Source organism: Ensifer sp. 22521, from assembly GCF_052044795.1.
Taxonomy (GTDB): domain Bacteria; phylum Pseudomonadota; class Alphaproteobacteria; order Rhizobiales; family Rhizobiaceae; genus Ensifer.
This window is the reverse complement of record NZ_JBQENM010000013.1, coordinates 54,804-162,307: the sequence shown is the minus strand read 5'-3', so window position 1 is coordinate 162,307 and position 107,504 is coordinate 54,804. Positions and strand designations below refer to the sequence as shown.

Genomic DNA, 107,504 nt, shown 5'->3' with positions numbered 1-107,504 from the left:
TGAATTGAACTTGTCGGACCTTCACGAGCGTGCCACTGTCCCGCAGGCATAATGATGCCACCCGACAAAAAAAGGCCATGTGGACTGATGGACGACCGTGATCCCCCCGATTTCCGAAAGCGCATCCGTGAGAGTTTCGCGCGGCAGGCGGCAATGCGCACGGTCGGCGCCGAACTGACGCTCGTTGAACAGGGCACGGTCGAGATCGAACTGCCGTTCGATGACAAGCTGACGCAGCAGCATGGCTTCCTGCATGCGGGCGTGATCTCGGCGGCGCTGGATTCGGCCGGCACCTATGCCGCCTATTCGGTGATCGACCCGGATGCCTCGATCCTGACGATCGAGTTCAAGGTCAACCTGCTTTCGCCGGGGCGCGGCGAGCGTTTCCTGTTTCGCGGTGAAGTGACCAAACCCGGCTCGACGATCATCGTCTCCGACGGGCGCGGCTACGCGATCCGCGCCGATGGGCCGGCGAAGCTGATCGCCTCGATGACCGGGACGATGATGGTGGTACGCGGACGCCAGGGGATCGAAGGATGAGTTTTGCCGTCAAAACCGTTGCCGGACGCAGGGTTCTCTACGTCATGGCCGTGGATGCCGAATACGGGACGCACCTCAAGCAGCGGATCAAACCGCTGATGACCGGCGTCGGCCCGGTCGAGGCCGCCGTGGTGCTGACGCGAACGCTCGCGGAGCTCGCCGCGGAGCGAGCCCTGCCCGATCTGGTCGTTTCGCTCGGGTCCGCCGGTGGCGCCAGGCTGGAACAGACGGAGGTCTACCAGGCCGTTTCCGTCGGCTATCGCGACATGGATGCCTCGCCGCTCGGCTTCGAGAAGGGCGCAACGCCGTTTCTCGACCTGCCGGCCGTGGTGCCGCTGCCGCTCAGGATTCCTGGCGTGCCGGAGGCCCGGCTTTCGACCGGCGCCAACATCGTCTCGGGCGCGGCGTACGAGACGATCGACGCCGACATGGTGGAGATGGAGACCTTTGCGGTCCTGCGCGCCTGCCAGTCCTTCGGGGTTCCGCTAATTGCGCTTCGCGGCATTTCCGACGGCAAGGCCGAGCTCAAGCACGTCAGCGACTGGACGGAATATTTGCACGTCATCGACGAGAAGCTTGCAGCCGTGATCGACCGGTTGGAGAATGCGATCTCAAGCGGCGCGATCCGGCTCTAAATGTGATCGTAAGTCAGAGCGGGATGCGGTCGGAAAACCGCACACACTTTTCCTCATCCCGCTCTGAAACCCCGGAATTGTCGGGGTGCAATTGAATCGTTGCGCTGATGACGGCCTTTCATTAAAGGCTCGCCATGATCAAGCTTGTTTGAAGGCCCCCAATGACCCAGACAGCCCATCCCGATACCGTCCTCATCGTCGATTTCGGCAGCCAGGTGACGCAGCTCATCGCCCGGCGCGTGCGCGAAACCGGTGTCTATTGCGAAATCGTGCCGTTCCAGTCGGCGGAGGAAGGCTTCCGCCAGCTGAAGCCGAAGGCCGTCATTCTCTCCGGCAGCCCCGCCTCGACGCTCGACATCGGCTCGCCGCGCGCGGCCTCGGTTATCTTCGATTCCGGCCTGCCGGTCTTCGGCATCTGCTATGGCCAGCAGACCATGTGCGCCCAGCTTGGCGGCAAGGTCGAGAGCGGACATCACCGCGAATTCGGCCGCGCCTTCCTGGAAGTCGAAAAGGACTGCCCGCTGTTTGAAGGCCTCTGGTCCGTCGGCTCGCGCCACCAGGTCTGGATGTCGCATGGCGACCGCGTCACCGCGATCCCCGAGGGCTTCGAGGTCGTCGCGACCTCGGCCAACGCGCCCTTCGCCTTCATCGCCGACGAGAAGCGCAAATATTACGCCGTGCAGTTCCACCCCGAAGTGGTGCACACCCCCGACGGGGCCAAGCTGATTGCCAACTTCGTGCACAAGATCGCCGGCATCAAGGGCGACTGGTCGATGTCGGCCTACCGCGCCAAGGCGGTCGAGGCGATCCGCAACCAGGTCGGTGACAAGAAGGTGATCTGCGCGCTTTCGGGCGGCGTCGACAGCTCGGTCGCGGCACTCCTCATCCATGAGGCTGTCGGCGACCAACTCACCTGCATCCTCGTCGACCACGGCCTGATGCGCAAGGACGAGGCGAAGAACGTCGTTGCGATGTTCGAGGAGCATTACAACCTGCACCTCCTGCACGTCGACGCGTCCGACCGCTTCATCGGCGAACTCGAAGGCGTCAGCGACCCCGAGACCAAGCGCAAGATCATCGGCCGCCTGTTCATCGAAGTGTTCGAGGAAGAGGCGAAGAAGCTCGGCGGCGCGGACTTCCTTGCCCAGGGCACGCTCTATCCCGATGTGATCGAAAGCGTCTCGTTTACCGGCGGCCCGTCGGTGACGATCAAGTCGCACCACAATGTCGGCGGCCTGCCGGAGCGCATGAATATGCAGCTCGTCGAGCCGCTGCGCGAACTGTTCAAGGACGAAGTCCGCGTGCTCGGCCGCGAGCTCGGCCTGCCCGACAGCTTCATCGGCCGCCACCCCTTCCCGGGCCCGGGCCTTGCCATCCGCTGCCCGGGCGGCATCAGCCGCGAGAAGCTCGAGATCCTGCGCGAGGCTGATGCGATCTATCTCGACGAGATCCGCAAGGCCGGCCTCTACGACGCCATCTGGCAAGCGTTTGCCGTGCTTCTGCCGGTGCAGACCGTCGGTGTCATGGGCGACGGCCGCACCTATGAGTTCGTCTGTGCGCTGCGTGCCGTCACCTCGGTCGACGGCATGACGGCCGACTTCTACCACTACGACATGGAATTCCTCGGCCGCGCGGCAACGCGCATCATCAACGAGGTCCGCGGCATCAACCGTGTCGTCTACGACGTCACCTCGAAGCCGCCGGGCACGATCGAGTGGGAATAAGCAGTCATCTCGATGCCGTCAGACAAGCTCTATAGCGATCCAAGCCTTGTAGAGTTCTACGACATCGAGAACGGCTGGACCGCTGATTCCGAATATCTGAAGACCATGGCCGCTAGCCGCACCTCGATCCTCGATCTGGGGTGCGGCACCGGCCTATTGGCTGCTGCTCTTGCTGTGAGTGGCAAACGGGTCGTCGGCGTCGATCCGGCGGCCGCGATGCTCGATGTCGCGAGGTCACGACCCGGCGGCGACCGGGTGCGTTGGGTCGAGGGCGACGGGCGGACCATCCGCCTCGACGAGACCTTCGATATGGTGCTGCTCAGCGGCCATGCCTTCCAGGTCTTCCTGACCAGGGAGGATCAGCTCGCCGCACTCAAGACCATCGCAGCGCATCTGGCTCCCGACGGGCGCTTCATTTTCGACAGCCGCAATCCGCTGGTCGAAGAATGGCGGGAGTGGACCGCGGCCGAATCCGAACGGGACATCGTTCATCCGGTCCTAGGCCAGGTTCTCGCCTGGAACGACGTGCAGCATGATCCGGTGACGGGTATCGTGGAATACGGAACTTTCTATCGGATCGCAGCCGACGGACGCACTTACGCGGCCCAGTCGAAAATCGCCTTCCCTTCCCATGAAGACCTCGTCGCGATGATGGACGAGGCCGGGCTCGTCGTCGAACAGTGGCTCGGCGGCTGGGACGGCAGTTCGTTCGAAACTTCCGCGCCCGAGATCATTCCGATCGGCCGGCTGAGATAGCCGCTTGCCCGGTGCCCGGAAAGCGATCGCGATGCGTCTGATCTATGGAAGCGCATCAAAAAAGAGATAGACGGCGGCGATCTTGCCATCCCGGGCGATGATGAAATCGGTCCCGGCATAGGCCGCTGTTTTGCCGGGACTGCCTGACACCCACCGGACCCGGCCGCCATTGCCTATTTCCTCAGCTGGGGCGATCGGCTGGTATTGAAAGTCGGGATGTGTGGCCTTGATCACGCCCGCGATCCGATCAATCTCGTCGCGGCCGCGGAAGATACCGCCATTGGGGTCATAGAACACGGCGTCTTCATGGAAGATCTCGTCGATCGCGGCACGCCGGCGCTCAGCGTCAATCTCACCGAACACGTCGTGGAGGTTGCGAAGCAACAAGGTCGAAACGGGGAAAGACATCACATTTCTCCGGTTGGGGTCGGGCCGATTGCCGGAAGCGTGAGGACAGGGCACAGGGTCAGGTCTGGATCGCTCAGCCCGGTGGCAACATCCGCCGATCCGGCATTGGCTGACTAATGGGCGGCAACCGCCGCGCCTGTGCCCGGCTCGCCGGCCTGGTGCCGATTGTCGATGCTGAAAGCACCGGCGCCGAATGCAGCGATCTGAAGAAGCCCACCCGCCATCATGACGTTCTTGAGGAAATGGATCATCTGGTTCTGATCGGCGAAATTGCTATGAAACGAGAAGGCCGTTGCGAGGGAGAACAGCGCGAGAGCAGCCGCTACGGAGCGGGTGCGATAGCCGGCAATGAGAAGCAGACCTCCACCAAGCTCGACAAGCACTGCCACGGTGAAGGCCAGCGGTGGAAAGGGCAGCCCGACGGCACCGATCATGCCGGTCGTGGCGCTGTAGGCGCCGAGTTTGCTGAAACCACTCATGGCGAAGGGAAGGCCGATCAGCAGCCGGCCGACAAAGGGAAGATAACGGGTCGCAGACATTGAACGTCTCCTTGACGTGGACTCCGCAATTCGTTGCGGACCAGGCCATGATGTTGCAACTCCGCTCTTTTCGAAATAGAAATGATTGAAAGTCATCATTGCAGAATTGTCGATGTCCAAGCTGCCCGATTTCGAAGCGCTGGCGATGTTTGCCAAGGTGGCGGAGGAGCGTTCCTTCGCTGCGGCGGCACGGACGATGGGGGTTTCGGTCGCAACCGTATCGCGCGCCGTCACCCGTCTCGAAGAGCGAATTGGCGGTCGTCTGCTCAACAGAACCTCGCGCCGACTTGCCCTGACCGACTACGGCCACATGCTGGCCGAACGAGCGTCCAGGATCTTCGCGGATGCCGAAGAGGCGGAGGACCTGGCGCGCGAGGCCGCCAGCCGTCCGCGAGGGCTGGTGAAGCTAGCGGCGCCGCTGTCCTTCGGCACGCGCTGGGTCGCTCCCCTTCTGCCGGAATTCTTTCGGCGCTACCCCGAGATTGCAGTCGACCTTCACTTGACCGATGCGCAGACGGACCTCATCGGCGATGGCTTCGACGCTGCGCTGCGCATCGCCGTGCTGGAGGATTCATCGCTCGTCGCGCGGCTGATCGCACCTGTCCAACGGTTCGTCGTCGCTTCGCCGGCTTACCTTGAAACAAATGGCCGCCCGCAGCACCCGCACGACCTTATCGCCCACCAGTGTCTGAGCTACGCCAACCGGGCGAAACGGGACGTCTGGCGCTTCACCCATCACGAGACCGGCGAGGAAGTGGCGGTTGCGCCCAGGGGGTTGCTGCGAGGGACGAGCGCGGAGGCCTTGCTGCCGACAGTACTCGAAGGGCTGGCGATGACCGAGCTCCCCGAGTTCATCGCCACCCAGTATTTTCCGGACGAACGGTTGGAACCTGTTCTCACCGACTGGCGTCTACCGGAAGGCGGACTGTACTTCGTGACGCCGACGGCCCGCGCGCGTCCCGCGAAGGTCTCTGCCCTCGCCGATTTCCTGATCGCCGGGCTGACGGACGCGCGTTGGAGCGCGAACGCGGTGATGGGCTGGAAGCGCCCGCCACCATCGAGAAGGCAGACATAGCCCGGCGCCGAACCGCGTCGCAATGCTGGCCCGCCTCTACGCCTTGGCTGCGTCCCGCATTCCGTTGCGCAACTTCTGGACCCTTTCGTTCAGATCGATCATCTCCGGTACGGTGAAACCCGAATGCTCCAGCAGGGAGGCCGTCAAGCATCCGGTCTTCACGTGGAGATCCCGGCCCTTGGCGGTGAGGTGAACCTCGACCAGGCGTTCGTCGACCATGCTGCGATGCCGGCCGACGAAACCGGCGGCCTCCAACCGCTTGACCGCCGGCGTAATGGTGCTGGATTCAAGGCTCAGCCGATCAGCGATCGCCGAGATCGTCAGGCCATCCTTTTCCCAAAGCGTACTCAGGACGAGATACTGCGTGTAGGTCACACCCAGCGCATCGAGCATCGGCTTGTAGACGCGGTTGATGGCGATCGAGGCGGAATAGATCGAAAAACAGAGCTGGCTGTCCAGCGGCAGGGTGGGTGCATCAGACATCGTAGTCTCCTTGGCGCAGTTCGAACCTTGTGTTGCGAAAATCAATATCGCGATAAAAAGTATCTTTACAACGAAATCGAGTCGGCGTATACGATGATTATCGCGATAACGATTTTCGCGGAAACAAACTCAACCAAGGAGACCCGAAAATGATCAAGTCCATCATCACCGCCGCCGCTTTCGCCCTCTCCGCAAGCGCGCTGACGCCGGCTGAGGCCGCCCCCGCCACCAAGAATGTCGTGCTCGTTCACGGCGGCTTCGTCGATGGCTCCGGCTGGCAGGGCGTCTACAACATCCTCAAGAAGGACGGCTACAACGTCACCATCGTCCAGAACCCGACCCTGTCGCTTGCCGATGACGTCGCCGTCACCAAGCGCGCGATCGCCGCACAGGACGGCCCGGTCGTACTCGTCGGCCACTCCTATGGCGGCGTGGTCGTTTCCGAAGCCGGCACCGACGAAAAGGTGAAGGCCGTCGTCTATATCGCCGCCTTCGCGCCGGATAAGGGCGAGTCCGTTTCCACGCTGATCGCCAACCCGCCGGCCGGCGCCTCCGTTCCGCCGATCCTGCCGCCGGTCGATGGTTTCCTGGCACTCGACAAGGCGAAATTCGCCGCCGCCTTCGCGGCCGACGTCGATCCCGAGATTGCAGCCTTCATGGCCGACTCCCAGGTGCCGTGGGGCGTGGAAGCGGCAGCCGGTGCCGTCACCGCGCCGGCCTGGAAGGAAAAGCCGAGCTTCTATCTGGTCGCCACCGACGACCACATGATCCCGCCGGCCGCCCAGCGCCAGATGGCAAAACGCGCCGGCTCCACCGTCGTCGAAACATCCGGCAGCCACGCCGTCTACGTCTCGAAGCCCGATGCCGTCGCAGCGCTTATCGAACAGGCCGCTCAAGCCAGCGAATAAGCAACCTCAACCGACAACAATACAAAGGGGCGCACCTTGGGTGGCGCCCCTTTTTCTCGTCTCGAACCCAAACTCGGACGACAGCCTTATCGTTTCAGGAGCGCCGGGCGAAACAAATAGTGTTGACTAATCAATCAGCCTACACTAATGATTTAGCCATGATGATTGAAACCGCCCCCATCACCGCCGTCATGCGCGCCCTTGCCGACCCGACAAGGCGCGCCGTCTTCGAGCGCATCGCCAATGCCGAGGAAATCACCGTGGTCGAGCTCACCCGCGGCAGCGGCGTGACGCAGGGCGCGATTTCCCAGCACCTCAAATCGCTGAAGCAGGCGGGTCTCGTCGCCGAGCGTCCGGAGGGCCGCAACGTCTATTACCGCGCCGAGCCCGAAGGCCTGGCGCCGCTCGTCGACTGGATGAGCCACTACGGCACCTTCTGGCGCGAGCGCTTTGCCGACCTACGCACACTTCTCAAGGAGATTGATCCATGACCGACGCAGCAGTTCTGAAGTCCGAGACGCAAGACATCGTCGTCGACGAGGTGTTTCCGCATACGCCCGAGACGATCTGGAAGACGCTGACCAACGGCGACCTGATGGGCCGATGGATCATGCCGCCGACGGGCTTTCAACCCGTGGAGGGCACGCATTTCACCTTCCAGACGACGCCGGCCGGCGCCTGGGACGGGACGATCCGTTGCCAGGTGCTGGAGGTGCGTCCGCATGAGCGCTTCGTCTACTCCTGGCAGGGCGGGCACGAGGGCAATACCGGCTACGGCTCCCGCCTCGATACGGTCGTCACCTGGACGCTGGCAAAGGTCGACAACGGCACCCGTCTTCGCCTTGTGCATTCCGGCTTCGTCACGCCGAAGAACGACAGCGCCTACAAGAACATGAGCGAGGGCTGGACGAAGGTCCTGTGGCGCCTCGGCTCTGTCACCGACGAACAGCACTAAATGCTAAAGCCGGATCGTCACGGCGATCCGGCACCTCACCAACCCGAACGAGCAAAGAGAATGGTCGGCGTCGCCCTTACGGCCGCGCGCCAGGCTTTGCCGTGCCCGAAACAGGAGGAATGTATGAGCAAGTCCTATATCGGCGGATGCGCCTGCGGTGCGATCCGCTACGAAATCTCCGGAGAACCGGTTTTCTCCAACGACTGCCAGTGCCGCGACTGCCAGCACGAGAGCGGAACCGGACATGGATCGCATATGACGTTCCGCCGCGACGGCGTGAAGCTCGAAGGCGAAGCCACGCACTGGGACATGGTCGCCGATAGCGGCCATGTGAAAACGCGCGGCTTCTGTCCCACCTGCGGCTCGCCCGTCTACATGACCTTTTCGGCCATGCCGGAGTTCTTCAGCGTGCGCGCGGCAAGCCTCGACGATCCCAGCCGCTACAAGCCTCAGGTCGTGACCTACGGCATACGCGGGCATGACTGGGACCATCTCGATCCGGCACTGACCAAATTCGAGAAGATGCCGCCGGCGTAGGACAGCCAATCGAAGGTTTCGCAGGGCGGGCCATGGAGTGCCCGCCCACACCCATCTGGTCGCTACCCCGGTGGGAACGAGAACAAGACCGCACATCGTTCGGCGAAGGCGAACAATAACTCCGCTTTTCGGCTACTAGTTCGAACAACGGCCCAATGTCATCTTCTGCTTATCGAAACGCCTTTTGGCACATACCGACAAACAGGAGAGACAGAATGCTCCGTTCCCTCATTGCCAGCGCAGCCATCGCCCTTGCCGCCCCGGCCCTGGCCGACGTTCAGGCCTATCCGGCGACCTTCACCACCCAGGACATCGCCACCAACGGCACCACCCTTCACGTCCGCATCGGCGGGTCCGGGCCAACCGTCGTGCTGCTGCACGGCTATGGCGAGACCGGCGACATGTGGGCGCCGCTTGCCGCCGAGCTTGCCCGCGACCACCGCGTCATCGTGCCCGACCTCAGGGGCATGGGGCTCTCTGAGAAACCGGCAACCGGCTACGACAAGAAGAACGAAGCAAAAGATATCGCCGGCGTGCTCGACGCCTTGAAGGCGGAAAAGGTCGACGTTGTCGCGCACGACATCGGCAACATGGTCGGCTACCAATTTGCCGCGCAGTACCCGTCCCGGACGACAAAACTTGTGCTCATGGATGCGCCGCTTCCCGGCATCGGCCCTTGGGAAGAGATCCTCAAGAACCCGCTGCTCTGGCACTTCCGTTTTGGCGGGCCTGACATGGAGCGCCTGGTTGCCGGCCGCGAGCGCATCTATCTCGATCGCTTCTGGAACGAATTCTCCGCCGACCCGAAGAAGTGGGACGAAGCATCGCGCGAACACTACGCCAAGCTCTATGCCCAGCCGGGGGCGATGCGCGCCGGTTTCGCCCAGTTCGCAGCCTTCGACCAGGACGCGACCGACAACCAGGCCCTCCTGAAGCAGGGCAAACTCGGCATGCCGGTTCTGGCCGTTGGCGGCGAAAAATCCTTCGGCCCCACGATGGCCGTCGTTGCCAGCGCGGCTGCCGAAAACGTCACGGGCGTGGTCATTCCGGCATCCGGCCACTGGCTGATGGAGGAGCAACCGGAAGCCACGGTGAAAGCGATCCGCAGCTTCCTCGACGCCGAGTAGCCGGAGCGCCTGAAGCCAGCCAGCATTGCCGATCGAGATCGCCGCGCGTCCTCTCCGACGCGCGGCATTGCTGCACTTTGCCGCTCGCCGGAGCGCGCTGAAGCCTCAAGCGGGCGGAATGAAAGGTTGGCTGATCGTCTGGAACACGGGGAGCGCTTCCAGCTTCTGCGCATGTGCCTGCAGATGAGGGTAGTTCGAGATCGCCACAAGATCGGTATGCACGTCGTTAAGGAACCGCAGGACGACCGCAACGGCGATATCGACATGACCGATGCGCTCCGAGAACCAGTATTCGCTCTGGCCTTGCGCACGGCTCGCCTCGAGCACGCCGAGCGTTTCCTCGATCTGGCGGCGGCAGCGATCGACCCAGAGCGCCGAGACTTCGCCATGCAGGCGTTTCTCGTAGAAAAGACTGACCGCCTTGTCGCCAAGGCCGGTCGCGAGCGTGGCGACCCGGAGTGCCCGATGTCGTGCCGGCTCGGTTCGCGGGAACATGACCTGATCGTCGGAAACGAGGCTATCGAGATAGTCGAGGATGATGTGGCTGTCGGTGAGCGCCAGCCCATCGTCCAGCACCAGGGTCGGCACGCGCGTCAGCGGATTGTGGGCTCGAATCTCGTCGGCGTTGCCGAAGGACGACCAGGGGCGGTGTTCGAAGGGGATACCGTAGAGCGTGAGCGCGATGCCCACGCGACGAACGAACGGAGAGTCGTATTGGCCGATCAGGATCATTTTGCCGTCTCCTGCCTGTGCCGCTGCATGTTTCCTTTAATCGTCGCCGATTATAAGGACAAAAACATGCAGCACTTCAAAGTGCTACAGCGACCTTTGCGCGTCTCATAAGACGCGCGGCGCTGTAGCGGTTTCTGGGAACAATAGGCCTTCCCCGGAGGTCAAAGCCAGAGCGACTTCGGCGCAACCCGATTCCGCACCCCAGTTCTTAGCGACTTGCGGAGCGCCGTTGGAATGCCGATAAGCGCCACCAACAAAACGATACGGGAGGAGCCCATGGACATTTCCGAAATCATCATCGCCGGCGATACGTCCGGCATCGAATGGCGCCTGCCTGTCTACCGCTTCAAGGGCAGGAATGCCGCGGCACCGAAGACCTATATCCAGGCGGCGCTGCACGCCAACGAGTTGCCGGGCACCGCGCTGGCGCATTTCCTGCTCGAAAAGCTGCAGCAGGCAGAAAAAGACGGCGCCATCCTCGGCGACATCACAGTCGTGCCGCAGGCAAATCCGATCGGCACGGCGCAATCGCATTTCGGCGAGTTGCAGGGCCGCTTCGACCTCGGCTCACGCACCAACTTCAACCGCGATTTCCCGCTGATCTCGCTTGCCGACCGGGACTACCTCATCGAGGATCTCGATCGTTATTCGGCGACCGACCGGCTAAAGCGCCAGCTGCTGCATATGGCGCTCGGCGCCGACCTGATGCTCGACCTTCACTGCGACGACGAGGCGCTGCAATACGCCTATATCGACGATGCCTTCTGGCCGGAGGCGGGCGACCTCGCTTCTGCGCTCGACATGGAAGCGGTCTTCCTCTCGGACGGCGAAAGTTCCGCCTTCGAGGAGGCTGTCGCCTATGCCTGGAAATATGAGACCGGGCAGAAGAAGGCGCGTGTGCCGGGACGTCTCTCGGTCACCGTCGAGCTTCGCGGCACGCGCGACGTTTATCCGGAGCTTGCCCGTAAGGACGCAGAGGGTGTCTTCCGCTTCCTCGTCGCCCGTGGCGTCGTTACCGGTGACGAAGAGGCGATCGCGCCGTTCGCCGGCATCGTCGCCCCCCTCGACAACATCGAGATGATCCGCGCGCCGGAGGCGGGCGCCATCCTGTTTCATCGCGACATCGGCGAAAGCGTGAAGGCGGGCGACCTGCTCGCCACCATTCTCGCGCGGCCGGGCCAGGCCGGCGGGACCGTCGACGTGCACGCGCCGCAGGATGGGCTGATCGTCACCCGCGTCTCGACCCGCCTTGCACGCCGACGTTCGGACCTGATGAAGATCGCCTGCGCTCAGCCCTCTAACGCCGCGCGCAAGCCGGGACCACTCGAAGCCTAAGCAATCCCGAGGAAGCGCGAAGCCGTCCCCAATCGCCTCATTCAGCGGCCGTCACCCAAGGTGGCGGCTGTCATCTTTGGGCTATCGAGAAGGATGGTCGAGCGCAGCGTCTTGATCTCTGCAATCTGTTCGAACTCGCTCCAGAGCAGGCGCTTGTAGTCGGCGACGTCGCGCACGGCGATCTTCAGGAGAAAATCGAAGTCGCCGGCGACCGTGTGGCATTCCACCACCTCAGGCATGCGCGAAACCAACTCGATGAAACGGTGACCGACCTTGCTTGCGGTGCGCTCCAGCGTCACTTCGACGAACGCCTGGAAACCGACACCGGCAGCCTTCGGATCGACCACGACCTGCTGGCGGATGACGCCCGTCGCATAGAGCCTGGCGAGGCGGCGCGACAGCGGCGCCGGCGAGAGACCGACCCGGGCCGCGAGCTCGTTGTTGCTCAACGACGCATCCTCGACGAGCAGACGGATGATGCGTCGGTCAACCTGATCCAGTTCCATCACCACCTTTTCAACCATCACCAAGCTCCAACGCGCAAATCAGCAAATCAATTGCAGAGTTTTGCGCAAATAGCACGCTGTCGATATTGCTTCTGCGGCAAAAATCGCATCGATTTTGCGCTGATCCTGACTTAAGAAGGAAGCCGCAGGGCAAGCCGGAGGAACGGCGGCCGGCAGGCATTCTCGACCGATAACGCATCGCTGCCATTCAAGGGGGATTTTCCGGCATGTTCGACGCACTGACCCGCCAACCCGACGATCCGTTGCTGGCCCTGATCGGGCTCTACCGCAAGGACGAACGCCCCGGAAAGGTCGATCTCGGCGTCGGCGTCTACCGCGACGAAACCGGCCACACGCCGATCTTCCGCGCCGTCAAGGCGGCCGAGAAGCGGTTGCTCGAAACCCAGGACAGCAAGGCCTATGTCGGCCCGGAAGGCGACCTCGTCTTCATAGATCATCTCTGGACGCTGGTCGGCGGCGATACCATCGATCGCAGCCACATTGCCGGCGTGCAGACGCCGGGGGGTTCCGGCGCTCTCAGGCTCGCGGCCGACCTCATCCATCAGATGGGCGGCAAGCGCATCTGGATCGGCCTGCCGAGCTGGCCGAACCATGCGAGCATCTTCAAGACGGCCGGCCTTGAACCCGCCGGCTACCCGTTCTTCGATGTACCAACACAGACGGTGCTCTTCGACAACATGATCACCGCGCTGCAGGGAGCCTCTGCCGGCGACGCCGTATTGCTGCATGCGAGCTGCCACAACCCGAGCGGCGGCGTGATTACCGAAGCACAGTGGATGGAGCTTGCCGCCGTCATCGCCGAGCGCGGCCTACTGCCGCTCGTCGATCTCGCCTATCAGGGGTTCGGCCGTGGCCTCGACGAGGATGTCGCCGGCCTTCGCCACCTGATCGGCGTCGTGCCCGAGGCGCTGGTTGCCGTCTCCTGCTCCAAGTCCTTCGGCCTCTATCGCGAGCGCGCCGGCGCGATCTTCGCGGTGACGACCTCGTCCTCCTCGGCCGATACGGTCCGCTCCAACCTCGCCGGCCTCGCGCGCACCAGCTATTCGATGCCGCCGGATCATGGCGCCGCCATCGTGCGTTTGATCCTTTCCGACGCCGACCTTAAGCGCGACTGGAAGGAAGAACTCGAAACCATGCGGTTGCGTATCACCAACATCCGACGGGCGCTGGCCGAGGGCCTGCGCGATCGCTGGCAGGCGCTCGGCGCCGTCGCCAGCCAGGAAGGCATGTTCTCGCTGCTGCCACTCGCAGAGGCCGATGTGATGCGGCTCCGGAACGAGCACGGCATCTACATGCCCGGCTCCGGCCGCATCAACATCGCCGGCCTGAAGACGGCCGAAGTCGAGGGCGTCATCGCCAAGTTCAAAAGCCTCTGAGGATAAGATGGCCGAGCGCAGCATCGACGTGTCCGAAGCCCCGGTAGAACGCCATCGCCTCTATGAGGATGCGCTGGCGATTCTCATGGGCACGCTGATCATGTCGCTCGGCGTCATCATCTACAGCAAGGCGATGCTCTTGACCGGCAGCACATCGGGCCTGGCGCTGCTTTTGCAGTATGCAACCGGGGCCGAGTTCTGGCTGGTCTTCTCCCTCGTCAACCTGCCCTTCTACGTCCTGGCGGTCAAACGGCTCGGCTGGATGTTTGCACTGCGCACCTTCATCGCCGTCAGCCTCGTCTCGCTGTTTTCGCGGCTGACGGCCGGGTGGGTTGAGATCGCCCGGCTCGATCCCATCTATGCGGCGGTTGTCGGCGGCGGACTGATGGGCACGGGCCTGCTCATCCTCTTCCGCCATCGCACCGGGCTCGGCGGCATCAACATCGTAGCGATCTATCTCCAGGAAAAGTTCGGCGTCCGCGCCGGTTACTTCCAGCTCGCGGTCGATCTCGCCATCCTTGCCGCCGCCTACTTCGTGCTGCCGCCCGCAAACCTCGTGCTTTCGGTCGTGGGTGCAGCCGTCGTCAACATGACGCTCGCGATCAACCACAGGCCCGGCCGCTATGCCGGCGTGACCTGAAGCAAGGTCGGCGTCTTCCCTCGGGCTCGCCGGGACGCTATCACTCCTGCCACGCTTTGAAATTGTGCGATTCCGGATGGTTTCCCGGAGTTGCTCACGACGATGTTGGGGCATGGAATGACGGTTACGATCTACGGCATCAAGAACTGCGACACGATGAAGAAAGCGCGCACCTGGCTCGAAGGCCGGGGCATTGACTATCGCTTTCACGACTACAAGGCCGAGGGGATCGACCGCCCGCACCTCGAACGCTGGTGCAAGGAAGCCGGGTGGGAAACGGTGTTGAACCGCGCCGGCACGACCTTCCGCAAGCTCGACGACGCCGACAAACAAGACCTTGACCAGGAAAAGGCAATTGCGCTGATGCTGACGCAACCCTCGATGATCAAGCGCCCGGTGCTCGAGGCCGACGGCAATCTCTTGATCGGCTTCAAGCCTGACCTCTACGAGGCAGCGCTGTAGCGCCTGAGCCGGAGCCAAACGATGTCGAAGACCACGCGCGCCACGCAAATGCTTTCGAAGGCCGGCGTCGCCTTCAGCGTGCACAGCTACGACTACGATCCCAATGCCGAGCGCGTCGGCCTGCAGGCGGCCGAAGCGCTCGGCGAAGATCCGAGCCGGGTGCTGAAGACCCTGATGGCCGAGGTCGACGGGAAACCAGTCTGCTGCGTCGTGCCCTCCGACCGCGAAGTCAGCATGAAGAAGCTCGCCAGCGCTTTTGGCGGCAAGTCGGCCGCCATGATGAAGCCGGCCGATGCCGAGCGGCTGACCGGCTACCATGTCGGCGGCATCAGCCCGTTCGGCCAGAAAAAGCTCGTGCCGACGGCGATCGAGGAGGCCGCGCTTGCCGAGACGCAGGTCTATATCAATGGCGGCCAGCGCGGGCTGCAGGTGCGGCTCGCGCCGCACGACGCACAGGCCGCACTGAAGGCGATCGCGGCACCGCTGATCGCCTGAAACGCCCGCCATCAAAATATCGCAGATGCCTTATACGTGCCGCAGAAGCGGGATGAAACTGTGCAACTTTCGCATGCACGTCCGCTCACGAACGGCGTCGGGTCTGTCTCATGGCATCTGCAGGGTTTCTCACCGCGAAGCGTCTTTTGAAACGCCTCGTCGTCGTCACGGGTGCGCTTGGTGCAGCCTTGGCGCTCTATCTCGTCGGCCTGCAATGGACCGGCAACTTCCACACGCTCGTCGCTGGTGAGGTCTATCGTTCGGCGCAGCCAAGCCCTGAGGCGATCGCCGCCTATTCCAAGGGCTACGGTATCCGCACCATTCTCAACCTGCGTGGCGAGAAACCGGACGAGCGCTGGTACCGCGACGAGGTTGCCGCCGCCGAGCGTAACGGTATCCGGCTCATCAACTTTCCCATGTCCGCCTCGGCAGAGATCGACCGCAACGAAACCGACGCGCTGATGGCGATCCTCCGGGATGCGCCGAAACCGCTCTTGATCCACTGCAAGGCCGGCGCCGACCGCACCGGGCTCGTCTCTACGATCTACCTGCAACAGATCGCCGGCGTCGACGAGGAGACGGCCGAGTGGCAGCTTTCGCCGCTCTACGGCCATGTCGCGCTCCCCTATCTCTCCGGCACCTTCGCCATGGACGAAACCTGGGAAGCCCTCGAAAAATCCTTCGGACTGAATAGCTGAGGACGAAGGCGTCATAGATTGGCGCTTGCTGCCCCATGCCCCTCATCCGGCCTGCCGGCCACCTTCTCCCCGCAGGCGGGGCGAAGGAGACTCGCGGCAACCGCTCACCACAGCAAGCATCTCCCTCGATTTCCTCCTCACAGTGTCTCCGTTCGACAGCGTTGCGGCGGGGCACGTCCCCTCTCCGCCTGCGGGGAGAGGGGTAGGGTGAGGGGCAAACTTGCGCACAGGCGGCAGTCCGATTACCTGGCATTGCGAAGACGCGAAGCCGTTGCACGCTTGAAACGCCCTACCTGAGCTTCGCCAGCAGCGTCGCCAGTTGCCGCGACTCCGCTTCGGTCAGTCTGGCGCCGACATGGGCCTCGATCGATGCGCCATATGTCTGCCACATGCGCTCCCGCATCACCCGGCCCGCCTGCGTGATCACCACCCATTGGCCGCGTCCGTCGGCGTCGAAGGCTTCGCGGCAAACGAGGCCTTCCTTGACCAGCCGATCGATCAGGCGCGAGAGGTTGTATTGCGCAAGCAGCGTGCGGGCTTCGAGGTCGAAGGGACGCAGCCGGCCACCTTCCGCTTGCACCAGCTCCCACAACACGTCGTACCAGCCGAGCGGCGGCAAGCCTGAAGCCTTGAAATCGGCCTCAATCCGCGCAAGCACGCGCTCGCGCGCGCGCATCAACCCGATCCAGGCTTCCGTGGTTTCCGGTCGGGGACGCTTTCCGTCGTTTCTTGTCTCAGTGGTCATAGATGCAATTACATCCATCTTGAAAATCGAAGCAAGCCCACATACATGCAAATGCATCTACTTGCTTCAACCGGGAGACTGCCATGCTTACCCTCGTCAGCCACCATCTCTGCCCCTATGTGCAGCGCGCCTCGATTGCGCTGGATGAAAAAGGCGTCCGTTTCGAACGGACCTATATCGACCTCAAGGCCAAGCCCGACTGGTTCCTGAAGATCTCGCCGCTCGGCAAGGTGCCGCTGCTGCAGGTGCCGCAGAAGGGCAATGAAGCCGTGCTGTTCGAAAGCTCCGTCATTGCCGAGTATGTGGAGGAAACCCAATCGGGGGCCAAGCTGCACCCTGAAGACGCGTTGGAGCGCGCCCGGCATCGCGGCTGGATGGAGTTTGGTTCGTCGATCCTTTCGGATCTCTGGGGCTTCGAGACTGCCAAGGACCAGGAAACCTACGAGCAGAAGCGCAAGGCGCTCGCCAGCAAGTTTGCGACCGTTGAAGCGGCGCTCAACGACGGCCCTTATTTCGCCGGCGCCGGCTTTTCACTGGTCGATGCGGTCTTCGCGCCGATCTTCCGCTATTTCGATCTTTTCGACACACTCGCCGATCACGGCATCTTCGACGGGCTCGATCGTATCAGCGCCTGGCGCAAGGCGCTTGCCGAACGGCCGAGCGTCAAGGCGGCGGTAACGGCCGATTACAGCGAGCGGCTGATGGCCTTCCTCAGGGATCACGACGCCTATCTGCTGCGTGCCCGGCAGGCGTAAGGCGGCGGCGCGAGGTCACGTCAGTCCTTCATGCTCCCGCTCCAGCGGCCTGGATCCTTCTCATTGGTTCATTGAAACATCGAATTGACCCAACGCCTTGAAAGCAAGCTATTGCGGACGGAAAAGCGTTTCACACTTTTCCTGGAATTGCTCTAAGACGGTGACCAAGCCGTGTTGAGAGGAGCGCATCGTGGCGGACATGACCTCGACCTTGACGATCCTGGAGCCCTATCCCGGCCTCTACGCCTATTATGACGGGCGCGTCGCCGGGGTGAGGCTCTACTCGGAGGCCCCGAACTGGCTCGACGACGGTGCCTATGAACTGGGCGTCACCTCCTATGCCATCGTCGGCGGCCACGAGGCGCTGGTCTATGACACGCATATCTCGCTCGACCATGCCCGGGCGATCCGCAATCACCTCGAAAGCCTCGGCGTCACCTCGATCCGCGTGGTGCTCAGCCATTGGCACAAGGACCATGTCGCCGGAAACGCTGTCTTTGCTGATTGCGAGATCATCGCGCTGAAGCTGACGGCGGAGAGACTTCACGAAAACCGCGAAAAGATCGAAACAGCGACGCCGCCGATCCGGCCCCTCGTCATGCCGAGCCGGATGTTCGAGGGGACGCTCGCGCTCACCGTCGGCGAACGTCGGGTGGAGTTGCATCACTTCGCCATCCACAGCGCCGACGGCAACGTCATCTGGCTGCCCGAGGAAAAGCTGCTGCTCGCCGGCGATACGCTCGAGGATACAACGACCTATATCAGCGAGGCTGACCAGACGGCGACGCATGTCGCCGAACTCGTGCGCCTGCGGCACTGGCCGATCGAAAGGATCCTGCCTGCTCACGGCGACCGCATGCGCATCGCCGCGGGCGGCTACGGGCCGGAATTCATCGATGCCAATCGCCTCTACATCGAACGGCTGACCGATGCGATCGCGGCCGGCACCCCTATCGGCACGCTCAAGGATTTCGCCGCCGAGGAGATCGCCTCAGGCGCGATCCTCCATTTCGAACCCTACGAGGCGGTGCACCGGAGCAATGTCGAACGGATGCAGGCCGCTCTCAGGACGGATTAAGTTGGGATCGCATGATGACCACCAACCTTCATTTTCGCCGCAAAGCGCTCTAAATCTTCTTCTTCCGATTCAATAGACAGGCAGATCATGACCTATCCCGCCAATACGCCCACTCCCATCGATCCGGTGAAACTCGACAAGCTTGCGGAAGTCGCGATCCAGGTCGGCCTGCAGCTCCAGCGCGGCCAGGACCTGGTGATGACCGCGCCGGTGGCGGCAATGCCACTCGTCCGCCTCATCACCAAGCACGCCTACAAGGCGGGTGCCGGACTGGTGACGACGCTCTACTCCGATGAAGACACGACGCTTTCGCGCTATGCCTACGCTCCCGACGAAAGCTTCGACCGGGCGAGCGACTGGCTCTTCGACGGCATGGCCAAGGCCTTTGCCGGCGGTGCGGCGCGCCTCGCAATCTCCGGCGACAATCCGATGATGCTGTCGGCGCAGGACCCGGCCAAGGTCGCGCGCGCCAACAAGGCGAACTCGATCGCCTACAAGCCGGCGCTCGAAAAGATCTCGAACTTCGACATCAACTGGAACATCGTTTCCTACCCGAACCCATCCTGGGCAAAGCTCGTCTTCCCGAACGATCCGGAAGACGTTGCCGTCGAGAAGCTTGCGAACGCCATTTTCGCCGCCTCGCGCGTCGATGTCGCCGATCCGGTTGCGGCCTGGAAAGAGCACAATGCCAATCTTGCCCGGCGCTCGGCCTGGCTGAATGGCGAGCGTTTCGCAGCACTGCACTTCACCGGCCCCGGCACCGACCTGACCGTGGGCTTGGCCGATGGTCATCTGTGGTGCGGCGGCGCGTCGGAAGCCAAGAACGGCGTTACCTGCAACCCGAACATCCCGACCGAAGAAGTGTTCACGACGCCGCATGCGCTGCGCGTCGAGGGCCATGTCTCCTCGACCAAGCCGCTGTCGCACCAGGGAACGCTGATCGACAATATCCAGGTGCGCTTCGAAGGCGGCCGGATCGTCGAAGCGAAGGCCTCGCGCGGTGAGGAAGTGCTGAACAAGGTGCTCGACACAGATGAGGGTGCACGCCGGCTTGGCGAAGTGGCGCTGGTGCCGCATTCCTCGCCGATCTCGGCAAGCGGTATCCTCTTCTACAACACGCTGTTCGATGAAAACGCCTCCTGCCACATCGCGCTCGGCCAGTGCTATTCCGGCTGCTTCGTCGACGATGCCAAGCTGACGCCGGAACAGATCCGCGCCCAGGGCGGCAATTCAAGCTTGATCCATATCGACTGGATGATCGGCTCGGGTGAGGTGGACATCGACGGCGTGCGCGCCGACGGCAGCCGCGTTCCGGTCATGCGGAAGGGCGAGTGGGCCTGATCACGGCTTCTCCCCCGACTCGGGCATTCTGAAAGTTTCGGTGGCCGTCGCTAAAAATGCGGCGGCCTTTCCTTTGGAGAGTTGACCCCGTCAGCCGTTGGCAACGCGTTTCAGACGCGGCATCTCCGCCGACTGGTAGAGCGACAGCACGTGGCCATCTGGATCGGCGAATTCCGCCGACCAGCCGCCTGGCGCGTGGCTCACCGGCGTGACGATCGTGGTGCCCTTTTCGGCAAGTCCACCGACCACATCGTCGATGCCACCCTCGGCGAGATCGAAGACGACGATCGGTGAATTGCCGGGCTTGCTTTCGGCGACAAAGAAGATCAGCTCGACATTGCTTTCGATGGTGGCCATCAGCCAGACGCCGGCTTCATCGTCATCCATCCGCTGCACCTCAAGACCAAGCACATCGCGATAGAAGGCTTCCGTCCGGATGATATCAGAGACGTAGTAGCAGATGGCTCCGATACGTGGTTTCGACAGCATTGGTTGCTCCCTTTCTGTTGGTTACACCGGCTTGTTGCCGCCGGCCGCCGTTTCGTGAGACGCACGCAAAGAAAAATTGACCGCGAAGAGGTGACCATCGGGATCGTGGCTAGCAAAGGCGGCACGGCCGCTGCCCGTCACCGGCAGGAGCGCCTGGCGGATGCGGCCGCTATCCAGCGGATAACGCAGCCCGGTCAGTTCCAGATTGGTCTCGAGGTGGCCGGCATCGCGCCAGGCTCGGCGCAGCAGCAGGATGCGCTGACGCAGCGCCTCGTCGGAAATCTTGAGGAGATGGCGGATCTCCAGTCGGTTATGACCGGCAATGGCGAGCAGCATCACGATCCTGAGACTGGGCGCGAGCGTGGCCGCAAAGCTTAGAGGATCGCTCGACGCCGCCGCGCCCTGCGTTTCCGGCTCAGGCGCCTGTCGCTCGCGCCGAAGACGACGAGCGGCCGTGCGCGCCTGCATCGCGGCGAGCTTGCGAATGACACCGCGGAACCAGGCGCGATCACCAACGTGGGGAAGCGCTTTGCCTTGAGCGCCACGATCAACGCTTCATGCAGCAAATCCTCCGCTTCGGCCGCACGGCGGGTCTGGCGCTTGGCGAAGCGGAGGAGATCGAAATAGTGCGCCGGCGTCAGGTGCTCGGTCATCAGGGCTCAGGGATTGAGGTTCCCGGCAATGTGAAGCGCTTGCCCTATGGTTGCAAGACCACGCTCAGGCGCGGGCCGGTCGTACCTTCGGCATCAATTGTGCGCGCTGGCTGAGCCAGACACTGGCGAAGACGACGAGGATACCGAGGGCCTGGACCGACGTCAGATGCTCGCCAAGCACGCCCCAGCCGAGCAGGATGGCAACGACCGGGCTCAGGAAGCCGAGCGGCGATACGGCTGACGGTTCGAGGCGCGACAGGCCGCGGAACCAGAGCAGATAGGTGAAGGCGGCGCCGATCAGGCCGAGATAGGCAAGCCCGAGGACGTTGGCCGTGGTCAGCGGCGGTAGCGACGGCTCGAAGAACAGCGCCACCGGCACGAGAAGCAGGCCGCCCGCCGCCAATTGCCAGGCGGTGAAGGTGAGCGGCGGCACCGGTGGCGCCCAATGACGGCTCAGCACCGTGCCAAAGGCCATGGAGACGGCACCGGCGAGGCCAGCAAGAACGCCGAGCGGATCGAGCACGGCGCCGGGCGTCAGCACCAGGAGGGCGACGCCGGCAATGCCGGCCAGACCGGCAACAACGCTGAGTACGCGGATCGGCGACCCCAGGAAGACGCGCGACAGCAGTATGACGATCAGCGGCTGGACGGCGCCGACGGTTGCGGCAACGCCCCCGGGAAGGCGGTAAGCCGAGACGAACAGCATGGCCCAGAAGAAGGAGAAGTTCAGCGCACCCAGCACGAACGTCCGGAGCCACCAGATGCCTTCAGGCAGGCGCCGGACGAAGAGCAGCAATAGAAGCCCGGCTGGCAGCGCGCGCAGCATCGCGACGGTCAGCGGATAGCCTGATGGCAGGAACTCTGTGGTGACGAGGTAGGTGCTGCCCCAGATGGCCGGCGCGATTGCAGTCAAGGCGAGATCGACGTTACGGTTCGTGCTCATATCTTTATCTCAAGAATCTCTACATCAAGATAAATTGAGACTATCATAGTTTATCTCTACGTCAAGATACCCTATAGCTGGCAAAACAGTGGAGACCTCGGATGGATCGTGTCGACAGGATATTGGCCCAATGGCACCGGGAACGGCCGGATCTCGACGTGTCGGCCATGGGCCTGCTCGGTCGCCTCTCGCGGCTTTCGACCCATGTCGCCCGGGAGATCGAGAAAAGCTTTTCCGAACGCGGCCTCAGCGCGTCGAGCTTCGACGTGCTGGCGACGCTGCGCCGCTCCGGCGCACCCTACCGGCTCTCGCCCGGCGAACTTCTGGATACGACCATGGTCAGCTCCGGCACGATGACCAACCGCATCGACCAGCTGGAGAAGGCGGGACTGGTCGAGAGGATCGCCAATCCCGAGGACAGGCGCAGCGTCATCATCGCACTGACGGAAGAAGGGTTGCGCCGTGTCGATGAGGCGGCAACCGCCCATGTGGCGAACCAGCATCGCGTTGTTTCCGAGCTCTCGCCGGAGGAGCGCGCGGCGCTCGACGGGTTGCTACGCAAATATCTTGCTGCCTTCGAGTAGCCGCGGCTAGATACGGGCGACGAGCCGGCGCACACGCGCCAGATGCGCCTTGCGTTTGGCGTCAGTCGCCCTGTCCATGTCGTGCAGGCTGAGCATGCGGAAATTCAGCCCCTTGGCACAGAAGGCGGCGATGCCACGCTTCAACAACCGCTTCACCGGATTGCCCATATAGAGGTGCACCACCCACCAGGGCGAGCCGGTCGTGGTCAGCGCCCAGAAGACTTTGATGTTGTGAAGGCGCGGGATGATGCGGCCACCGGCTGGGTCATTGTCGAAGGCGACGCCCGGTGCGAAGACCCGGTCGAAGAACCCCTTGAGGATCGCCGGGAAATTGAACCACCATTGCGGAAAGACAAGGACCAGGCCATCGGCTGCCTGCAGCCGCTTTATCCAGTCGGCGGCTGCCGATCGATCATAGGCGTCGGTGAAATAGCTGCCTCGCTCCGCCATGCTCAGGCGCGGATCGAAATCCTCGCGATAGAGATCGAGCAGGTCGACGGAATGGCCGCTCGCCTCCAAAGCAGCACGCGCTTCACGCGCCACGTTCGCGGCAAAACTGTCTTCGAGCGGGTGAGCAAGCACGAGCAGAATATGCATCTGTTGTTCCTCATTCGTAGGCTGGGGCCGAAAACGAAGGCAAGCTTTTGCCCGGCTAACGAGGCGGAACGGCCTTTTTCGATCGAGCCTTGAGAGCGAGTTCATCGAAGACGGATGGCGACCGGCGCAACGTCCAGGCGGAGATGAGCTTAGCCGCGTTGTCTTCGGCCGCGTCTCGCGAATGAAGCTGAAGGTCGTAGCGCTGCCCCTCATGAATGCGGTGAAAGTCGTCTGCGGCGCTGCCAATTGGCCGATCGGACCGAAGCGTTTCTCGTCGCACGAGTTCCGCAAGCTCACAGTGAAGCGCGACAAAGTAGACATCGAAGGGTTCGAACATCACCGCCAAATCAGCCGCCCAGCCGGGCTCCTCGAGAATATGCTCCAGCAGGAGACTGTTGCCGGCCGAAGCATAGGCAACCAGCGAGCGATGGAACCCTTCGAAGAAACGGGCACGATGGTCCCTCCAGCGAAAATCTCCGCGCCGAAATCTTTCCATCGGCAGCATGCCCGAGTCGCGCAGATGGTCGATCGAGACGTGCCAGAACGGTTCGCCGATCTGCGCCTGGACCGCGCGCGCCAGCGTGGATTTGCCGCTGCTGGAGGCACCATGGATGAAGATGATCTTGGCTCGTTCGACCATATCCGACTCAATCTCCGAGGGAGCGAACGCTGGCGTTATGCCACCTCCGTGACAGCAGGATGAAACGCGCTAGAGCGTCCTTTGTGNACAAAGGACGCTCTAGAACAGGCTACCCTGCTTTGGCGGGTCTGCCGCCGGCTCCGTGGGCTTCTGCTGCTTCTTGCGCGGCGCCGACGGCGGAGAAACCGGTTCGCTCTCCCCCTCGCCCGCAATCGCCGAAACGCGGCCATCGGCGAATTCCAGGCTGAGTGCCATGCCGGCGGAGACGGCCGCCGCTTGGCGCACAGGACCGCCATCGGCATCGCGAACCAGCGCGAAACCGCGCTGCAGGACGTTGCGATAGGAGAGCGACTGCAGGATGCGATCCTGGGCGACGATGACGCTGCGAAGGCGGCGCACGTCGGCGCGCACGGCAACGTCGGACCGGGCGGCAAGGCCTCCGACGCGATCGGAGGCGCGATGGATCTGGCCGATGAGGCGTGAGGGCAGCGCGCGCAGCGCAGCATCCGCCGCCTGGACCCGCGCCTCGCCGCGATGCACCTGCCGCTCGACGATGCGCTCGGCCTTGTTCATGGCATCGACCAGACGCTGGCGGCGCTCCGAGAACTTGCCTTTGAGAAGATCGGCACGCAGCTCAGACGAGACGCGCTCGAACTGGCGGCGCTTGTTGGCGGTGTTCATCTGCAGGCCACGCCCGAGGCCGAGGGCGGCCTCGTCGAAGCGGCGGCGCGGGAGCGCCAGAAGCTGATCGAGAGACGGCAGGGCACGTGCCAGTGAACGCACCGCCTGGCGGCGATTGTCCATCTGCCGCCCGACCGCAGCCTTGAGGCGCGCCGAGAGGCCGGAGACCCCGGCTTCGAGATCGGCCTTGACCGGTACCGCCATTTCCGCCGCACCCGTCGGCGTCGGCGCCCGCTGGTCGGCGGCATGATCGATCAGCGTCCAGTCGGTCTCGTGACCCACGGCGGAAATCAGCGGGATCTCGGAAGCCGCCGCAGCCCGGACCACCGCCTCGTCATTGAAGCCCCAGAGGTCCTCAAGGCTGCCACCGCCGCGGGCAACGATCAGCACGTCTGGCCGGGCGATCGGCCCACCGGGCGCGATGTCGTTGAAGCCGCGGATCGCCGCCGCCACCTCGTCGCCAGAGCCGTCGCCCTGGACGCGCACCGGCCAGACGACGACATGCACGGGGAAACGGTCGGCAATGCGGTGCAGGATATCGCGAATGACAGCGCCTGTTGGCGAAGTGACGACGCCGATCACCTTGGGCATATAGGGCAACGGCCGCTTGCGGCCGGCATCAAACAACCCTTCCGCAGCCAGCTTGCGCTTGCGTTCTTCGAGGAGCGCCATCAACGCGCCGGCACCGGCCGGCTCCATCGTTTCGATGACGATCTGGTATTTCGACGAACCCGGGAAAGTCGTGACCTTGCCGGTCGCGATCACTTCCATGCCCTCTTCCGGGCGGAAGCGCAGGCGCGAGAAAGTACCCTTCCAGATCACCGCATCGATGCGCGCCCGGTCGTCCTTGAGCGCGAAATAGGCATGGCCCGACGAGTGCGGGCCGCGATAGCCCGAGATCTCGCCGCGCACGCGCACCTGGTCGAAGGCCTGCTCGACCGTTCGCTTGATCGAGCCCGAAAGCTCGGACACCGAATATTCGGTGAGGTTGCTCGGAGAATCGCTGTCGAAGAAAGAAGCCATAGCTTCTTTTACCGCACCCTTCGCCGAAGGCCAGCACATCCGTTGCGCTTTCCAACGCCCCAAGCGGCCGACGCCGCTTACGGTTTCAGCGCATAGAGGCGAATGGGCGAGCCCTCGGAAACCGGCAAGGGCGAAAGGAACGCCGGCACACGCCCGGCGGCAAGCTCAGCATAGAAGCCTTGTGGCGCCCGCGCGGCGATCATTCGCGCCTGCACGTCCGCAGCGCAGAAGGCCAGGACCGGATGTCCGAGCTGGCGCAACATGACCGCCGCGTCCTCGGCCGGTGCCAGACCGATCTTCAGCTCCATGAGCATGCCGGCGGCATTGCGATGGTAGGGTGCGCTCAGCACGCGGTGCTGGGTGCGGCGAAGCAGGGTTGCACCGATATCCGATGGCCCGACAATGAACGACGGCGGCAAGCCTTCCAGATCGGTCAGCGATGACGTTGTCAGGCACGCCTTACCGTTCGAGGTTGCGGTTTCACCCGCCACAACTCCTCCGATTCCCTTGTCGACAAGAACCCCGGCAATGGCCCAAACCGCTGGAACCGAAATGAGAAGCGTGCCGACATAGAGCAGAGACGCGCCCACGCCTGCCGTTCCGCCGTTTGAGCGGGCACGCAGATTCGAGAGCAGCAACGCGATCGGTACGATCGCCAGGAGATTGGAAAAGGCCATTCCGCGTACCTGGATGAGCGCAATCATCAGGCTCGAAGACACAAGCGCGAAGAGGATGAGGTTGAGATCGACCCTGTCGCGACGCCAGATGCGCCAGGCACAGAGAAGCGCGGCAAAGGCACCGGTGAAGTAGTAGGCGCCGATGCTCGCGGGTTCCCCCGTTGCAACGGCTGCGAAAGAGCGCGCTTCGGTGACGTTGTCGAGCCACAGCTCGCGGAGCAACGGGTCAAGCGCTGCCAAGGGATTGCCCAGGCATTGCGGCGCCACCCACAGTGCCACGACAATGACCCCCAGGCCGCAAGCGCCAAGGGCAAAACACCGCACGACAGTCGACCGACGGCTTAGCGTGGCGGCGGCAAGCGCCAGCAGGCCGCCTCCGGTCAGCGCCAGCGAGTAGAAGGCGATCGAGAGGTTGTCGCAGGTTGCGGCCAGGTAGAGGCGCGGCGGTACCGTCACGAAGAAGAAGAGGCTCAGGCTTGCAGCGAGCGAAAGGCCAAAGGCAACGGTAGCCTGCGAAGCCTGTCGGCCGACCCAAACCCACTGGCAGGCAACGACCGCGCAGACCACAGCCACAAACGGCGTCGTTTCCGCACCAATGGCAATCGCCAGCGCCGCCGCCAATCCTGCAATGGCGTAGCTCGACGCGCGAAACTCTCGATCGACCAGCGTTGCTGCCATGGCTGCGACGAGTACCAACTGCACGTTGTGGTGATCGATCGAGCCGCCAAGGAAGCGATTGGTGGTGACGATGAAGATCGTGGTGAGTCCCAGGCAGAAATGCATCGCCGCCACGCCACCGGCACGACGGCCGGCCAGGCCCATGGCCGCCAGCAACGGGATCGCAAGCGAAATCGGCCAGAACCCCAAGGCCAATGTTTCAGCCTGCACCGTCCCGACGAACGGCCTGAAGACGGAAATGAGTGCGGCGATCGGCAGGTCGATGAGGCGTGACCAGTGCATCAGCGTGCCGCCTTCTAGGCCGAGGCGGGCTTGCGTCAGGTCGAACCAGCTCTGGCCACCGAGGAGATCGCGTACCTGAACCAGACGCATGACATCATCATTGTCGCGGCCAACATAGTCGGACGCCATCAGGTACCGGGCGACAAGGACGAGGATGGTGGGAGCGCCGTAGACGAACACCATCGAACGCAGGCTCGACCAGAACGGCCTCGGCGCGTTCTTCGAAATCGCCTCGGAAAGCGTCGCCGTCCCGTTCGCCATGGATCCTCGCCCGTCTCGATCACATCGCAACCTAACGACGAGCGCTCAAAAAAGCGTAAAGCCCGCGACAATTGGGGGAGCCTGCGCGCACGGACGTGGCCCTTGGCGTCTTGTTAACACCCTGATGCCTATGATGGCGCCGATCCAACATGAGCCGAGCCACCCGGATGTTCGACCGTTTCAACATCGCCGTTCTGCTGCCTTGCTACAACGAAGCGTCGACCATCGGGCAAGTGGTTCAGGGCTTCCAGGCGGCGCTGCCGTCAGCGCACATCTATGTCTACGACAACAATTCGACGGACGGCACGGCCCTGAAGGCCATGCTTGCCGGTGCGACCGTCGTGCGCGAGCGCCGGCAGGGCAAGGGGCACGTGGTGCGCCGGATGCTCGCCGATATCGATGCCGACATCTATGTCATGGCCGACGGCGACAGCACCTATTGCCCGACGGATGCGGAAGATCTGATCCGCACCTTGATCACAGAGCGCACCGACATGGTCGTCGGGACCCGGCGCGGCGTCCACAACGACGCGGGCAGACAGGGTCATGCGCTCGGCAACAGGCTCTTCAACCTTCTCTACCGATCGATGTTCGGTACGGATTTCAACGACATCTTCTCCGGCTACCGGGTCTTCTCGCGGCGGTTCGCCAAGAGCTTCCCTGCCATTTCCAACGGCTTCGAAATCGAGACGGAGATGTCCGTCCATGCCTCGCGGCTGAAACTGCCTGTCGCAGAGCTTGAACTGGACTATGGCCGGCGACCCGACGGTTCCCATTCCAAGCTATCGACATACAAGGACGGCGCCAAGATCCTCTGGACCTTCGCAATGCTCATGAAAGAAACGCGGCCTTTCACGTTCTTCGGACTCATTGGCATGGCTTTCCTCTCGACGAGCGTCGGTTTCATGATGCCGGTGTTGCTCGAATATTTCGCCACCGGGCTCGTGCCGCGCATGCCGACCTGGGTCTTCGCGCTGGCCATGCTGATGGTGTCGATCATCATGTTCACGGCGGGCCTGATCCTCGATTCCGTCTCACGGGCCCGGACCGAGCAGCTTCGCCTTCACTATATCGCAACCGCCGCACGGGCCGCTCCCCTCGACAGCGCGAAGGGCGGCCTCGGTTTGTCCCAGACCGAGGATTTGGCGATCGGAACGCAGGCACGGATCGTTCGGGAACGTCACGGATGAACCGGGAAACAACCAACCGCATACGCTTCATCATCGAAGACGTCATACCGCCGATCCTCAGGGATTCGCGCCTGTTCAAGGGCATGGCGAGCCTCGCCTGGGGCAAGCACATCGCGCATCTCGCGGAGTTTCGCGCACGGGCGCCGTTCCTGTCGGCACGCGAATACGAAGACCTCTATCGGCGCCATCCGAGGGTTCACGAGGGAACGGACAATTCCGAAGCCTGCGTACGCAAGATCGCCGCAAGCATCGCCGGCGACAGCGTCTGCGACGTCGGCTGCGGAACCGGCGTTCTGTTGAAACGGATCCGCGCTGCCAATCCCGAGGTCAAGCGCCTGACAGGCGTCGACTTCGCCATCGACGACGCGGCCCGGATCGAGGGCGTGGAATATCACGCGGCGATGATCGAGGACCTGCCATTTGCGGATGGCGAGTTCGACACCGTCGTCTGCACCCATGTCATCGAACATATCCTCGACTATCGCAAAGCGATCTCCGAACTTCGACGGATTGCCCGCCGGCGCCTGATCATTGTCGTGCCACGCGAGCGCGAGTATCGCTACACCTTCAATCCGCACTTCAATTTCTTCCCCTATACCCACTCCTTCCTTCGCGCGGTGCATCCGGTGCCAGCCGAGCACGAGTGCATCGATATCGGCCGCGACATCTACTATCGCGAAGACAAAGCTCTGGCGGTGTGAGACGTGGCGATGAACCTCAATCTTCAGCCCGCCGTCTGGTTCGGACTGTTCTTCACGCCGGTGCTGATTTCGGCCGGTCAGATCCTCTTCAAGCTGACAAGCGCCAAGACCGGGGATGCCAACGCGCAAGGGCTGCTGGCGCTGGCCCTTAACCCGACATTGCTCACCGCCTTGGCCGTCTACGGCATCGGCACGATCATCTGGATCTTCACGATCAAGTCCGTGCCGCTGACGATCGCCTATTCGTTCATGGCGCTCACCTTCTGCATTGTGCCGCTGCTTGCCGCCGTCTTTCTCGGCGAGGCGGTAACGCTGCGCTACGCCCTCGGTGCCGCGCTGATCATCGGCGGCATGATCATCATCAACTCGTAAGGATACCCGGGACCATGATCGTCACCGCCTCCTTCCTTCTCGGCATCATCACATGCGGTCTGCGCTCTGCGCGTGTCTGCGTGCTGGTCGGTGCGGTGCTGCTGGCTTTGGCAGGTGTCAGCGGCAGCTGGGTCGAAGCGGTCGCAGCGATTGGCGCCTATAATATGGGCGTCGCGTTGATGCTATGCGGCGCCATCGCAGTCGGCCTGCAGCGCGACAGCCACTAGCGCCGTGCGCTCAGATGAGCGCACAAAGAATGCTCATCCTTTTCGCTCGAAAAACGCCCTGGTCTCCTCGTCCGCGGGGAAGAAGGATTCGATCAGCACACCCTCCACCAGGGCATCCTGGGTCGAGCCGAAGGTCTGCAGCGTGGTGATGAAGCTCAGCCGCAAGCCGCCGACATCGAGTTCGATCGGCAGAACGGGCAGCCGGTCAGTGTCCGGATGATTCTCGACCGCGCGCGCCACTGCGGGATTGGACGCGGCCTTCTCCAGGCGTTTGCCGAGGCGGCTGCGCGGTCCTTGCAGCCAGGCCTCCGTGCGCACGCGCTGCACGAGATCGGCGGCCGCCGGCTCCCAATTGACGACCAGCTTGCGCACATTGTCATTGCCGAGGAAGGTGTCGAGGAAATTTTCTCCCGGCTGGAACGGAATGTCGGCGGCGACGGCCAGGCTCGCCAGCGCCGGGTTGACCACCAGCAACGTATATTCGTGGTCGAGCACCAGGCCGGGATAGGGATCGTGGCGCGCCAGGATCAGCCTGATGGCATTGGCGACGGCCGGCGGCATGGCGTCCAGGCCCGCGGCCGGCCGTGTCGCCATGCGCGGTCGATAGCCGGCTGCCGAAAACAGCGTCCCCTGGTCGCGGGCCGGGACTTCCAGCACCGAGGCCAACCGCAGGATCATGCCTTCCGACGGTTTCGAGCGGCCGGTTTCGAGGAACGAGAGGTGACGCGCCGAAATGCCGGCGGCGACCGCCAGGTCGAGCTGGCTCATGCGGCGGTGTCCGCGCCACTCCTTCAGATGTTCGCCAAACTGCATGTGTCGTGATTCTCCATTTGCCCGGCAGACTGGCGCGCGTGCCGGGTAAAATCCATTACCTCAGAGGTAATTGGTTTGATGACGTCATCAGCGCAACATCCGGCCATCGACAAACGGATGGAGCCGAAGATGACCCTCTCGAACCGCAGCCCGCTCAACAAGACCTTCCTCGCCGACGGCGCCTTCTCGCTCGTCTCCGGCGCCGCGCTGATCCTCGCAGCAGTGCCGCTGGCTGCACTGGTCAACGCCGCCGCGACGCCCCTCATCACGCCTGTCATGTTGAAGGCGCTGGGTGCCGGTCTGTTGATCTGGGGGATATTCCACCTCTCGGCGGCGCGCAATGGCGGCCCGGTGACGGCTTCGGCGCGCATCAGCATCGCCGGCGACATGCTCTGGCAGGTAGGAAGCTTGGCATTGCTGCTCGCCGCCTATGCCTCCCTTTCCGCCGCCGGCATTGCCCTCGTCGTCATCGGCATGATCGGCGTCGCCGACTTCCTGTTCTTCAAGCTGCGCGGTCTGGCGCAGGAGCGCGGGGCGATCGCCTGACGGATGGTCTCAAGAGATCGCGAAAGGCGTCCGCCGGTCATGCCGGCGGACCTTCTCGTATTCTTCGATCGTCTCAGATGGTCTCCCAGCCATCCTTGGCGCTGGCGCGATAGATCGCGTCGATGAATTTCTGATTGAGACGCGAATTCTCGAGCGTCACCACTTCCTCGTCCTCACCCTTGGCGGCGCGCGAGAAGGCTTCCGCCTGAAGCTTGTACTGGCGGGCATCCTGGAAGCGGAAGAGCTGGGACTGGGCGTGGTTCTGGTTCGTCAATTCCACCTCCTCACGGCCGTAACGATCGGCGTTGAAGGGCGACTTCACCTCGATGAAGCCCTTGTCGCCATGGAAGACCATGACCTGGCGGGCGGCGAGCTGGGTGGAGATATAGAAGCTCAGCTCGAAATCGCCGAAGTCTGCCCGCACGCTCGAATAGATGTCCGTGCCGAATTCCGGATCGCGATCGGTGCTTGCCTGCGCCCGCACCGGCTCCTTGCCGGTGACGAAACGGGTGGTGATCGTCGGGTACACACCGATATCCGGCAGACCGCCGCCGCCGAGCGCTGGAATGTTGCGCATGTTGTTGGGGTCGCGGTTGAAATAGGTGAAGGCGCCCTGGACGTGGCGCAGCCGGCCGATCGCGCCTTCGGCCAGCAGCGAGCGCACCTTGCGCCAGACGGGGCTGTAGGTGACCATGAAGGCTTCGGCGATCACCACGCCATTGCGATCTCGCGCCGCAATCAGCGTATCGATCTCGGAGGCGCGTAGCGCAATCGGCTTTTCGCACAGCACGTGTTTTCCAGCGTCGGCCGCCTTGATTGACCATTCGACGTGCTGCGCCGTCGGGAGCGGAATGTAGACCGCATCGATCACGTCGGACGCCAGCATCTCCTCGTAGGAACCGAAGGCATGCGGTGCGGAGAAGCGATCGGCCATCGCCCGGGCTTTTGCGAAGTCGCGGCTGGCTACAGCCGAAACGACGCAGTTTTCCGCGTCCTGAATGGCCGGCACGACGAGGTCGCGGCCGATCCGGGCCGTGGACAGAATTCCGAAACGTAACATGGTGAAGCTCCCTGATTTTGCGGCCGAGACTAGCGCCGAGGTACGTACCTATCAAGCGATTGATACCGTTCCGGCCGAGATTCGCGTTTCGCAGAAAAAAGCCGGCAGACGGGTGACAATGTCAGCTTTTCTGCCCTATCTTTCCCTTCGCAATCCTCCCGATCGCGATATGCTTTCATCCAGTCCAATGGAGCGAAACCATGGAAAAACTGAGACTTGGCCGTACCGACCTGACAATCGCGCCCCTTGTCTTCGGCGGCAATGTCTTCGGCTGGACCGCCGACGAAAAGACCTCCTTTGCGCTGCTCGACGCCTTTTTCGATGCCGGGTTCAACGCCATCGATACCGCTGATGTCTACTCCTCCTGGGCGCCGGGCAATCAGGGCGGCGAATCCGAAACGATCATCGGCAAATGGCTGAAACAGTCCGGCCGGTCGCGCGACAAGGCCGTCATCGTCACCAAGGTCGGCTCCGAACTCGGGCCCGACCGCAAGGGGCTTTCGCGCCGCTGGATCCTGCAGGCGGTCGAGGATTCGCTGCAGCGGCTGCAGACCGACCATATCGATCTCTATCTCTCCCATTGGCCCGATCCGGAAACGCCCTACGAGGAGACGCTGACGGCCTACGACCAGTTGCTGACCGAGGGCAAGGTCCGGGCCATCGGCGCCTCCAACCTGAACTCGCTGCAACTGCGCGAGGCGCTCGACGTATCCGCAAACCAGGGCCTGCCGCGCTATCAGGTGTTGCAGCCGGAATACAATCTCTACGACCGCGACGCGTTCGAAGGGCCGCTGCGCGATCTCTGCATTGCCGAGGAGATCGGCGTCATCAGCTATTTCGGGCTGGCGCGCGGCTTTCTCTCGGGAAAGTACCGGACGCACAAGGACCTCGAAGGCTCGGCACGCGGCAGCGGCGTCGAGAAATATCTTGACGGGCGCGGCATGCGCATCCTCGGCGTGCTCGACGACATCGCCGCCGACACCGGAGCGACCCAGGCGGAAATCGCGCTCGCCTGGATCCGGACGCGCAAGGGCGTCACGGCGCCGATCGCCAGCGCGACCAGCCTCGCGCAGTTGGAGAGCCTCATTCGTTCTGCCGCACTGGAGCTGTCGGATGAAGCGATCCGAAAGCTCAACGATGTGGGCGAATGACGGGAGCAAAACCAACCCGATGGCATTGACGACACGCGCTGCGACAGCCGGCGACGAGGCGGACTGGCGCCGCCTCTGGGCCGGCTATGTCGCCTTTTCCGGCACCGATCTCGCCGGGGACATCATCGACCTCACCTGGAAGAGGCTGACCGATCCCTCGACGCCGCTTTTCGCGCGCTTGGCGATCCTCGACGAAAAGACGGTGGGCTTTGCCATCTGCCAGGAGCAGCTCGCCACCTTCTTCCGGCAACCGATCTGCTACATCGAGGATCTCTATGTCGATCCCGCCGCACGCGGCCAGGGCGTGGCACGGGCAATGATCGACGATCTCATCGCGCATTGTCAGGAGAAAGGCTGGGACCGGCTCTACTGGTACACCGAGGCCGACAATGCCATGGCGCGGCGGCTCTACGACCGCTACTCCGGGACCGACGAGCACGTGCGCTACAAGGTCAATTTCGGCACGTTCCTCAAATCCGGAAATCCGGCATAGGCCTCCGCATGGCTACCGGCCTGATTTGCCATGCCGGCCTTCGTCAGCAGCCCGCGCGGTTGGATAAAACTCGATATCCGACGCGCCGGCCGCTCGTGCCACTGGATGTTGAAGGCCCATAACTTCGGGAAAAAGCAAAGCGAGGCATAGGGCAGATGGTCGTGGATCCACCAGGCGATCGACTGCCAGCCGCCGATATCGCCGCGGCGATCCCAGACCCAGGGGATGACGATGCAGGCGCTGGCGCCGATGCATCCGTCGGCATCGCGCATGTCCCAGATATGGTCGGCGGCCGAAGCGGCATTGGTCGAGCAGTTGAGACCATTGGCATTGCCGAAGCCGTTGACGGCGCGGTTGCGGTAGCCTGAGCGAATGACGAGGCGACCGAAGGTCGCCTCTAGCGGCTCCAGCAGCTCCTCGCAGAGGCGGCGCCCGGCCTCGATCGCGAGATCCGGATCGTCAGGAATGTTCGGGATGCGATAGAAATCGGCGATCTCCGAATGCAGAAAGTCGCGGAAGAAGAAATTCCTGGACAACCGTACCCGGCCGAGATCTTCGAGACCCTTCATCGAACCGGGCTTCTTCATCGTTTTCCTTTCTCATCCGAACAAACGGAGTGCGAGACCAATGGCATTCCAAATCCGGCCCAACGGCGCCACCCAATTCCACACCGCGGCTATCTGTGCCGGAAGAAATCGATGAAGGCGCGCAGTGCCGGCCGCATCTGCCTGCGGCTTGGATAATAAAGATAGGGGCCGGCATAGGGTGCGCACCAGTCTTCCATGACACGCTCCAGCCGTCCTTCGGCGATCGCCGTTTCCACCCGCGACAGGAAGAGATAGGCAAGCCCGGCGCCGCCCATCGCCGCCTTGATGATCGGCCGGTCCTCGCCGAGGATCAGCGGGCCCTCGACCGATACCGTCAGCTCCTCGCCGCCCTTCTCGAACTCCCAGCGATAAAGCGTGCCGTTGGAGAAGCGTCGGCGGATGCAACGATGCTCCGCCAGGTCGCGCGGATGCTGCGGCCGCCCGTGGCGCTCGAAGTAGTCGGGCGAAGCGACGACGGCGCTTTCCAACTCAGGCCCAACTTTGACGGCGATCATATCGGCTTCCAGGCTTTCGCCGAGCCTGATGCCAGCGTCGTAGCCTTCTTCGACAATATTGGTGAAGCCATCCTCATTGGCGATTTCCAGGACGATCTCCGGATAGAGGTTCAGGAACGCGCCGAGCCTTGGCGCGACGATCAGATCTGCTGCAAACCGCGGCGCCGTGATGCGCAGATTGCCTGCGGGACGCTCGCGGGCGTCCGCGGCCGCTTCCAACGCATGGGCGATCTCGTCCAGCGCCGGTGCCAGCCTTTCGAGCAGCCGGCGACCCTCCTCGGTCGGCGCGACGCTCCGTGTGGTGCGCGCCAGCAGGCGAATCCCAAGGCTCGCCTCGAGGCTGCCGACGGCGTGGCTGACGGACGACGGCGCCACGCCGAGTTCTCGGGCGGCCCCGCGAAAACTGCCATGGGCGGCAACGGCGGCCAATACCGCGAGTTGAGAAAGCTGCGTTCTGTTCATTGATCGAAATAATAGAACAGCCCGTGAGAATTAACAGTGATTTTCAGCCGCCGCGTATGGCCCTATTCTTCAATCGTCGCCAACGTCTGGACGAAGCGAGGAGCTCGTCTGCGATGGCAACGAGGAACCGTCGCCCGCCATTCAGGCGCATCGGCGGTGTCCAGCCACCAATTCATGCCTCGGACGATAGACGCGCCCTCCCAGCGCGTTCGTTCCGACGCGTGACAGCCAGACAAAGGAAACGACATGAAGACCCGCAAACTCGGGAACGACCTTACCGTCTCCACCATCGGCCTCGGCTGCATGGGCATGAGTTTCGCCTATGGCGCAGCCGATGAGGCGGAATCGATACGCACCCTTCACCGCGCCGTCGACCTCGGCATCACCTTCTTCGACACGGCCGAAGTCTATGGTCCTTTCGAAAACGAGAAACTGCTCGGCAAGGCGCTCGGTTCCATGCGCGACAAGGTGACGATCGCCACCAAATTCGGCTTCCGCATCGAAGCCGGGGTGCCGGCGGCCCAGGCGATCAAGGGCGTCGACGGACGGCCGGAGCACGCGAAGGCGGTGGCCGAAGCCTCGCTCAAGCGGCTCGGAACCGATGTCATCGATCTCTATTACCAGCATCGTGTCGACCCGGAGGTTCCGATCGAGGATACCGTCGGCGCCATGGCCGAATTGGTGCGCGAGGGCAAGGTGCGGGCCCTCGGTCTTTCCGAAGCGAGTGCCGCCACCATCCGTCGGGCCCACAAGGTTCATCCGATCGCCGCTGTCCAAAGCGAGTATTCTCTGTGGTCGCGTGACCCGGAAGCGGACGTGCTCGCCACCTGCCGCGAACTCGGCATCGGCTTCGTGCCCTACAGCCCGCTCGGGCGCGGCATGCTGACCGGCGCGCTGCGCAAGGCCGATGATCTGGAAGCCGACGATTTCCGGCGCTCGCTGCCGCGTTTCCAGGCGGAGAATTTCGACGCCAACGTCCGGCTGGTCGAAACGCTTCAAGCGCTGGCTGAGGAAAAAGGCGTGACCGCGGCTCAACTCGCGCTCGCCTGGGTCATCAACCAGAGTGATTTCATCGTGCCTATCCCGGGCGCCCGCAAGCTCGACCATCTGGAGCAGAATGCGGCCGCGGCAGGCATCCCGCTCAGTGCTGAGGAATCCAGCCGCCTCGCCGAAGCGCTGTCGCCGGCACTTGTCGCCGGCAATCGCTACACGGACGCCTCGCTGGCGCTCACCAACCGTTGACCTTGAGCGTTTCCAGGAGAAACGGAGTCTTGGAAACGCTCTATCTCTGTGTTTTCACCGCATTTCCTGACGGAAAACCGCTTCGCACTTTTCCTGGAAATGCTCCATTTCTCCCCGTCTTCCGCAGATGGCGGGGAGATTTCCCATCGAAATTCACGCCGGACGCACTACCTCTCAACCAACGGCAACAAATCCGGAGGAGCGGGAATGTCCGACGAGCAGGCGATTAGCGCGGTGGTGCACCTCTATGTCGACGGCATGGCCTTTGCCAACGAGGGCGCGCTGCGCAAGGCGTTTCACCCCGATGCGGCGATTATCGGCAACTACAAGGGCGCGCTCGAATGGACGACGCGCGACGGCTTCATCAAGACGATCATCGAGACGGGTGCAGCCCCCCCTGGAACCCAGCCGGAGATGGACGTGCAGAAGATCGATATCACCGGTGACACTGCAACCGTGAGGGTGGTCGACAGTTTCGCCGGCGAACGCTATTCCGATCATCTGTCGCTGGTGAAGATCGACGGGCGCTGGGTGATCGTCAACAAGGTCTTCCATCAGCACGCGTGATGACGGCACCCCCAGAGAAACCCGAGCCGACGGGCAGGCTCATCGGCATCGACCATATCCAGCTTGCCATGCCGGCGGGTGCCGAACCGGCGGCACGCGGCTTCTACAGCGGTCTCCTCGGCCTCTCGGAGGTGAGCAAGCCGGCCAATCTTCTCGCGCGTGGCGGCTGCTGGTTCGAACAGGGCAGCATCCGCCTGCATCTCGGCATCGACCAAGACTTCAGGCCGGCACGCAAGGCCCACCCGGCCTTTCTCGTCGACAATCTCGACCGCCTGACGCTGCGGCTCGAAGCGGCCGGTGTGACGATCGCCCAGGACGAGCCGCTTGCCGGCTACCGCAGATGTTATGTCCACGATCCCTTCGGAAACCGCATCGAACTGATGCAGCGCGTGGATTGAACCGCAAAACGAAAAGGGCCGCTGGATCGCAGCGGCCCTTTCGATTGATACGTGCTTGAGCCGGTTACGCCCGCAGAACGCCGCCCGTCGACTTCGTCACATTGGCGACGATCTTGGCGGTGAGCGCTTCAAAATCCTCGTCGGTCAGCGTGCGCTCGACCGGCTGGATGGTGACCTCGATGGCGATCGACTTCTTGCCTTCGTCAAGCGAAGCGCCCTCGAAGACGTCGAAGACGCTGACGCCGGTGACCAGCTTGCGGTCGGCGCCGGAAGCGGCGCGCAGGATGGCGCCGGCCTCGACCGCCTTGTCGACGACGAAGGCGAAGTCGCGCTTGACCGCCTGGAACGGCGAGAGATCGAGCGCCGGCTTGGTGCGGGTCGCCTTCTTCTTCGGTTCGGGCATGGCGTCGACATAGATCTCGAAGCCGCAAAGCGCGCCGGAGACGTCGAGCGCTTCCAGCGTCTTCGGATGGAACTCGCCGAAGGTGCCGAGAACGATCTTCGGGCCGAGCTTGATCGTGCCGGAGCGGCCGGGATGGTACCAGGCGGGACCGCCCGGCTCGAACTGGACGTTGCCCATCGCCACGCCGCAGGCTTCAAGCACGGCAATCGCATCAGCCTTGGCGTCGAAAACGTCGACCGGCTTGCCACCGCCCTTGGCCGCGTTCGACCAGAGACGGCCGGCGCCGTTCAGCGCGGCCGTGCCGCGGCGGATGCCGCCGGCAACGCGGCGCTGCGCGTCCGGCGTATCGCCTTCATAGGTGCCCGAGACCTCGAAGATCGCAACGTCGCCAAAACCCTTGTCGGCATTGCGCTGGGCGGCCGTCAGCAGGCCCGGCAGCAGCGACGGGCGCATGTCCGACATGTCCGAGGCGATCGGATTGGCGAGCTTCAGCGCCGGCGCGCCGCCGCCGAAGAGCTTTGCCTGATCCTCGGAGATGAACGACCAGGTGACCGCTTCCAGCATCCCGCGGCTTGCAAGCGTACGCTTGGCAAGGCGCGTGCGGATCTGCAGCGTCGTCAGGATCTTGCCGTTGACCGTGCCATGGCTCGGCAGCGGGGCCGCAACGATGTTGTCGACGCCGTGGATGCGCATGACCTCTTCGACAAGATCGGCCTTGCCGTCGACATCCGGGCGCCAGGACGGAACCGAAACCTTGAAGCGTTCACCCGAGCCTTCAACACCGAAGCCGAGCTTCCTCAGGATCGAGATGCTCTCCTCGGAGGAAACCTCGAGACCGGTCAGGCGCTTCACCTCGGAAACCGGGAAATCGACGATCTTTGGCTGATAGCCGGCATAGCCGACCACTTCCGCCTTGGCGGCCTTGCCACCGCAGAACTCGAGCACGAGCTCGGTGGTGCGCTCAAGGCCGGGCACCATGTATTCCGGGTCGACACCACGCTCGAAACGGTAACGCGCATCGGTGATGATGCCGAGCGTGCGGCCGGTCTTGGCGATGTTCATCGGATCCCAGAGCGCCGATTCGATCAGCACGTCGGTGGTGTTCTCGTCGCAGCCGGAATGCTCGCCGCCCATGACGCCGCCGATCGATTCGATCGCCTTTTCGTCCGATATGACGACGTTGTTGGGGCCGAGCTTGTATTCGCGCTGGTCGAGCGCCAGCACCGTCTCGCCGTCCCTGGCGCGGCGGACCGTCAGGTTGCCCTTGACCTTGGCGGCGTCGAAGACGTGCATCGGTCGGCCCTGGTCGAAGGTCATGTAGTTGGTGATGTCGACCAAAGCGTTGATCGGGCGAAGGCCGATCGCCAGCAGCCGCTGCTGCATCCACTTCGGCGACGGGCCGTTCTTGACGCCGCGCACGAGCCGCAACGAGAAGCCGGGGCACAAGTGCCTGTCTTCGCCGAGGTCGAGCGTCAGCTTCACCGGCGTTTCGCCTTCGACGGCGAAGGAGGGCGCAGGCCGTGCTTTCAGCGTGCCGAGGCCGGAGGCCGCGAGGTCACGGGCAATGCCGTAGACACTGGTGCAGTCCGGGCGGTTCGGCGTCAGGTTGATCTCGATCATCGGATCGTCGAGACCGGCATAGGCGGCGTAGCTCGTACCGACCGGCGCGTCAGCCGGCAGGTCGATGATGCCGTTGTGATCCTCGGAGATCTGCAGTTCCTTTTCCGAGCACATCATGCCGCGGCTTTCGACACCGCGGATGGTGCCGACGGCGAGCGTCACGTCGATGCCGGGCACGTAGGTGCCGGGAGCGGCAAAGGCGCCGACGAGGCCGGTGCGCGCATTCGGCGCGCCGCAGACGACCTGGATCGGGGCGCCCGAGCCGGTGTCGACCATCAGTACGCGGAGTTTGTCGGCATTCGGATGCTGCTCGGCCGAGACCACCTTGGCGATGACGAAGGGCTTGAAGGCGGCCTTGTCGTCGACGTCCTCGACCTCGAGCCCGATCATCGTCAGCCGCGCGCAGATCTCTTCCAGCGAAGCGTCGGTATCAAGGTGGTCCTTGAGCCAGGAAAGCGTGAATTTCATGATTTCACCTGTGTCCTAGAGCATTTTGCAGTCAGGTGGCATCACCTGACGTCGCACAAATGCGGCAAAACAAAAAGAAGGAGCGGAAGCGCGAACGAATGTGAGCGCATCCGCTCTGATCAGCTGCGCGATCAGGCCGACAGACCGCCGAACAGCGTCGGCATGTCCAGCGGGCGGAAGCCATAATGGGTCATCCAGCGAACGTCGGCATTGAAGAAGTCACGCAGGTCAGGCATGCCGTATTTCAGCATGGCGATGCGGTCGAGGCCCATGCCCCACGCAAAACCCTGATACTCGTCCGGATCGAGCCCGCCGGAGCGCAGCACGTTCGGATGCACCATGCCGCAGCCGAGTATTTCCATCCAGTCGGTGCCCTCGCCGAACTTGACGATCGGGCCGGAGCGGTCGCACTGGATATCGACCTCGAAGGACGGCTCGGTGAAAGGGAAGAACGACGGACGGAAGCGCATCGTCACCTGGTCGACCTCGAAGAAGGCCTTGCAGAACTCTTCCAGAACCCAGCGCATGTTGGCGACGTTCGCCGCCTTGTCGATCACCAGGCCTTCGACCTGGTGGAACATCGGCGAATGGGTCGCGTCGGAGTCCTGACGGTAGGTCTTGCCGGGGATGATGATGCGGATCGGCGGCTGCTGCGCTTCCATGGTGCGGATCTGCACCGGCGAGGTGTGCGTGCGCAGCACCTTGCGGTCGCCCTTCTCATCCGGATTGAAGAAGAAGGTGTCGTGCATCTCGCGGGCCGGGTGGCCCTCCGGGAAATTCAGCGCCGTGAAGTTGTAGTAGTCGGTCTCGATATCCGGACCTTCGGCAATCGAGAAACCCATGTCGCCGAAGATCGCGGTGATCTCGTCGACGATCTGGCTGATCGGATGAATGCGGCCGCGCTCGGCGGGCGACGAGCGGACCGGCAGGCTGATGTCGACCGTCTCTCGCGCCAGGCGCTCGGCGATCGCCTGATCCTTCAGCGCCGACTTGCGGGCGGCGATCGCGTCGGCGACCGTGGTCTTCAGCGCGTTGATCTGCGCACCGCGGGTCTGGCGCTCTTCCGGCGTCATGGTGCCCAGCGTCTTCAGGAGCTCGGAGATCGAGCCCTTCTTGCCGAGCGCATTGACGCGCACGGCCTCGATCGATCCCTCATCGCCTGCGGCATCGATGTCCGCCAGCAGTATCCGTTCCAGTGTTTCCAGTTCGCTCATTCTGTCCTGCCTCGATGCGGGAATGGGTTCGGTTCTATATCGGCTCAAGTCTTCAGGAATGTGATCGCGCCGCGGTCGCAAAGAATGCCAGTGCAAAGACGCAGGGACGACGAAGCCGGAGGCCCGGCTGAAGCGTCGTCGGAAGGTGGAACCGGGGCAGTTCCTTTCGATCGTCTCGCACGTTCATCTCGCGAAATAAGAAAAACCCGCGCTAGCCCTGCCAGCGCGGGTTTCCCAACGAATTTTAAGTACGGTTTTGGGAAAACGCTGGCTTAACGGACAGCGCTTTCAAACTCGTTTGTCGTGCCGGCTTCCTTGAGGTAGGCAAGCGCCTTCTTGGAAGCTTCGACGAGGGCGCCGAATGCTGCCGGCTCATGGATAGCCATGTCGGACAGAACCTTGCGGTCGACTTCGATGCCAGCCTTGTTCAGGCCGTCGATGAAGCGGCCGTAGGTCAGGCCGAATTCGCGGACGGCAGCGTTGATGCGCTGGATCCAGAGAGCGCGGAAGTTGCGCTTGTTGACCTTGCGGTCGCGGTAAGCGAACTGCTTCGAACGATCAACCGCAGCCTTCGCAGCGCGGATGGTGTTCTTGCGGCGGCCGTAGAAGCCCTTGGCTGCCTTGAGTGTCTTCTTGTGCTTGGCGTGAGCGGTTACGCCGCGTTTTACACGTGCCATGTCATGATCTCCTTAACGTGTCCAAAATGCCTGAAAGTCTTAGAGACCGTTGGGCAGGTAGTTCTTGATGACCTTCTTGCCATCAGGCTCCGCGAGAACCATGGTTCCACGTGCGTCGCGGATGAACTTGTTGGAACGCTTGATCATGCCGTGGCGCTTGCCAGCAGCTGCTGCACGAACCTTGCCAGTAGCGGTGATCTTGAACCGCTTCTTGGCAGACGATTTCGTCTTCATCTTGGGCATTTTGCTACTCCATTTTTCTTAAGAATTCGAAACGGACAGACGAGGTCCATTTCCAGCGTTAAGAACGGCCACGGCATGCCCTGCCGGACCGTTCGGACGGGGGCTTATAACCGCACATGCCGAAAAGCGCAACTGGGGAATCGAAGATGGCGCTGCAAGCGGTGGCCGAACGCTTCCCCATACATCTCTAGCACGTTCGTCAGCGCATGCTCTAGGCGGGAGCGCGATCTGCGGCGGCCGCCGCCGGCCTCGAAGAAAAAAGCCGCCCGGAAGGCGGCTTTCATCAATTTGGTCTTACGACTGACGGCAGCGGCGGCTTAGCGCGGCGCCAGAACCATCATCATCTGGCGGCCTTCGAGCTTCGGCTCGGCCTCCACCTTGGCGATCGCCTGGGTATCATCCTTGACCTGGAGCAGAAGCTTCATGCCCAGTTCCTGGTGGGCCATTTCGCGGCCGCGGAACTTCAGCGTGACCTTGACCTTGTCGCCGTCCTCGAAGAACCGGTTCATCGCCTTCATCTTCACGTCATAGTCATGCGTGTCGATGTTCGGGCGCATCTTGATTTCTTTGATTTCGACGATCTTCTGCTTCTTGCGCGCTTCGGCCGCCTTCTTCTGGTTGGCGTATTTCAGCTTGCCAAGATCCAGAATCTTGCACACCGGCGGTTCGGAGTTCGGTGCGATCTCTACCAGATCAAGACCTGCTTCTTCCGCCATGCGGAGCGCCTGGTCGATCGGGACGGCACCGATATTCTGGCCTTCGGCATCGATAAGCTGAACCCGGGGCACCCGGATTTCCTTGTTTGAGCGCGGTCCCTCCTTGACGGGGGCGTCCGTTTTGAACGGTCTGCGAATGGTCGTACTCTCCTCGAGCTATTTCCGAAATGTTGTTTAATTCGTTCGCCGGCGCGATCACAAACGAAGCGCCTGAATCTGTCACCGACGGCAATGTGTGAATTGCGGCGCGAGAGTCAATAGCACGGCTTTCAAGGAAAATCACCACCTGTCGATACCAAGGCGAATCTGTTTTAGAAAGAAAATCGCCAGTTAAACGGGCTTTTGGAGATTACGGGCATGCACAATACGCCAGCCGAGACGGAAATCAGCTTCATCGAGGTCGGCACGGATGCGGCTCAGCGCAGGATCGCGATGCGCGTGCGCCACCCGGAGAAGCCATCGGGACAGCCGACGCTCGTCTGGCTCGGCGGCTACCGTTCGGACATGACCGGCACCAAGGCGGTCGAGGTCGAGCGCTATGCCATGGAACGGGGCGCGGCCTGCGTGCGCTTCGACTATTCCGGCCACGGCGCCTCCGGCGGCGCCTTCACCGATGGCACGATCTCGCGCTGGCTCGAGGAGAGCCTTGCGGTCATTGATCGGGCGGCGCCGGGCCGCGTCGTGCTGATCGGCTCGTCGATGGGCTGCTGGATTGCGCTGCGGGTCATCCAGGAGCTCAGGCAGCGTGGCGACGGAAACCGTGTCGCCGGCCTGGTGCTGATTGCGCCGGCGCCGGATTTCACCGCCGAACTGATCGAACCCAACCTGACCGAAGCGGAGAGGGCCTCGCTTGCCGAACGCGGCTTTTTCGAGGAACCCTCCGAGTACAGCCCGGAGCCGAACATCTTCACCCGCGCCCTCATCGAAGACGGGCGCGTGAACCGGGTGCTTGAGGGCACGATCACCACCGGCTGTCCGGTGCACATTCTGCAAGGCATGCGCGACCCCGACGTTCCCTATACCCATGCGCTGCGGCTGATGGAGCACCTGCCCTCCGACGATGTCGTCATGACACTCATCCGCGATGGCGACCATCGCCTTTCGCGTGAAGAAGACATCGCTAAAATGAAGCAGGCCATCGGCACGATGCTCGCCTGAGCCCGGGCGGGAGAACGCCCCGCCCCTTCCGCCGCAAATTGCCCCAAAACCGCGCTGCCCCGTGGACCGCCCACGATGCAAGGGTTTTCGCGCGCGCGGCCCCGCTTTTAACCATAAAATCCGATGTCCCGATTCCGGCGATTGACTCTGCCGCGCCGACGCTATTAACTCTTTATTAACGATTAGAGCAGCGACGGGGACGAACCTAAAGAAGCTGCCCTCAACTCAGGATTGCGCGAATACGTCCGGACAGGAAGAGCCCGGCATACCGCGTTGCAGGGGATTTGTATGGCGTCTTGGACTGGAGTTAAGGGAAGTATCGCGGCGTTCTGCGCACTTTTCATTTCAGCAAACACGGCAATTCCTGCACAGGCAGGTTCTTCTCCATGGATGCAGACCGGCTCGGCGACATCGCAGCCGATCGGCCACTACGAATTCTGCCAGAAGTACAAGAGCGAATGCAATGTGCGCTCCAAGGGAACGGTTGCTCCGCGCGTGACCGAACGCGGCTGGGCCACCATCCGGCAGGTGAATGCTGCGGTCAATCGCGAGATCACGCCGGTCACCGACCTGGAACTGCACGGCAGGGACGAAGTCTGGTCCTATCCGGACAACGCCGGCGACTGCGAGGACTTCGTGCTTGAGAAGCGCAAGCGCCTGATGAGCAAGGGCTTCCCGGCGAGCGATCTCCTGATCACCGTCGTTCGCAAGCCCGATGGCGAAGGCCATGCGGTGTTGACCGTCCGCACGGCGCAGGGCGACTTCATTCTCGACAATCTCGAAAACGGGGTAAGGCTCTGGACCAACACGCCTTACCGCTACCTGAAGCGCCAGGCCTCGAACCACAGCGGCCGTTGGGTCACCATCCAGAACGGCGCCGAAGTCGTCGTCGGCTCGGTCGGCAACTGATCCAAAGCAAAGTAAAGAGTTTCAAAAAGGGCCGGTCAGACCGGCCCTTTTTCGTATTTGCCGCTCACCCGTCACGCGTTGCCGATCAGGATGCCGGCCGCGAGCACCAGGCCACCGCCGAGCACCACCTGGAATGCCGCCCGCAGGAACGGTGTTTCCATATAGCGGTTCTGGATGAAGGCGATCGCCCAGAGTTCGAAGAAGACGATCACCGCCGCCGTGGCGGTCGCCGTCCAGAAATGCGGGATCAGATAGGGGAGCGCGTGGCCGAGGCCGCCGAGTGCGGTCATGATGCCGGAGGCAAGGCCGCGCTTGATCGGCGAACCGCGGCCTGAAAGCTTGCCGTCATCGTGGGCCGCCTCGGTGAAGCCCATGGAGATGCCGGCGCCGACAGAGGCCGAGAGACCGACGAGGAAGGTCTGCCAGGTATCCTGGGTCGCGAAGGCGGCGGCAAAGATCGGCGCCAGCGTCGAAACCGAACCATCCATCAGGCCGGCAAGGCCGGGCTGTACGTAAGTGAGGATGAACTGACGGCGCGACGTCTGGTCCTCTTCGGCGCGCACGTCTTGGGGCGTGTGCTCTTCGCCAAGCCGCCGGGCGAGCGATTCATGCGATTTTTCCGCGATCGCGAGATCGCCGAGCAGCTTGCGGGTGGCGGCATCCTGGGTTCTCGCCGCGGCCTCGACATAGAAACGGTGCGCCGCTTCCTCCATCGCTTCGGCTTCCTCGCGCGCCTTTTCGATCGGCATTTCGGCAATCAGCCAGTCGGGCTTGCGCTCGGGGAAGTCGCGCACGTGTTCGCGCCGGACAAGGGGAATGCGGCTGCCGAAGCGCTGGACGTGCAGATCGATCAACCACTGCCTGTGGTGGCTTTCTTCCTCCGCCATCTCCTCGAACACTTTTGCCGAGTGGGGATATTGCTGCCGGAGCGCATCGGCATAGGCGAGATAGATGCGTCCGTCGTCCTCTTCGGACGAGATCGCGAGCGCCAGGATTTCCTGCTCGCTTAAGGAAAGAAAGGGACGTTTGGAACGGGCGAAGAGGCGCGAAAACATTGGGAGAAAACCTTCTTTAGAATAATTCTAAAAATAGAAAACCGAGACGGCACCGTCAAGGCCAAAGCCATGCAATCATGCGACAATCTCTCGACAGAGTGTCGCGGCTCAGCCACGATGAAGGCTCTCGCGAATTCCCTTCATTCCCGGAGCGATCGCCTCGATGAGGACCATCTATTCGCTTTCCGAAAGCAAGGACACGTTACTGGATCGGCTTGGAGCCAGGCTTGCCGCGCGGCTGCAAGCGCAGACATCCGGCTACGAGCCCTATACCCCTTCCGATCAGGAAACCCTGGCGCGCACGCTGCGCCCGGGCGACGTTCTCCTGATCGAGGGCAACCAGAGGGTTTCGGCGGCGATCAAGTATCTGACGCAATCGACCTGGTCACACGCCGCGTTCTTTGCCGGCGACCAGATGCCGCTGACGCTCGACCAGGCAACGCTGCCGGTCATCGAGCGGCCGCAACTCATCGAGGTCAATATCGGCGAGGGTTGTGTTGCGGTGCCGCTGAAGAAATACGCGTCGTTCAACACGCGCATCTGCCGGCCGATCGCGCTGACGCCGGATGATCGCACGGCGCTCGTCGGCTTCATGATCTCGCGGCTCGGGATGAAATATGACCTGAAGAACATCCTCGACATGCTGCGCTATTTCATGCCGACCCCGCCGGTGCCGGTGCGCTGGCGGCGGCGCCTGCTTGCCTTTGGCTCCGGCGATCCGACGCGGGCGATCTGCTCGACGCTGATCGCAGCCGCCTTCGAGCAGATCCGCTATCCGATCCTGCCCGAGGTCACCCGCGCCCCCGGCCGGGCGGCTGCTACCTCGACCTATTCGCGCGAGGAGATCCTGCACATCCGGCACCATTCGCTCTATACGCCCAGGGATTTCGACCTCTCGCCCTTCTTCGCGATCGTCAAGCCGACGCTCGAATTCGGCTTCGACTACAAGCGGCTGCGCTGGAACGGCGACGGCGATCACCCGTTCAAAGGTTGAGGGCGAGCGCCTGTTCGCGGGCCATGAAATCGCGCTGACGATCGGTGATGTAATCGCGCACGATCGGCGCCGCATCGCGCGAGCGCGAGAGCTGCATGTGAAAGACGAGCTGGCTGCCGGTGCGGAACATCATCTCGGCGCTGATCAGATAGAACTCCCACATGCGCGCGAAGCGCTCGTCATAGAGCCCGATCACCTTGTCGCGGTTGGCCTCGAAGCGCGCACCCCAATGGGCGAGCGTCGTGGCGTAGTGCACCCGCAAGAATTCGAGATCCGTGACCCAGAGACTGTTGCGCTCGACCACCTCGAAGACCTCCGAGAGCGCCGGCGAATAGGCGCCCGGGAAGATGTATTTCCGAAGCCAGGAGCTCGCCATGCCGGGGGGGCTCATGTGACCGATCGAATGCAGCACCGTGAGGCCGTCATCCGGCATCAGCGCATTCAGCTTCTTGAAGAACTCGTCATAGTGATGCACGCCGACATGTTCGAACATGCCGACCGAAACGATGCGGTCGAAGGGCCCCTGGACATCGCGGTAATCCTTAAGCTCGAAACGCACCCGGTCCCCTAGACCTGCCTTCCGCGCCCGTTCGGTGGCAAGCGCCTGCTGTTCCTTGGAAAGCGTCACGCCGAGCACCTGCACATCCGCGAGCTCGGCAAGATACATCGCGAGATCGCCCCAGCCGCAGCCGATATCCAGCACCTTCATGCCGGGTTCCAGGCAGAGCTTGGAGGCGAGCAGCCTCAGCTTGTTGCGCTGCGCTTTTTCGAGCGTCTCGTTGGGCTCGCGGAAATAGGCGCAGGAGTAGAGCATGTTCTCGTCGAGGAACAGCTTGTAGAATTCGTTGCCGAGATCGTAGTGATGCGCGACGTTCTGCTGCGCCTTGCCCTTGGGATTGGCCTGCTGCCGCTTGCGGAACCGCATCTTCACCGCCCGCAGAAGTTTCTGGATCGGATAAGACCCGAGCGATAGCCGATTGATCGAGAAAAGCGTCAGGAAGTCCCTGAGCGTCGAGCCCTCCTCGAAGCGCATGGTGCCGTCCATATAGGCTTCGCCGGCGGCGAGTTCGGCGTTGAAGACGAGGCTGCGGTAGAGCTTCTTGTCCGTGAGCCGCATCGTCACCTCCGGTCCGGGCGTGCCGGAAAAGACGTGGCGCTTGCCGTCGGCGTCGATCACCGTCAGGCGGCCCTTGCGAATGAAGGACTTCATCATATGCGACAATGGGAACATGCAGACCCTCTTGAGACAACTGTCGTATCAGCGCCGGCATCCTAGCACCCGTTTTTCGAAATGCTCCCCTTAAATTTCTGGTTGCTCATCAAGCTCTTCCCGGAACGAAAACGGGGACGGCAGCCTTCGCCACCGTCCCCGTTCAACTGTTATTCGGCGTTAGCCTCAGTCCTTGGCGCGCTCGACGTAGGAACCGTCTTCCGTCGCGATGACGACGCGGGTGCCGGCCTGGATGTGCGGCGGAACCAGCGTGCGGACGCCGTTCGAGAGAACCGCCGGCTTGTAGGACGACGATGCCGTCTGGCCCTTGACGACCGGCTCGGTCTCGGTGATTTCGAGCGTCACGTGACGCGGCAGGTCGATGGCGATCGCCAGACCTTCGTGCACCGAAAGAATGCAGGCCATGCCTTCCTGCAGGTAGGCCTTGAGGTCGCCGATGTCGTCGGTGCTCATGACCAGCTGGTCATAGCTTTCCGGGTTCATGAAGTGGAAGCCTTCGGCGTCTTCATAAAGGAAGGTGTGCTCGCGGTCTTCGACGAAGGCGCGCTCGACCTGTTCGGTCGTGCGGTAGCGCTCGGAGACCTTCACGCCGTCGGAAATGCGGCGCATATCGACCTGGGTGACCGGCGTGCCCTTGCCCGGGTGGAAGTTCTGGGCGGTAAGCACGACATAGAGCTTGCCGTCGACGTCGAGAACGTTGCCCTTACGGACAGATGAAGCGATGACCTTGACCATTAGTCTTCCTTGTAACAGAGGTATGCGCGACACCGCGGGCCGGAAACACTGGCCCTGAAGGACGCGGAAAGAAGGATTTCGCGCCGCAACTACCCTAATTTCGTGCAAATAGCCAGCCTGAGCCGCTGTCTGCGCGAAGAAAGCCTGGACTGAACCGATCATGTCGCATGCCTCACCCTGGTGGACACCCGATGTCCATGCCGACCGGCGCCCGTTTCTTCTCGGCCGCAACCGGATCCAATCGGCGTTGCGCCGGTTCTTCGAGACACGCGATTTCATCGAGGTGGACACGGCAACGCTGCAGGTCTCGCCCGGCAACGAGGCGCATCTGCACGCCTTCGCGACAGAGGCTCTCCATCACGACGGATCGAGCCATCCACTCTATCTGCACACCTCGCCGGAGTTCGCCTGCAAGAAGCTGCTTTCCGCCGGCGAACGGCGCATCGCCTGTTTCGCCCATGTCTACCGCAACCGCGAGCGTGGACCGCTGCATCACCCTGAATTCACCATGCTCGAATGGTACCGCGCCGGCGAAAGCTACGAGGCGCTGATGCGCGACTGCGCCGAGATCCTCGCGCTTGCGGCAGAGACCACCGGCACCAAACAGTTCATCTTCCAGGGACAGGCCTGCGATCCCTTCGCGACGCCGGAGCGACTGAGCGTCGCGGAAGCCTTCGCGCGCTTTGCCGGCATCGACCTCCTGGCCTCGATCGCGGCGAACGGTGAAACCGATCGCAACCAACTGGCCGCGGCCATGACTGCAGCCGGACTTCGGGTCGCGTCCGATGACACCTGGGCCGATCTCTTCAGCCGCGTGCTCGTGGAAAAGATCGAGCCGCACCTCGGCTTTGGCCGCGCGACGATCCTCGACGAATATCCGACTGCCGAAGCGGCGCTGGCGCGACCGGCCGCGCGCGACCGGCGCGTCGCCGAGCGCTTCGAGCTCTATGCCTGCGGCGTCGAGCTCGCCAATGCCTTCGGCGAGTTGACGGATGCCGTCGAACAACGCCGGCGCTTCGAGATGGAAATGGCAGAAAAGGCGCGTGTCTACGGCGAGACCTACCCGCTCGACGAGGATTTCCTGGCAGCACTCGCGATCATGCCCGAAGCGAGCGGCATCGCGCTCGGCTTCGACCGGCTGGTGATGCTTGCAACCGGTGCGTCGCGTATCGACCAGGTGCTCTGGGCACCGGTGGCGGAGACGCAGCCGTGAACGTACATCGCCCGATCAAGACTGCGCGAGAGCTCGTTGAGGCAGGTCTCGTCGACCGCAGCAATGAGGCCGCGGTTGCCGCCGTCGCCGAGCGTTATGCGGTTGCGATCAGCCCTGTCATTGCCGGCCTCATCGATCCCACCGATCCCGCCGATCCGATCGTCCGGCAGTTCGTGCCCGATGCCGCCGAGCTGACGCTGCTTCCCGAAGAGCGCGAAGACCCGATCGGCGACAAGCCGCACAGTCCCGTTGCCGGCATCGTCCATCGCTATCCGGATCGGGTGCTCTTGAAGGCCGTGCATGTCTGCCCGGTCTATTGCCGCTTCTGCTTCCGCCGCGAGATGGTCGGGCCGCAGGGGCTCGGCACGCTGACACCCGCCGAACTCGATGCGGCGATCGCCTACATCGCCGAACACGAGGAAATCTGGGAGGTGATCCTCACCGGCGGCGATCCCCTGGTGCTGTCACCGCGGCGGCTCACCGAGCTCATGGAACGGCTGAAACCGATCCCGCATGTGAAGATCGTCCGCTTCCACACCCGCGTGCCGGTTGTCGAGCCGTCGCGCGTCGACGCCGAATTGATCGCTGCACTGAAGGCTAACGGCAAGGCGACCTATGTGGCTCTGCACGCCAACCACCCGCGCGAGCTGACTGAAGAGGCGCGCGCCGCCTCGGCACGACTGATCGATGCCGGCATCGTCATGGTCAGCCAGTCGGTGCTCTTGAGGGGCGTCAACGACGACGCGGATGTGCTGGCTAGCCTGATGCGCGCCTTCGTCGAGACACGGATCAAGCCCTATTATCTTCATCACCCGGATCTGGCCCCTGGCACCAGCCATTTCCGTCTGTCGATCGAGGAAGGCCAGGCGCTGGTCGCAGCCCTGCGCGGCCGGGTCTCCGGCCTTTGCCAGCCGACCTACATCCTCGACATTCCAGGTGGTCACGGCAAGGCGGTCATCAGCGCCGCGACGATCGCGACCGATGGCGGCGGCTGCTACACGGTCACCGATTTTCGCGGCGGCGAGCACAGCTACCCGCCGAAAGCCTGATACGCCGCGAGAAATCGCGTCTCGCCAACACATTGAAATTTCATCTAAATATTGCGGACCTGTATTTTTCTTGGCGATTTTCGAGAAAAATCGTAGAGCCGCGTCACAGGCTTTCGACGTCAATCGTCACATGGTCATAGGCAACACAACAACGATGGAGTTGAGACCATGACCGATACGAAAGCCGTCCGCTACGAACAGGAAATCCCGGATGTGCTCGGCGCGCTCGCCGATGTGCACAAGACCATGGACCTGCACGGGCTCGACCGGACGATCCACAATCTCGTGCAGCTGCGCGCCTCGCAGATCAACCGCTGCGGCTTCTGCGTGAAGATGCACACCAAGGAATCCCGCGCCGAGGGCGAGAGCAACGAACGGCTCGACCGAATCATCGTCTGGGACCAGGTGAATGATTTCACACCGCGCGAGAAGGCAGCGCTTGCCTGGACCGAAGCGCTGACCGAACTCGAACCGCGCACCGACTTCGCACCGCTCCGCGCCGAGCTGCGCCAGCACTTCAGCGAGAAGGAGATCAGCGTCATCACCTCGACGGTGGCGATGATCAACCTTTGGAACCGCATCCAGATTTCGAGGCACTGACATGAATGACAGGCAGCACATGCAGATCTTCGAGGAGGCGCGCCCGCGCCTTCTCGGCCTGGCCTACCGCATCCTCGGCTCGCGCGCCGATGCGGAAGACGCGGTGCAGGACACGTTCCTGAAATGGCAGGAGGTCGACCGCGCATCGATCGAAACGCCGGCGGCTTGGCTGACGACTGCCTGCACGCGCCGCTGCCTGGATCTGCTCAAGGCCGCGCACCGCAAACGCGTCGACTATGTTGGCGCGTGGCTGCCCGAGCCGATCCACACGACAAGCGACGACAATGCGGAGGAAAAGCTGGCGCTGACCTCTTCGTTGACGACGGCGTTTCTGCTGATGCTCGAACGGCTGACGCCGAAGGAGCGCGCCGCCTATCTGCTGCATGAGATTTTCGGTCAGCCCTATGACGAGGTGGCGGAAACCCTGGACATGCAGGAGACGGCCGCCCGCAAGCTGGTATCGCGCGCCAAGACGAATATCGGCCTGGAGAAAGCCCGGCACCAGACCCCGCGCGAGCGCCAGGATGAACTGCTATCCGCTTTCCACCAGGCAATCCACGGCGGCAACGTCGCCGGACTTACGACGCTTCTTTCGGCCGACGTGAAGCTGACGGCCGACGGCGGCGGCAAGGTGGCGACCGTGCTTGGCGTGCTCTCCGGCAAGGAGACCGTGCTCGCCTTCATCATCGACCGGCTTACCGAATACTGGGCGCATTACGTCTGGGAAATCGGCGACATCAATGGCGGCCGCGGCATCGTGCTTCGCGACGAGGCGAAAAACGAGATCGCCGCGACAGTCGCCTTCGGCTATGACCGTGACGGAAACGTCAACGACATCTTCATCATGCGCAACCCGGACAAGCTCACGCATTTTGGCGAGGCTGCGCTCCACTGACATAGCGGCACCACTGACGCGAACGCGATCTTCCGATACCGGATGAGCCGGTACGCGTTCGCTTGCGATGTCCTGCGTGAGGTACTGACATGCTTGAAAAAACTCCCGCTCCCCCACAGGAAACCGGCTGGCGCGCCCTGCTATCCGGCGAAAATGCGGTGCATTCGCTGGTGCTCAGCGGCGGCGTCGCGCTGCATGCGCTCAACATCTACGTGGTGACGACGATCATGCCATCGATCGTGCGCGAGATCGGCGGGCTTGAATATTACGCCTGGAGCACGACGGTCTTTGTCGCGGCCTCGATCCTCGGCGCCGCACTATCGGCGCGGCTGCTCGGTGCCGTCGGCGCCGGTGGCGCCTATGCGATCGGCGCGCTCGTCTTCGGCCTGGGGACGCTCTTCTGTGCCACGGCCCCTTCGATGGCGATGCTGCTTGCCGGCCGGGCGATCCAGGGTTTTGGTGGCGGCCTGCTCTATGCGCTCGCCTATGGCGTAATCCGGCAGGTCTTCCGGCCCGAACTCTGGACCCGCGCCATCGGCCTGATTTCGGCGACCTGGGGAACGGCGACCTTGATCGGACCCGCGATCGGCGGCATGTTTGCCGAGTTCTCCACCTGGCGCGTTGCCTTCTGGTCTCTCCTGCCGATGACGGCGCTGCTTGCCGCGCTCGCCTTCTCGACGCTGCCGCGCAAGGCCACCGGCGAAGAGGAGCGCACGCCGCTCCCGCTGCTGCAACTCCTGCTCCTCGTCGGCATCGTGCTTGCGCTTTCGGTCGCGAGCACGCGCACAATGGCCTTGGAGCAGATCGGCTGCGTCGGCGTTGCGATCCTCCTGTTCCTGAGCCTTCTGTTCGTCGAGCGTCGGGTGACGGGAAAGCTTCTGCCCTCCGGCAGCTTCACGCTGACCTCCCCGCTGGCCGCCCTTTATGCTACGATCACCCTGCTTATGGTCGGCCTGCAGCCGGAGATCTATGTGCCGTACCTGCTGCAGGAATTGCATGAGCTATCGCCGCTGGCGGCCGGCTATATCGCCGCGCTAATGTCGATCGGCTGGACGGCGGGATCGATGACAAGTGCCCATTGGCATGGAGAACGGGCGAAACAGACAATCTTTGCCGGTCCGGCCTTCGGTTTTATCGGCCTTGCCCTGATCGCCCTGTTCATGCCGATGGCAGGCGCAGAGTTCCTGGTTATCGCCGCGCCGCTCTGCGTCGGCATCATCGCGGTCGGCTTCGGCATGGGCTTTGCCTGGCCGCATATCGTTACCGCCGTCTATGAATTCGCGCCGGAGGGCGAAGCGGAGAAGGCATCGAGCTCGATTACCACTGTCCAGCTCTTTGCCGCTGCACTCGGCGCAGCGCTTGCCGGACTGACTGCCAACCTCGCCGGGATCGAAGCGTCGTCGGAGGGGGGTGTGGCGCTGGCAACGACCTGGCTCTTCGGTCTGTTCGCGCTGCTGCCCGCACTGGCAGTGCTGACGGCCAGGCGTGTACGGCGCGCGAGACGCACGGTGGCGTGAGCCCTATCGGACAATGCGGCCCGCCGAAACGACAGCGGGCCGCGACGAAAAGACTGCGGCGCCCCAACTCATTCGACGGAGCGCGGTCAGGAGGAAACGATGGAAGCCGAGAGCGTCGGCCTTCATGGCGTGCGCGAAACGCTGCTGATCACGCTCCGGGCGAAGGCTGCGGAGAGCGCACTACCCGATTCCCTTCTGCACGATCGCTTTGCCGTCGAGCTGTTGCGGCGCCTCGACGGCAAAGCGAAAGCGCCTGATGTCGGTCACGACATGACGATCGGCATCGCGATGCGCGCTTATCTGCTCGACCGATGGACTCGAGCTTTCATCGCGAGCCATCCGGATGCGATCGTGCTCAACCTCGGCTGCGGCCTCGACACGCGGATCCTGCGGCTCGATCCGCCTTCCTCGGTCGCCTGGTTCGACGTCGACTTTCCGGACGTCATCGCCTTGCGACAGCGCCTCTTCCCCGATCGCAGCGGCTACACCGCGATCGCCTCCTCCATTACCGAGCGGGACTGGATCGACCGCATCCCCGATGACCGGCCGGCGATCGTCGTCGCCGAAGGGGTGCTGCCCTATCTTCGCGATCAGGAAGTACGTGACCTCCTGCGGCGCCTTGTAACCTGCCTTGCCGGCGGCGAAATCGTTTTCGACGCCTACAGCCATCTCGGCATCGAACTGCTGCGCTTCAACCCGTCCTTGCGCGCAACAGGCGCTGAGCTTCGTTGGGGGATCGAGGACGCACGGTCGCTGGAACGGAGCGTGCCCGGGCTGACACTACTCGAGGACATTTACAACTACGATGCCGCACAGATCGCGCGCATGTCACCGATGGCGCGGATCGCGATCCAGTTCTTCAGCGCGGTCCCCATGCTGCGCCGTATGGGGCGCCTGTTGCGCTACCGGTTCAAGCAGACATGAAAAAGGGCCGCGCCTCGCGGCGCAGCCCCTTGATAGCAAGCAGTCGATGTCTGCCGATCAGGCCTTGATCGGCGCGATCGAGATTTCGACGCGGCGGTTCTGCGCGCGGCCGGATTCCGTCGCGTTGGAAGCGATCGGACGCTCCTTGCCGTAGCCCATGGCCGACATGCGGCGCTGGTCGACGCCCTGGCCTGCCAGGTAGTTGGCGACGGAGGCGGCACGGCGCTCGGAGAGACCCTGGTTGTAGGAGGCGCTGCCGGTCGCATCGGTGTGGCCGTCGACGTCGATCATCGTCTTGTTGAACTTGCGCAGCACGATCGCCACCGAGTTCAGCGTGTCGTAGAAGGCCGGGATCACCTGGTCGCGGTCAGTCGCAAAAGTGATGTTCGACGGCATGTTGAGGATGATGCGGTCGCCGGCGCGGGTGACCGAAACGCCGGTGCCCTGAAGCTGGGCGCGCAGTTCCGCTTCCTGGCTGTCCATGTAGTTGCCGATCAGGCCGCCGCCGAGACCGCCGATCGCGGCACCGACGAGCGCCGAGTCGCGCCGTCCCGCAGCACTGCCGCCAACGAGCAGACCGGTCGCCGCACCGAGGCCCGCGCCGATCAGCGCGCCGCCGGCGGTGTTCGACATCTTCTGTTCACCCGTATAGGGATCGGTGGTCGTGCATCCCGAAAGATAGATGGCCGCAACAGCCAGAATGGCGCATTTCTTGATCATGGAATCAGTTGTCCCCATTGGTGCTCAAAGGTGCTTCATACTAGCGATTGCGGCAGGAAGATGAAGAGGCGTCCCAATCACGCCATGGTTTACCGGCAAATGCCGGTTTGCTCGGACCGGGTGTGCCGGTCGGGCCACACTATAACCGATCCTTCACATGCCCTTGATAGGACGGACATCTAGCGACCAGGATAAATGTGTGCGGCTTTCCGCCGCCGCTCATTGATAAAGACGAGGCAAGATTTGATGGCAATCGAGTTCGGCGACACGCAACGCAGTCTCAGCGACACGCTCAACGGCATGATTGCCTCGATCCGCGGCGAGACGATTACCCTGCGCGAACTGATGACCGAGATCGGCGAACAGGGATTTCTGCTACTTTGCGCGCTTCTGACGCTGCCGTTTCTGCTGCCGGTGTCGATACCGGGCGTCAGCACGGTTTTCGGCGCCGCAATCATCCTGATCTCCGTATCGATCACGCTCAACCGCCTGCCCTGGGTGCCGCAGCGCATTCTCGACCGCAAGATCGAGACCGAAAAGCTGGTGCCGACCTTGCAAAAGGGGGCGAGCATCGTCTCCAAGCTCGATCGCTACGTCCGCCCGCGCCTGGGTTTCCTGACGCAGGGCGCGGTGATGAACCGCTTCAACGGGCTGATGATCATGGCCGGCGGCGTGCTGTTGATGTTCCCGCTCGGGCTCATCCCTCTGTCGAACACACTGCCGGGAATCGCGATCCTCTTGCTCTCGCTCGGCATCATCCAGCGCGACGGGCTGATGGTCGCCGGCGGCTACCTCTTCCTGATCGCAACGACTGTCTATTTCACCGTACTTGCCTACATGGCCTTTGCCGCCGGCCAGGGACTGTCGTCGTTCTTCGTCTCCTGACGAAACTCGTTCCGTGACATTGGGTGAGCCCGGCTGACTGCCGGGCCATTCGTTTTTCAAGCAGCCAGACCGCCGAAGGCCCGGTAGCTGGCGAAGTCGGTGCGGATGCCGAGCGTCTTCATCATTGCCTCGCGATCGAGGCCGAGCTGGCGGTCGAACTCGCCGAGTGCAGCGGCGACCTTGGGCGCGACGTCGGCATTGGCGAACTCGATCATGGTGATGAAATCGAATTGGCCCGGGCCGGCATGCTGTTCCAGGAACAGGTCCTTCACATAGCCATCCTGCTTGCGGATGACGGCCAGCGTCTTGTCCACCAGTTCGACGAACTGCTGCCGCGCCTCGACCGGCACGGTGTACTTGTTGATGCGGTAAAGCGGCGCGACAACGGACGTATTCGATAGGCTGCTCATTGCTCTTTTCCTCTGATCTCTTTTGAACAGGAGCAGTCGTACGACCTCAAGTAAAGTTGAGGTCAATAGAGGGCACTGCTGTTTTTCAACAACGAGTGCTCAGCCGGAGAGGCCCGTCAGCACATTGGCAACGTTGAGCCCTATTTCCGGCACGCCGTAGCCGCCCTCCATGCAGACGACGACCGGCAAGCCTGAGCGTTTCAGGGCCTCGCCCATGCGGATGTAGTCTTCAGACGTCAGCCGGAAGAACGAGATCGGGTCGCGCTCGAAGGTGTCGACGCCGAGCGAAACGACCAGCGCCTCGGCACCGAAGGCGGCGATGCGTGACAGCGCGTCGGCCATGGCATCCGACCAGACGTCGAAGCCGGTACGACGCGGCAAGGGATAGTTCTTCGTCGTGCCAAGCCCCTCGCCGGCACCCTCCTCATCGGCAAAGCCGAGAAAATAGGGGAAGGCATCGACGGGATCGCCGTGGAGCGAGGCGAAATAGACGTCGCCACGCTCGTAGAAGATATCCTGGGTGCCATTGCCGTGGTGGAAATCGACGTCGAGCACGGCAACCTTGCGAGCGCCGCGATCCCTTAGGCGCTGGGCGGCACAGGCGGCATTGTTGATGAAGGAATAGCCGCCATAGAGATCGATCGCCGCATGGTGACCGGGCGGACGGCAGAGCGCGAAGGCGGCGCGGTTGCCCGCATGGATGTGGTCGGCCGCCGAGAGGGCGCAGTCCATCGCGGCACGCGCGGCGGCATAGGTGCCCTCGGTGATCGCCGTTTCCGCCGCAAAGGAGTAAAAGCCGAGCGCGCCATCGATATCCTTCGGCGGATGCTGGCGCATGCGCCGGGCCGGGAAGCAGGTCGCGATAGCCTCGCCGCGATAGCCGTCAGCGACCCAGCGCGACCAGGCGGTCTCAAGGAACTCGAGATAATCGGGCGCGTGCAGCTTGAGGGCGACCTCGAGATCATGGCGCTCAGGGGCTGCGACATCGTCAAAGCCCGCCTCCTTCACCGCCGCGAGAATCCATTCGGCACGGAACGGCGCCTCGAAGGGCGGCACGAGTTCGCCGCCGAAGAGTTCGGTTCTGGCGTCGCGGAGCTTGTGGTCTTCGGTGTAGAAGATGCGCATGAAGAGGGTCCTGATCGGGTGCAACGGGCGGGGCGCGGGCAACCTAACCCAAGATTCAGGCTGTTGGCTATCTCAGTGCGCGCCCCTCATCCGGCCTGCCGGCCACCTTCTCCCCGCAAGCGGGGCGAAGGACACGTGCCGCAAGCTCGCATTCCCCCTCTCCCCGCTTGCAGCGAGAGGGGCGGGGTGAGGGGCAATCACGCCGGTCGGAGATATCGAACCAAAAGACAGTCCATCATCTACGCCGCGATCCGCTTGTAGAAGAACGTGGTGGCGCAGAGCCCGCCTTCCGGCCACATCGCATAATCGGGAATGACGCCAACGCGCTCCCAGCCCAGGCGCGGATAGATCGCCTCCGCCTCGCTGCCGGTCGCGGTGTCGAGCACCAGCAGCGTCTTGCCGCGCGCCGCCGCTTCGCGTTCGACAGCCTCCATCAACCGCCGCGCCAGGCCCTTGCCTCGGGCCGCGCGATGGACGAGCAACTTCTTGAGATCGCCGCGGTGCGGCTGGTTCGGCATCTGTGCAACGCCGACCTGCACGGTGCCGAGGATGCGGCCCGCTTCCTCCGCCACCATCAGCAGCGTGTCGCCGCCGGCAACCGCTTCGGCGACGCCCTGCCAATAGGCAACCGCGCATTCCGGCGGATAGGGCTGCATGAAACCGACCGAGGCGCCACCCTCGACGCAATCGGACAGTACCTCGGCAAGCGCCGGCATGGCGGCGCGGGCCTGGGTTTCATCGAGCAGACGGATCTGGATATCGGACATGATCAAACCTTGGTGCGGCAGAGGACGACGGCATAGTGAGCCGGCTCATCGTGGGGATTGTGAAAGATGTGGCCAGCCCCCAGCCCCATGAACAGGCAGTCGCCTGCTTCCAGCAAATGGGAGCCGGATTCGGTGGTGAGTTCGAGCCGGCCGGAGAACAGCCAAAGATGCTGGGTGATGCCGCGATCGGACGGCTGCCGCTCGAAGACGACGCGCGCACCCGGCGGAAACTCGACCTCGACGATATCGACCGGCGAACCGAGGCCATCCGGCGAGACGGAGCGGCGCAGATAGCCGGATTCCGGATCGCGCCAGAGGCGCTGGTCTGCACGCTTTGCAAGCGGAGATGCCTCCTTGGCCTCGAAGGCGAAGAGCGCAGACAGCGTGGTGCTGAGCGCGCTGCAAAGCTTGGCGAGAAGCTGGGCCGTCGGGCTCGCCTCACCACGCTCGATGCGCGAGATCATCGCCCGGCTGACGCCGGAGCTGGTGGCGAGTTCGTCGAGCGTCAGATTCTGCTCAGTACGCAGGGTGCGAATGCGCTCGCCGATGGCATGTTCGAGGGGGTCGGCGATGTTTTCCATTATTTGAGATTGCATTTCTCATATAGTGGAGTCAAGACTGGGAAAGACTGAAAATACGGGCATGCGATGCCGCTTTGGCGACAGCGCATCGACGGCCTTTCGGCTATCATGGCAGCTTCGTGAGCAGAAACGAGAAAAGCTTACACTTCAATACTTTAGTTAGTCCTCATCCATCACGCCAGCGCGCCCGAAGGCGCGGCCTTCCATCGACAGGTTGGACATGACAACGCAGCCCTCTTCGCTGACCTCGATCGCCAGTATCGTTGCCTCGATGACTTCGGTCGCGATCGGCAACGGCATGATGCTCGCCTATGTGCCGTTTGCGTTGACGCGCTCGGACGCACCGGACTGGGTGCCGGGCGCTGCCGTGACGATGATTGCCTTTGGCGGGCTCATCGGCTGCGTCATCGCGGGGCCGATGATCCGCCGCGTCGGCCATGCGCGCGCCTTCTCCTGCTCGATGGCGCTTGTCATCCTCTCGGCACTGACGATCGCGCTCGGCATGCACCCGCTTCTCTGGGTACTCGCCCGCGGCCTTTATGGCGCATCCGGCAACACCAACTTCATTATCGCCCAGAGCTGGCTCAACCATGCGAGCGAGAACCACTGGCGCGGCAAGGCGATGGCGCTGTTCTACATGGCCTATGTCATCGGGCTCGGCACCGGCGCCTGGCTGTTCGGGCAGATCCCGGCCGATGGCAACCTGCCGCCACTCGTGACCATCTTTTTCACCGCCCTTGCGCTCTTGCCGATCGGGCTCACACGGCTGCCGACGCCGCCGGCTCCGGCCAAGGTCAGCATCGATATCCCGATGGTCTGGCGCAATTCCCCCGTCGCCTTCATCGGCGTGCTCGCCGCCGGCGGCCTCTCCATGGTGGTGCAGGGCTTCACGCCGATCTATGCGGCCGCCAACAATGTCAGCCAGGGCGACGTCGCCAACCTGATGTTCGTGATGCAGTTTGGGCTCATCGCCATCCAGTATCCGATGGGCACGCTGTCTGACCGGATCGACCGGCGCCTGGTGCTGATCGGCACCTGCCTCTTGATCCTCGCCGCCGGTTTCTTCGCGCTCTCGGCCTCCTTCAGCAATCTGATCCTCTTGATGCTGGTCTTCGCGCTTTTTGCCGGCGCGGTCGAGACCGTCTATTCGATCGCCAATGCGCACGCCAACGACCGCACGGACCCCGCCGATTTTGTGCCGCTCGCCAGTACGATGCTGGTCGCCTGGTCGATCGCCGCGACCGTCGTGCCGATGCTGGTGACACTGCTGACACCGGTGTTCGGGCAGCGCACTTTCATCTATGCGGCGATGGCGGTCGCAGCACTTTATGCGCTCTTCGTGCTCATGCGGCTGAGGAAACGCGACGAGGTGCCAGCAGCCGAGCGCGAAAGCTTCGAGATCAGGAGCGCACAGGTGCCGAATGCCGGCGCGCTCGTCGATGCGGAAGCGAGCGCCGAATAGCCGGATTTATAGTGAACGAAGCCTTCATTTCCCGCTTTGCGGCGGTTGAAGGCACTGCTATATGCGGCCCATGAGCACAACATCTTCGAAGACGCCCCTTTCGCATATCCGCAACTTCTCGATCGTGGCCCACATCGACCACGGCAAGTCGACGCTTGCCGACCGGCTGATCCAGTCCACCGGCGGTCTCGCCGAGCGGGAAATGTCCGAGCAGGTGCTCGACAGCATGGATATCGAGCGCGAGCGCGGCATCACCATCAAGGCCCAGACGGTGCGTCTGCACTACAAGGCCAATGATGGCGAAACCTATGTGCTCAACCTCATCGACACGCCCGGCCACGTCGACTTCGCCTATGAAGTCTCGCGCTCGCTGTCTGCCTGCGAAGGCTCGCTGCTCGTCGTTGACGCTTCGCAGGGCGTCGAAGCCCAGACGCTCGCCAACGTCTACCAGGCGATCGACAACAACCACGAGCTCGTCACCGTGCTCAACAAAATCGACCTGCCGGCGGCCGAACCGGACCGCATCAAGGAACAGATCGAGGAAGTGATCGGCATCGACGCCTCGGACGCGGTGCTGATTTCGGCCAAGACCGGCCTCGGCATTCCCGACGTGCTCGAAGCGATCGTCACCAAGCTGCCGGCGCCGAAGAGCGACGGCGGCGATGCGGCCCCCTTGAAGGCGCTGCTCGTCGACAGCTGGTACGACACCTATCTCGGCGTCATGGTTCTCGTGCGCATCATCGACGGCACGCTCAAGAAGGGCATGACCATCCGCATGATGGGCACCGACGCCAAGTACACGATCGAACGCGTCGGCGTGCTGACGCCGAAGATGGTCGCGATGGATGCGCTTGGCCCGGGCGAGATCGGCTTCATCACCGCTTCGATCAAGGAAGTAGCCGACACCCGCGTCGGCGACACCATCACCGAGGACAAGCGCCCGACCGCCAAGGCGCTGCCGGGCTTCAAGCCGGCGCAGCCGGTGGTGTTCTGCGGCCTCTTCCCCGTCGATGCCGCCGACTTCGAAGACCTGCGCTCGGCGATGGGCAAGCTGCGCCTCAACGACGCGTCGTTCTCGTTCGAAATGGAATCCTCAGCAGCGCTCGGCTTCGGCTTCCGCTGCGGCTTCCTCGGCCTCTTGCACCTGGAAATCATCCAGGAGCGTCTGGAGCGCGAGTTCGACCTCGACCTGATCGCCACAGCCCCCTCGGTCGTCTACAAGCTGTTCATGACCGACGGCTCGGAGCGCGAACTGCACAACCCTGCCGACATGCCCGATGTTGTCAAGATCGCCGAAATCCACGAGCCGTGGATCCGCGCGACGATCCTGACGCCCGACGACTATCTCGGCGGCATCCTCAAGCTCTGCCAGGACCGGCGCGGCATCCAGATCGAGCTGACCTATGTCGGCACCCGTGCGATGTTGACCTACGACCTACCGCTCAACGAAGTCGTGTTCGACTTCTACGACCGCCTGAAGTCGATCTCCAAGGGTTATGCCTCGTTCGACTACCAGATCACCGATCACAAGGAAGGCAACCTTGTGAAGATGTCGATCCTCGTCAACGGCGAGCCGGTCGACGCGCTGTCGATGATGGTGCACCGGATGGCAGCGGAAAAGCGCGGTCGCGAAATGTGCGAGAAGCTCAAGGAGCTGATCCCGAAGCACATGTTCAAGATCCCGATCCAGGCGGCAATCGGCGGCAACGTCATCGCTCGCGAAACCATCTCGGCGCTGCGCAAGGACGTGACGGCCAAGTGCTACGGCGGCGACGCCACCCGCAAGCGCAAGCTGCTGGAAAAGCAGAAGGCCGGCAAGAAGCGCATGCGCCAGTTCGGCAAGGTGGAGATCCCGCAGGAAGCGTTCATCGCCGCACTCAAGATGGGCGACGAGTAAGCGGCAGAACCGCATGCTTCTACGTTTGAAAAGGGCGGCCTCGGGTCGCCCTTTTTGGTTTGCCACTAAGACGCGCGTCAGTCCGCGTCGAGCAAATACCGCTTCGAAATCCGATCCACCAGCCGCCCGTCACTCAGCGGCACCGCCTTATCAATCTTGTAGTCTGTGAAGCCCATCCTGCCGTAATAGGTGAGGCCGCCCACGTTGTCGGCGCGGATGGTGGCGTTGAGCGCCTTGAAGCCGATGGAACGGGCGTGGTCGCGGGTGGCCTCGAAAAGCGCCGTGCCGGCGCCTTTGACCTTGTTGCCGGGGCGGGAGAAGGTGCCGATATCGGCCCAATCCTTGGGTATTCCGTCCGAGCGCTCCAGCCCCTGGAAAGCGCAAGGCTCGCCATTCTCATCCTCCGCAACGAAGCAACTGACGAAGCCAGGACCGGCGAGATAGTGTTCTGCAAAGCTTTCGGGCGTGAACGGCGTCTGATGGGCCGTAGTGCCGCCGATCCGGATGATCTCGTTGAGGAAGGCGCAGAGTGCTGGTGCATCGTCGGGCCGCGCCGGGCGCACGTGGATCGTTTTCGTCGCATCGACCATAAGAAAAACACTCCTTGAAAAGGTCTAAAGAATTCAGTTCGCTGCACGCGGCAGCAGGCGTGCCGGGTTTCCGGCGACCACGGCGCCGGCGGGCACATCCTTCGTCACCACCGCGCCGGCGCCGACAATCGCACCATCGCCGATGGTCACACCGCCCAGGATGATGGCGCCGCCGCCGATCCAGACATCCGCGCCGATCGTCACCGGGCGGGCGACTTCGAGGCCCTGGCCACGCAGATCCGCGTCCTTGTGGTGCTCGGCACAATAGATCTGCACGCTCGGTCCCAGCATCGTGCCCTCGCCGATCTTCACCCGACCGCTGTCGAGGATCGTGCAGCCGGCGTTGAGATAGACGCGGGCGCCGAGACTTGTGTTGATGCCGTAGGAGCAATGGAACGGTGCTTCGATGAAGACGTCATCGGCAACCGCACCGAACAGTGCACGCAAAGCCGGCGCCATGCTTCCGCGCGCGGCCGGTGACATGGTGTTGTGCTGGTGGACCGCTTCGCGTGCCGTCAGCCGAAGCGCATCGAGCTCGGCATCGAGGCACGAGTACCATTCACCTGCGGCCATCTTGTCGCGTTCGCTGGCGGTCATGCTCTTGCCTTTGCTTCCGCCGCTTCGCGCCGGGCCAGGCTTTCGGCCGGCCACATCGTCTTCATGTCGTAATAGATCTCGAAGGCTGGAGCGCCGCCTTCGAGCGACAGCCACTCCACCTTGGAGCGAGTGAAAATGTGCGCATCCGGCGAGAAGTCCGAGGGACGGTCGAGGCTCGCGATGCGGAGGAAGGAGAGCCAGCCGCGCCGGCCATAGTCGCTCCAGAGCGCCGTCTGGCATTCGGCGCAGCGATAAACGTCGTGCGGGCGGCCACTGTCGGTGGGGAGCGTCACCATGACGGGCTCGCCCTCGGTGAGCTCGATATTTTCGCGCTCGATAACGCCGTTGACAACGAAAGCGCTGCCGACCTGGCGCTGGCAATCGCTGCAATGGCAGCAATTGACGAACATCGGCGCGGCCTTCAGCCGGTATCGGATCCTGCCGCAGAAGCAACCGCCGTTTAGTGTCTCGCTCATCTGTCCATCTCCTCCAATACCGGATCCGCGATCGCGGCGGCGCCCACACGCCGACCGATCGTCGCCACCCAGGCGCGCGCCAGCGTCAGGCCGGCAGCATCGGCTTCCCGGCCATGGCGGGCGGCGTGCTCACGATAGCGGGCAAGCCAGGTGGGATCGAGCCGGTTGATCGTATCCGGGAACGCACGGTTCCAGTCCTCGACGAGATGGGTGTCCGCCTCGAAATGAAATTGGGTGCCATAGGCGGCGCGGCCGATGCGGAAGGCCTGATGGGTGGTGACGGCGTTTTCGGCGAGATGCACGGCGCCCTCGGGCAGGGTGAAGGTATCGCCGTGCCATTGGAAGATCGGGAAGCTCTCACCGACGCTGGACAGCACCGGGTCCTCAGCGCCTTCGCCGCGCACCTGGATCTGGCACCAGCCGAACTCTTTGGCGGCGCCCAGCAGATTTTCCCCGCCATAGGCGCGCGCAAGAAGCTGGCTTCCGAGGCAGATGCCAAGCACGGAGCGTCCGCTGTCCCCGAAGGCGCGCATCAGTGCGGCGAGTTCAGGCAAATAGGGATAGGTGGCATCGTCAAGCGCGCTCTGCTCGCCGCCAAGGACGACGAGCGCATCATAACCTTCGGGCGTTGCAGGAACGGTTTCGCCCAGATAGGCGCGGTGGATCTCGATCTGCGCCTTGACCTCGCGAAGCGCCGTGCCCACCTGGCCGAGCTCGGTCTTCGCCATGTTTTCAACCACCAATACCCGCATCGTCACCTTCCCTTCGCCGTCGCGAACCGAGATTGAACACGAGCGTGGCCGCTGTTCAAGAGGCGCGATGATCCGCCCTGCGCTTTGCGCTTCCGCCACGGGCCTTGACTTCCCGGTCAAACTTTCCGACCTTTGGGGCATCATGATGTCGACGATTTCTTCCTATCACTGCTTCCGGGTGTGCCCGATCGCAGGAACCTGACCCCAGCCCGGATGCTTGCGCTCTCCGGGTAAGGGGAGCCTTTCGCGTCGGCAGAAGAAATTTTAGACGCGGCTGAACGAGCGCCGAAATCCCAGAAAATTGATTCCGAGTGCGCCCGTGGGCGCCAAGGCCGAACACGGCAGGTCACATCATGGCGGCATCCCGCAAGAAACTTCCCCCCATCATCGTCAATGCCGAGGATCACAAGCGGCTGACGGCGCTGGCGTCCTCCGCGCTCGACCGCGTGCCCGACGTGGCCGAAGCGCTGCTCTGCGAGCTCGACCGCGCCCGCATCGGCGCACCGGAGGCGCTGCCTGCCGACAGCGTGCAGATGGGCTCCACCGTTGCCTTCGAGGCGGATAACGGCTTTGCCAAGCGGGTGACGCTCGTCTATCCCGGCGAGGCCGACATCGAGGCCGGACGCATCTCGGTGCTGACACCTGTTGGAGCGGCCTTGATCGGCCTTTCCGTCGGTCAGTCGATCGACTGGCAGGATCGGTCGGGCAAGGTCCACCGCATGACCATTCGCAGCGTGACGCCCCAAGCAATTCCAGGAAAAGTGTGAAACGGTTTCCATCCGGAATTGCGTATTCCCTGAAGGCAGGCCGGCGGCATGGGCACTACGTGTCGCCAAACGAAAAGGGGGAGGCCGGTCTTCACCGCCTCCCCGTTTCCCTGGTCATCGTTCGATCAATCAGAACTGCTTGCCGAGCTTTGCGTCGACCGACTGGCTGTTGGCGCCACGGATGGCGAAGAAGAACAGGATCGCCGCCCAGAGGATGGATTTCTCCGCGCCGAAGAGACCCTCGCCCTGCACGATGCCGTGGAAGTAGACGGTGACGAGCAGAACGATCATGCCGGCGAAAGCAGCCGGGCGCGTCAGCAGGCCGATCGCGATCAGGATGCCGCCGAAGAATTCGGTGGCGGAAAGAAGCGGCGACCAGAAGACACCCGGATAGAAGCCGAGGCCTTCAACCATGCCGATCGCGCCGAAGGGATCGGTGATCTTGCCGAAGCCGTGGACCGCGAGCAGGGCACCCGCCAGAACACGCAGCAGCGTCTCGGCTGATGTATCCAGCGGCAGATAAATTTTTTCCAGAGCCGGCAGGATGGTACGCGGGCGGGAACTGGAAGCGGTGACGTCGGTCATGAATGGCCTCTCCGGCGGTTGGGGTGCGACAATTTGTGCAATGCCGCATTGTCTCGCCGCGACGGCAGCGCAAAGCAAGCTATCCCCCGATAAAAACATGACTAGATTTGTTGACAATTATGTGAGCAGGACGTGAGCATCTGAGGCGGAGCGACGCAGTTGTTTCCACCTGGCGCCGCCGGTATGGTCGCCGCCCCGACACACGTCCGAGACCAGGCCGATGGATCCGAAACCGCGTATCACCATCCTCTATTGCACCCAATGCAACTGGCTGCTGCGCGCCGGCTGGATGGCACAGGAACTGCTGCAGACCTTCGGGCAATCGCTCGGCGAAGTGGCGCTCATTCCCGGCACCGGCGGCAATTTCGAGATCCGCGTCGATGACGCGCTCGTCTGGGAACGCAAGCGCGACGGCGGCTTCCCCGGTCCCAAGGAACTGAAACAGCGCATCCGCGACATCATCGAGCCGGAGCGCGATCTCGGCCATACGGACAGGAGCTGATCCTGGATTTCGGAATTCTTGCCGGCGTCTTTTCCGCTGCGTTCCTGTCGGCGACGCTGCTCTTTGGCATGTCGGAGGCTGCAGTCGTTGCCGCCGCCTTGCATGGAGAAACAAGCCGCCCTGCCCTGTTCGTTGCGGCAACGCTCGGCAACGTGCTCGGCGCCGTCGTCAACTTCGCGCTGGGGCGCTTCCTGATCCGCTTCGAAGGTCGACGCTGGTTTCCGGTTTCTCCGGCAAGCCGACAGAAGGCGGAGGCGCTCTTTGCCCGCTACGGCCAGCCGGTGCTGCTGCTTTCCTGGCTGCCCGTCATCGGCGACCCGCTGACGCTGGTCGCCGGCCTGTTGCGCATGAAGCTGCCGCTATTCCTGCTGTTCGTCGCCATCGGCAAGGCGGCACGTTATGCCGTCGTCCTGTACCTGACGCCCTGACGCCAAGCAAAGCGATCAGACGTTGCGATCACGGCTCAGCTGTGAGCGAAGATATCCGTCTCGTCCCAGCCCAGCAGATCAAGCTTGGAGCGCGTAGGCAGGAAGGCAAAGCAGGCGTCGGCATGCTCCATGCGGCCGTCGCGAAGCAGGCGGGCCGTCAGCTTGTCGCGCAGCGCATGCAGGTGCAGTACATCGGAAGCCGCATATTCGAGCTGCGCCGGCGAGAGGATGTCCGCCGCCCAATCGGACGACTGCTGCTGCTTGGAAATGTCGACGTCGAGCATTTCCTTGAGATTGTCCTTGAGGCCGTGGCGGTCGGTATAGGTCCGGGTCAGCCGCGAGGCGATCTTGGTGCAGAAAACCGGCGTCGTCGTCACTCCGAACGTGTGGAAGAGCACGGCGATATCGAAGCGGCCGAAGTGGAAAATCTTCTGGCGGGCCGGATCGGCGAGCATGGCGACGAGGTTCGGCGCTTGCCTCTGGCCGGCGGCGATGCGGATGACGTCGGCGGTGCCGTCGCCCGGCGAAAGCTGTACGACACAGAGACGGTCACGGCGGGGGATGAGACCAAGCGTTTCAGTGTCGATGGCGATCGCACCGGTATAGCGCGCAGCATCGGCTGCGGAAATGTCGCCTTCATGGACCCGTATTGCATTCGCCATCGAAAATCCCCAGATCAAACGAAGTGGTGTGGCCTATAGCGCAAGTTTGGCGCCGGCGATACCGTTACCGTATCCCGCCAGACGGTCGCCCGTTCGAAAGTCCTGACAATGACGTCTTTTCGCTCCGCTCTCGCCCTTTCGGCCCTCGCGCTGACTTTGGGGCTCTCCATCGTCCCGGCAACGGCACAGACCTACCGGGACCTGCCCGGCGTGCGCCAGATGGATCCGCTGAATGGCGGCGGAGACCATACCGTCTGCGAACAGACCTTCGTCGACCGCAACTATCCGTTCGAATCGACGGCCCGCGGCGGCCCCGTCTACGACACGATCTACAATTGCCGCCGCGGTGATGGACCGGTCTTCCAGGGCAGCGACCTGCCGCCGTCGCTCTATCGCCAGAAACGCGGCCTCGGCTATTGAAGCAGGCGTGCCTCGGCGCCCGTCGCGTTGCTCGCAAGCTTGCCTCCTCGACGACCACGCCGCTTAGCCTGACGGTACGGAAGCGGGACTGCCTCCGCCTACAGCACTTTGAATTGCTGCATGTTTTCATCCTTGAATCGGTTACGATCAAAGGAAACATGCAGTGGGAGGAACCATGCCCGATATTATGGCCAACAATCGGCCGCTTGCCATCAGCGCGCCCGCTCCACGCACGCTTGACCTGATCTTCACGCCGCAGGCGCTGAAGGACCTGCACCAGCGTTACCGGATCGTCGAAGCCGACCCGGACGATATCGCCGGGCTCGACGACGATATCCTGTCCGAAGCGCGCTACATCATCGGCCAGCCGCCGCTCGATCATGCAACGCTCCAGCGCATGGGACAACTCCGGGCGATCCTCAATGTCGAGAGCAACCTGATCAACAACATGCCCTACGAGGTGCTGTTTGCGCGCGGCATCCATGTGGTGACCACCGGTCAGGTCTTTGCCGAACCGGTCGCCGAACTCGGCCTTGCCATGGCGCTCAACATCGCCCGCGGCATCGTCGACGCCGACCTTGCCTTCCGCGAAGGCCGTGAACTGTGGGGCGGCGACGGCAACCGATCGGCGCGGCTTCTCGCCGGCGCCGACATCGGCATCATCGGCTTCGGCGATCTCGGCAAGGCGCTGAACCGCGTGCTCTCCGGTTTCCGCGCCAGGATCCGCGTCTTCGATCCCTGGATGCCTGCCTCGATCCTGAGGGACAACGGCGTCGAGCCGGCATCGCTCGATACGGTCCTCGGCGACAGCGACTTCGTCTTCGTCGTCGCATCGGTCACCAGCGAGAACGAAGGCTTCCTCGGCGAAAAGGCCTTTGCCCGCATGCGCCCTGGCGCTGCCTTCATCCTCTTGAGCCGCGCCGGCGTCGTTGATTTCGATGCGCTGATGGCGGCGGTCGCACGCGGCCATATCGTGGCGGCCAGCGACGTCTTTCCGGAAGAGCCGCTACCGCTCGATCATCCGGTTCGCCGCCTGCCAGGTTTCCTGCGCTCCGCCCACCGCGCCGGCGCGCTCGACAGCGCCTTCAAGAAGATGGGCGACATGGTGCTCGAGGACATGGATCTGATGGACCGCAACCTGCCGCCGATGCGCTGCAAGCGGGCCGAGCGGGAAACCGTCGCGCGCATGCGCTCGAAACCGGTGACGGCGAACTGACCCAGCGATTTTTTGAGGCGGGTGTCGGCGGGGCGTGCATCCCGCCGGTTAACGTGTTTTATGGGAATCGCATTTAACTTTCCTTGCACATGCGACCATCCTTGCACGCTAAGGTCGTCGCCAGTTGATCGGTACGGAAGCAGAGAACCGCAATGGCAGACACGGCGTCCGGTGCTCGACAAGGCAGAACACGCGATGGCTGGAACAGCTCGCTGCGGTCGCTGTTCAGCCTGGTCATCGTCACCATGCTGATTGTCGTCTCGGCCACACTCGTCGGGCTCGATTATCATCGCTCGCGCAACGCCGCGATCGCCGACGCCGAGGCCAATATGCGCGGCTTCATGAACCGCCTCGTGGATCGACTGGGCGTGCTCTCGGGCGATACCTCGGCCCTCGTCAACCTCGTTTCCTCGGTCGCCAACTCCTTCCTCGTGCCGCCGCCGGAGCGCATGAACGACAAGGTGGCGGTGCTGCGCGAGGGCATCACCCGCTCGCCGCATATTGACGGGGTCTATGTCGGCTATCCCAACGGTGCTTTCTTTCAGGTGGTCGATCTCAAGCAGGTCGCCTGGCGCATGGCGCTGGACGCGCCACGTGGTGCTGCCATGGCCGTGCGCTCGATGGAAAAGGATGCGAGCGGCAAGTCTCTGCAGCGCGTGCTCTTCCTCGACAAGGACGGCACGCAGTTTTCCGAGCGGCGGCTGCCACCTACCGGCTTCGACCCGCGGACCAGGCCGTGGTATCGCGCGGCGGTCAACGGAAAGGCCGCGGTCTCGACCGGCCCTTATGAAAGTGCCACCACCGAAACGCTGGGCATGACGATCTCGCAAGCGCATCGGGGCAATCCGGAGATCGTCATCGGCGCGGACGTCATTCTCGATACGATCACCGATTTCCTGGCCCGCGAGCGGCTGACGGCCGGGTCCGTCTCCTTCATCCTCGATGCCGTCGGGCGTCCGATCATCCACTCGGACCTGGTGATGATGCGACGCATCATGGCGGCGAAGGACAAGGATAGCCCGATCGTGCAGGCCGAGAGCGATCCCTTGATCCAGAGCATCCGCCTCAATCCGCCTAAGCCCGGCAAGGCCGACTTCGTCGAGGTCGGAGACCGAACCTATCTCGTCATGGTGACGCCGCTCGAATCCGCGCTGCTTCTCTCCGGCAACCGCGCCGTGGTGGCGGCGCCGCTGGACGAGTTGATGGCGGAGGCCAACCAGACGCTCGTGCAAGGGCTGGCGATTTCCGGATCGGTCGTGGCGCTCGCGGTGCTCGCTTCGCTGGTGCTTGCGCATTTGATCACCAAGGGGCTCAACCAGCTGACGGCCAGCGCCAACCGGCTGCAGGATCTCGACTTCACGACGCCCATCGACGTCTCGTCGCATGTCAGCGAGATCTCCACGCTCGGCGGGGCCATGAACCGGGCGCGAGACGCGATCTTCACCTTCGCGCTCTATGTGCCCAAGGAACTGGTGCGCAAGGGCATCGAGTCCGGTCAGTTCAGCGGACGCTCCGCCTGGCGACAGGAGGTGACGGCGCTCTTCACCGACATCTACGACTTCACCACGCTCAGCGAAAAATATCCGCCGGAAGATGTAGTGGCGATGCTGTCGGAGTATTTCGACATCTTCAGCGAGACCGTCGGAGAACACGACGGAACGATCATCCAGTTCCTCGGCGATTCGGTGTTCGCGATGTGGAACGCACCGGCGGCGGACGAAAAGCACGCAGAACATGCCTGTCGGTGCGCGCTGGCGGTCGAGGAACGCTTGCGTGTCTTCAACGAGGCGCAGCGTCAAAAGGGTCTTCCGGAGTTCCGCACCCGTTTCGGCATTCATACCGGCACCGCCGTCGTCGGCAATGTCGGCGCGAAGGAGCGACTGCAATATACGGCGATGGGCGATACGGTGAACGTCGCCTCCCGCCTGGAAGGCATGAACAAGAACTACGACACCACGATCATGGCGAGCGGCGCCGTCGTCGCCCATGCCGGCACCGCTATCCGCTTCCGGCCCCTCGGCTCGGCGCAGGCGAAGGGCCGCGCCTCTGCGTTGGAGATCTATGAGGTGCTGGGCGCAGAGCCGGCAGCCGCAGACATGCCGGCAACCAAGCCGGAAGGCACGCAAGGCGGGGAAAGCGTATAGGCGGCCTCAGTGACCAACACTGCGGCGCGATCGGGTGACCCAGCGGATACCGGCGACGACAGCAAAGGCGAGCAGCGGCCAGACGGCCCAGAACACTCCATGCCACGTCAGCACGTTGATCGTCAGGAGCACCAGCCCGGAAAGGGCCAGCACACCGATGCCGCGATCCACCCACGGGTTTGCCTTGAGCCACGCAAGGCCCGACAAAATGCCGAGCCCGAGCAATGGCCAAACGGACCAGAGCACCCCGTTCCAGGTGAGGAGGTTCAGCACGACCAGTCCTGCGGCGATGACGGCGAGCACGGGAAGAGATCCTCGCTTCGCCGCGGCGACCGCCCCGCCGCCCCCCTTTGCCTCAGCCCCTGATCGGCCGCCATTCCCGCTCGCTTGACCAGCGGAACGTCCGAAGCCTTGGATGCCGATTGCCGGGCGGGGATCGGCCGTGCCGATGCGCACGGCGTAGCTCGGAACACCACCATCGATGTTCTTCACCTCCAGCGGCCCCAGAAAATCGAACCCGACGGCGACCTTGTTGCGCACCTGGTCATAGACCGTATTCGAAATGACGATGCCACCGGCGGGTGCTGAAGCCTGCAGGCGCGCCGCGACATTGACGCCATCACCATAGAGGTCGTCGCCCTCGGCGATCACGTCGCCGAGATTGATGCCTATGCGAAACAGCATCTGCTCGTCCGAGGGGCATTTCTCGTTGCGACCGGCCAACTCGTTCTGCACGTCGATCGCCGCGCGCACGGCTTCGACGACGCTCGGAAACTCCGCGATGAGGCCATCGCCCCAGGTGTTGACGACACGGCCCTCATGCGCCTCGATGAGCCGTCCCATGGCATCGCGATAGCGCTTCAACGTGGCGAGCGTGCCCTCCTCGTCGGCACGCATCAGTCGGGTGTAGTCTTGAACATCCGCGGATAGGATAGTCGTCAGCTTGCGACGCGTCTCGGACATCGCTTCGTCCTCGCTCAGTTCCGCCGCCCCGGCGGACGATTGCATGGTGCCGCGTTCGTGCGGTCTGCACGCCACTTCGTTGCGAATAGAATATCAATGCTGCCGGTCAAAGCTTCAAGGCGCGTCGCGCGAAAATAACGGCGACGCGCAACCATATCGACGGAAAGAGCGCGCCGCGCGACAGGAAATCGCCTCGATTTGCGGGCAAACGCCAGAAACGAAAAAACCCCGGCTAACCGGGGTTTTTCAAAACCAAATCAAAGACTTGGTTGGGAATTTGGTGCCCAGAAGAGGACTCGAACCTCCACACCCTTGCGAGTACCAGCACCTGAAGCTGGCGCGTCTACCAATTCCGCCATCTGGGCGACGGGCTGGGGTGTAAAAGGCCCGAGCTGAAGTGTCAACAGGGTTTTTGAAGTTTTCGTGTCGGATTGCAAAAAACTCAGTTCGAAGCGGATTCTGCCCACCGGCGGATTGTGGATAGCCCCCTTGAGAGCAGCGCTTCGGCAGCCTCAGACGACTCCGCCTCGACGTAGCACCGCATCTCCGGCGCATTGCCCGAGGGTCGGAAATGGATGATCCGACCATCATCCAGCGTCACTCTCAGCCCATCGATGTCGCTCACCGCAGCGACGCCGCCGATCGGCGCCAGGAATTCCGCAAGATTTGCCTCGTCTCCGCGCAGATAGGCCATCAGCCGGGCGCTTGTTTCCACAGGGAAATTTTCGAGCCTATCGCTGAGCGCCACAGGCAACCGGTAGGAAGCGGCGAGCGCGGAAAGCGAAAGCTTGGCCTCAGCCGCCGCGGCCAGTGCCGCGACAATCGGCAGAAAGCTATCCCGGGTGGGTAGCGCTTCCAGCGTTGCGCCATTGATCTCAAAGGGGCTCGCGGTCAGCGTACCGCCATTGGCCTCGAAGCCGGCGACCTTCTGCGTACCCTCTTTCAGCGCCTGCTGCATGCCGGCGATCACGAAGGGCGAGCCGACGCGGGTGCGCAGGACGGAAAGCCCTTCCCTGCCCTCAAGGCCGGAATTCGACGTGACCGGAGTGACCGCAAGTCTGGCGCCGAGGAAACCGCAAGCCATCAGGCCCAGCAGGTCACCACGCAGGGGCAGCCCATTTTCGTCGGCGACGAGGGGCCGGTCGCCGTCCCCATCCGCCGACACGATCGCATCGAGGCGATGTTCGCGCGCCCAATCCTGAAGCCGCTCGATCGTCTCCGCCGAAACCGCCTCGGTATCAACAGGAATGAAGTGTTCCGAGCGCCCAAGGGCCACGACATCGGCACCAGAGTGGGTCAGCAGGTCGGCGATCAGGTCGCGGGCGACGGTGCTATGCTGGTAGACACCGACCTTGAGCCCGGACAGCGCCCCGGCCGCCAGCAATTGCCGGTTCCGCTCCATGAAGAGGGCGGCGGCCCTGGCCGCGTGGTCCTCACCGGTTCCGGCATCGGCGACCGGTGCGATCTGGTTTGCAATGCCGTCGGCGATGCGGCTGATCGCCACCTCGTCCGCCTTGTCGATCTCGCCATCCGGGCGATAAAACTTGATGCCGTTGCGATCGGCCGGAATATGGGAGCCGGTGATCATCAAGCCCGCTGCCCCGTTGGCGAGGCCGTAGAGCGCCAGTGCGGGCGTCGGCACCGTGCCGCAGTCAAAAACGCGCAGCCCCTCGCGCGACAGCGCCGCGGCGCAAACGGCCGCGATCTCCGGGCTTGAATCGCGAAAATCGCGGGCGATGAGGATGGGATCGCCAGGCTTGCTGTGCCCGGACTCCACAAGATGCCGGGCGAAGGCCGTCGCATAGCGGGCGGAGGGTTCGCCCTTCAGTTCCTCGGAGAGGCCGCGCAAACCACTGGTGCCAAACTTCAATTGCATCGTGTACCTCGCTGACGACGGGAAGGGACCGGACAAGAACCACAGTGACACGACCGACGGATAGGCGCATCGTACTGAAGAGAGCAACGGGCGGAAATCCAGTGGTTCCCGCAACCACACACAGCGTCCGGCGCCATGAATAAACCAAGAAAAACAAACGTAATACAGGCAGGGACACAAACGGAAGGCATGGCCTTCTGAAAGTGAGGATAAAATGACGGGATTTCGCAATTTCGTTATCGGCTGCAGCTTGGCCGCCACCTCCCTGATCACCCCCATCGGACCTGTCGAGGCAATGCCGATCCAGGCGCCCGATCTCCAGATCAAGGCACAGGGCGACATCCAGAATGTGCAGTACTACCACCGGCGCTACGGCGGATATGGCGGGTACGGCTGGCGTCGCGGATGGGGTCCAGGATGGGGAGGAGGGCCTTACTACCGGCGAGGATGGGGTGGCCCATATTATGGTGGTTCGGGCCTGAGCTTCTACTTCGGCTCCGGCGGCTATTATGGCGGCGGCTACGGCGGCTACTATGGCGGTGGATACTATCCCCGTTACTATGGCGGTTACTATCCGCGACGATACTACGGAAACCGCTATTACGGTAATAGCTACTACGGTAACAATTACTATTATCGGGACCAGTATGTTCGCGGCGGCTCACATGTGAGCTGGTGCATGTCGCGCTACCGCTCCTACAATCCGGCGACCAACCGGTTCCTGAGCTACGGTGGTGCCTACAGGGTCTGCTACTCGCCTTACCGATAGGCGAGACTGACGCGCCGCCGCGCAAAGGCGATGCTGCCTCACGCATTTCTCCGTGCGCAATCGCGGAGCAGATGGCTTCGTCTGCCCGATCGGTCCCAATTTGTGGGAAACGTCGGTTAAGCCGGCATTAACCGCGACGACCTACCGTTTCGGAAAGCTCCACGATGCTGTCCGGGGATCATACATGCTGCTTCCGACCCAGCAATCGACCGCCACCGCAACGACCAGCCTGGTCGGCTCGATCCTCAAGGACATCGAAAAGCGGCAGGCGGAAGAAGAAGAAAAGGCCAAGGGCACCAAGGACGACAAGGTCCTGAAGGCGCAGGTCCAGTCCGACGATGCCCGCAAGGCGGCCAACGAAAACATCAACGCGCACTTCTTCGATCGCACCCAGAACGACCCCAACAGCAATCGCGCGGCTCTCGTTCGCCAAGTCGGAGCGTTCTTCCACCTCGACCGCGAGACGTTCAAATCCGACGCCGCCTTCGCCAGAACGCTCGAGAACCAGATCAAGGATCTGGATCCGAGCGATATCGCCAAGGTCGAGGAGCAGCTTGGGCTGGATAAACTCGGCCTCTCCCTCACCGAATTGGCTGAGGCACTCAAAAATCCAGGCGGCCGGGAAAACGAGACACTGAAGGCGGCGCTTGGAGAGACGAGCGGCAAGAGTTCTCAAAGCCAGGCACAGGCTGCCAAGGCGGTGGATCGACTCAAGAGCACAACGGAATCCGGGTCGCTCGAGGAAGCCCAAGTCGACAGCTTGCGCAACGATCCCACGCGCAGAACCGACAAGCAGTCGCTGGTCGAACAAAACGAGCAGCTTCGTGCGCTCCAACTCAAGGACGAGATGGAAAATGTCGCCGAGCGCCGCGAAGCCGAGTTGCAAAACCTGGTCCGCTTCGACGAGAACGGCCTGTACAGCCTGACGGCGCAGAGCTTCTGATCATTTCCTCCGCACGATACCGAGCCTTGCCATGACCTCCTTGGGAATGCCGTAGCGGCGAACGGCATCGCGGCTGTCACGCAGCCCGCAGATCTCGCGCTGGATGAAAAAGGCCCAGACGACATCGGCTGCTTCATCGAGAAGCCGCTCGCGCAAATCCGGGGCCGCCTCCGCCTTCAGTTCCGACAGTGCGGCAAGCGCCTTTTCCACCTTCAGCCCATGCCGGCCGAGCGCATCGGCCCGCTCGGACATGAGTTCATATTCGAGCACGTTGAAGGCGCCGGTGGTCGAGAAGGTCGGGCTCAGGGCTTTTGGGGGACGAACGCTCATCCGAAACTCCTCAGAAGTCCAGAAGATGGCGCTGTCGAAGCCCGCAGGCAAGGGCGGTCGGCTGCCGCAGCGATCGAAACTTGGTTAAGATTTCATAAACCTCTTTCACCTAGCCTCAGTGATCATGCCGATTCCCTTATCCGCGGCCTGGTCGCGGCTGTCCGGCCATTGGACCCCTGCATGTTTCTTTAAGAAACATGCAGCAACTCAAAGTGCTACAGCGACCTTTGCGCGCCTCATAGGGCGCGCGGCGCTGTAGACGCGCATGAGGCGCCAACCCGTAAGTGACAAAGAAAACAGTTCGCACGCGAGCCGGAAATCGGTCCGTGCCCAAGCGTGCACCCGCGTTTCGTCGCTCACCGATGATTGGTCAACCTGAGGTCAAGCGAGATGGAGACCAGAATGCTGATACCCATCCAGACGGCCCGAGCCGCGGCCGCTACCGCAGAAGACACGAACACCAAGGCACAGCAGCCGGCAGCGCTGTTGCCCGCCGGCCAACGCGGCGAAGCCATTCAAAAGATCCTGGACGCGTTGACCCGACACCTCTCGGGTCGCGAAATCCTCTCCAAGGACGCTCTGGTGCGGCTGATGGAGGACCTGGCGCGCATCCTGAAGTTCCCGCCCCTGCCTCAGGAAGGCGGGCGCGATTTCGTTCGACGCCTGGTGGCCTTCCTCGAAACGATGCCTGCATCCGATCGGCTGTTGCTCGAGCGCCAGCTCGGCGGGCGCAGCCTCGCCGTCCGGGTCGGTCTGCTTGCCGAACTGCCCGCGATCCGCAATGGCACAAGCGCGTCGAGTAACACCGCCACTTCGATGCCCGCTCAGGCGCGCGACGTCATCCTGCGCAACCCCTCTTTCCAGCCGGCAATGCCTTTCAACCCGGTTGCTGCGCGTACCCCGGTTGCCGGCGAAGTCGCGCTGCTGCAGGCGGTGCTGCGCAAGACCTTTGGGGTCGGCAACGACACCGACGCGCTCGAACCGCGGGGTGATGACCTGGACCAGGCCGGAACGACAGAGGCGCCCTCAAAAGCCCGAAACGCCGCACCGGAGCGAAGCGAAACGCGTGCGAGCACAGGCAAGCCCACGCCACAGGAAAGCACGCCGGTCGAAACCGCCGCCGCCCTGCTGGCAGGCGAAGGCGAAGTCGAGGAAGCGCCGCAAACGGCCCTCGGGCCTGAGCCTGAGGAAACCGGCCCCCCAACCGATGGCGGGCATGTCGAAACCGAGGTCCCGGCCAGCGAGAGCACGGCGGCGCCGGCCGAAGCCGATACGACTGCCGAAACCGCTGAGGACGCCGACCCCGATGGCACCTATGGCCCAATGCCTGATGCGGAGGAGAAGGACGCCAAGACAGCAACGGCGGCCGGTCGCGGCAACCCCGAAGCCCGGCCGGTGCGGGTGCTCTTCGAGGCGATCAAGACGCTCATTCGCGACAGCGTAAACCTGCCCGGAAGCGCAGCCGGCGCCGAGACCAAGCCGGCGGCTGAGCACGCCAATGGTACCGACGCGCCGGCGCCGGTCCCGGTAAAAGAAACCGCCACACCGGTGCGCGCAAACGACGCCGCGGCGCACCAGCGCGAGGCCCCGGACGGCGGCAACGCCCTGCCGTCCTTGCTCGACGACCAGACCGAGGACACAAAGGCTGCCCAGCGCCTGCCTGTGGACATGCGGCCGCAGCGCGCAACCGATGAACAGACGATGCATCAGGTCATCGCCAGGCTGGTCGAAAACGGCCTGCCGCGCGAAGCCATTCCTTTTGCCATGATCCCCTACCCGCCAGCCGCCAAGGATGCGGCGGAGACCGAAAACCTCAGCCATGAAATGCCTGGCGGATCTGAAGACCAGGCATCGGACGAAGAACAGGGCACAGAAGAAGGCGACGGCCACGATCAAGGGGATGGAGCAGATCCAACGGACGAAGCCCTGCTCGACGACGGGACACCCGAAGCACCCGACGCCTATGATCTCTATCGCAGGCTCGGCGGCCTCGGCTGAGGGGGCGCGACCCGAGCAAGTATTCGAGCAAAGAAAAACCCGCGGAGATCGCTCTCCGCGGGTTTTTCAGTTCAGGTGTCAGGCAACGATTACTCGTTGTTCTGGCGGTTCTTCAGAGCCGCGCCAAGGATGTCGCCGAGCGAAGCACCCGAGTCGGACGAACCGAACTGAGCAACGGCTTCCTTCTCTTCAGCGATTTCCAGAGCCTTGATCGACAGCTGGATCTTGCGGTCCTTCTTGGAGAAGTTGGTGACGCGGGCGTCAACAACCTGACCAACCGAGAAACGCTCCGGACGCTGTTCGTCGCGGTCGCGCGCGAGGTCAGCGCGGCGGATGAACGAGGTGATGTCTTCGTGGTTGACGAGCTTCACTTCGATGCCACCATCGTTGATCGCGATGATTTCAGCCGAAACAACGGCGTTCTTGCGCAGTTCGCCCGAAGCAGCGGCGTCGCCGACTGCATCCTTGCCGAGCTGCTTGATGCCGAGCGAGATGCGCTCCTTGTCGACGTCGACGTCGAGAACAACGGCGCGAACAACGTCGCCCTTGTTGAACTCTTCGATGACCTGCTCGCCCGGACGGTTCCAGTCGAGGTCGGAAAGGTGCACCATGCCGTCAACATCGCCGTCGAGGCCGATGAACAGGCCGAATTCGGTCTTGTTCTTGACTTCGCCTTCGACTTCGGTGCCAGCCGGATGGCTATGCGCGAATGCCTGCCACGGGTTCTCGAGCGTCTGCTTGAGGCCGAGCGAGATGCGACGCTTGGTCGGATCGACTTCGAGAACGACAACGTCGACTTCCTGGCTCGTGGACAGGATCTTGCCGGGGTGTACGTTCTTCTTGGTCCAGGACATTTCGGAGATGTGGATCAGGCCTTCGATGCCCGGCTCCAGCTCGACGAACGCACCGTAGTCGGTGATGTTCGTGACGGTACCGGAGATCTTCTTGCCGACCGGGTACTTCGCACCGATGCCATCCCACGGATCCGACTCGAGCTGCTTCATGCCGAGCGAGATGCGGTGGGTTTCCTGGTTGATGCGGATGATCTGAACCTTGACCTGCTGGCCAATGTTCAGGATCTCCGACGGATGGTTCACGCGACGCCATGCCATGTCGGTGACATGGAGCAGACCGTCGATGCCGCCGAGGTCGACGAACGCACCGTAGTCGGTGATGTTCTTGACGACGCCTTCGACAACCTGGCCTTCTTCAAGGTTCTGAACGATTTCAGAACGCTGTTCGGCGCGGGACTCTTCCAGAACCGTACGACGCGATACGACGATGTTGCCACGGCGCTTGTCCATCTTGAGGATTTCGAAGGGCTGCGGGTTGTGCATCAGCGGGGTGACGTCGCGGATCGGACGGATGTCGACCTGCGAGCGCGGAAGGAAGGCAACGGCGCCGTCGAGATCGACGGTGAAGCCACCCTTGACCTGGTTGAAGATGATGCCTTCGACGCGTTCGCCGGCTTCAAACTTCACTTCCAGGCGCATCCAGCTTTCTTCGCGGCGAGCCTTCTCGCGCGACAGAACAGCTTCGCCGAGCGCGTTTTCGATGCGCTCAACGTAGACTTCGACTTCGTCGCCGACCTTGAGCGAGCCGTCCTTGGCCTTCGCGCCGAATTCCTTCAGAGCGATGCGGCCTTCGACCTTCAGACCGACGTCGACAACGGCGACGTCCTTTTCGATGGCCGTAACGATGCCCTTGGCAACATAGCCTTCGGCGAGATCGGTCTTCGCGAAGGATTCTTCGAGAAGAGCGGCGAAATCGTCACGGGTAGGATTGGTAGCAGACATGGAATCTCCTGCATGCATCTCAATAGAGACGCACATGCGCCGGGGGCTGGTGTTGAACAGGCCTGAACCCAGTCCGCCCCATCGAAGGGGCAATCCGGCGCGTGGACGGAATTTCAGGCTATGCAAGAAGAGCGTTTCAAACGAGGGTTGTGAAAGGGCTCTTCTTCAGATCTTCTTGATCAGGGCCGCATCGATCAAAGTCTTCGCGGCCTGAAACGCCGCCTCTATACTCATTTCAGACGTATCAAGCAAGTGCGCGTCTTCGGCCGGCCGCAAAGGACTGTCGGCGCGGCCCATATCGCGCTCGTCGCGGTTCTTCACATCCTCGAATATCGCCGCATAGTCGGCCGGCTGACCGCTGCCGATGATCTCGTCGTAACGGCGTCTCGCCCGTACTTCCGGCGACGCAGTGACATAGAGTTTTACCGGCGCACCCGGGCAGACAACCGTGCCGATGTCGCGTCCGTCGAGCACCGTTCCGGGCTCGCGCAGCGAAAAGGCGCGCTGCGCCTCGACCAGTGCGCGGCGCACCGCCGGCATGACGGCGATCTTCGACGCCGCCTCGCCGATCGCGTGGGCGGAAAGCACCGACCGATCAAGCCCGGCGAGCTCGACCTCGCGCGCCATCTTCTCGGCGACCGCCTCGTCATCGAGCGGCAGCCCGCTATCCAGCAGCGCCTTGGCGGTGGCACGATAGGTCAGCCCCGTATCGAGATGATGAAAGCCATATTCCTCGGCGATCCGGCGCGAGAGCGTGCCCTTGCCGGCCGCTGCCGGCCCGTCGATGGCGATGATGAACGTCATTTTCCAACCTGCATATGTATATGGTCGTCGTGCCTGGCGGCCCTGCAACCCTGAAACCTAATGGACTCCGCCTCGACGCCAAGTCTTTGCGCCAGATGCGGCTCCACGAATATCTTCTCGATACCGAAACCGCTCCCCTCACCGGCAAGCCAGCGGAGCGCCTCACGCATCCGCGCCTCTTCGAGCGGCCAGGGCCGCCATAGTGACTGCAGAAACGCCAAGTCCCACCGCAAGGTCAAGAGGGCGTTGCGATCGTCGCATGGAAGAACGCTTCCCGGACGCGGCTCTTCGAAGGCGAAGTAGCCGATCGGCGAACGTGTCGTCTTATCCAGGTATCTGCCGCCGGCATCCTGATAAAAGAACGCGACATCGAGCTTTCGGCCATCCGAGTGGGAGAGATGGGGAAACAGTGGGAAGCCATTGAAAAATGGAAAATTCGCGTCGAGGGCCAAGGTTGTGGTTCCGGGGAATGCCCGGTCCATATGCCGCGACAAAGCGACGGCTGCCTCCCTCAGTTCCGGAACGACATACTGGCGGTTCAGGACGCAGAAGAATGGCGACTGCATTCTGAGCCGCGATGTACCGTCGTCGAAACAGGGCAACGGAACCCGACCAAAGACCGGCGCCACAGCGTAGCTGAGCGTGCTCCCGGCTGCATAGAGGCCAAGAAAGAGTGCAAGAAATACGAGAAAGCCAGCTCTGCTTCGGCGCGCAATGCCAAGGGCAACAAGCCAGACAAGGCCGCCGATCTGCGTCAGCAACGTCAGGAGAACAACGACTGCGATTGTCAGCAGCCATCTGAGTTTTATCGCCGCCAGCGCCGTTGGCTTCACTCGACCACCGCCCCGAGCGTGGTCATCAGCTCAATATACCCCGGAAAGCTGGTCGCGATCATCGACGCATCATCGACGGCGACCGGGTATTCGGACACAAGCCCCATCACAAGGAAGCTCATGGCGATACGGTGATCGAGATGGGTCCTCACCACCCCGCCTGAAGCATTTCCGAGGCCCTTGCCGCCGGGGCGACCACGCACGACGAGCGAGGATCTGCCCTCATCGCAATCAACACCGTTGAGTTTCAGGCCCGCGGCAATGGCGGCGAGGCGATCGGACTCCTTCACGCGCAGCTCATCGAGACCATGCATGATGGTCGCGCCTTCGGCAAAGGCGGCGGCGATGGCGAGAATGGGATACTCATCGATCATCGAGGCGGCACGCTCTTCGGGGACCGTAACGCCTTTCAGTTCGGAATGGCGCACCCTCAGATCCGCCAGGTCTTCTCCGCCGGCCTGCCTGATTTCGATCACCTCGATGTCCCCGCCCATCTCCTGCAACGTCAGGATCAAGCCCGTGCGGGTCGGGTTCATAAGCACGTTCCGGATGGTGATGTCAGAACCCGGAACGACGAGCGCCGCGACCAGCGGGAAAGCCGCCGAGGACGGATCGCCGGGCACATCGATCTCCTGGGCGACGAGCCTGCCGCGGCCTTCGAGCCGGATGGTGCGGACACCGGTGGCATCGGTTTCCACCGAGAGTTCGGCGCCGAATCCGCGCAGCATGCGCTCCGCGTGGTCGCGGGTGATCACCGGCTCGATGACGGTGGTGATGCCGGGCGCATTGAGACCGGCGAAGAGCACCGCCGATTTCACCTGGGCAGACGCGACCGGCACCCGGTAGGTGACCGGCGTCGGCGTCTTCGGTCCGCGAAGGGTCACCGGCAGCCCGTCACCCATAGCTGCCTTTACCTGCACGCCCATCTCACGCAAGGGATCAAGCACGCGCGCCATCGGCCGCCGGCTGAGCGAGGCATCGCCGATGAAGGTCGTTTCGAAATCATAGACGCCGACGAGACCCATGATGAGGCGGCAACCGGTGCCGGCATTGCCGAAATCAAGCGGCGCTTCCGGCGCAAGCAACGCACCATTGCCGACGCCGTTGACGATCCAGGTGTCGCCCTCCTTGCGGATCCTGGCACCCATCGCCTGCATGGCCCGGCCGGTGGCGATCACATCCTCGCCTTCGAGCAGGCCGGTGATACGCGTTTCGCCGGCGGCAAGCCCGCCCAGCATCAGCGACCGATGCGATATCGACTTGTCGCCGGGAATTCGGACCGTACCCTTAAGGCCGTCTGATTTGCGGGCGGTGGCAGGGCTTTGGCCCAATCCTTGCGACATGCGGAATCCTCGAAACATGCAAGACAGTGTCGCGCGCTCAAGTCGCGCCAACGTCGCGGCGGCAGCTGAATGGCTGACTGTTTTTATTCTTAGACCGGATAGGATTGAAGAAGACAATGCAACTCGTAAGGCGTCCTTGCAGGCCGGCGCCTGCTGTCGGCAGCACTCCTGCCACAACCCCTGCTGCATACTTCCTTAAATCGCGGCGAGCGGCCATCCTTGCGCGCCGGAAAGCCCGTGACACAGGGCCTTGCAAGTTTTGCCTTTGACAGATGCGGTCAAGATGATTATGGGGACCGGCTAATCATCATAAGCTTGATACCCTTTCCACCCGCCGGTTTTCGGCAAGAGCCGGCTCGGCCGGCCATTCAAGAGGCTTTGACAGTGGCAAAACCGGAACTTGGAACAAAGCGCATCGACCCGGAAACCGGGCGCAAATTCTACGATCTGAACCGTGATCCGATCGTTTCGCCTTACACCGGCAAGTCCTATCCGCTGAACTTCTTCGAAGAAACCTCGGTCGCCAAGGTGCTCGAGAAGGAAGAAGAAGAAGACGTCACGGAAGTCGATGCAGAGAACACCGAAGTCGAACTCGTTTCGCTCGAGGATGCCGATGATGAGGCAGCGGGCGGCGACGACCTGCCGGATCTCGGCGACGACGATGTCGAGATCGACGGTGACGACGACGACACCTTCCTCGAAGCCGACGAAGACGAAGACGACGACGACATGAGCGGCCTCATCGGCGTCTCCGACGACGAAGAAGACGTCTAAGCGCTTCAAATGACATGGGAATGCTCCCGTCCTCGGCCTATAGGGCCCGGACGGGAGAAAATCGGCCCGGACTGGAAATAAATCCACAGGCCACGCATTTTTCGGCTTGCCATCCTCAAAAAGGGGAAGTAATAAGCCGCCACTCGCCGGACACAACAGGCCGACGAATTTCCCGGACCGGCCTAGCCGGAACCCGATATGGGGCTATAGCTCAGCTGGGAGAGCGCTTGCATGGCATGCAAGAGGTCAGCGGTTCGATCCCGCTTAGCTCCACCAAATTTCTTCTTCGATTGATGACCAATGGACCTTCAAGGTCCCTCACTGCTTTCCAACTCGTCCAGCGAATCCAGGATCATCGTCAGCAACCGGATGATGTCGGCCGACTCGAGCAGGGCGTTGCGGATTTCGCGCTCCGAGCGAGTGGGCACGGAAGCGGCGATGTTCAGCAGGACATTGGTGACATCGGGTGCATCGGTGTTGGGTTCCATGCCGGTCTGTTCGCGCATGCAGCGGATCAGCGCCACTGCGCCTTCGAGCAGCCGTTGTGCCTGCACCGGGGTGAGTTCATGGACCTCATTGGCGGCACGAAACAGCTGGGATCTGAAGCCCGATATCGTGGTCATCTCCCGGATGATACTCCTTTCGGCTTCAAATGAAAGTGGTGGCCGACCCCACCCGTGCAACGTTCGGATGAACAGGCTACGCGAGCGACCTTGCGCGAAGGCGAACAAGACGGCCAAGCCGCACAGGCACACATCGGTGAAGCCGGCCCCTCCTGCGCGCGTTTATAGTTTGTTAAGCATCGGAACGCAGAAGCTGATGCCATGTTCCTGATCTCGAAAATATTCTGGCTGGCCGCACAGCCGCTGTCGTTCTCGTTCTTCGCCGCCCTTGCCGGGCTGCTGGCGACGGCGGCGGGCCTGCGCCGCATCGGCGGCTTCCTTGGCGGGCTTGGCGCGCTGGTGCTCTTCATCAGCCTGTTCACCACCTCGGGGCCCTACGCGCTCCAGACGCTCGAAGATCGTTTCACACGCCCCTCGCCATCACCTGCAACGCTCTCCTGCATCATCGTGCTCGGCGGCGCCTTCGAGAACGAGGTGATGGCAGGCCGCGGCGGCATGGAATTCAACCAGGCGGCGGACCGTTTCATCGAGACGGTGGCGCTCGCAAAACGCTACCCCGAGGCGCGTATCCTGGTTTCCGGCGGTGATGGCTCCTTCAGCGGCACTTATGCCGGCGACGCCGAGGCCTCGCAGGGCTTCCTCGCCGCGTTCGGCGTCGGCGGCGAACGGCTGATTCGCGAAGAACAATCGCGCACGACTTTCGAGAACGCCCGCAACACCAAGGAATTGCTGGGCGCGAATGGGCTATCGAATTGCGCACTCGTCACCTCCGCCTTCCATATGCCCCGTTCGGTCGGGCTCTTCCGCGCGCTCGACATCCCGGTCATTCCCTGGCCGACGGATTACCGCACCAGCGGCAAGCTTGGCCTTAGCTTCGACTTCACCCAGCCGTCGCTCAACGCACAATTGACGACGACGGCGGTGCGCGAATGGATCGGCCTCCTCGCCTATCACCTTGCCGGCCGGACACCCTCGATCCTGCCGGCGCCCTGAGAGTTGACGGCGGGGCCCGAGATAGCCCAGCTTCAAAGCGAACCGCCGAATCTTGCCCGGAGCACCCATGCCGATCCTCGAAATCCTCGACTACGCCGGTGTGGCCGTCTTCGCAGCGACCGGAGCGCTGTCGGCGTCACGCAAGCAGCTCGACATCATCGGCTATCTCTTCCTCGCCTCGGTGACCGGGATCGGCGGCGGCACGATGCGCGATGTCGTTTTGGGCGCGACACCGGTCTTCTGGGTCACCAACCCGACCTATCTTCTGGTCTGCGTCACCGTGGCGGTCATCCTCTTCTTCACCGCCCATCTCTTCGGCTCGCGCTACCGGGTCCTCGTCTGGCTCGATGCGATCGGCCTTTCAGCCTATTGCGTCATGGGTGCTGCGAAGGGATTTGCGGCCACGGGCTCAGCGGGTGTCGCGCTGGTCACCGGCATGCTGACGGCCACCTTCGGCGGCATCCTGCGCGATCTGCTCGCCGGGGAACCCTCGGTGCTGCTGCGGCCGGAAGTCTATGTCACCGCCGCGCTGATAGGCGCTGGCGCCTTCGTGCTTGCAACGATGGCTGGCCTGCCGCTTGCGGCGGCATCGACGCTCGGGGTGATTTCCGCCTTCGCCGTGCGCGGCGGTGCGCTCAAGTTCGGCTGGACGCTGCCGACGGGCAAGGCGCAGCCGGGCAGAGATCCCGATGATGTGATGTGAATGGGCTCATGCGTCTGATCGGCGCAAACGCCGCGCGATCAATTTATTTTGAGGATCGCCGCGCGCGCTCGTTTGAAGTCATGCAACGGCGAACGGAACCCCGTTTCGCGCTTTTCCTGGAATTGCCCTGAGATCAGCGGCCGCTCTTGCGGCGCAGGCGGATCACCACGTCGACATGCGAAATCTCCATGCCCTCGGGCGGCTCCGGGAGATTGTCGATCTGAATGTTGCTGACGGGGATATCGAGAACCTCGTTCTGGCCCTCGACGAAGAAATGATGGTGATCCGACACATTGGTGTCGAAATAGGTCTTGGCGCTTTCCACCGCCAGGACACGGATCATGCCGGCCTCGGTGAACTGGTGCAGCGTATTGTAGACGGTTGCGAGCGAAACGGGCACCCCGGCCATGACAGCCTCCTCGTGCAGTTCCTCGACGGTCAGGTGACGGTCACCCTTGGCAAAGATCAGATCGGCGAGGGCAACGCGCTGACGGGTCGGACGCAGGCCTGAGTGGCGCAGCCTTTCTTCCGAACTCACTTCTGTTGCTTTCGTCATCAAGGGTCGTTCCATGTATCCCGGCGAAATTCACAATACTTCCGTTGCGATATAACTTTTGCGCCCCGCGCTTTCAATAGATTCTCGGTCAAACATGCGTTGCAAAGCCCGAAAAACCGGTCAAACTCGGGGAAGGCTGGCAATTAACTCTGGTCGCGCCCACATTGATCCTGTAAGCGACGGCGGAACGAAAATGCCATCTGAGGCGGCGGTAACCTGGCCGGAAACGAGAAGGTTCGGGTTCGCCACGCTTCATTTCAAGCCGAACTTGCTCTAAAGCAGATCGGACAACACGTTAAGTCATTCGGGGAAGCATCCATTCATGACCACCAGACAATCCAGCTTCAGCTACGAGGAAATCCTGGCCTGCGGCCGTGGCGAGTTGTTTGGCCCTGGCAACGCGCAGCTGCCGCTGCCGCCGATGCTGATGGTTCATCGCATCACCGAGATTTCCGAAACGGGCGGTGCCTTTGACAAGGGTTATCTGCGCGCTGAATACGACGTGCGCCCTGATGACTGGTATTTTCCCTGCCACTTCCAGGGCAATCCGATCATGCCGGGCTGCCTCGGCCTCGACGGCATGTGGCAATTGACCGGCTTCTACCTCGGCTGGCTCGGCGAGCCCGGCCGTGGCATGGCGCTTTCCACCGGCGAAGTGAAGTTCAAGGGCATGGTTCGTCCCCACACCAAGCTTCTCGAATACGGCATCGACTTCAAGCGCGTCATGCGCGGCCGGCTCGTGCTTGGCACCGCCGACGGCTGGCTGAAGGCCGATGGCGAGACTATCTATCAGGCAACCGACCTGCGTGTCGGTCTGTCCAAGGATAAGGCCGAGTAGTCCAGGCCTGCCTGCACCGAACGAAAATAAAGAAAAGGTCAGTATCATGAGACGGGTTGTTGTCACGGGCCTCGGCATCGTTTCCTCGATCGGAAACAACGCGGACGAAGTCACGGCGTCGCTGCGCGATGCAAAGTCGGGCATCACGTTTTCTCCCGATTTCGCGGAGAACGGCTTCAAGTGCCAGGTCTGGGGCGCCCCGTCGCTCGATCCGACCGAGCTCGTCGACCGTCGCGCCATGCGCTTCCTGTCGCAGGGCGGCGCCTGGAACCACGTGGCGATGAAACAGGCAATCGCCGACTCCGGCCTCGAAGAAACCGTCGTTGCCCGCAACGAACGCACCGGCATCATCATGGGCTCGGGCGGTCCGTCCACCCGCACGATCGTCGAAGCGGCCGACATCACCCGCAAGAATGTGAGCCCGAAGCGCATCGGCCCGTTCGCCGTTCCGAAGGCGATGTCGTCCACGGCATCCGCAACGCTCGCCACCTGGTTCCAGATCCACGGCGTCAACTACTCGATCTCCTCGGCCTGCTCGACCTCGGCGCACTGCATCGGCAACGCCGCTGAGATGATCCAGTGGGGCAAGCAGGACGTGATGTTTGCCGGCGGCCATGAAGATCTTGACTGGACCATGTCCAACCTCTTCGACGCCATGGGCGCCATGTCCTCGAAATACAACGAGACGCCAGCGACCGCGTCCCGTGCCTATGACGTCAACCGCGACGGCTTCGTCATTGCCGGCGGCGCCGGCGTTCTCGTTCTCGAAGAGCTTGAGCACGCCAAGGCCCGCGGTGCGAAGATCTACGCCGAAATCGTCGGCTACGGCGCGACCTCCGACGGCTACGACATGGTGGCCCCCTCGGGCGAAGGCGCGATCCGCTGCATGCGTCAGGCGCTTTCGACGGTGAAGGGCGATGTCGACTACATCAACACGCACGGCACCTCGACGCCGGTTGGCGACAGCAAGGAAATCGGCGCGATCCGCGAAGTGTTCGGCAGCAAGATGCCGCACATCCAGTCGACCAAGTCGCTGACCGGCCACTCGCTGGGTGCTGCCGGCGTGCAGGAATCGATCTACGGCCTCCTGATGATGCAGGCCGGCTTCATCGGCGAAAGCGCGCATATCACCGAACTCGACCCCGAATTCGACGGCGTTCCGATCGTTCGCAAACGCATCGACAATGCCAAGATCGATACGGTTCTGTCGAACTCCTTCGGCTTCGGCGGCACCAATGCGACGCTCGTCTTCCAGCGCTACAACGGATAACACCATGACGGGACTGATGACCGGAAAGCGTGGCCTCATCATGGGTGTGGCCAACAGCCATTCCATTGCCTGGGGCATTTCCAAGGCGCTTGCGGCGCAAGGGGCGGAACTCGCCTTCACCTACCAGGGCGAGGCGCTGGGCAAGCGTGTCAAGCCGCTTGCCGGCGAGCTCGGCTCGGACTTCCTGCTGCCTTGCGATGTCGAGGACATTGCGTCCGTCGATGCCGTGATCGATGCGATCAAGGAACGCTGGGGCAATCTCGACTTCATCGTGCATGCCATCGGCTTCTCCGACAAGAACGAGCTGAAGGGCCTCTATGCCGACACCTCGCGCGACAATTTCAGCCGCACGATGGTGATCTCCTGCTTCTCCTTCACCGAAATCGCCAAGCGTGCTGCCGAGCTGATGAATGACGGCGGCTCGATGCTGACGCTGACCTATGGCGGCTCGATGCGCGTCATGCCGAACTACAACGTCATGGGCGTTGCCAAGGCGGCGCTCGAGGCTTCCGTGCGTTACCTCGCGGCGGACTACGGCGTGCGCGGCATTCGCGTCAACGCGATCTCCGCCGGCCCGATCCGCACCCTTGCCGGCGCAGGTATTTCCGACGCCCGGGCGATGCTCTCCTGGCAGCAGAAGAATTCGCCGCTGCGTCGTACTGTCACCATCGACGACGTCGGCAATTCCGCGCTCTACCTGCTCTCGGACCTGTCGCGCGGCGTCACCGGCGAAATCCACTACGTCGATTCCGGCTACAACATCACCTCGATGCCGGCACTCGACACGTTGCGGACGGCCGACGTCGAGTAACACTCTCAACTTACCGGAAAACAGAACAAAGCCCGCGGACCGGCCTCGATCCGCGGGCTTTGTCATTCATTGAGCCGCTCAGGGAAATAGAAACAGTGCGAGCACGGCGACGACGATCGCCAGCACGATGAACCCCGTGTGCGTGCGCCGCCCCGGCTCCAGCGGCAGGTGATAGAGGCTCTTCAGGAACGACATGGGTACCTCGGAGGTCGCTCCATGTCCCTCGGCATGCTTGATGTCCTTGGCAACAGCCTCGGCCGCATCCTCGGTCAAGGGCGGCCTGTTCACTCCCCACGTCATGGCACTCATCCTCCGACGAGAAATACCGACGACGTCATGGTGAGCCCGAACAGGGGCGATGGCAACAGGCAAACTGTCGCTGCCCGTTGGCCGGAGCGCTACTGCATGTCTCCTTAAATCGACCTCGATTTAAGGACGAAGACATGCAGAAAATCAAAGTGCTACAGCGACCTTTGCGCGTCTGATAAGACGCGCGGCGCTGTAGGCCCGGAACGCAAAAAGCCGGGCGATTGCCCGGCTCCTTGCTTAATCCTTGATGGTCTTCAGCGCTTCGCCCAGAGCACCTTGAAGCGGGCGTTGCGGCAGGTTTCGCCGTATTCCTTGGAATTCTCGGCCAGTACCTGCTCGTAGGGCAGGCCGCGGTTGGCGACCAGCATCAGCTTTCCGCCCTGCTTCAGCGCCTTCAGCGCCGTCTTGATGATGGCAATGCCAAGCGCCGGCTCGGCGGCGTGGGCCTCATGGAAGGGCGGATTCATGACGATGAGATCGTACTTGTCGCGCGGCTCTTCGCTCGTCAGGTCGAACCAGTGGAAGCGCGCCGGCGTCGACGGCGCGTTTGCCATCATGTTGACGCGGGCAGCTTCGAGCGACTCATGGTCGGCTTCGAAGAGATCGACGCCCTTGAGGCCCGGCGAGGCTTCAGCGAGCTTGACGGCGAGATAACCCCAGCCCGCGCCGAAATCGGCGGCATGGCCGTGGAAATCGTTCGGCAGACGCGACGCGAGCAGTTCCGAACCCGCGTCGATGCGGTCGTGCGAGAACATGCCCGGCGAAGCCTCGAACAGGCCATCGACGCGTACCGGCACCTTGGCGAGCTTGTGCACCGCGTCGGTGACGTCTTCGGGACGGGTGAACCAGAAGGCGACGCCGTGATATTTCGGCAGATGATCGCCGTCCCATTCGAACTTGGCGATCCGCTTCTTCAGCGACTGGATGCCGTCTTCCTTGCCGCCGGCAACGACGATCAGGCCGCCCTCGCGGGTGCGCTTCAGCGCCTCGGCGATCCGGTCCTCATTCTCGCCCTTGTGCTTGCCACAGAGCACCAGCGTGACGTCGTAGTCCTCGCCGGTGATCTCGGGCGTCACATCGGCGCGCATGGCCTCCAGGGCGCGATAGAGCGGCCGCAGCGGCTGAACGGCGGCGATCGAGGCTTCGAAGCCCTTGGGCAGCCTGTAGCCCGCCTCAGCGCCGAGAAAGAGAACACGCTCGCCTTCGCCCGGGGGGTCGATCACACCGCTATCGAACGGGTAAAACAGGGTCTTCAATGCATCTCGGCTCATCGGTCTATCCGTCATCTTCCTACAAGAAAGGGGCGCGGAGCGTTCCGCCCCGCGCCCCGAATGCATTCGGGTGAAGCTCGCTTATTCGGCGGCTTCGCCGTCGCCCTTCTTCTCAGACTTCTCGGCAGCAACTTCCTTGCCGGTGGCCTGGTCGACGACCTTCATGGAAAGGCGAACCTTGCCACGCTCGTCGAAGCCCATGAGCTTGACCCAGACCTTGTCGCCTTCCTTGACGACGTCGGTCGTCTTGGCAACGCGCTCGGAAGCGAGCTGCGAGATGTGGACGAGGCCATCGCGGGCGCCGAAGAAGTTGACGAAGGCGCCGAAGTCGGCGGTCTTCACAACGGTACCTTCATAGATCTGGCCAACTTCCGGCTCGGCGACGATCGAGTGGATCCACTTGCGGGCCGCTTCGATTTCCTTGCCGGACGAGGAGGCGATCTTCACGGTGCCGTCGTCTTCGATGTTGATCTTCGCGCCGGTCTTCTCGACGATTTCGCGGATGACCTTGCCGCCGGAGCCGATGACTTCGCGGATCTTGTCGACCGGAATGTTCATGACTTCGATGCGCGGAGCGAACTCGCCGAGCTGGCCACGGCTTTCGGAAATGGCCTTGGCCATTTCGCCGAGGATGTGGAGACGGCCGCCCTTGGCCTGGTTGAGCGCAATGCCCATGATCTCTTCGGTGATGCCCTCGATCTTGATGTCCATCTGGAGCGAGGTGATACCAGCGTCGGTACCGGCAACCTTGAAGTCCATGTCGCCGAGGTGGTCTTCGTCGCCGAGGATGTCGGAGAGAACGGCGAAGCGCTCATCTTCCTTGATCAGGCCCATGGCGATACCGGCAACCGGCTTTGCCAGCGGAACGCCGGCGTCCATGAGAGCGAGCGAGGTGCCGCAAACCGTTGCCATCGACGACGAGCCGTTGGATTCGGTGATCTCGGATACGACACGCAGTGTGTAGGGGAACTGCTCGGCTTCCGGCAGCATCGGGCGAATAGCGCGCCAGGCGAGCTTGCCGTGACCGATTTCGCGACGGCCCGGGGAGCCCATGCGACCGGTTTCGCCGACCGAGAAGGGCGGGAAGTTGTAGTGCAGCATGAAGCGTTCTTTGTACATGCCGGTCAGGCTGTCGACATACTGTTCGTCTTCACCGGTGCCGAGCGTGGCAACGACGATCGCCTGCGTCTCACCGCGGGTGAAGAGCGCCGAACCGTGGGTACGCGGCAGAAGGCCGACTTCCGAGACGATCGGACGAACGGTTTCCAGATCGCGGCCGTCGATACGGCTCTTGGTGTCGAGGATGTTCCAGCGAACGATCTTGGCCTGCAGGTGCTTGAAGACGGCGCCGATGACTTCAGCGGTGTACTTGGGCTCCGCACCTTCCGGGAAGAAGTGTGCCTTTACCTTCGCCTTGACGGCATCGACGGCAGCGTAGCGGGCAGCCTTTTCGGTGATCTTGTAGGCGTCGCGCAGTTCGGCTTCGGCCATGCCGAGCATTTCGGCTTCCAGCGCGGAATGATCTTCCGGTTCGAATTCGCGCGGTTCCTTGGCAGCGACTTCAGCGAGCTTGATGATAGCGTCGATGACCGGCTGGAAGCCCTTCTGACCGAAGACGACGGCGCCGAGCATGACGTCTTCAGCCAGTTCCTTGGCTTCCGATTCGACCATCAGCACCGCTTCCTGGGTGCCGGCGACAACGAGGTCGAGCGTCGATTCGTCCATCTCGTCGAGATGCGGGTTCAGCACGTACTGGCCGTTGATGTAGCCGACGCGCGCGCCGCCGATCGGGCCCATGAACGGGACGCCCGACAGCGTCAGCGCTGCGGAAGCGGCAACCATCGACAGAACGTCGGGGTTGTTTTCGAGGTCATGCTGCATGACCGTGACGATGACCTGGGTATCGTTCTTGTAGCCATCGGGGAAAAGCGGACGGATCGGACGGTCGATCAGGCGCGAAACGAGCGTTTCGTTCTCGCTCGGACGGCCTTCGCGCTTGAAGTAGCCACCCGGGATCTTGCCGGCAGCGTAGGTCTTTTCCTGGTAGTTGACGGTCAGCGGGAAGAAGTCCTGGCCCGGCTTCGGCGACTTGGCCGAAACGACGGTGGCGAGAACGACGGTTTCGCCGTAGGTGGCGATGACGGCGCCGTCAGCCTGACGGGCGACCTTGCCGGTTTCGAGCTTGAGCTGACGCCCAGCCCATTCGATTTCAACCTTGTGGGTATCGAACATGTTCTGTCCTTCGTGTGCGGCGGACCTTTCCGCGGCTGTTGCAGCGCGGGTGGTCGAGGGGCCGCATGAAATGGCGCATCACGGGCAAGACAACGGGAGGCTTCACGCTTGAAATCGGCTTGTTTCCGCTTCACCGCGCCGCTTATCTGCGGCGTTGCGGCAAGCAGGGCCGAAGCATCCTGCAATCCTGCCCCATGACGGGCCATCGGTTGATCCGCGATACCGGCCCATCCGGTTCGCTGGATTCTCTCCGGGTGCCACGCTTCCTAAGCGGCCGGAGAGATCATTGGTCGAGCGTTTAACGCTCCATAAAAAAGCCGGCGGGCCGCAAAGACCCGCCGGATAAGTCGCTTAGCGACGGATGCCCAGGGCACCGATCAGCTTGGTGTAGCGCGCTTCGTCTTTCTTCTTCAGATAGTCGAGGAGCGAACGACGGCTGGAAACCATTGCGAGCAGACCACGGCGGGAATGGTTATCCTTCTTGTGGCCCTTGAAGTGTTCGGTCAGGTTGTTGATCCGTTCCGTCAGGATAGCAACCTGGACTTCCGGAGAACCGGTGTCGCCTTCAACGGTTGCAAATTCCTTGATGAGCTGAGCCTTACGCTCTGCAGCAATCGACATCGGATGATCCTTTCGATTTCGAGGATTTAGGGACGCCGTCAGCCGGGATGTCGTCCAGCTGCGGCCGTGAATGCAACGGGCATGCGCCTTTTGCTGGCGTGCCTATAAACGAATTGGATGAAAAAGGAAAGGGTCATGGACCTGCACCCCGATGGGCTTCCGGAGGGCCTCGGAAGCTTGTCGGTCGCGGCCAATTTCCGACGGTCGCGATCGACGCTCCGGCCGACCTTCGCGCCGTTTTTAAAGGGGCCCATCCGCATTCACGAATCTTCGTCCTTCGCCTCGCGCGGAATGGTGATCCGCCACTCGATGCCATCGGCATGCATCACCCGCTCCAGCGCGGCGTTCAGCGCCATGCCGAGCATGCGCTCCAGCACCAGTGTTCCGAAGCCCTTGCGGATCGGATCGGAGGGCTTGTCGGCGAGATCCGCGCCCTCCTCCCGCCAGCGAATGGCAATGCCTTCATCCTCCAGCGACCAGCTCAGCTTGACGACCCCGGTGGTGTTGGCGAGCGCTCCGTATTTGGTGGCGTTGGTCGCGAGCTCGTGCAGGGCCATGCCGAGGGTCTGGGCGATCTGCGTGTCGAGCCTCAGAGCCGGGCCGGAGAAGATCACGCGCTTCGGATCGTCAGGCGTAAACGGCTGCAACTGGTTCTGGGCGAGCTCGCGGAAATCGACCCCTTGCGCGGCGTTGGTGATCATCAGGTCGGTGGAGCGCGCGAGTCCGGCAATGCGCTTGCGGAAGCTGTCGGCGAAGTCCGACGCGCTCTCGGCCGAATAGACCGATTGGTTCAGCATCGACTGGATGACGGTAAGCTGGTTCTTCGAGCGATGCGCCACCTCGCGCATGAGGAAGCGGATCTCGTTTTCAGCCTTGCCGCGCGCCGCCGCTGCCCGTGCGAGCGCTGCCGAGACCTGCTCGACCTCCGAGATCATGTGCGGCCGCGATTCGATCCGTTCGCCGGCGCCGAGACGGCGCGCATCCTGCGCCACGAGCTTGACGCCCTGCGACAACAGCCGCGCAATCGCCAGCGAGCCGGCAATCGCGATGCCCGCGAAGATGATGCCGCCGAGCGACAGCCACAGGAACGACCAGACGGCCGGTGCATCGACGGTCGCGCTAGGCGCCCAGGCGATGATCCGCCATCCCGTGACGACGGAAAACTCGGTCGCGACGCGATATTTAGTGCCGTTTTCCTTGATGTTGCGGACACCGATGCTGATCGCCGGCACCTTGTCGAGGAAGAACGGTTCCCCGGCCTTGACGGCCGCATCCGACGAGATGATGACCTTGCCTGCGCCATCGACCAGTGCCGCGTTCCAACCGGGAGAAAGCGTGTCGCGGTTGACGGCCTTGGCCATGTTCTCGGCGTTTTGCGTCAGCGTCAGCAGATACTCCTCACCGGTCGCCAATTTCGCCGGCAGATAGACGTTGAAAACCCACTTTCCCGCGGTCTGGCCAAAGAAGACGTTGGAGACGAGCGGCGCACCATTGTTGGTGAAGGCCCGCTCGACCGAGCCCGTATCCGAGGCTTTGCTGAGTTGCGCACCGAAAGGCACCCTGGTGTTGAGCCGCTGGTTGTGCTTGCGGTCGATGACGATCAGGTAGGAGTCCGTTTCGGCGAGCGCCGTGGCGGCCCTGCGGTAGAAGGCCTCCATATTGCCGTCTTCGATCTCTTGCGATGTCGACAGCACCTTGAGCGTCGTCAGCATGCCCTCGATGTCACGTTCGACGATGCGCGTCACCGACCCGGTCGAAGCCTGCAGCAGCGCCGTGATCACCTGTTCCTGCTGGTCGACGCTGCGCTTCAGCACGACGAGCGAAAAAATGAAGGCCGGAACGATGGCCACCAGGAGCAGCGACGTCAGATAAAAACTGAACGGCCGGGTCAGGCGATGACGAACGAGATCGACGATCGTCGCCAGACCGTTCGCAGCCTTCCGCTTTTCTTCGTCCAGCACGCCCGTCACCTCAGTCGCCCTTCTTCGTTCCGCACCGGCACACAGCCGCTTTCGGCGCGCGCCGCAAGAGACGGTGCGATCGGCAGTCGGCTCCGGAGCACGGGACGGAAACGGAATCACCTCGGATGGATTGGAAGCCCATGCCGGGGATCATGCGTCAAGGATGGGGCAAAGGCAAACGCTTCCGGGCGCTTAGCCGGTGGCGAAAACACGCTTCGGGCGGAACTCACCCTCGGCGATCTCACCGATGGCGACCAGCTTGCCGCGTGCCGTCGCATAGGCTTCAGGCGTCGCAAGCGGCGCATCGCGGCCGCGCAGGATGATGGGATTGCCCATTCTCAGGCGGTGCGCCTGATCATCGTTGACGGCAACATGCGGAAGGTTGGAAAGCGCTTCACCGGTCTCGATCAGATAGGCGTCGAGCGCCGCCAGGCGTTCTTCGTCGCTCTCGATTTTCTCCAGCGCCACCAGATCGGCGAGCGGCACCATGTCCTCTTCACCAAACGGTGCGACAAAGGTGCGGCGCAGCGAGGCGATGTGGCCGAAACAACCGAGATCGCGACCCATGTCACGCGCGAGCGAACGCACATAGGTGCCCTTGCCGCACTCGATTTCGAAATGCGCGAGGTTGGGAGCGGCACCCAAGAGCGTCAGCCGGTGCACCTCGACCTCGCGGGCCGGAATTTCGACCGTTTCGCCATCGCGGGCGAGATCGTAGGCGCGCTCGCCATCGATCTTGATCGCAGAGAACTGCGGCGGCACCTGGCTGATGACGCCGGTATATTTCGGCAGCAGCGCGCGGATCGCCTCTTCGTTCGGTCGTTCGGTCGAGGAATGCGTGACCTCGCCTTCGAGATCGTCGGTCGAGCGTTCCTCGCCCCAGGCAACGGTGAATTCGTAGATCTTGCGGCCGTCCATCACGTAAGGAACGGTCTTCGTCGCATCACCGAGTGCAATCGGCAACATACCGGACGCCAACGGGTCGAGCGTGCCGGCATGACCGGCCTTCTGGGCCTTGAACAGCCACTTGATCTTCGAGACGGCTTCAGTGGAGCCGAAGTCAAGCGGCTTGTCGAGGATCAGCCAGCCCGAGATCGGGCGGCCCTTGGGCTTACGCGGTTTGGACATGAAATCTACTATTCTTCGTCTTCGCTGGACTGGTCGAGATCGCGGCTGACTTCCGGCGAGCGCAGCAGCTCATCGATCTTCTTGTAGTTGTCGAAGCTCGTATCGTCGCGGAAACGAACGTCGGGCATGTATTTCATCTGCCGAAGCTGGGGGCCGAGGCGGCCGCGAATGTACTTGGCATTGCGGTTCAGCGCGTCGATGACTTCGTCATGGTTGGGCACGCCGAGCGGCGTGACATAGGCCGTGGCGATCTTCAGATCCGGCGACATGCGCACTTCCGAGATCGCGATGACGGTCTTCTCGATCACGGGATCGCGGACCTCGCCGCGCTGCAGAACCTGGGTGATGGCAGCGCGCACCTGTTCGCCGACGCGCAGCATGCGCTGTGAAGGGGCAGAGGATGTGGCTTTGGTCATGGACGGTACCTCAAAAAAATGCGAGCGCCGAAGGACAACCCGGCGCCCGCATAATCTCTAATCGGACGGTTCTTAAAGCGTCCGCGTGATGTGCTCTACGCGGAAGCACTCGATCGTATCGCCGGCGCGGATGTCTTCGTAGTTCTCGAAGGCCATACCGCACTCCTGACCGACGTTGACTTCCGAGACTTCGTCCTTGAAGCGCTTGAGGGTCTTGAGCTTGCCTTCGTGGATAACGACGTTGTCGCGAACCAGACGGACGCCGACGCCACGCTCGACCTTGCCTTCGGTGACGCGGCAACCCGCGACCTTGCCGACCTTGGTGATGTTGAACACCTCCAGGATTTCGGCGTTGCCGAGGAAGGTTTCGCGGCGCTCCGGCGAGAGCAGACCGGACATCGCCGCCTTCACGTCATCCACCAGATCGTAGATGATGTTGTAGTAGCGGATTTCGATGCCGGCACGCTCGGCTGCCGAACGGGCCTGCGCGTTGGCGCGGACGTTGAAGCCGATGATCGCAGCGTTCGACGCCTCGGCGAGCGAGATGTCGGACTCGGTGATACCACCGGCACCCGAATGCACGATGCGCGCACGCACTTCGTCGGTTCCGAGCTTGTCGAGAGCACCGGCGATCGCTTCGATCGAACCCTGCACGTCGCCCTTGATGACCAGCGGGAACTCCTTGAGACCGGAGGTCTGGAGCTGGGTCATCATCTGCTCGAGCGAACCGCGCGAGCCCGACTGACGGGCAACCTGCTTCTCGCGGGCGAGACGCTGGCGGTATTCCGAAATCTCGCGGGCGCGGCTTTCGTTTTCGACGACGGCGAACTTGTCACCGGCCGCCGGCGTACCCGAAAGACCGAGAACCTCGACCGGCATCGACGGACCGGCTTCCTTGACGTGCTCACCCTTGTCGTTGACCAGAGCGCGTACACGGCCCCACTGGTCGCCGGCGACGATGATCTGGCCAGGACGCAGCGTGCCCTTCTGGACGAGGACGGTTGCAACCGCACCGCGACCACGGTCAAGCTCGGCTTCAACCACCGTACCTTCGGCCGTCCGGTTCGGATTGGCGCGCAAATCGAGGATTTCGGACTGCAGCAGGATCGCTTCCAGCAGCTTGTCGAGGTTGGTGCCGTTCTTCGCGGATACTTCCACGTCGAGAACTTCACCGCCCATGGATTCGACGAAGACTTCGTGCTGCAGCAGCTCGGTGCGAACCTTCTGCGGGTTCGCCGTCGGCTTGTCGACCTTGTTGATCGCCACGATGATCGGAACACCGGCCGCCTTGGCGTGGTTGATCGATTCGATCGTCTGCGGCATCACGCTGTCGTCGGCCGCAACCACCAGGATCGCGATGTCGGTCGCCTGGGCACCGCGGGCACGCATGGCGGTGAACGCCGCGTGGCCGGGGGTGTCGATGAAGGTGATCTTGTTGCCGTTCTGCTCGACCTGATAGGCGCCGATGTGCTGGGTGATGCCACCGGCTTCGCCGGCCACCACGTTGGCGTGGCGGATCGCATCAAGCAGCGAGGTCTTGCCGTGGTCGACGTGACCCATGATCGTGACGATCGGCGGACGCGGCAACAGCTCCTCATCGGAATCGGTCACGTTGAAGATGCCTTCCTCGACGTCGGATTCCGAAACGCGCTTGACCGTATGGCCGAATTCGCCGGCGATGAGTTCAGCCATATCGGCGTCGATCAGATCGCCGGGCTTCATCATCTGGCCTTCCTTCATCAGGTACTTGATGACGTCGACGGCGCGTTCAGACATGCGCTGCGACAGTTCCTGAATGGTGATGGTCTCAGGCAGGATGACTTCGCGCGAGATCTTCTCGCGGGTTTCCTGCATCTGGCTGCGCTTGAACTTCTCCTGGCGGCGACGCATGGCCGACAGCGAACGGGCGCGCTGGCCGCCATCCTCGTCGACGGCAGCGGTCAGCGTCAGCTTGCCCTGGCGACGACCGTCGTCGGCCTTCGGGCGGGCAGGAACCTTGGCAGGCTCAGGACGCACGACCTTGCCGCGTGCCGGGCCCGCGCCCGAACGCGGACCACGATCGTCATCCTTTTCGTTGTCGACCTTACGGCCGCGCAGAGCGCCGGCCGGAGCCGGGGTCGGAAGTCCAGTTGCCGCTTCAGCAGGCCGTGCAGCCTGCGGGCGGTTGTCGACGCGACGCTCAGTGGAAGCCGGTGCGCGAGCTGCCACGGGGCGCTCTTCGACAACCTCTTCGGCCTTTGCTTCAGGCTCGACAGCCGGGCGGGCCGCTTCTTCAGCGGCGCGGCGTGCGGCCTCTTCCTTCTCCTGAAGGAGACGGGCTTCTTCCTCGCGCTTGCGGCGTGCTTCGTTCTCGGCGCGGATGACCGCTTCTTCGGCATCGCGGATCTGCGCTTCGGCGAGAGCACGGCGGCGCGCATCGATCTCACCGGCGGAAAGCTGGTTCAGAACGACACCCACACGCGGACGGTTGGCCTGATTGGCTTCCTGGCGCGTCGAGTGCTGCTGCGGCTGCGGGGCCGGGCGGCCGGAAGGCTGCGGCTGAGCCGGACGCTGTTCGACCGGGCGTGCTGCGGGAGCCGCGGCGACCGGCGTGATCGGACGCTCGTCCTTGGGGCGATGGAAGGGGCGTTTCTTGGTTTCGACCACGACCGCCTTGGTGCGGCCACGGCCCATGTCCTGACGCACGGTCCCCTGCGAAACCCCGTGGGGTTTCAGGGTCAGCGTCTTCTTGCCTGCTGCGCTGCCTGTCTTGTCGTCGTTGTTGTCGGTCATTCCGTTCCGTTCCTAGCGATCAGGGCCGGATGCGTATCACCTGACCCTGTCTTCCAAATTGTCTCAAACAATGTACGCGATGCCAGACTGTGCTGGTGACGCGGGTCATTGCTGTGGCTTGCCAGCGCCGCCGTCGGCCCGGACCGGGACGGATCCTCGGTACTTTTCGAGCATGATTGCGCGCTTCACTACACCCTCACCCGCCTGCCCTGCAAGCGCTGCGGCATGGATAAAAGCATTACTTCCTAAAAGGCCCTCCATTTCCGCCCCGGTGAAGGGACGGAACGAAGGTATTTCCATTTCATCGTCGGCCACGAAGCTCATCGCCTTGCGGGCCTGGTCTATCTTCCGCACACCGTCGGCTGCAGCGTCGGCCGCATGGAACACGGCAAGCGCTGCAAGACCGCGCACGGCCTGCTCCGTCTTCGTCGCGCCGGAGATGAACTGGGCCGCCTTGCGCGCCATGTTCATCATGCCGGCCAACTGCTCGGCGAGCAGCCGGTCGACGTCGTCGGCGAGCGTCGCGTCGGCCTTGACGTCCGCCTTCAGGGCGCGGGCGAAGAACTTCTTCGCCACCGCCTTTTCAACGAGCGCCCGCTCGGCCTTCACCCAGCAGCCGCGTCCCGGAAGCTGGCGCTTCAGATCGGGAACGACGCGACCGTCGGGCCCGGCAACGAAGCGGATCAACTCATCCGGCGAACCGCTTTCGCGGGTGACGATGCACGTCCGCGTGCTGCCGCTCCGATCCTTCGGGCCCCCATCCAAGGGCAATGTGTCCGAAGGCAGGCTGTCGGCATCATCAGAGGCGGTCATCGTCCTTAAGCGTCCTGCTCGGCGCCTTCGGCAACGTCGATCGGCTCTTCGCCTTCGACCTCATCGCTTGCCAGGTCCTCTTCCGTGATCCAGCCGGCCGCGAGGCGGGCCTGAACGATCATGGCTTCGGCTTCGGCGCGCGAAACGTCGAACTTCGAGAAGGTGCCCTCGAAGCGCTTGGTCTCGCCGTCCTTGCGTTCGCTCCAGCCGACGAGGTCGTCAGCGGCGCAGCCGGCAAAGTCTTCGATCGTCTTGATGCCTTCTTCGCCGAGCGCAACGAGCATCTGGCTCGTCAGGCCGTCGATCGAGCGCAGCTCGTCGGCAACGCCGAGTTCCTTGCGCTTGGCATCCATTTCCGCTTCGAGCTTGTCGAGGAATTCGCGCGCACGGGTCTGGATTTCGGTAGCGGTCTCCTCGTCGAAGCCATCGATCGACGAGATTTCGTCGAGGTCGACATAGGCAAGCTCCTCGACGGCGGCAAAGCCTTCGGACGCCAGAACCTGGCCGACCATTTCGTCGACGTCGAGCGCGTCCATGAACAGGTTGGTGCGCTCGGTGAATTCCTTCTGGCGACGCTCGCTCTCTTCCTGTTCGGTGAGGATGTCGATGTCCCAGCCGGTCAGCTGCGAGGCGAGGCGAACGTTCTGGCCGCGACGGCCGATGGCGAGCGAAAGCTGCTCGTCCGGAACGACCACTTCGATGCGCTCCGCATCTTCGTCGAGAACGACCTTGGCCACTTCCGCCGGCTGCAGCGCGTTGACGATGAACGATGCCGGATCCTGCGACCACGGAATGATGTCGATCTTTTCGCCCTGCAGTTCGCCGACGACGGCCTGAACGCGCGAACCGCGCATACCGACGCAGGCGCCGACCGGGTCGATCGACGAGTCGTTGGAGACAACGGCGATCTTGGCGCGCGAACCCGGGTCACGGGCAACCGACTTGATCTGGATGATGCCGTCGTAGATCTCAGGCACTTCCATGGTGAAGAGCTTCACCATGAACTGCGGATGGGTACGCGACAGGAAGATCTGCGGGCCGCGCTGTTCGCGGCGAACGTCGTAGACGAAGGCGCGGACGCGGTCGCCGTAGCGCATGTTTTCGCGCGGGATCATCTCGTCGCGGCGGATGATGCCTTCGCCACGGCCGAGGTCGACGATGACGTTGCCGTATTCGACGCGCTTGACCGTGCCGTTGACGATCTCGCCGACGCGATCCTTGAATTCGTCGAACTGGCGATCACGCTCGGCTTCGCGAACCTTCTGGACGATGACCTGCTTGGCAGACTGGGCGGCGATGCGGCCGAAGTCCATCGGCGGCAGCGGGTCGGCGATGAAATCGCCGAGCTTGGCGTCCGGATTGCGATCGCGAGCAAGCTCGAGCGGGATCTGCGTGGAATAGTCGTCAGCCTTTTCGACCACTTCCAGAAGACGCTGCAGGCGGATTTCACCGGTCTTCGAGTTGATGTCGGCGCGGATGTTCGATTCCGACCCATAGCGCGAGCGGGCGGCCTTCTGGATCGCATCGGCCATTGCGGCCAGAACGATCTCGCGGTCGATCACCTTTTCACGCGCGACGGCATCCGCGATCTGCAGAAGCTCGAGCCGGTTAGCACTGACTGCCATGTCTTATCTCCGTTGGGTTGCAGGGGGCTTCACGCTCCGCCCGACTTATTCCTCAATAGGTGAATCTTCGTCTTCGAAATTCTCGTTCGCGGCGCGCTCGGCCTTCGCCTTCTTGTCGGCCGTCAGCGCATCACGGATCAGATCGTCGGTCAGGATCAGCCGCGCTTCGGCAAGCGTGGTGAACGGGATGACGACGACAGGTTCCTCGCCGTACGCGGGCTGGTCGCGCTCAAGCCGGAAACCATCGTCATCGACGGAAACGATCTTGCCGCGGAACCGCTTGCGGCCATCGACCAGAACCGACGTCTCGCATTTCAGCAGGTGCCCCTGCCAGCGGAAGAAGTCGGACTTGCGCACCATGGGACGGTCGATGCCGGCCGACGACACTTCGAGATGATACGCCTTGTCGATCGGATCTTCCACATCGAGCACCGGCGAAATGGCCTTGGAGATCTCTTCGCAGTCTTCGACGGTCATGGTGCCGTCGTTGCGCTCGGCCATGATCTGCAACGTCAGGCCGTTCTGGCCGGACATGCGCACGCGCACCAGGCGGTAACCCATCGGCACGATGACCGGCTCGATGATGTCGGCGATGCGCTGGTCGAGACCGGTTTCGGTGATCAGGCGCGGTTCATTTGCATTTTCAGCCGTTGTCGTATCGGACAAACGATCATCTCCTCATCGGACCGGCTAATAAAAAAGAGCGGGTCCTGACGGGCCCACTCTTCATCTACCGATCAAGAATTTGAGGCTCATATACGCTTCATCGCCGCAAATTGCAAGGCATTGGGCCGTGCGCTCCAAATGCGCCGATCCGCTCGCAGACGACGATCTTCGACAACAAGGTCAATTTCAGCGGGTGGCACTTCGCGTCCTCGGGCCTATAACAGGGATAGAACCGCTTCGAGACGACAATCAAGGACAAGAGAGAAGACGAGGTGCCCCACCGTAATTCGCCGCTTGCACCCTTTAAGCACGACATCTTCCGCACGATCTGGATCGCGAGCCTCGCATCCAACTTCGGCGGCCTCATCCAATCGGTCGGCGCCGCCTGGCTGATGACCTCGATCTCACCGTCGGCAAACATGGTGGCACTGGTGCAGGCCTCGACCTCGCTGCCGATCATGCTCTTCTCGCTCATCTCGGGCGCGCTTGCCGATAATTTCGATCGGCGGCGGATCATGCTGGTGGCGCAGTGTTTCATGCTCTCCGTCTCGGCGCTTCTGACCATCTGCGCCTATGTCGGACTGATCACGCCCTGGCTGCTCCTGCTCTTCACCTTCCTCATCGGCTGCGGCACGGCGCTCAACAACCCATCCTGGCAGGCCTCGGTCGGCGACATGGTCCCGCGCGACGACCTGCCGGCGGCAGTCGCGCTCAACAGCATGGGCTTCAACATCACCCGCAGCGTCGGCCCGGCGATCGGCGGCGCGATCGTCGCCGCGGCGGGGGCTGCCGCCGCCTTCTTCGCCAATACGCTCAGCTATTTCGCGATCCTCTTTGCGCTGGTGCGCTGGCGGCGGGAAGTGCCGACGAACACCTTGCCGCGTGAGACGCTCGGCCGCGCCATATCCGCGGGCCTGCGCTATGTCGCGATGTCGCCGAACATCGGCAAGGTTCTGCTGCGCGGTTTTCTCTTCGGTCTTTCGGCAAGCGCGATCCTCGCACTCTTGCCGCTCGTCGCCCGCGACCTCGTTCAAGGCGGGCCGCTCACCTACGGCCTGATGCTCGGCGCCTTCGGCCTCGGCGCGATCGGCGGGGCGCTGCTCAGTGCGCGATTGAGGGAGAAGCTGTCGAGCGAGGCGATCGTGCGTATCGCCTTCACCGGCTTTGCTGCGAGCGCCGCGATCACGGCCTGGAGCACCTATGCCTGGCTCAGCTGTCTCGTGCTGCTCGTCTCCGGCGCCTGCTGGGTGTTGGCGCTTTCGCTGTTCAACACGACCGTGCAGCTCTCGACGCCGCGCTGGGTCGTTGGCCGGGCGCTATCGCTCTACCAGACTATGACCTTCGGCGGCATTGCTGGCGGCAGCTGGCTCTGGGGCACGGCGGCCGAACAATATGGTGCCGCCAATGCGCTGATGGGCTCCTGTCTGCTGATGTTCGCTGGGGTCGTGGTCGGCTTCCGGCTGCCGCTACCGGAGTTCACTTCGCTCAATCTCGATCCGCTCAACCGCTTCAACGAACCGCCGCTCGAACTGGACCTGAAGCCGCGCAGCGGCCCGATCGTCATCATGATCGACTACGAGATCGCCGACAACGATATCCCCGAGTTCCTCACGACCATGGCGGAACGCCGGCGCATCCGTATTCGCGACGGTGCGGGACACTGGGCGCTGATGCGCGACCTCGAAAACCCGACGACCTGGACCGAGACCTACCACGTGCCGACCTGGGTCGAATATGTGCGCCACAACCAGCGCCGTACCCAGGCCGACGCCGCCGTCGGCGACAAGCTGACGGCGCTGCACAGCGGTGCAGCACCACCGCGCGTGCACCGGATGATCGAACGCCAGACGATCGTGCCGACGCACTACGAGCGCTACAAACGCCAGGTCGATGTCGACATGCACTAGATCATTTCATTGTTTCATCGAAACACTGAAGTGATCTAAGTCTTTGAAACTACGCAATTCCGGACGGAAAATCGTTTCCCACTTTTCCTGGAATTGCTCTAAATGCCGTTGTCGCCCCCCACGCTGACATCGACCAATGCAACGAAAGAGGCCCGTCACGCAGGGCCTCTTTCGGTTCAGCGGTTCAGCTTGAGAGAGCGTCGACGCCTCTGGTTGAAATTGCCTTAGCGCAGCTTCGCCTTCAGCGAGGCATTGGGGAAGCAGGTGGCGGCAAGCCCGCTCTTTGCCTGCCAGTCACCGAGAGAGCGGCGCGTCTTGTAGCCGGGAAGGCCGTCGACCTTGCCGACGTCGTAGCCCTTGGCGACGAGCGCCTTCTGCATGGCGAGAACGTCCGAGCGCAGCATGTTGCCGACATCGCCCCAGCTCCCGCGGAACGCACCGCCGCCGGTGGCGATGCGGTCGGCGAGATTGCCGATGAACAGCGCATAGAGGTCGGAGTTGTTGTACTCCTTGAGCACATAGAAATTCGGCGTAACGATGAATTCCGGCCCATGCCGGCCGGCCGGCACCAGCATCATAGACGACGCCGACAGTTCATGCGACGGGAAGGCCTTGCCGGAAATCCGCGTGATGCCCTTGTTGGCCCAGTCCGAAATCGGCCGTGCGAGGTCCGGGCCTTCCTGTGCGCAGGAGACGGCGTCGGGAATCGACACCTCGAAGCCCCAGTCGCGGTTGCGCTGCCAGCCCTTCTTGACGAGATAGTTGGCGATCGAGGCTAGGCTGTCCGGCACCGAATTCCAGATGTCGCGGCGGCCGTCGCCGTCGAAGTCGACGGCATATTGCAGGAAGCTCGACGGCATGAACTGCGGCTGGCCCATGGCGCCGGCCCAGGAGCCGCGCATCGCCGTCTCGTCGACGTCGCCGCTGTCGAGAATGTGCAGCGCCGAGATCAGCTCGCGTCTGAAAAGGTCGGGCCGCGTCGACATGAAGGCCTTGGTCGCCAGCACGTCGACGACCGGATAGGGGATCTTGGCGCGGCCGAAGCCGGACTCACGGCCCCAGATCGCCACAACCACCGAGGCCGGCACGCCATAGGTGCGCTCGATCTTCTTCAGGGTCGAGGCATGGGTGGAAGCAAGGCTGCGGCCGGTTGCCGCCAGACCTTGCAGGCGCTTCTCCGAGAAGTAGTTGCCGGGCGAGGAAAACTCGGCCTGGCTCTGCTTCTGCTCTTTCGGCTTCGGGAAGCCGGG

Annotated in this window: 118 protein-coding genes and 2 tRNA genes (2 of these 120 cut by a window edge); 61 read left to right on the top strand and 59 right to left on the bottom strand. The window is 62.9% G+C overall.

What is annotated here, in order from left to right; all coding sequences use genetic code 11:
• The 5 genes from ACTJKE_RS21430 to ACTJKE_RS21410 all read left to right on the top strand — a co-directional run.
• Positions 1-52: the 3' end of a TspO/MBR family protein gene (locus ACTJKE_RS21430; RefSeq protein WP_245296031.1), read on the top strand. The gene continues 317 nt to the left of window position 1, outside the view; only the last 52 of its 369 coding nucleotides appear in the window; its start codon lies off the left edge, out of view; the stop codon is at positions 50-52.
• Between the two features lie 35 nt (positions 53-87).
• Entirely contained in the window at positions 88-540 is a 453-nt protein-coding gene (locus ACTJKE_RS21425; protein WP_057247911.1) for a PaaI family thioesterase, read from the top strand.
• Positions 537-1,175: a 5'-methylthioadenosine/S-adenosylhomocysteine nucleosidase gene (locus ACTJKE_RS21420; RefSeq protein WP_058326243.1), complete on the top strand. Its 639-nt coding sequence runs from the start codon at positions 537-539 to the stop codon at positions 1,173-1,175. Before ACTJKE_RS21425 ends, ACTJKE_RS21420 begins: the two co-directional genes overlap by 4 nt.
• Before the next feature lie 161 nt (positions 1,176-1,336).
• Positions 1,337-2,899: a glutamine-hydrolyzing GMP synthase gene (gene guaA, locus ACTJKE_RS21415; RefSeq protein WP_058324584.1), complete on the top strand. Its 1,563-nt coding sequence runs from the start codon at positions 1,337-1,339 to the stop codon at positions 2,897-2,899.
• 12 nt (positions 2,900-2,911) lie between these two features.
• Positions 2,912-3,655, top strand: coding sequence for a class I SAM-dependent methyltransferase (locus tag ACTJKE_RS21410; protein ID WP_058326242.1), 744 nt, complete (start codon positions 2,912-2,914; stop codon positions 3,653-3,655).
• A gap of 42 nt (positions 3,656-3,697) precedes the next feature.
• Here ACTJKE_RS21410 and ACTJKE_RS21405 read toward each other — a convergent pair whose 3' ends face one another.
• On the bottom strand, positions 3,698-4,063 hold the full coding sequence (locus tag ACTJKE_RS21405) for a nuclear transport factor 2 family protein (RefSeq protein ID WP_058324582.1): 366 nt from the start codon (positions 4,061-4,063) through the stop codon (positions 3,698-3,700).
• A gap of 113 nt (positions 4,064-4,176) precedes the next feature.
• Complete coding sequence (locus ACTJKE_RS21400) at positions 4,177-4,602, bottom strand: DoxX family protein (protein WP_058326241.1); 426 nt, start codon at positions 4,600-4,602, stop codon at positions 4,177-4,179.
• A gap of 112 nt (positions 4,603-4,714) precedes the next feature.
• Between ACTJKE_RS21400 and ACTJKE_RS21395 the strand changes: the two genes are divergently transcribed.
• Positions 4,715-5,677 (top strand): LysR family transcriptional regulator, encoded by a 963-nt coding sequence (locus ACTJKE_RS21395; protein ID WP_440692302.1) that lies wholly within the window; start codon positions 4,715-4,717, stop codon positions 5,675-5,677.
• 36 nt (positions 5,678-5,713) lie between these two features.
• Here ACTJKE_RS21395 and ACTJKE_RS21390 read toward each other — a convergent pair whose 3' ends face one another.
• Complete coding sequence (locus ACTJKE_RS21390) at positions 5,714-6,160, bottom strand: MarR family winged helix-turn-helix transcriptional regulator (protein ID WP_057247904.1); 447 nt, start codon at positions 6,158-6,160, stop codon at positions 5,714-5,716.
• 149 nt (positions 6,161-6,309) lie between these two features.
• Between ACTJKE_RS21390 and ACTJKE_RS21385 the strand changes: the two genes are divergently transcribed.
• The 5 genes from ACTJKE_RS21385 (at position 6,310) to ACTJKE_RS21365 (ending at position 9,687) form a co-directional block, all read left to right on the top strand.
• The gene (locus ACTJKE_RS21385; protein ID WP_110877845.1) at positions 6,310-7,068 is read left to right on the top strand and encodes an alpha/beta hydrolase; all 759 of its coding nucleotides are present in this window, start codon (positions 6,310-6,312) and stop codon (positions 7,066-7,068) included.
• A 161-nt stretch (positions 7,069-7,229) separates the two neighbouring features.
• Complete coding sequence (locus ACTJKE_RS21380; protein ID WP_057248239.1) at positions 7,230-7,559, top strand: ArsR/SmtB family transcription factor; 330 nt, start codon at positions 7,230-7,232, stop codon at positions 7,557-7,559.
• The gene (locus ACTJKE_RS21375) at positions 7,556-8,023 is read left to right on the top strand and encodes an SRPBCC family protein (RefSeq protein WP_058326239.1); all 468 of its coding nucleotides are present in this window, start codon (positions 7,556-7,558) and stop codon (positions 8,021-8,023) included. Before ACTJKE_RS21380 ends, ACTJKE_RS21375 begins: the two co-directional genes overlap by 4 nt.
• Positions 8,024-8,146: 123 nt before the next feature.
• A complete protein-coding gene (locus ACTJKE_RS21370; protein ID WP_058326238.1) occupies positions 8,147-8,560 on the top strand; it encodes a GFA family protein in 414 nt (137 codons plus the stop codon).
• A gap of 215 nt (positions 8,561-8,775) precedes the next feature.
• Positions 8,776-9,687, top strand: coding sequence for an alpha/beta fold hydrolase (locus ACTJKE_RS21365; RefSeq protein WP_058326237.1), 912 nt, complete (start codon positions 8,776-8,778; stop codon positions 9,685-9,687).
• A 105-nt stretch (positions 9,688-9,792) separates the two neighbouring features.
• Here the strand turns inward: ACTJKE_RS21365 and ACTJKE_RS21360 are convergent, their stop codons facing one another.
• Positions 9,793-10,419, bottom strand: coding sequence for a glutathione S-transferase family protein (locus tag ACTJKE_RS21360; protein ID WP_058326236.1), 627 nt, complete (start codon positions 10,417-10,419; stop codon positions 9,793-9,795).
• Between the two features lie 276 nt (positions 10,420-10,695).
• Here ACTJKE_RS21360 and ACTJKE_RS21355 point away from each other — a divergent pair, with 276 nt between their 5' ends.
• Positions 10,696-11,754, top strand: a complete 1,059-nt coding sequence (locus ACTJKE_RS21355; protein WP_058324574.1) for a succinylglutamate desuccinylase/aspartoacylase family protein — start codon at positions 10,696-10,698, stop codon at positions 11,752-11,754.
• A 41-nt stretch (positions 11,755-11,795) separates the two neighbouring features.
• Here the strand turns inward: ACTJKE_RS21355 and ACTJKE_RS21350 are convergent, their stop codons facing one another.
• On the bottom strand, positions 11,796-12,278 hold the full coding sequence (locus ACTJKE_RS21350; protein ID WP_058326235.1) for an Lrp/AsnC family transcriptional regulator: 483 nt from the start codon (positions 12,276-12,278) through the stop codon (positions 11,796-11,798).
• A gap of 209 nt (positions 12,279-12,487) precedes the next feature.
• On the opposite strand from ACTJKE_RS21350, the gene tatA reads away from it, so the two are divergent.
• The 5 genes from tatA to ACTJKE_RS21325 all read left to right on the top strand — a co-directional run bounded on the left by tatA (position 12,488) and on the right by ACTJKE_RS21325 (position 15,952).
• Positions 12,488-13,657: a tyrosine aminotransferase gene (tatA, locus tag ACTJKE_RS21345; RefSeq protein WP_058326234.1), complete on the top strand. Its 1,170-nt coding sequence runs from the start codon at positions 12,488-12,490 to the stop codon at positions 13,655-13,657.
• Between the two features lie 7 nt (positions 13,658-13,664).
• Complete coding sequence (locus ACTJKE_RS21340; RefSeq protein ID WP_058326233.1) at positions 13,665-14,297, top strand: YitT family protein; 633 nt, start codon at positions 13,665-13,667, stop codon at positions 14,295-14,297.
• A 117-nt stretch (positions 14,298-14,414) separates the two neighbouring features.
• Positions 14,415-14,759, top strand: coding sequence for an ArsC family reductase (locus ACTJKE_RS21335; protein WP_058326267.1), 345 nt, complete (start codon positions 14,415-14,417; stop codon positions 14,757-14,759).
• Positions 14,760-14,780: 21 nt separating this feature from the next.
• Positions 14,781-15,254 carry a Cys-tRNA(Pro) deacylase gene (gene ybaK / locus ACTJKE_RS21330; protein WP_058326232.1) on the top strand — a complete coding sequence of 158 codons (474 nt, stop codon included), beginning with the start codon at positions 14,781-14,783 and terminating at the stop codon, positions 15,252-15,254.
• Between the two features lie 110 nt (positions 15,255-15,364).
• Entirely contained in the window at positions 15,365-15,952 is a 588-nt protein-coding gene (locus ACTJKE_RS21325) for a dual specificity protein phosphatase family protein (protein ID WP_082641181.1), read from the top strand.
• A gap of 289 nt (positions 15,953-16,241) precedes the next feature.
• On the opposite strand, the gene ACTJKE_RS21320 is transcribed toward ACTJKE_RS21325, so the two are convergent.
• Positions 16,242-16,697 carry a MarR family winged helix-turn-helix transcriptional regulator gene (locus ACTJKE_RS21320; RefSeq protein WP_058326231.1) on the bottom strand — a complete coding sequence of 152 codons (456 nt, stop codon included), beginning with the start codon at positions 16,695-16,697 and terminating at the stop codon, positions 16,242-16,244.
• A gap of 83 nt (positions 16,698-16,780) precedes the next feature.
• On the opposite strand from ACTJKE_RS21320, the gene ACTJKE_RS21315 reads away from it, so the two are divergent.
• From ACTJKE_RS21315 to ACTJKE_RS21305, 3 genes are all read left to right on the top strand, one after another.
• Positions 16,781-17,452, top strand: coding sequence for a glutathione S-transferase family protein (locus ACTJKE_RS21315; protein ID WP_058326230.1), 672 nt, complete (start codon positions 16,781-16,783; stop codon positions 17,450-17,452).
• A 199-nt stretch (positions 17,453-17,651) separates the two neighbouring features.
• Positions 17,652-18,530 carry an MBL fold metallo-hydrolase gene (locus ACTJKE_RS21310; protein WP_058326229.1) on the top strand — a complete coding sequence of 293 codons (879 nt, stop codon included), beginning with the start codon at positions 17,652-17,654 and terminating at the stop codon, positions 18,528-18,530.
• Between the two features lie 87 nt (positions 18,531-18,617).
• Positions 18,618-19,871, top strand: a complete 1,254-nt coding sequence (locus ACTJKE_RS21305) for an aminopeptidase (RefSeq protein WP_057247889.1) — start codon at positions 18,618-18,620, stop codon at positions 19,869-19,871.
• 90 nt (positions 19,872-19,961) lie between these two features.
• Here ACTJKE_RS21305 and ACTJKE_RS21300 read toward each other — a convergent pair whose 3' ends face one another.
• The 4 genes from ACTJKE_RS21300 to ACTJKE_RS21285 form a co-directional block, all read right to left on the bottom strand.
• Positions 19,962-20,360, bottom strand: coding sequence for a VOC family protein (locus ACTJKE_RS21300; RefSeq protein ID WP_057247888.1), 399 nt, complete (start codon positions 20,358-20,360; stop codon positions 19,962-19,964).
• A 21-nt stretch (positions 20,361-20,381) separates the two neighbouring features.
• On the bottom strand, positions 20,382-20,696 hold the full coding sequence (locus tag ACTJKE_RS21295) for a hypothetical protein (RefSeq protein WP_440692300.1): 315 nt from the start codon (positions 20,694-20,696) through the stop codon (positions 20,382-20,384).
• A 38-nt stretch (positions 20,697-20,734) separates the two neighbouring features.
• Positions 20,735-21,013: a sigma factor gene (locus ACTJKE_RS21290; RefSeq protein ID WP_244495499.1), complete on the bottom strand. Its 279-nt coding sequence runs from the start codon at positions 21,011-21,013 to the stop codon at positions 20,735-20,737.
• 64 nt (positions 21,014-21,077) lie between these two features.
• Positions 21,078-21,956 carry an EamA family transporter gene (locus tag ACTJKE_RS21285; RefSeq protein WP_058326228.1) on the bottom strand — a complete coding sequence of 293 codons (879 nt, stop codon included), beginning with the start codon at positions 21,954-21,956 and terminating at the stop codon, positions 21,078-21,080.
• Between the two features lie 101 nt (positions 21,957-22,057).
• Here ACTJKE_RS21285 and ACTJKE_RS21280 point away from each other — a divergent pair, with 101 nt between their 5' ends.
• A complete protein-coding gene (locus tag ACTJKE_RS21280; protein ID WP_058324561.1) occupies positions 22,058-22,540 on the top strand; it encodes a MarR family winged helix-turn-helix transcriptional regulator in 483 nt (160 codons plus the stop codon).
• Between the two features lie 6 nt (positions 22,541-22,546).
• Here the strand turns inward: ACTJKE_RS21280 and ACTJKE_RS21275 are convergent, their stop codons facing one another.
• The 4 genes from ACTJKE_RS21275 to ACTJKE_RS21260 all read right to left on the bottom strand — a co-directional run bounded on the left by ACTJKE_RS21275 (position 22,547) and on the right by ACTJKE_RS21260 (position 27,379).
• Positions 22,547-23,137 carry an NAD(P)H-dependent oxidoreductase gene (locus tag ACTJKE_RS21275; RefSeq protein WP_058324560.1) on the bottom strand — a complete coding sequence of 197 codons (591 nt, stop codon included), beginning with the start codon at positions 23,135-23,137 and terminating at the stop codon, positions 22,547-22,549.
• Positions 23,138-23,192: 55 nt separating this feature from the next.
• Positions 23,193-23,777, bottom strand: coding sequence for a chloramphenicol phosphotransferase CPT family protein (locus ACTJKE_RS21270; protein ID WP_063891538.1), 585 nt, complete (start codon positions 23,775-23,777; stop codon positions 23,193-23,195).
• Positions 23,778-23,876: 99 nt separating this feature from the next.
• Entirely contained in the window at positions 23,877-25,481 is a 1,605-nt protein-coding gene (gene xseA, locus ACTJKE_RS21265; protein ID WP_058326266.1) for an exodeoxyribonuclease VII large subunit, read from the bottom strand.
• A 77-nt stretch (positions 25,482-25,558) separates the two neighbouring features.
• Complete coding sequence (locus ACTJKE_RS21260) at positions 25,559-27,379, bottom strand: hypothetical protein (protein WP_082663435.1); 1,821 nt, start codon at positions 27,377-27,379, stop codon at positions 25,559-25,561.
• 149 nt (positions 27,380-27,528) lie between these two features.
• Between ACTJKE_RS21260 and ACTJKE_RS21255 the strand changes: the two genes are divergently transcribed.
• The 4 genes from ACTJKE_RS21255 to ACTJKE_RS21240 are packed head-to-tail and all read left to right on the top strand — an operon-like array spanning position 27,529 to position 29,869.
• The gene (locus ACTJKE_RS21255) at positions 27,529-28,569 is read left to right on the top strand and encodes a glycosyltransferase family 2 protein (RefSeq protein ID WP_082663434.1); all 1,041 of its coding nucleotides are present in this window, start codon (positions 27,529-27,531) and stop codon (positions 28,567-28,569) included.
• Positions 28,566-29,270, top strand: a complete 705-nt coding sequence (locus ACTJKE_RS21250) for a class I SAM-dependent methyltransferase (RefSeq protein ID WP_057247883.1) — start codon at positions 28,566-28,568, stop codon at positions 29,268-29,270. Before ACTJKE_RS21255 ends, ACTJKE_RS21250 begins: the two co-directional genes overlap by 4 nt.
• Positions 29,271-29,279: 9 nt before the next feature.
• On the top strand, positions 29,280-29,642 hold the full coding sequence (locus tag ACTJKE_RS21245; RefSeq protein ID WP_057247882.1) for a hypothetical protein: 363 nt from the start codon (positions 29,280-29,282) through the stop codon (positions 29,640-29,642).
• Between the two features lie 14 nt (positions 29,643-29,656).
• On the top strand, positions 29,657-29,869 hold the full coding sequence (locus tag ACTJKE_RS21240; RefSeq protein WP_058324556.1) for a hypothetical protein: 213 nt from the start codon (positions 29,657-29,659) through the stop codon (positions 29,867-29,869).
• 33 nt (positions 29,870-29,902) lie between these two features.
• Here the strand turns inward: ACTJKE_RS21240 and ACTJKE_RS21235 are convergent, their stop codons facing one another.
• A complete protein-coding gene (locus ACTJKE_RS21235; protein ID WP_058324555.1) occupies positions 29,903-30,682 on the bottom strand; it encodes a helix-turn-helix domain-containing protein in 780 nt (259 codons plus the stop codon).
• A gap of 129 nt (positions 30,683-30,811) precedes the next feature.
• Here ACTJKE_RS21235 and ACTJKE_RS21230 point away from each other — a divergent pair, with 129 nt between their 5' ends.
• Positions 30,812-31,228 (top strand): hypothetical protein, encoded by a 417-nt coding sequence (locus ACTJKE_RS21230; protein WP_245296030.1) that lies wholly within the window; start codon positions 30,812-30,814, stop codon positions 31,226-31,228.
• A gap of 73 nt (positions 31,229-31,301) precedes the next feature.
• Here ACTJKE_RS21230 and ACTJKE_RS21225 read toward each other — a convergent pair whose 3' ends face one another.
• Complete coding sequence (locus ACTJKE_RS21225; RefSeq protein WP_058326224.1) at positions 31,302-32,288, bottom strand: Gfo/Idh/MocA family protein; 987 nt, start codon at positions 32,286-32,288, stop codon at positions 31,302-31,304.
• Between the two features lie 200 nt (positions 32,289-32,488).
• On the opposite strand from ACTJKE_RS21225, the gene ACTJKE_RS21220 reads away from it, so the two are divergent.
• Positions 32,489-33,439: an aldo/keto reductase gene (locus ACTJKE_RS21220; protein WP_058326223.1), complete on the top strand. Its 951-nt coding sequence runs from the start codon at positions 32,489-32,491 to the stop codon at positions 33,437-33,439.
• A gap of 19 nt (positions 33,440-33,458) precedes the next feature.
• Positions 33,459-33,932 carry a GNAT family N-acetyltransferase gene (locus ACTJKE_RS21215; protein WP_058324627.1) on the top strand — a complete coding sequence of 158 codons (474 nt, stop codon included), beginning with the start codon at positions 33,459-33,461 and terminating at the stop codon, positions 33,930-33,932.
• Here the strand turns inward: ACTJKE_RS21215 and ACTJKE_RS21210 are convergent.
• Complete coding sequence (locus ACTJKE_RS21210; RefSeq protein WP_057247876.1) at positions 33,884-34,519, bottom strand: hypothetical protein; 636 nt, start codon at positions 34,517-34,519, stop codon at positions 33,884-33,886. The genes ACTJKE_RS21215 and ACTJKE_RS21210 overlap by 49 nt on opposite strands.
• 89 nt (positions 34,520-34,608) lie before the next feature.
• A complete protein-coding gene (locus tag ACTJKE_RS21205) occupies positions 34,609-35,496 on the bottom strand; it encodes a LysR family transcriptional regulator (protein WP_058326222.1) in 888 nt (295 codons plus the stop codon).
• A 246-nt stretch (positions 35,497-35,742) separates the two neighbouring features.
• Here ACTJKE_RS21205 and ACTJKE_RS21200 point away from each other — a divergent pair, with 246 nt between their 5' ends.
• The 3 genes from ACTJKE_RS21200 to ACTJKE_RS21190 all read left to right on the top strand — a co-directional run bounded on the left by ACTJKE_RS21200 (position 35,743) and on the right by ACTJKE_RS21190 (position 37,703).
• Positions 35,743-36,738, top strand: a complete 996-nt coding sequence (locus tag ACTJKE_RS21200) for an aldo/keto reductase (protein WP_057247874.1) — start codon at positions 35,743-35,745, stop codon at positions 36,736-36,738.
• Between the two features lie 207 nt (positions 36,739-36,945).
• On the top strand, positions 36,946-37,305 hold the full coding sequence (locus tag ACTJKE_RS21195) for a nuclear transport factor 2 family protein (RefSeq protein ID WP_057247873.1): 360 nt from the start codon (positions 36,946-36,948) through the stop codon (positions 37,303-37,305).
• Complete coding sequence (locus ACTJKE_RS21190; protein ID WP_058326220.1) at positions 37,305-37,703, top strand: VOC family protein; 399 nt, start codon at positions 37,305-37,307, stop codon at positions 37,701-37,703. The genes ACTJKE_RS21195 and ACTJKE_RS21190 overlap by 1 nt, the downstream gene beginning before the upstream one ends.
• A gap of 64 nt (positions 37,704-37,767) precedes the next feature.
• Here ACTJKE_RS21190 and pheT read toward each other — a convergent pair whose 3' ends face one another.
• The 5 genes from pheT to infC all read right to left on the bottom strand — a co-directional run bounded on the left by pheT (position 37,768) and on the right by infC (position 43,182).
• Positions 37,768-40,194, bottom strand: a complete 2,427-nt coding sequence (pheT, locus tag ACTJKE_RS21185; RefSeq protein ID WP_058326219.1) for a phenylalanine--tRNA ligase subunit beta — start codon at positions 40,192-40,194, stop codon at positions 37,768-37,770.
• Positions 40,195-40,325: 131 nt separating this feature from the next.
• Positions 40,326-41,408, bottom strand: coding sequence for a phenylalanine--tRNA ligase subunit alpha (gene pheS, locus ACTJKE_RS21180; protein ID WP_057247870.1), 1,083 nt, complete (start codon positions 41,406-41,408; stop codon positions 40,326-40,328).
• 272 nt (positions 41,409-41,680) lie between these two features.
• The gene (gene rplT / locus ACTJKE_RS21175; protein WP_025425551.1) at positions 41,681-42,085 is read right to left on the bottom strand and encodes a 50S ribosomal protein L20; all 405 of its coding nucleotides are present in this window, start codon (positions 42,083-42,085) and stop codon (positions 41,681-41,683) included.
• A 39-nt stretch (positions 42,086-42,124) separates the two neighbouring features.
• The gene (gene rpmI / locus ACTJKE_RS21170; protein WP_025425550.1) at positions 42,125-42,328 is read right to left on the bottom strand and encodes a 50S ribosomal protein L35; all 204 of its coding nucleotides are present in this window, start codon (positions 42,326-42,328) and stop codon (positions 42,125-42,127) included.
• Between the two features lie 317 nt (positions 42,329-42,645).
• Positions 42,646-43,182, bottom strand: coding sequence for a translation initiation factor IF-3 (gene infC / locus ACTJKE_RS21165; RefSeq protein ID WP_057247869.1), 537 nt, complete (start codon positions 43,180-43,182; stop codon positions 42,646-42,648).
• A 219-nt stretch (positions 43,183-43,401) separates the two neighbouring features.
• Between infC and ACTJKE_RS21160 the strand changes: the two genes are divergently transcribed.
• Positions 43,402-44,202 (top strand): alpha/beta hydrolase, encoded by an 801-nt coding sequence (locus ACTJKE_RS21160; RefSeq protein WP_057247868.1) that lies wholly within the window; start codon positions 43,402-43,404, stop codon positions 44,200-44,202.
• Positions 44,203-44,490: 288 nt separating this feature from the next.
• A complete protein-coding gene (locus ACTJKE_RS21155; RefSeq protein WP_058326218.1) occupies positions 44,491-45,111 on the top strand; it encodes a transglutaminase-like cysteine peptidase in 621 nt (206 codons plus the stop codon).
• A gap of 71 nt (positions 45,112-45,182) precedes the next feature.
• Here the strand turns inward: ACTJKE_RS21155 and mbfA are convergent, their stop codons facing one another.
• Entirely contained in the window at positions 45,183-46,166 is a 984-nt protein-coding gene (mbfA, locus tag ACTJKE_RS21150) for an iron exporter MbfA (RefSeq protein WP_058326217.1), read from the bottom strand.
• 163 nt (positions 46,167-46,329) lie between these two features.
• On the opposite strand from mbfA, the gene ACTJKE_RS21145 reads away from it, so the two are divergent.
• The gene (locus ACTJKE_RS21145) at positions 46,330-47,160 is read left to right on the top strand and encodes a lipo-like protein (protein WP_058326216.1); all 831 of its coding nucleotides are present in this window, start codon (positions 46,330-46,332) and stop codon (positions 47,158-47,160) included.
• On the opposite strand, the gene ACTJKE_RS21140 is transcribed toward ACTJKE_RS21145, so the two are convergent.
• The gene (locus ACTJKE_RS21140; protein ID WP_113512229.1) at positions 47,150-48,391 is read right to left on the bottom strand and encodes an SAM-dependent methyltransferase; all 1,242 of its coding nucleotides are present in this window, start codon (positions 48,389-48,391) and stop codon (positions 47,150-47,152) included. The genes ACTJKE_RS21145 and ACTJKE_RS21140 overlap by 11 nt on opposite strands.
• A gap of 165 nt (positions 48,392-48,556) precedes the next feature.
• On the bottom strand, positions 48,557-49,126 hold the full coding sequence (gene efp, locus ACTJKE_RS21135) for an elongation factor P (protein ID WP_057247863.1): 570 nt from the start codon (positions 49,124-49,126) through the stop codon (positions 48,557-48,559).
• Positions 49,127-49,286: 160 nt separating this feature from the next.
• Here efp and epmA point away from each other — a divergent pair, with 160 nt between their 5' ends.
• From epmA to ACTJKE_RS21105, 6 genes are all read left to right on the top strand, one after another.
• Positions 49,287-50,339 carry an EF-P lysine aminoacylase EpmA gene (gene epmA / locus ACTJKE_RS21130; RefSeq protein ID WP_058326214.1) on the top strand — a complete coding sequence of 351 codons (1,053 nt, stop codon included), beginning with the start codon at positions 49,287-49,289 and terminating at the stop codon, positions 50,337-50,339.
• Positions 50,336-51,388, top strand: a complete 1,053-nt coding sequence (locus ACTJKE_RS21125; protein WP_058326213.1) for a lysine-2,3-aminomutase-like protein — start codon at positions 50,336-50,338, stop codon at positions 51,386-51,388. Before epmA ends, ACTJKE_RS21125 begins: the two co-directional genes overlap by 4 nt.
• A 168-nt stretch (positions 51,389-51,556) precedes the next feature.
• Entirely contained in the window at positions 51,557-51,988 is a 432-nt protein-coding gene (locus ACTJKE_RS21120; protein ID WP_057247860.1) for a carboxymuconolactone decarboxylase family protein, read from the top strand.
• A 1-nt stretch (position 51,989) separates the two neighbouring features.
• Positions 51,990-52,883 (top strand): RNA polymerase sigma factor SigJ, encoded by an 894-nt coding sequence (sigJ, locus tag ACTJKE_RS21115; protein WP_058326211.1) that lies wholly within the window; start codon positions 51,990-51,992, stop codon positions 52,881-52,883.
• Between the two features lie 89 nt (positions 52,884-52,972).
• Entirely contained in the window at positions 52,973-54,400 is a 1,428-nt protein-coding gene (locus tag ACTJKE_RS21110) for an MFS transporter (protein ID WP_440692297.1), read from the top strand.
• A gap of 99 nt (positions 54,401-54,499) precedes the next feature.
• Entirely contained in the window at positions 54,500-55,324 is an 825-nt protein-coding gene (locus tag ACTJKE_RS21105) for a class I SAM-dependent methyltransferase (protein WP_058326209.1), read from the top strand.
• Between the two features lie 57 nt (positions 55,325-55,381).
• Here ACTJKE_RS21105 and ACTJKE_RS21100 read toward each other — a convergent pair whose 3' ends face one another.
• A complete protein-coding gene (locus ACTJKE_RS21100) occupies positions 55,382-56,044 on the bottom strand; it encodes an OmpA family protein (RefSeq protein WP_057247858.1) in 663 nt (220 codons plus the stop codon).
• Positions 56,045-56,290: 246 nt separating this feature from the next.
• Here ACTJKE_RS21100 and ACTJKE_RS21095 point away from each other — a divergent pair, with 246 nt between their 5' ends.
• Entirely contained in the window at positions 56,291-56,929 is a 639-nt protein-coding gene (locus ACTJKE_RS21095; RefSeq protein WP_057247857.1) for an exopolysaccharide biosynthesis protein, read from the top strand.
• A gap of 56 nt (positions 56,930-56,985) precedes the next feature.
• On the opposite strand, the gene ACTJKE_RS21090 is transcribed toward ACTJKE_RS21095, so the two are convergent.
• From ACTJKE_RS21090 to ACTJKE_RS21075, 4 genes are all read right to left on the bottom strand, one after another.
• Positions 56,986-57,339, bottom strand: coding sequence for a hypothetical protein (locus tag ACTJKE_RS21090; RefSeq protein ID WP_057247856.1), 354 nt, complete (start codon positions 57,337-57,339; stop codon positions 56,986-56,988).
• Between the two features lie 99 nt (positions 57,340-57,438).
• Complete coding sequence (locus ACTJKE_RS21085; protein WP_058326208.1) at positions 57,439-58,464, bottom strand: histone deacetylase family protein; 1,026 nt, start codon at positions 58,462-58,464, stop codon at positions 57,439-57,441.
• 239 nt (positions 58,465-58,703) lie between these two features.
• Positions 58,704-59,231, bottom strand: a complete 528-nt coding sequence (locus tag ACTJKE_RS21080; protein WP_058326207.1) for a GNAT family N-acetyltransferase — start codon at positions 59,229-59,231, stop codon at positions 58,704-58,706.
• Positions 59,232-59,233: 2 nt separating this feature from the next.
• Positions 59,234-59,812, bottom strand: coding sequence for a helix-turn-helix domain-containing protein (locus tag ACTJKE_RS21075; RefSeq protein WP_082663433.1), 579 nt, complete (start codon positions 59,810-59,812; stop codon positions 59,234-59,236).
• Positions 59,813-60,032: 220 nt separating this feature from the next.
• Between ACTJKE_RS21075 and ACTJKE_RS21070 the strand changes: the two genes are divergently transcribed.
• Together ACTJKE_RS21070 and lepA are read left to right on the top strand one after the other, a co-directional pair.
• Positions 60,033-61,274 carry an MFS transporter gene (locus ACTJKE_RS21070; RefSeq protein WP_058326205.1) on the top strand — a complete coding sequence of 414 codons (1,242 nt, stop codon included), beginning with the start codon at positions 60,033-60,035 and terminating at the stop codon, positions 61,272-61,274.
• A gap of 70 nt (positions 61,275-61,344) precedes the next feature.
• A complete protein-coding gene (lepA, locus tag ACTJKE_RS21065; protein WP_425985965.1) occupies positions 61,345-63,171 on the top strand; it encodes a translation elongation factor 4 in 1,827 nt (608 codons plus the stop codon).
• Between the two features lie 77 nt (positions 63,172-63,248).
• Here lepA and ACTJKE_RS21060 read toward each other — a convergent pair whose 3' ends face one another.
• From ACTJKE_RS21060 to ACTJKE_RS21045, 4 genes are read right to left on the bottom strand one after another with little or no spacing between them, the layout of a single operon-like run.
• Positions 63,249-63,761 (bottom strand): GNAT family N-acetyltransferase, encoded by a 513-nt coding sequence (locus tag ACTJKE_RS21060; protein ID WP_058326204.1) that lies wholly within the window; start codon positions 63,759-63,761, stop codon positions 63,249-63,251.
• A 33-nt stretch (positions 63,762-63,794) separates the two neighbouring features.
• A complete protein-coding gene (locus tag ACTJKE_RS21055) occupies positions 63,795-64,358 on the bottom strand; it encodes a sugar O-acetyltransferase (RefSeq protein ID WP_058326203.1) in 564 nt (187 codons plus the stop codon).
• Positions 64,355-64,834: a GFA family protein gene (locus ACTJKE_RS21050; RefSeq protein ID WP_058324539.1), complete on the bottom strand. Its 480-nt coding sequence runs from the start codon at positions 64,832-64,834 to the stop codon at positions 64,355-64,357. Before ACTJKE_RS21050 ends, ACTJKE_RS21055 begins: the two co-directional genes overlap by 4 nt.
• Positions 64,831-65,586, bottom strand: coding sequence for a type 1 glutamine amidotransferase (locus tag ACTJKE_RS21045; protein WP_057247847.1), 756 nt, complete (start codon positions 65,584-65,586; stop codon positions 64,831-64,833). The genes ACTJKE_RS21050 and ACTJKE_RS21045 overlap by 4 nt, the downstream gene beginning before the upstream one ends.
• Before the next feature lie 353 nt (positions 65,587-65,939).
• On the opposite strand from ACTJKE_RS21045, the gene rnk reads away from it, so the two are divergent.
• A complete protein-coding gene (gene rnk / locus ACTJKE_RS21040) occupies positions 65,940-66,353 on the top strand; it encodes a nucleoside diphosphate kinase regulator (protein WP_093234330.1) in 414 nt (137 codons plus the stop codon).
• Positions 66,354-66,482: 129 nt separating this feature from the next.
• Here the strand turns inward: rnk and ACTJKE_RS21035 are convergent, their stop codons facing one another.
• Positions 66,483-66,938, bottom strand: a complete 456-nt coding sequence (locus tag ACTJKE_RS21035; protein ID WP_093234329.1) for a DoxX family protein — start codon at positions 66,936-66,938, stop codon at positions 66,483-66,485.
• Positions 66,939-67,158: 220 nt separating this feature from the next.
• Between ACTJKE_RS21035 and ACTJKE_RS21030 the strand changes: the two genes are divergently transcribed.
• Together ACTJKE_RS21030 and ACTJKE_RS21025 are read left to right on the top strand one after the other, a co-directional pair.
• Positions 67,159-67,440 carry a SelT/SelW/SelH family protein gene (locus ACTJKE_RS21030; protein WP_058324536.1) on the top strand — a complete coding sequence of 94 codons (282 nt, stop codon included), beginning with the start codon at positions 67,159-67,161 and terminating at the stop codon, positions 67,438-67,440.
• Between the two features lie 68 nt (positions 67,441-67,508).
• Positions 67,509-67,868 carry a YqaA family protein gene (locus ACTJKE_RS21025; protein ID WP_082615689.1) on the top strand — a complete coding sequence of 120 codons (360 nt, stop codon included), beginning with the start codon at positions 67,509-67,511 and terminating at the stop codon, positions 67,866-67,868.
• Positions 67,869-67,903: 35 nt separating this feature from the next.
• Here the strand turns inward: ACTJKE_RS21025 and ACTJKE_RS21020 are convergent, their stop codons facing one another.
• The gene (locus ACTJKE_RS21020) at positions 67,904-68,530 is read right to left on the bottom strand and encodes a ribonuclease D (RefSeq protein ID WP_057248232.1); all 627 of its coding nucleotides are present in this window, start codon (positions 68,528-68,530) and stop codon (positions 67,904-67,906) included.
• Positions 68,531-68,638: 108 nt separating this feature from the next.
• Here ACTJKE_RS21020 and ACTJKE_RS21015 point away from each other — a divergent pair, with 108 nt between their 5' ends.
• From ACTJKE_RS21015 to ACTJKE_RS21005, 3 genes are all read left to right on the top strand, one after another.
• Entirely contained in the window at positions 68,639-68,950 is a 312-nt protein-coding gene (locus tag ACTJKE_RS21015) for a hypothetical protein (protein WP_057247842.1), read from the top strand.
• Between the two features lie 175 nt (positions 68,951-69,125).
• Entirely contained in the window at positions 69,126-70,166 is a 1,041-nt protein-coding gene (locus ACTJKE_RS21010) for a hydroxyacid dehydrogenase (protein WP_440692294.1), read from the top strand.
• 152 nt (positions 70,167-70,318) lie between these two features.
• Positions 70,319-72,310: an adenylate/guanylate cyclase domain-containing protein gene (locus tag ACTJKE_RS21005; protein WP_113131969.1), complete on the top strand. Its 1,992-nt coding sequence runs from the start codon at positions 70,319-70,321 to the stop codon at positions 72,308-72,310.
• Positions 72,311-72,316: 6 nt separating this feature from the next.
• Here the strand turns inward: ACTJKE_RS21005 and ACTJKE_RS21000 are convergent, their stop codons facing one another.
• The 3 genes from ACTJKE_RS21000 to ACTJKE_RS20990 all read right to left on the bottom strand — a co-directional run bounded on the left by ACTJKE_RS21000 (position 72,317) and on the right by ACTJKE_RS20990 (position 75,149).
• The gene (locus tag ACTJKE_RS21000; RefSeq protein ID WP_057248231.1) at positions 72,317-73,273 is read right to left on the bottom strand and encodes an adenylate/guanylate cyclase domain-containing protein; all 957 of its coding nucleotides are present in this window, start codon (positions 73,271-73,273) and stop codon (positions 72,317-72,319) included.
• Positions 73,274-73,551: 278 nt separating this feature from the next.
• Positions 73,552-73,638: transfer RNA gene (locus ACTJKE_RS20995), tRNA-Leu, on the bottom strand.
• A 77-nt stretch (positions 73,639-73,715) separates the two neighbouring features.
• Complete coding sequence (locus ACTJKE_RS20990; protein ID WP_057247839.1) at positions 73,716-75,149, bottom strand: phosphomannomutase; 1,434 nt, start codon at positions 75,147-75,149, stop codon at positions 73,716-73,718.
• 214 nt (positions 75,150-75,363) lie between these two features.
• Here ACTJKE_RS20990 and ACTJKE_RS20985 point away from each other — a divergent pair, with 214 nt between their 5' ends.
• Entirely contained in the window at positions 75,364-75,918 is a 555-nt protein-coding gene (locus tag ACTJKE_RS20985; RefSeq protein WP_058326197.1) for a BA14K family protein, read from the top strand.
• A gap of 184 nt (positions 75,919-76,102) precedes the next feature.
• A complete protein-coding gene (locus ACTJKE_RS20980) occupies positions 76,103-76,861 on the top strand; it encodes a hypothetical protein (protein WP_440692292.1) in 759 nt (252 codons plus the stop codon).
• Here ACTJKE_RS20980 and ACTJKE_RS20975 read toward each other — a convergent pair whose 3' ends face one another.
• The gene (locus ACTJKE_RS20975) at positions 76,862-77,191 is read right to left on the bottom strand and encodes a DUF6665 family protein (RefSeq protein WP_058324533.1); all 330 of its coding nucleotides are present in this window, start codon (positions 77,189-77,191) and stop codon (positions 76,862-76,864) included.
• A 402-nt stretch (positions 77,192-77,593) separates the two neighbouring features.
• Between ACTJKE_RS20975 and ACTJKE_RS20970 the strand changes: the two genes are divergently transcribed.
• On the top strand, positions 77,594-79,189 hold the full coding sequence (locus ACTJKE_RS20970) for a hypothetical protein (RefSeq protein ID WP_440692290.1): 1,596 nt from the start codon (positions 77,594-77,596) through the stop codon (positions 79,187-79,189).
• A gap of 89 nt (positions 79,190-79,278) precedes the next feature.
• On the opposite strand, the gene rpsA is transcribed toward ACTJKE_RS20970, so the two are convergent.
• From rpsA to aroA, 4 genes are all read right to left on the bottom strand, one after another.
• Positions 79,279-81,003: a 30S ribosomal protein S1 gene (gene rpsA / locus ACTJKE_RS20965; protein WP_082615707.1), complete on the bottom strand. Its 1,725-nt coding sequence runs from the start codon at positions 81,001-81,003 to the stop codon at positions 79,279-79,281.
• 147 nt (positions 81,004-81,150) lie between these two features.
• Complete coding sequence (cmk, locus tag ACTJKE_RS20960; RefSeq protein ID WP_058326194.1) at positions 81,151-81,789, bottom strand: (d)CMP kinase; 639 nt, start codon at positions 81,787-81,789, stop codon at positions 81,151-81,153.
• Positions 81,786-82,550, bottom strand: coding sequence for a hypothetical protein (locus ACTJKE_RS20955; RefSeq protein WP_440637162.1), 765 nt, complete (start codon positions 82,548-82,550; stop codon positions 81,786-81,788). Before ACTJKE_RS20955 ends, cmk begins: the two co-directional genes overlap by 4 nt.
• Positions 82,551-82,618: 68 nt before the next feature.
• Positions 82,619-83,965: a 3-phosphoshikimate 1-carboxyvinyltransferase gene (gene aroA, locus ACTJKE_RS20950; protein ID WP_058326193.1), complete on the bottom strand. Its 1,347-nt coding sequence runs from the start codon at positions 83,963-83,965 to the stop codon at positions 82,619-82,621.
• A gap of 384 nt (positions 83,966-84,349) precedes the next feature.
• On the opposite strand from aroA, the gene ACTJKE_RS20945 reads away from it, so the two are divergent.
• Complete coding sequence (locus tag ACTJKE_RS20945; protein WP_057247831.1) at positions 84,350-84,739, top strand: TIGR02300 family protein; 390 nt, start codon at positions 84,350-84,352, stop codon at positions 84,737-84,739.
• 200 nt (positions 84,740-84,939) lie between these two features.
• A tRNA-Ala gene (locus ACTJKE_RS20940) sits at positions 84,940-85,015 on the top strand.
• Between the two features lie 32 nt (positions 85,016-85,047).
• Here ACTJKE_RS20940 and ACTJKE_RS20935 read toward each other — a convergent pair.
• Positions 85,048-85,362: a hypothetical protein gene (locus tag ACTJKE_RS20935; RefSeq protein ID WP_058326192.1), complete on the bottom strand. Its 315-nt coding sequence runs from the start codon at positions 85,360-85,362 to the stop codon at positions 85,048-85,050.
• Between the two features lie 201 nt (positions 85,363-85,563).
• Between ACTJKE_RS20935 and ACTJKE_RS20930 the strand changes: the two genes are divergently transcribed.
• Both ACTJKE_RS20930 and ACTJKE_RS20925 read left to right on the top strand, forming a co-directional pair.
• Entirely contained in the window at positions 85,564-86,355 is a 792-nt protein-coding gene (locus ACTJKE_RS20930) for a YdcF family protein (RefSeq protein WP_058326191.1), read from the top strand.
• A gap of 67 nt (positions 86,356-86,422) precedes the next feature.
• Positions 86,423-87,058 carry a trimeric intracellular cation channel family protein gene (locus ACTJKE_RS20925; RefSeq protein ID WP_058326190.1) on the top strand — a complete coding sequence of 212 codons (636 nt, stop codon included), beginning with the start codon at positions 86,423-86,425 and terminating at the stop codon, positions 87,056-87,058.
• Between the two features lie 133 nt (positions 87,059-87,191).
• Here the strand turns inward: ACTJKE_RS20925 and irrA are convergent, their stop codons facing one another.
• Complete coding sequence (gene irrA, locus ACTJKE_RS20920) at positions 87,192-87,614, bottom strand: iron response transcriptional regulator IrrA (RefSeq protein WP_058324525.1); 423 nt, start codon at positions 87,612-87,614, stop codon at positions 87,192-87,194.
• Positions 87,615-87,936: 322 nt separating this feature from the next.
• On the opposite strand from irrA, the gene fabA reads away from it, so the two are divergent.
• The 3 genes from fabA to fabI are packed head-to-tail and all read left to right on the top strand — an operon-like array spanning position 87,937 to position 90,533.
• Positions 87,937-88,452 (top strand): 3-hydroxyacyl-[acyl-carrier-protein] dehydratase FabA, encoded by a 516-nt coding sequence (gene fabA, locus ACTJKE_RS20915; RefSeq protein WP_029742379.1) that lies wholly within the window; start codon positions 87,937-87,939, stop codon positions 88,450-88,452.
• Between the two features lie 46 nt (positions 88,453-88,498).
• Positions 88,499-89,722 carry a beta-ketoacyl-ACP synthase I gene (gene fabB / locus ACTJKE_RS20910; RefSeq protein WP_057247826.1) on the top strand — a complete coding sequence of 408 codons (1,224 nt, stop codon included), beginning with the start codon at positions 88,499-88,501 and terminating at the stop codon, positions 89,720-89,722.
• A 4-nt stretch (positions 89,723-89,726) separates the two neighbouring features.
• Entirely contained in the window at positions 89,727-90,533 is an 807-nt protein-coding gene (gene fabI / locus ACTJKE_RS20905) for an enoyl-ACP reductase FabI (protein WP_058326189.1), read from the top strand.
• Positions 90,534-90,611: 78 nt separating this feature from the next.
• On the opposite strand, the gene ACTJKE_RS20900 is transcribed toward fabI, so the two are convergent.
• The 3 genes from ACTJKE_RS20900 to pnp form a co-directional block, all read right to left on the bottom strand.
• Entirely contained in the window at positions 90,612-90,833 is a 222-nt protein-coding gene (locus tag ACTJKE_RS20900; RefSeq protein ID WP_058324522.1) for a hypothetical protein, read from the bottom strand.
• A 263-nt stretch (positions 90,834-91,096) separates the two neighbouring features.
• A complete protein-coding gene (locus tag ACTJKE_RS20895; RefSeq protein ID WP_058324521.1) occupies positions 91,097-92,113 on the bottom strand; it encodes a class I SAM-dependent methyltransferase in 1,017 nt (338 codons plus the stop codon).
• Between the two features lie 81 nt (positions 92,114-92,194).
• Positions 92,195-94,345, bottom strand: coding sequence for a polyribonucleotide nucleotidyltransferase (pnp, locus tag ACTJKE_RS20890; RefSeq protein WP_113512234.1), 2,151 nt, complete (start codon positions 94,343-94,345; stop codon positions 92,195-92,197).
• A gap of 65 nt (positions 94,346-94,410) precedes the next feature.
• Between pnp and ACTJKE_RS20885 the strand changes: the two genes are divergently transcribed.
• The gene (locus tag ACTJKE_RS20885) at positions 94,411-94,647 is read left to right on the top strand and encodes a hypothetical protein (RefSeq protein ID WP_058326187.1); all 237 of its coding nucleotides are present in this window, start codon (positions 94,411-94,413) and stop codon (positions 94,645-94,647) included.
• Positions 94,648-94,696: 49 nt separating this feature from the next.
• On the opposite strand, the gene rpsO is transcribed toward ACTJKE_RS20885, so the two are convergent.
• The 8 genes from rpsO to rimP form a co-directional block, all read right to left on the bottom strand.
• Positions 94,697-94,966: a 30S ribosomal protein S15 gene (gene rpsO / locus ACTJKE_RS20880; protein WP_029742369.1), complete on the bottom strand. Its 270-nt coding sequence runs from the start codon at positions 94,964-94,966 to the stop codon at positions 94,697-94,699.
• A gap of 260 nt (positions 94,967-95,226) precedes the next feature.
• Positions 95,227-96,936, bottom strand: a complete 1,710-nt coding sequence (locus ACTJKE_RS20875; RefSeq protein WP_113512235.1) for a sensor histidine kinase — start codon at positions 96,934-96,936, stop codon at positions 95,227-95,229.
• 183 nt (positions 96,937-97,119) lie between these two features.
• Positions 97,120-98,055, bottom strand: a complete 936-nt coding sequence (gene truB / locus ACTJKE_RS20870; RefSeq protein WP_057247820.1) for a tRNA pseudouridine(55) synthase TruB — start codon at positions 98,053-98,055, stop codon at positions 97,120-97,122.
• A gap of 8 nt (positions 98,056-98,063) precedes the next feature.
• The gene (gene rbfA / locus ACTJKE_RS20865; RefSeq protein ID WP_063893313.1) at positions 98,064-98,471 is read right to left on the bottom strand and encodes a 30S ribosome-binding factor RbfA; all 408 of its coding nucleotides are present in this window, start codon (positions 98,469-98,471) and stop codon (positions 98,064-98,066) included.
• Positions 98,472-98,543: 72 nt separating this feature from the next.
• On the bottom strand, positions 98,544-101,243 hold the full coding sequence (gene infB, locus ACTJKE_RS20860; protein ID WP_058326186.1) for a translation initiation factor IF-2: 2,700 nt from the start codon (positions 101,241-101,243) through the stop codon (positions 98,544-98,546).
• Positions 101,244-101,348: 105 nt separating this feature from the next.
• Positions 101,349-102,056: an RNA-binding protein gene (locus ACTJKE_RS20855; protein ID WP_057247817.1), complete on the bottom strand. Its 708-nt coding sequence runs from the start codon at positions 102,054-102,056 to the stop codon at positions 101,349-101,351.
• Positions 102,057-102,061: 5 nt separating this feature from the next.
• Positions 102,062-103,681, bottom strand: a complete 1,620-nt coding sequence (gene nusA, locus ACTJKE_RS20850; RefSeq protein WP_057247816.1) for a transcription termination factor NusA — start codon at positions 103,679-103,681, stop codon at positions 102,062-102,064.
• 45 nt (positions 103,682-103,726) lie between these two features.
• Entirely contained in the window at positions 103,727-104,347 is a 621-nt protein-coding gene (rimP, locus tag ACTJKE_RS20845; protein WP_057247815.1) for a ribosome maturation factor RimP, read from the bottom strand.
• Between the two features lie 272 nt (positions 104,348-104,619).
• On the opposite strand from rimP, the gene ACTJKE_RS20840 reads away from it, so the two are divergent.
• Positions 104,620-106,254 carry an MFS transporter gene (locus ACTJKE_RS20840; RefSeq protein ID WP_058326185.1) on the top strand — a complete coding sequence of 545 codons (1,635 nt, stop codon included), beginning with the start codon at positions 104,620-104,622 and terminating at the stop codon, positions 106,252-106,254.
• A 224-nt stretch (positions 106,255-106,478) separates the two neighbouring features.
• On the opposite strand, the gene ACTJKE_RS20835 is transcribed toward ACTJKE_RS20840, so the two are convergent.
• Positions 106,479-107,504, bottom strand: partial view of a lytic murein transglycosylase gene (locus ACTJKE_RS20835; protein WP_058326184.1) — the 3' portion only. It continues 213 nt past the right edge of the window; the window shows 1,026 of its 1,239 coding nt (coding positions 214-1,239); the start codon falls outside the window, past its right edge; it ends in the stop codon at positions 106,479-106,481.

What these genes read in the sequence shown, in the direction of transcription:
- pheS (WP_057247870.1), bottom strand. Translation starts at nt 41,408, where the DNA reads ATGAGCGAACTGGAAACACTGGAACGGATACTGCTGGCGGACATCGAT.
- ACTJKE_RS21260 (WP_082663435.1), bottom strand. Translation starts at nt 27,379, where the DNA reads ATGGCGAACGGGACGGCGACGCTTTCCGAGGCGATTTCGAAGAACGCG.
- ACTJKE_RS21085 (WP_058326208.1), bottom strand. Translation starts at nt 58,464, where the DNA reads ATGCGCATCTTCTACACCGAAGACCACAAGCTCCGCGACGCCAGAACC.
- ACTJKE_RS21025 (WP_082615689.1), top strand. Translation starts at nt 67,509, where the DNA reads ATGTCGGAGGCTGCAGTCGTTGCCGCCGCCTTGCATGGAGAAACAAGC.
- ACTJKE_RS21005 (WP_113131969.1), top strand. Translation starts at nt 70,319, where the DNA reads ATGGCAGACACGGCGTCCGGTGCTCGACAAGGCAGAACACGCGATGGC.
- ACTJKE_RS21315 (WP_058326230.1), top strand. Translation starts at nt 16,781, where the DNA reads ATGCTTACCCTCGTCAGCCACCATCTCTGCCCCTATGTGCAGCGCGCC.
- ACTJKE_RS21010 (WP_440692294.1), top strand. Translation starts at nt 69,126, where the DNA reads ATGCCCGATATTATGGCCAACAATCGGCCGCTTGCCATCAGCGCGCCC.
- rpsO (WP_029742369.1), bottom strand. Translation starts at nt 94,966, where the DNA reads ATGTCGATTGCTGCAGAGCGTAAGGCTCAGCTCATCAAGGAATTTGCA.
- ACTJKE_RS21095 (WP_057247857.1), top strand. Translation starts at nt 56,291, where the DNA reads ATGGCAATCGAGTTCGGCGACACGCAACGCAGTCTCAGCGACACGCTC.
- ACTJKE_RS21075 (WP_082663433.1), bottom strand. Translation starts at nt 59,812, where the DNA reads ATGGAAAACATCGCCGACCCCCTCGAACATGCCATCGGCGAGCGCATT.
- ACTJKE_RS21420 (WP_058326243.1), top strand. Translation starts at nt 537, where the DNA reads ATGAGTTTTGCCGTCAAAACCGTTGCCGGACGCAGGGTTCTCTACGTC.
- ACTJKE_RS21250 (WP_057247883.1), top strand. Translation starts at nt 28,566, where the DNA reads ATGAACCGGGAAACAACCAACCGCATACGCTTCATCATCGAAGACGTC.
- ACTJKE_RS21335 (WP_058326267.1), top strand. Translation starts at nt 14,415, where the DNA reads ATGACGGTTACGATCTACGGCATCAAGAACTGCGACACGATGAAGAAA.
- ACTJKE_RS21105 (WP_058326209.1), top strand. Translation starts at nt 54,500, where the DNA reads ATGGAAGCCGAGAGCGTCGGCCTTCATGGCGTGCGCGAAACGCTGCTG.
- ACTJKE_RS21080 (WP_058326207.1), bottom strand. Translation starts at nt 59,231, where the DNA reads ATGTCCGATATCCAGATCCGTCTGCTCGATGAAACCCAGGCCCGCGCC.
- truB (WP_057247820.1), bottom strand. Translation starts at nt 98,055, where the DNA reads ATGTCCAAACCGCGTAAGCCCAAGGGCCGCCCGATCTCGGGCTGGCTG.
- ACTJKE_RS20980 (WP_440692292.1), top strand. Translation starts at nt 76,103, where the DNA reads ATGCTGCTTCCGACCCAGCAATCGACCGCCACCGCAACGACCAGCCTG.
- ACTJKE_RS21395 (WP_440692302.1), top strand. Translation starts at nt 4,715, where the DNA reads ATGTCCAAGCTGCCCGATTTCGAAGCGCTGGCGATGTTTGCCAAGGTG.
- ACTJKE_RS21015 (WP_057247842.1), top strand. Translation starts at nt 68,639, where the DNA reads ATGACGTCTTTTCGCTCCGCTCTCGCCCTTTCGGCCCTCGCGCTGACT.
- ybaK (WP_058326232.1), top strand. Translation starts at nt 14,781, where the DNA reads ATGTCGAAGACCACGCGCGCCACGCAAATGCTTTCGAAGGCCGGCGTC.
- ACTJKE_RS21230 (WP_245296030.1), top strand. Translation starts at nt 30,812, where the DNA reads ATGACCCTCTCGAACCGCAGCCCGCTCAACAAGACCTTCCTCGCCGAC.
- ACTJKE_RS21425 (WP_057247911.1), top strand. Translation starts at nt 88, where the DNA reads ATGGACGACCGTGATCCCCCCGATTTCCGAAAGCGCATCCGTGAGAGT.
- ACTJKE_RS20895 (WP_058324521.1), bottom strand. Translation starts at nt 92,113, where the DNA reads ATGAGCCGAGATGCATTGAAGACCCTGTTTTACCCGTTCGATAGCGGT.
- rpmI (WP_025425550.1), bottom strand. Translation starts at nt 42,328, where the DNA reads ATGCCCAAGATGAAGACGAAATCGTCTGCCAAGAAGCGGTTCAAGATC.
- ACTJKE_RS21410 (WP_058326242.1), top strand. Translation starts at nt 2,912, where the DNA reads ATGCCGTCAGACAAGCTCTATAGCGATCCAAGCCTTGTAGAGTTCTAC.
- ACTJKE_RS21235 (WP_058324555.1), bottom strand. Translation starts at nt 30,682, where the DNA reads ATGCAGTTTGGCGAACATCTGAAGGAGTGGCGCGGACACCGCCGCATG.
- cmk (WP_058326194.1), bottom strand. Translation starts at nt 81,789, where the DNA reads ATGACGTTCATCATCGCCATCGACGGGCCGGCAGCGGCCGGCAAGGGC.
- ACTJKE_RS20900 (WP_058324522.1), bottom strand. Translation starts at nt 90,833, where the DNA reads ATGACGTGGGGAGTGAACAGGCCGCCCTTGACCGAGGATGCGGCCGAG.
- ACTJKE_RS21405 (WP_058324582.1), bottom strand. Translation starts at nt 4,063, where the DNA reads ATGTCTTTCCCCGTTTCGACCTTGTTGCTTCGCAACCTCCACGACGTG.
- ACTJKE_RS21045 (WP_057247847.1), bottom strand. Translation starts at nt 65,586, where the DNA reads ATGCGGGTATTGGTGGTTGAAAACATGGCGAAGACCGAGCTCGGCCAG.
- ACTJKE_RS21190 (WP_058326220.1), top strand. Translation starts at nt 37,305, where the DNA reads ATGACGGCACCCCCAGAGAAACCCGAGCCGACGGGCAGGCTCATCGGC.
- pheT (WP_058326219.1), bottom strand. Translation starts at nt 40,194, where the DNA reads ATGAAATTCACGCTTTCCTGGCTCAAGGACCACCTTGATACCGACGCT.
- ACTJKE_RS21060 (WP_058326204.1), bottom strand. Translation starts at nt 63,761, where the DNA reads ATGGTCGATGCGACGAAAACGATCCACGTGCGCCCGGCGCGGCCCGAC.
- ACTJKE_RS21100 (WP_057247858.1), bottom strand. Translation starts at nt 56,044, where the DNA reads ATGATCAAGAAATGCGCCATTCTGGCTGTTGCGGCCATCTATCTTTCG.
- ACTJKE_RS21375 (WP_058326239.1), top strand. Translation starts at nt 7,556, where the DNA reads ATGACCGACGCAGCAGTTCTGAAGTCCGAGACGCAAGACATCGTCGTC.
- ACTJKE_RS21000 (WP_057248231.1), bottom strand. Translation starts at nt 73,273, where the DNA reads ATGTCCGAGACGCGTCGCAAGCTGACGACTATCCTATCCGCGGATGTT.
- ACTJKE_RS21295 (WP_440692300.1), bottom strand. Translation starts at nt 20,696, where the DNA reads ATGCTGCTCGCCATTGCCGGTCATAACCGACTGGAGATCCGCCATCTC.
- ACTJKE_RS21205 (WP_058326222.1), bottom strand. Translation starts at nt 35,496, where the DNA reads ATGAACAGAACGCAGCTTTCTCAACTCGCGGTATTGGCCGCCGTTGCC.
- guaA (WP_058324584.1), top strand. Translation starts at nt 1,337, where the DNA reads ATGACCCAGACAGCCCATCCCGATACCGTCCTCATCGTCGATTTCGGC.
- infB (WP_058326186.1), bottom strand. Translation starts at nt 101,243, where the DNA reads ATGACCGACAACAACGACGACAAGACAGGCAGCGCAGCAGGCAAGAAG.
- sigJ (WP_058326211.1), top strand. Translation starts at nt 51,990, where the DNA reads ATGAATGACAGGCAGCACATGCAGATCTTCGAGGAGGCGCGCCCGCGC.
- ACTJKE_RS21380 (WP_057248239.1), top strand. Translation starts at nt 7,230, where the DNA reads ATGATTGAAACCGCCCCCATCACCGCCGTCATGCGCGCCCTTGCCGAC.
- ACTJKE_RS21120 (WP_057247860.1), top strand. Translation starts at nt 51,557, where the DNA reads ATGACCGATACGAAAGCCGTCCGCTACGAACAGGAAATCCCGGATGTG.
- ACTJKE_RS21210 (WP_057247876.1), bottom strand. Translation starts at nt 34,519, where the DNA reads ATGAAGAAGCCCGGTTCGATGAAGGGTCTCGAAGATCTCGGCCGGGTA.
- ACTJKE_RS21355 (WP_058324574.1), top strand. Translation starts at nt 10,696, where the DNA reads ATGGACATTTCCGAAATCATCATCGCCGGCGATACGTCCGGCATCGAA.
- ACTJKE_RS20990 (WP_057247839.1), bottom strand. Translation starts at nt 75,149, where the DNA reads ATGCAATTGAAGTTTGGCACCAGTGGTTTGCGCGGCCTCTCCGAGGAA.
- fabA (WP_029742379.1), top strand. Translation starts at nt 87,937, where the DNA reads ATGACCACCAGACAATCCAGCTTCAGCTACGAGGAAATCCTGGCCTGC.
- ACTJKE_RS21155 (WP_058326218.1), top strand. Translation starts at nt 44,491, where the DNA reads ATGGCGTCTTGGACTGGAGTTAAGGGAAGTATCGCGGCGTTCTGCGCA.
- rpsA (WP_082615707.1), bottom strand. Translation starts at nt 81,003, where the DNA reads ATGCATGCAGGAGATTCCATGTCTGCTACCAATCCTACCCGTGACGAT.
- fabI (WP_058326189.1), top strand. Translation starts at nt 89,727, where the DNA reads ATGACGGGACTGATGACCGGAAAGCGTGGCCTCATCATGGGTGTGGCC.
- ACTJKE_RS21055 (WP_058326203.1), bottom strand. Translation starts at nt 64,358, where the DNA reads ATGACCGCCAGCGAACGCGACAAGATGGCCGCAGGTGAATGGTACTCG.
- ACTJKE_RS20855 (WP_057247817.1), bottom strand. Translation starts at nt 102,056, where the DNA reads ATGACCGCCTCTGATGATGCCGACAGCCTGCCTTCGGACACATTGCCC.
- nusA (WP_057247816.1), bottom strand. Translation starts at nt 103,681, where the DNA reads ATGGCAGTCAGTGCTAACCGGCTCGAGCTTCTGCAGATCGCGGATGCC.
- aroA (WP_058326193.1), bottom strand. Translation starts at nt 83,965, where the DNA reads ATGTCGCAAGGATTGGGCCAAAGCCCTGCCACCGCCCGCAAATCAGAC.
- rnk (WP_093234330.1), top strand. Translation starts at nt 65,940, where the DNA reads ATGGCGGCATCCCGCAAGAAACTTCCCCCCATCATCGTCAATGCCGAG.
- ACTJKE_RS21300 (WP_057247888.1), bottom strand. Translation starts at nt 20,360, where the DNA reads ATGCTGTCGAAACCACGTATCGGAGCCATCTGCTACTACGTCTCTGAT.
- pnp (WP_113512234.1), bottom strand. Translation starts at nt 94,345, where the DNA reads ATGTTCGATACCCACAAGGTTGAAATCGAATGGGCTGGGCGTCAGCTC.
- lepA (WP_425985965.1), top strand. Translation starts at nt 61,345, where the DNA reads ATGAGCACAACATCTTCGAAGACGCCCCTTTCGCATATCCGCAACTTC.
- mbfA (WP_058326217.1), bottom strand. Translation starts at nt 46,166, where the DNA reads ATGTTTTCGCGCCTCTTCGCCCGTTCCAAACGTCCCTTTCTTTCCTTA.
- ACTJKE_RS21350 (WP_058326235.1), bottom strand. Translation starts at nt 12,278, where the DNA reads ATGGTTGAAAAGGTGGTGATGGAACTGGATCAGGTTGACCGACGCATC.
- ACTJKE_RS20935 (WP_058326192.1), bottom strand. Translation starts at nt 85,362, where the DNA reads ATGACCACGATATCGGGCTTCAGATCCCAGCTGTTTCGTGCCGCCAAT.
- ACTJKE_RS21070 (WP_058326205.1), top strand. Translation starts at nt 60,033, where the DNA reads ATGACAACGCAGCCCTCTTCGCTGACCTCGATCGCCAGTATCGTTGCC.
- ACTJKE_RS21385 (WP_110877845.1), top strand. Translation starts at nt 6,310, where the DNA reads ATGATCAAGTCCATCATCACCGCCGCCGCTTTCGCCCTCTCCGCAAGC.
- ACTJKE_RS21305 (WP_057247889.1), top strand. Translation starts at nt 18,618, where the DNA reads ATGACCTATCCCGCCAATACGCCCACTCCCATCGATCCGGTGAAACTC.
- ACTJKE_RS21320 (WP_058326231.1), bottom strand. Translation starts at nt 16,697, where the DNA reads ATGACCACTGAGACAAGAAACGACGGAAAGCGTCCCCGACCGGAAACC.
- ACTJKE_RS21145 (WP_058326216.1), top strand. Translation starts at nt 46,330, where the DNA reads ATGAGGACCATCTATTCGCTTTCCGAAAGCAAGGACACGTTACTGGAT.
- ACTJKE_RS21360 (WP_058326236.1), bottom strand. Translation starts at nt 10,419, where the DNA reads ATGATCCTGATCGGCCAATACGACTCTCCGTTCGTTCGTCGCGTGGGC.
- ACTJKE_RS21030 (WP_058324536.1), top strand. Translation starts at nt 67,159, where the DNA reads ATGGATCCGAAACCGCGTATCACCATCCTCTATTGCACCCAATGCAAC.
- ACTJKE_RS21020 (WP_057248232.1), bottom strand. Translation starts at nt 68,530, where the DNA reads ATGGCGAATGCAATACGGGTCCATGAAGGCGACATTTCCGCAGCCGAT.
- ACTJKE_RS21090 (WP_057247856.1), bottom strand. Translation starts at nt 57,339, where the DNA reads ATGAGCAGCCTATCGAATACGTCCGTTGTCGCGCCGCTTTACCGCATC.
- ACTJKE_RS20985 (WP_058326197.1), top strand. Translation starts at nt 75,364, where the DNA reads ATGACGGGATTTCGCAATTTCGTTATCGGCTGCAGCTTGGCCGCCACC.
- ACTJKE_RS21255 (WP_082663434.1), top strand. Translation starts at nt 27,529, where the DNA reads ATGAGCCGAGCCACCCGGATGTTCGACCGTTTCAACATCGCCGTTCTG.
- efp (WP_057247863.1), bottom strand. Translation starts at nt 49,126, where the DNA reads ATGGTCAAGGTCATCGCTTCATCTGTCCGTAAGGGCAACGTTCTCGAC.
- xseA (WP_058326266.1), bottom strand. Translation starts at nt 25,481, where the DNA reads ATGGCTTCTTTCTTCGACAGCGATTCTCCGAGCAACCTCACCGAATAT.
- ACTJKE_RS21290 (WP_244495499.1), bottom strand. Translation starts at nt 21,013, where the DNA reads ATGACCGAGCACCTGACGCCGGCGCACTATTTCGATCTCCTCCGCTTC.
- tatA (WP_058326234.1), top strand. Translation starts at nt 12,488, where the DNA reads ATGTTCGACGCACTGACCCGCCAACCCGACGATCCGTTGCTGGCCCTG.
- ACTJKE_RS20925 (WP_058326190.1), top strand. Translation starts at nt 86,423, where the DNA reads ATGCCGATCCTCGAAATCCTCGACTACGCCGGTGTGGCCGTCTTCGCA.
- ACTJKE_RS21110 (WP_440692297.1), top strand. Translation starts at nt 52,973, where the DNA reads ATGCTTGAAAAAACTCCCGCTCCCCCACAGGAAACCGGCTGGCGCGCC.
- ACTJKE_RS21285 (WP_058326228.1), bottom strand. Translation starts at nt 21,956, where the DNA reads ATGAGCACGAACCGTAACGTCGATCTCGCCTTGACTGCAATCGCGCCG.
- ACTJKE_RS21400 (WP_058326241.1), bottom strand. Translation starts at nt 4,602, where the DNA reads ATGTCTGCGACCCGTTATCTTCCCTTTGTCGGCCGGCTGCTGATCGGC.
- ACTJKE_RS20975 (WP_058324533.1), bottom strand. Translation starts at nt 77,191, where the DNA reads ATGAGCGTTCGTCCCCCAAAAGCCCTGAGCCCGACCTTCTCGACCACC.
- ACTJKE_RS21140 (WP_113512229.1), bottom strand. Translation starts at nt 48,391, where the DNA reads ATGTTCCCATTGTCGCATATGATGAAGTCCTTCATTCGCAAGGGCCGC.
- ACTJKE_RS21390 (WP_057247904.1), bottom strand. Translation starts at nt 6,160, where the DNA reads ATGTCTGATGCACCCACCCTGCCGCTGGACAGCCAGCTCTGTTTTTCG.
- ACTJKE_RS21200 (WP_057247874.1), top strand. Translation starts at nt 35,743, where the DNA reads ATGAAGACCCGCAAACTCGGGAACGACCTTACCGTCTCCACCATCGGC.
- ACTJKE_RS21365 (WP_058326237.1), top strand. Translation starts at nt 8,776, where the DNA reads ATGCTCCGTTCCCTCATTGCCAGCGCAGCCATCGCCCTTGCCGCCCCG.
- ACTJKE_RS20885 (WP_058326187.1), top strand. Translation starts at nt 94,411, where the DNA reads ATGAAATGGCGCATCACGGGCAAGACAACGGGAGGCTTCACGCTTGAA.
- ACTJKE_RS21270 (WP_063891538.1), bottom strand. Translation starts at nt 23,777, where the DNA reads ATGGTCGAACGAGCCAAGATCATCTTCATCCATGGTGCCTCCAGCAGC.
- ACTJKE_RS21325 (WP_082641181.1), top strand. Translation starts at nt 15,365, where the DNA reads ATGGCATCTGCAGGGTTTCTCACCGCGAAGCGTCTTTTGAAACGCCTC.
- ACTJKE_RS21220 (WP_058326223.1), top strand. Translation starts at nt 32,489, where the DNA reads ATGGAAAAACTGAGACTTGGCCGTACCGACCTGACAATCGCGCCCCTT.
- ACTJKE_RS20970 (WP_440692290.1), top strand. Translation starts at nt 77,594, where the DNA reads ATGCTGATACCCATCCAGACGGCCCGAGCCGCGGCCGCTACCGCAGAA.
- ACTJKE_RS21195 (WP_057247873.1), top strand. Translation starts at nt 36,946, where the DNA reads ATGTCCGACGAGCAGGCGATTAGCGCGGTGGTGCACCTCTATGTCGAC.
- ACTJKE_RS21310 (WP_058326229.1), top strand. Translation starts at nt 17,652, where the DNA reads ATGACCTCGACCTTGACGATCCTGGAGCCCTATCCCGGCCTCTACGCC.
- irrA (WP_058324525.1), bottom strand. Translation starts at nt 87,614, where the DNA reads ATGACGAAAGCAACAGAAGTGAGTTCGGAAGAAAGGCTGCGCCACTCA.
- ACTJKE_RS21245 (WP_057247882.1), top strand. Translation starts at nt 29,280, where the DNA reads ATGAACCTCAATCTTCAGCCCGCCGTCTGGTTCGGACTGTTCTTCACG.
- ACTJKE_RS21275 (WP_058324560.1), bottom strand. Translation starts at nt 23,137, where the DNA reads ATGCATATTCTGCTCGTGCTTGCTCACCCGCTCGAAGACAGTTTTGCC.
- fabB (WP_057247826.1), top strand. Translation starts at nt 88,499, where the DNA reads ATGAGACGGGTTGTTGTCACGGGCCTCGGCATCGTTTCCTCGATCGGA.
- ACTJKE_RS20930 (WP_058326191.1), top strand. Translation starts at nt 85,564, where the DNA reads ATGTTCCTGATCTCGAAAATATTCTGGCTGGCCGCACAGCCGCTGTCG.
- ACTJKE_RS21370 (WP_058326238.1), top strand. Translation starts at nt 8,147, where the DNA reads ATGAGCAAGTCCTATATCGGCGGATGCGCCTGCGGTGCGATCCGCTAC.
- ACTJKE_RS21050 (WP_058324539.1), bottom strand. Translation starts at nt 64,834, where the DNA reads ATGAGCGAGACACTAAACGGCGGTTGCTTCTGCGGCAGGATCCGATAC.
- ACTJKE_RS21160 (WP_057247868.1), top strand. Translation starts at nt 43,402, where the DNA reads ATGCACAATACGCCAGCCGAGACGGAAATCAGCTTCATCGAGGTCGGC.
- ACTJKE_RS21240 (WP_058324556.1), top strand. Translation starts at nt 29,657, where the DNA reads ATGATCGTCACCGCCTCCTTCCTTCTCGGCATCATCACATGCGGTCTG.
- ACTJKE_RS21225 (WP_058326224.1), bottom strand. Translation starts at nt 32,288, where the DNA reads ATGTTACGTTTCGGAATTCTGTCCACGGCCCGGATCGGCCGCGACCTC.
- rplT (WP_025425551.1), bottom strand. Translation starts at nt 42,085, where the DNA reads ATGGCACGTGTAAAACGCGGCGTAACCGCTCACGCCAAGCACAAGAAG.
- epmA (WP_058326214.1), top strand. Translation starts at nt 49,287, where the DNA reads ATGTCGCATGCCTCACCCTGGTGGACACCCGATGTCCATGCCGACCGG.
- ACTJKE_RS21340 (WP_058326233.1), top strand. Translation starts at nt 13,665, where the DNA reads ATGGCCGAGCGCAGCATCGACGTGTCCGAAGCCCCGGTAGAACGCCAT.
- rbfA (WP_063893313.1), bottom strand. Translation starts at nt 98,471, where the DNA reads ATGACCAAAGCCACATCCTCTGCCCCTTCACAGCGCATGCTGCGCGTC.
- ACTJKE_RS21280 (WP_058324561.1), top strand. Translation starts at nt 22,058, where the DNA reads ATGGATCGTGTCGACAGGATATTGGCCCAATGGCACCGGGAACGGCCG.
- ACTJKE_RS21035 (WP_093234329.1), bottom strand. Translation starts at nt 66,938, where the DNA reads ATGACCGACGTCACCGCTTCCAGTTCCCGCCCGCGTACCATCCTGCCG.
- ACTJKE_RS21215 (WP_058324627.1), top strand. Translation starts at nt 33,459, where the DNA reads ATGGCATTGACGACACGCGCTGCGACAGCCGGCGACGAGGCGGACTGG.